Source organism: Pseudofrankia asymbiotica (genome assembly GCF_001983105.1).
GTDB classification, from domain to species: domain Bacteria; phylum Actinomycetota; class Actinomycetes; order Frankiales; family Frankiaceae; genus Pseudofrankia; species Pseudofrankia asymbiotica.
This window is the reverse complement of record NZ_MOMC01000019.1, coordinates 1-83,807: the sequence shown is the minus strand read 5'-3', so window position 1 is coordinate 83,807 and position 83,807 is coordinate 1. Positions and strand designations below refer to the sequence as shown.

Genomic DNA, 83,807 nt, shown 5'->3' with positions numbered 1-83,807 from the left:
CCGTGTGGATCTCGGCGTTCCGCGGAACCGTGTGGATCTCGGCGTTCCGCGGAACCGTGTGGATCTCGGCGTTCCGCGGAACCGTGTGCCAAGTCAGGCAGCAGATCGGGCGGCGCGGCGAGCCGGGGAAGATCGGTCTCCCACGCCTCCAGCAGCGGTGGCGACTCCCGGAACGACAGCAAGCGGGACGTGGGGAAAGCGGCCCGCCCAACTACCGTGGCCGACGAGACGGCCTCTCAGCCGGGCGCGGCGAGGACGACAACTGCGGTCGCGAGCAGATCCGTGTCGGTGTCGTAGGCGACGTCGAAGCCTGCCATCGTCGTCACCAGTTCGGGGCCGCGCGCGTCGGCCCGGACGAGCCGACGCAGCTCTGCCTGCAAAACCTCGGCATTCTCGATCTGTCCCACCAGAACCCCTCGTCCCGCTTACCGTGACCGAGCCGGGCGCGGGCCAGCTCGGCTCAAAGAGTCATTTCGCTGATCGCACCTACACGACCGTGACTTCGACCGTTCGATTGTCAGGATCACGTAGCAGATGCGTGCCCTTGGCGAGTCGGCGGTCTTTCGGCAGACCACGGGGAACGGTGATCCCGATTCGGAGCACGCTCGTTGGGCCMCTATTACCCGCGGGATAAAGTTCAAGACCCCCGCCGTCGCCGAACGCGGTGGCAAAGTGATACGGACCATTGTCATGCTGTTCGAAAATAAATCTCAGGCCAAGATTTTCATAGAATGTTCGACAAGCCTCGATGTCATCTGAGTAAAGGACGATCAGGTTGACTCGTGCGGTCTCGGGTATCACGACGCGTCTCCTAGTAGGAATCTGGCACGGTGCTCGACGGATTGCCAAGAAAACGGCGCACCGTGCCACCGCGTCGGTGCGCGATCCGTACACCTCGTCATGCCCGCCCTGTTAGGGCTCTGATGTAAAGCGACGAAAGTCACCCGAGACGTCCGTCGCTACACCGACGAACACGCCTCCACTGAGTGGAGACCGTCGAAGCCGGTGTGCGCACCAAATCCGCCGAATTTGCCGCCACCGGCTCCCAGTTGTACGTCCGGTCGCGTCGTCGCGGCCCGAAGGCTCATCGCCGCACCAGTACCAATGTGGCCTCCCGTGGCCCGGCTGCTCCCRCCGGGCGGCCGAGCGTCCGAAGCCTCGGCCTCGCATTGACCTCCGTCACACGCGATCGTCAGCGCGCCCGACGATGAAGGCCTGGTAGTTGTCGAGCACGCGCTCGAAGTCGTCGCCACTCAGAGTCACGTCGTCCCACTGCTCGTAAAGGGACTCCAGGATGACCCGATCGGCCGCGAGCGTCTGCGCCGTCCCGTTTCCGATGACCGTCGGCGAACCGTTGGACTGCGCTTCCGCTAGGGCGGACCGATATTCGGCGATGCCAGTCGGAGAACGGCCGACATCGGTGAAGAGCCAGTCCAGGATGGCGGTCCGGACCAGTGTCCGCGTGGCGGGGTCTATATGTGCGGGTGGATCCACGTCGATCGACCCGTCTGGTGTTTCGTAGAACCTCCAGTCAGTGTTCTCCATCCGATGTCCTTTCTAAGGCTGGTCTCTGGCCGGGAACGCGGTGCGCGGCGCCCCCGATGGATCGACATAGAACTGTACTAAAACGCCACGTGATTCTCCGGTCCACTGCTTTCCTGGGCCGGATAGGGGATCACCTCGCGCCAAGGCCGGTCCTATCTTATGATCATAGGCGTCCGTGTACGCCTGGTCGAYTACGTCCCGGACGTCGCTCGCCGACCAGCTGTCGGGGAACATGCTGTGCCGCGGTACGGRCTTACGAACCCAATCTCCCGTCGTCGGCTCCCTGAACGACACATCCGCCCGATATGTGCCGTTGTTGTTCTGGTGGACGACGGTGTCAACGCGGCGGTCGCTCGGCGGATTGCCGTCGGGCGCGCTGTGAAATCCGACTGGCTTCCCTTTCTTGTTCCATTCGCCGTGGAGAATGTGCTCGTAGACCTTCTCGTTGATCTCCGGGCGCGGGGGGATCTCCCGAGGCGGGCCGGCCTCGAGCCGACTGAACTTRTCCTGCGGCGCGRYGTCGACGGTTCGAGGCACTGTTCGCTCGGACTCAAGCGATGGACGTTGGTCCTGGGCCCGATATGTGTCGGTAGGACCGGTCCTTCGGTCGCCGGGAACGGCATCAAACCGTGCGGCCTTGTCCTCCACGGTGGGCGGTCGCTCCCGCGCTGTCGAGTCCGGGCCGCCATCTGGCCTGCCTGGCTCGTCGCGGTCGCCGTCACCGACTACTCCCGGGCCGGCCCGGTTTTGGCGTGGGGCATCGTCCGCGCGGGCTGAGCCCCGGGCGACGCGGCGATCGAGCGCCGCCGCACTGTGCTCGGTGGTCGACTCGGGCGGAGGCGGAGGCGGCGGCGGCGGAACATCCGTGGTCTTCGGCCGGTCGGCAGCCACCGCGTCAACTCCTCGCCAGGTCGGAACGTGCGTCGAGCAGGTCCGCGATCTGGAAGGCCAGCTCGTCGAGGACTGTGCCGGCGCACGACAGCCGGAGCCCCGCGCGAACATCGTTCGGTGTTATGCCGCCGCTGAGCGCGCGTACCGCGGTGACCAGCCCCGATATGACCGGATCTCCAACGCTGACGAGATCACTGTGCTCAGAGAAGAGCGCGCTGTCGCGTAGCTCGGCGTACTGGTCCAGGACCGTCTCACCCGCGAGTGACAGCCGTCGCCGGAGCCAATCCGGGGTCTCGGGGTGCGGACCGTCGCCGGCATCTGGATGTCTCGCGGCCCGTGCCAGGGCCTGGCGGACATCCATCCAGCGGTAGGCGCCGGCGGTCCAGCGGCGGGTGTCGGCGTTGTCCGGGGGAGCGTTGGCGAGGATGCGGCGCAGGGTGTGGGCGAGGCGGGCGGCGAAGTCGTCGGGGTCGACGTCGGGTCGTAGGAGGATGACGCGGGCGGCGACGGCGCGGTCGACGACGTGGGCGAGCAGGCAGTCCAGGGTGCGTGCCGGGAGTGCGGTGAGCTCGGCGCGCAGCGCCTCGACGGGCGCGGGCGGCGCCTGGCCGAGCAGATGCGCGAGTCCGGTGACCTGGTGGGCGGCGACGGCCTCGACCCAGACGACGAGACGTGGTTCGTCGGCCAGGTGGGCCGCGTCGTTGACCTGGTCGAGGGTGCAGGCGGCGCGGATGTGGCAGTCGGCGCCGCACAGCGGGCTGCGGCGGCCGGCGAGCGGGGCGGCGTCGTAGCGGGCGTGCTCGGTCGACTCCCGGTGCGTGCCCGGGGTCATCCTGGTCAGTACAGGGCGGTCCATCCCGTCGACCGCGACCGCCGCGACACCCGGCGGGAGGGACACGACCAGCTCGGACTGTTCCTCGCGCAGGTTCATCGTCGCGCCGACGGTCTGGCGGTCCTCGGCGGACGGCAGTCGGTGCATCACCTTCAGCGCCGTGTTCTTCAGGACGTCGGGCAGGATCTTCGAGGGGATCTGCTCGACGACGATCACACCCTCGCCGTAGGCGCGGATCTCGGCGAGCAGTGACGCGAAGAGTTCCACCGCGGCCGCCGCCGGGCCGTCCTCGACGTTCCTGAGCAGCCGGTGGGCCTCCTCGACGACGAGCACGTGGCGCAGCTCGTCCGTCCCGGAGGCGCCGTGCCTGACACGCAGGTGTTCGACGATCCGGATGAGCACGACGCCGAGCAGGAACGCCTTGTCCTGGTCATTGGTGATGTCCTCGAGCTCGAACACCACATTGCGGGTCAGCAGGGCGCCGACGTCGAGCGGGTGGCCGCCCTCGAAGAAACGTCCCGGCGTGCCCTCGCGCAGCGAGCCGATCCGCACGTCGACGAAGCCGCGCACATCCGCCGTCACCTCGGCGCCGTACCCGATGTTCTCGACCACCCTGGCGGCCGTGCGCCGCAGGTCGCCGAGCGTCGGGTACCGGGGCCGGACCGGCACCAGGGGCTCGTCGTCCCGGAACCGCGGCCGGTGCTCGGGGCGCATCCGGCCGGCCACCAGGTCCCAGCCGGCCTCCGCGTAGCAGACGGTGAGCGCTCGGGCGAGGACCTGCGGGAACGGCTCGTGTGCCTCGAACGCCGCCAGGAACAGCGCACGCACCAGGTCGATGTGGCTCTGCAGCGGAAACCCCGGCTCCGGCTCCAGCGGGTTGAGCCCGGCGGGCGGGGCGTCGAGGCGTCCTGGCCTGATCACCAGGACATCGCTGTGGCCGGCGAGCCGGCCCGCCATGCGGGCGTACTCGGCCTTCGCCGGCTCCAGCACTAGCCAGGGCACCGGCTCGGCGGAGCGGGCCAGCGACTCCAGCAGGGAACGGACCGTCTGCGACTTGCCCGAGCCCGTCGCCCCACAGACGAAGCCGTGCCTGTTGAGCGTGGCACGCGGCACCGGCAGCACACCGGCCGCGGACCACGAGGCGTCGAGCACCTGGCCGAGCACCAGCCCCTGCCCCTGGCCCAGCCCCCGCCCGGTCGGGCTTCCTTCGTGGACGGTGACGGTGGCCGGCGCCATCGGCTCGCTCGCCGGTATGGACCCCTCGGGGGTGACGTCGAACGTGTGCGGGGTGACCAGCGTGATCCCGGGCAGTTCCCGCCGCGGTGGGCGCGCGAGCGCGGCGACGAGCTCACCGCTCGCGCGGAACGGGAACGTCGCCTCGACGCCCGCGGCGGGCCGGCCACCCAGACCCGGCCCGTTCGCCATCCTGGGCTTCTCCGCGGTGCCGAGCGCCCCCGCGAACGAGGTCACCTCGGCCGTGCGTGGTGTGAGCAGGTATGGCAGGCCATCCAGGTCGCCGGCGCCGCACAGCAGGGTGGCGGTCGTCCTGGCCGCCGCCGGGTCGGGGCCGCCGACGAGCACCCGGACGTCCCACATGCCGGCCGCGCGCGACCGCGTGAGCTCGCGGTATCGGGCCTCGGCCCGGTTGACCTCCAGCCGGCTGTGCTCGTCACCGCGCTGCTCATGCTGGCGGAGGAACGGGATCATGCGCAGGATGCCCTCGCGCTCCTCGTCGACGGCGGCGGCCGGCACCGGCCGCGCGATCACCAGCCAGGCGTAGGCCCCCGGCAGGTGGGCCGCGTAGTCGTCGAACGAGCCGTGCCGCGCGGGGCCGTCCAGGCCGGCCGCCCGACCCGGGGGACCTGCTGAGCCGCTCGCGTCCGGGGCGGCCCACAGGGCATCGGCCGTTCCCTCGCAGCGCAGCCAGCAGGGCAGGCTGGCCAGGGTGGCGGCGACGTCCGTGCCGCGGACCGGGGCGCCCCTGCTGCCCGGCGGATAGAGCACGGGGGACGCCTCGCCGGGCGTGTCGCCCGCGCCAGCCCGCGCCGGTGGGAAGTACGGCCGGCCGCCGACGAGGACCCGGATATGCGGGTCTCCGGGTACGCGTACCCAACAGACCGCTATCGCTGGGTCATCGCCAGTCAGACCGATGCCATCAGTAGGACGACCAATACCGGCAGCCGGCCGGCCCGGACCAGCCGGACTGACAAAGCCAGCCGGACCGACAGCGCCAGCCGGCCGGCCTGGGCCAGCCGGACCGACAGCGCCAGCCGGACCGCCGGGGCCTCCGGCGGCGGTGGCACCGCCGGAGGCGTCGCTGGTCAGGTCCGCGTGCGCCGCGAGGAGCGCGGCGAACAACTGGGCCGGCGCGGGGTCGGGGCGGTCCGTCGAGTCGGGCGGGCGGGGCGCGGAGAGCAGCCGGTGGAACCGGAATCCGTCCAGCATCTCGCTCGTCCCGGCCTACCGCTGCTGGCCGGGCCAGCCGTACGGCGGCGGCTGCTGGTGGTGAGGGCCCGTCGGGTAGCCCTGCTGGGGGTAGCCGGGCTGGCCCGGATACGCCCGCTGCCCGTAGGGGTTCTGGTAGCCCTGCTGCGGCGCCGGGATCTGCTGCGCACCGGCGTTGACGTAGCTCGGTCCGGGAGCGGTCCGGCCGGCGGTGATCTCCCGGGCCTGCCCGGAGACCCGGGGGAGCAGCACCACACCGGGGTTGCAGTCGCCGGGGCGGACGCGGGCTTCGCCTTCGCCGGTGCCGACCAGGATGAACGCGGTCGGCGCGAGGCTCTGCAGCACGGTCGGCTCGACGGTGTAGTCCTTCTCGCGCTGCAGGGTCGAGCCGGCGGTGTGCGACATCCCGGCGCTGACGTTCACCGTGTTCGACCAGGTCGACGAGTGCGACGTGGTGGTCGACTCGTTCCAGCCGCTGTTCTCGCCCTTGCCGCCCCCGCCGAAGTGCCTTCCGCCGCTCTTGCCCTTGGTCTCGGCCGTGCCGTCCTGTTCGCCGTAGGTGTTGCTGAGGCCCTCGTTGAAGTTCCTGCCGATCTGTTCGGTCAGCTGGGAGAGCACGAACCGGTGGCCCTTGCCGATGTGGTCGGCCGCGAGCGCCGCCTCGCGGGAGTTGCCCAGGCGCATGAAGATCGTCGCGCTGCCGCCGGTGCCGATCAGTCTCTCCGCGTCGTCGCCGAGGTGCTCGAACAGCAGGACGAGGCGGATCCGGGCGAGCTCGGCCTGCTTGATCAGCGCCTGCAGGGACTGCCGGCCGACGTGGTCCGCGCCGGCGATGACCAGGGTGTCCCGGGCGCCGTCCCGGCCGCGGCCGCGCAGCCGGTGCAGCAGCACCTGGATGAGGACGCGGTCGGTGAGGTCCTTGCGCCGGGCGCCGCCGGGACCCTGGCTGCTCGTCGCGAGGACCCGTAGGCCGGGCGCTCCCCACCAGGGGGTCTGGGCGCTTTCCAGCTCGGCCGGGTCCGCCAGCTCCGCTGGCCGCGCCGCGTCCCGCCCGGCGAGCGTGTCCAGCTCGGTGCCGAGGAAGCTGGCCTGGTCGGCGATGCGGTCACGCTGGCCGAGGTCGAACATTCCCTGCTGCAGCGCCTGGACCTCGTAGGCGGTGAACACGCCCTCGTCGACGGCCGCGCTCTGGCTGTTGACGACGCGTAGCGCCGCGGCGAGCCGGGAGAAGGTCAGCGGCATGCTGATCGACCGGGTGACGGCCCGCAGGATGCTGAGGTCGATCGCGCGCAGCGTGGGGTCGCTACCACCGCGACGGTCCGCGTCGAAGGCGTCGGCGAGCAGCTCGGCGGCGTCGATCGGGTCCAGTCCGGCCAGCGGGTCGAGCCTCTCCAGCGAGCGGGGCAGCTCCCGGACCTCGGCGGGCACGCCGGCTCCGTTCGCGACCATCACGAGGCCGGCGCCCACAGCCAGCTCGCTGAGGTCGACCAGCAGGACGCCGGCCCCGGTGGCGAGCAGGGAGGCGCCGCCGGTGGCGAGCAGGCTCGTCCAGCCGGCGGCGGTGCCGCCGAACACGTCCACCCGCGGCGCCGTCGAGGCGTCGAGGGGGTAGAAGTCCAGTCCCGAGGCGAGCCGGTCCTGCTCGGCCTCGTCGTGGTGGGCGACCCGCCGCTGCCAGTCGCCGTACACGCGTCGGTAGTCGTCGCGGTGCTGGGCGACCTCCGCGGCGTAGGCGTCCATGATGTTCTTGAGCTTGGTGTCCGCCGACCGGTAGGGCAGGTACCACCAGGCGAAGAACGCGGCGCCGACGAGCAGGGTGAACAGCCCGAGGCCGACCGAGGCACCCAGGATGGCGAGCCCGCCGAGGACGAAGATGCCGCCGGTGATGGGCTTCCAGATCTTGCCGAGGGAGTCCGCTCTCAGGTGTTCCAGGCCGGCGACGTACGGCCCGGGTGGGTCCGCGTAGACCGGCGGCTGGCCGGCCTCCGGGGACGGGACGGCACCGTGCGGCGGGGCGAACTCCCAGCCCCAGCGCTCGGCCGGCTCGAAGAGCCTGGCGAGGAGATCCTCCCTGAGCGCGTCGGCCCGCGGAGTGGTCACCCGGTCACCTGCCTGTTCCCCGGTGGCAGTCGTTCATCTTCGCCCATGGCGCTCATTTTGCCCGCCCGTGGGGTCTTGTTGACCTTACCGGACTGTAGATCGGCCGATGTTGCGGGTGCACAGGGGATGCCGGCCGTCACCGCTCGCCCCGGGGGTGGCCGACGAGCTGAGCAAGGGATCGCGGTGACCTGGTGAAACGAGGGTTCCCGGGCCGTGCTGGCGCGATACCTGCGGCGGTCGCGGCCGTCGGTGCGCGTGTTCGCGGGCTGATCATTTTTCCGGTGCGTTTCGTCACGCGGAGCGCCATGGCCGCCGGTCCGTCCGCTGTGATCCTCATGTGTCATCTTCGGCGTGGCGACATAAAGCCAGGCGAGTCGGTGCTGTCACAGCGTGTCCGGTTGCGTATCGTCGGTGATGGATTTTCGGCGAGTTAACGTCGACCGTGTAGGTTTCCGCAAGTAGTGCCGCTGATGCCGTTCGTGTCGACAGGGCCGCTGATGCCRTGACACATGGCGCCCGACACAGGGCGAGCGGCGTGTCGGTCCCGTGCTGAAAGCCCCGCCTGGTTGACATCGGGCACCTCGGCGAGCGAATTGCCGAGGTGGGAGGCTGGCGGGAGGACGAGGCCCCGTCCGGGGCGGAAGGAACGCCGGAAGCGGGACCGGGTGGCACRCAGGCCGCCCGTGACTGACGTGAGGGAGTCGCAGGAATGGCCTCACACCGGAGTGACCGCCAGATCGGGCGGCGTTGGCCCCGTTCCCGCCGCGGAATGGTGGTMAGCGTGGCCGCCGTCGGTGCCACCCTCGTCGTGGGCACCGCGGGCGCGTTCCAACTTGTCGGGTCCGACCACGAGCCAGCCACCCAGCAGTCCACGGAGCAGCGTTCACCCGCCGCGGCCGGTTTCGCGCTCGCCGCCCCGGGCCCGGGCGCGGCCTTCGCCAGCGCGGCCTCGGGAACCGGAGCATCCGGGGGTCTCGACAACGGCGGCGTGGGCGGCACCATGGTGTCTGGTGGGTCGGACGGCTCCGGAGAGGGGGACGCGGCCACGAGCATGGTCAGCGCCACCCTCCCGGGTGTCGGCGAATGGGCCGCCTCGCGGCTGCCCGCCGAGACCAGGCAGGTCATCCTCGTCAGCGCCCCCGGCCGGGCGTCGACCACCAACACGGTGACGCTGTGGCAGCGTGCCGACGAGCCGTCGCCCTGGACGCGCCAGGGGCTCCCGCTCTCCGGCCGCAACGGCGCGAACGGCTGGACCACCAGCCACCACGAGGGCGACCGCCGCTCGCCGATCGGCGTGTTCAGCCTGACGGCGGCGGGCGGCAAACTGCCCGATCCGGGGACCGCGCTGCCCTACGAGTACCAGCCGAGCTTCTTCGCCGCTGGCAGCGGTGATCTCGACGACCCGATGACGGCGGCGTTCAACTATGTCGTCGCGATCGACTACAACCGGATCCCCGGCCGGCCTCCGTCGGACCCGGCCCGACCGCTCGGGGAGCGGGCGGGCGGCGACATCTGGCTGCACGTCGACCATGAGGCCCCCACCAAGGGCTGCGTCTCGCTTCCGCAGGAGGAAGTGGGGTCGATCCTTCGCTGGCTCAAACCCGCCAGCCATCCCATGATCGTCATGGGTGACGCCCCCTCCCTCGCCGCGCGGACTCTCACCTGAGATGACGCCGGGCCGGAAGGTCGCTCGCGCGACCCGGCCCATGTCACCAGTTGGCGGAGACCTTCACGCCGCAGGGCGGTTCGGACAGGTAGACCATGCCTGGCTGGCCGGGGTCGAGCTGGACCGGGCCCGCGCCCTCGTGCGCCGTGACGAAGTCCAGCGTCCGGCCGTCGACCGCGCGCAGCGTCAGCTCGCACTCCGCTCCCGCCTCCAGGTCGACGGGGTCGACCTGGATCGGTCCCTCGACCTGGAACGCGTCCGTGTCGCCGGAATAGCCCTGCTGGGCGAACGGCAGCGCGACGCTGCCGGAACCCGCGGTGGCGGTCACGACGCACGAGTCGTGGCTGACGCTCCAGTTGAACTCGCCGGTGGCGGGGACCTGCATGGTCTTGCGTCCGTAGATATCGGCGAACTGCCCCTTCTCGCCGCTGACGGTTTCGATCAGGTCGACGGTGCAGCCAGGGTCATCCCCCTCGATCTGGTCGTCGACGGTGAGCCGCCAGGGCGCGGTCGCGCTGAACTGGACGCCGTTGTCGGTGCCGCCGCTCCCGCCGCTGTCGTCGCCGTCCCCGCCGCCGCTGGTCAGCAGGAGGCCGATGACGGTGCCCGCCGCCGCGAGCAGGACCACGGCCGCGGTCCCGAGAACGAGGGGGAGCCGGCGGCGGCGCCGGGGCGCGGGCGCGGCGGCCGGCTGTCCGTCCGTTCCGCCGGCGACGGTCGCGGACCACGGCGGCGTGGGCGGGACCGCGCTCGGGACGGGCACGGGAGTCGACGGCGGGGTGTCGCCGGGACCGCCCGCGAGGATCCTCGTCGCCGGGACGCTGGCGTCCCCGGGTGCCGAGYCGACGAGGGCCGTGTACAGGTCCGCCGCCGTCGGCCGGTCCGACACCTCACGGGCCATCGCGTTCACCACGAGCCCCCGCAGCGCCGGCGCGATCAGCTCACGGTCGATGTTGGGCTCGCCCGACGAGACCCGGTGCAGGATCACCTCGACCGGGCCGGTGCCGAACGGTGCCCTACCGCTCGCGGCGTAGCAGATCAGCGAGCCCCAGGCGAAGATGTCCGCGGCGCCCGTCGCCTCCTGGCCGGACACCTGCTCCGGCGAGTGCCAGCCGGGAGTGCCTACGAAGTGCCCGTTCGTCGTCAGCGCGGCCGCGTCGGCCGCCGCCGCGATCCCGAAGTCGATGACCTTGGGCCCATGCGGGGTCCACAGCACGTTCGACGGCTTGAGGTCACGGTGGATCATGCCGGTGGAATGGATCGAGACCAGTGCCTCGGCCAGTCCGGACGCCAGCAGGAGCTGGTCATCGGTGGTGAGCCGCCCGTGCTCGCGTACCTGATCGGCCAGGCTCGGCGCGTCCACGAACTCCGTCGCGAGCCACGGGCGGGTGGCGGCGAGATCGAAGTCGACGAGACGCGCCGTGCGCGTGCCACCGACCCGGAAACAGGCCTGGACCTCCCGCTGGAACCGGCGGCGGAACTCCGGGTCGTCGGCGAGGTCCTCCCGGATCAGTTTGACGGCCACACGCCCGAAAGGGCCTTCGGCGAGAAAGACGACGCCCATGCCGCCGGCGCCGAGTCGACCCACCACGCGATGGCGGCCGAGTTCCTCCGGGTCGCCCGGCCGCCGTTCCTGAACTCGAACACCGGTTTCGCTCATCGTCGGCGGTGCCCCCCACCTGTCCGTTCCGCGAGGTAGCGCGGGGCAATGACGCCGCGCACGGCTGAATATGCCACTCGCCGGACAGAGCCGGACTTTCGGTCGGGCATTTGACGGAACCAGGGCGTCAACGACTCCTGAGCTCTGACGCGGACTGGCGAATCACCCTTCGGCGATCCGCCTGCGCGTCGCAACCAGATACCTGGCTGCGCCAATGACGTTGCCGCCGAAGACGCGGGCCGCCCAGGACGCGGCCGCCGACGGCGACGGCGCCCTAGGCGAGCGCGGAGTCGAAGAAGAGCGCGACGGTAAGGGCTCCGGGGTCGAGAACGCCGCGGGCGACGTCGCCGACATAGGCGGCCCGGCCACGGCGGGCGCGCATGGACTCGGTGGCGAGCGCGCCGGCGCGCGCGGCGTCGGCGGCCAGCGCGATGCCTCCCGCCACGTTCAGGCCATCGGCGACGGCCGCGGCGAGCGCGTCGGCCGCGGGGGCCATGGCGTCGACCATGGTCTTGTCACCGGGACGGGCCTTGCCGAGGCGCTGGACTGTCGCCGTGCCGACGTCGACGCCCTTCGCCAGCTCGGCCAGCGTCATCGCCGGCGCGTCGCTGGCCTGGCCGATGCCGCGGAACCAGAGGCCGAACAGCGGGCCGCTGGTGCCGCCGGTGTTCAGGAAGCCGTGCGCGACGCCGAGGAACAGCTCGCCGGGGGCCGACGGCGGCGCCTCGTCGAGGCGCCGCTCCACCCGGCGCAACGCCCGGCGGATGTTCGCGCCGAAGTCGCCGTCGCCGGCCCGGCGGTCCAGCTCGCCGAGCTCGGTGGCCTCCGCCTCGAACCGTCGCTGGAAGGACGCGATCCACGCGTATGCCCCATCGAGGTCGAGCCCCAGGCCTCCGAGGCCGGCTTCGGCGATTCCCCGGGGACCCTGGTCGGCCGGCCGGCCCAGCGCGCGCGCTGCCTCCTCCCGCCAGGCCTGGTCGGGCCCGGTGAGCCCGATGGGCGCGTCGGGTTCCGCGTGGACGCGTTCGGGCGCGTCGTCCACCGGGCGGGCACCGTCCTGGCCGGGAACCCACTCGCCCGCGCCCTCACCGATCGCCGTACCGGCCATGTCGACCTGCCTCACCTGAGTCGAGGACCCGCCGGCCCGGCGGGTCCAGTCGCGCCACGCGGGCTACCAGCTCAGCGCGATCGTGCGGACGGGAGCGTCCCAGAGGGCGAGCAGCTCGTCGTCGGCCCTGGTCAGGGTCACCGAGCAGCCGGCCATGTCCAGCGACGTCACATACGGGCCGACCAGCGCCCGCTCGACCGTGATGCCGGCGGCGTCGAGGATCCTCGCCACCCGGCGGTGGATGACGGCGAGCTCCAGCCCGGTCGTCGCGCCCAGGCCGTTGGTGATCGCGATGACCCGGTCACCGCGGCCGATCGCCAGGTCGGCGACGAGCGGGCGGACCAGCAGGTCGGCGAGGTCGTCGGCGGGCGCGAACGCGCGCCGGCCGACGCCGCGCTCACCATGGATGCCGACGCCGAACTCCACCTCGTCGGCGGGCAGGTCGAACGACGGCCGCGCGGCGCCGGGATGCGCGCCGGCGGCGAGCGCCACGGCCATGGACCGCGATGTCGCCGCGACCCGTCGGCCGATCGCGGTGACCCGCTCCAGGTCGGCGCCGGCCGACGCGGCGGCGCCGACGACCTTCTCGACCACGACGGTGGCGGCCGTGCCCCGCCGGCCGGGGCCGTCACCCGTCATCGACGTGGTCGCCAGGTCGTCGTCGACGAGGATCTGGCGGACGGTGATCCCGTCGTCGGTGGCGAACTCGGCCGCGATCTCGAAGTTCAGCACGTCGCCGGTGTAGTTCTTGACGACGTGCACCACCCCCGCGCCGCCGGACACGGACTGGGTGGCGGCCAGGATCTGGCCGGCGGTCGGGCTCGCGAACACCGCGCCGGGGACCGCGGCGTCGAGCATGCCCTCGCCGACCATGCCGACGTGCAACGGCTCGTGGCCGGAGCCGCCGCCGGAGATGACCGCGACCCGCCCGGGCGGCGCCGCCTGCGCGCGCGCGACGAAGCTGGGGTCCCGATTCCAGCGGATCAGTCGGGGGTACGCGCCCTCCAGCCCCTCCAGCGCCTCCTCGACGACGTCGTCGGGATGATTGACGAACTGGCGGCGCGGCGTGCTGACGAGGATCTGGTCCGGTATCGCGTCCTGAGCGGTCATCGCCGGCGACACTCCGTCTCACCCAACTCGGGATCTCACGCAACTCGGTCAACTCTGGCAACTCGGGGCACTGTCCTGGGTCGACGCCCGCGACGGACACCCGCCGCGACGTGCCCGCCGACCTGTCGGCCGGCCTCGGCGCCACGGGCCGGCCTCGGCGCAACGGGGCATCGAGGCCTGTCATCGACGGCGGGCAGGAGGGCTCTCCCGGGTGTACACCCGGGGCCGCCGCGGGATCAAGAACCGCCCCGGCCAGTCGCCGCCGCCGTTGCGGGGCGCCGTGTCCGGCCGGTCCTTCGAGCGCTTCCGGTCCTTCGGGCGGTGGTGAGTGGCGAACCGGTTACGTCGACGGGTCCACTGGCCCAGCCCCCGGATGGGACGGTGACGGACGGAGTATGAAGAACCCAGGCGATCACGGCTGGCCGGCCCGGTCTTCCCGCTGGGAAGAACCACGTCGCCCCACGCCCCGCGCGGATCGTGGCGGGCGGGCGCGGAGGGTACGCGGAGGGTATGAGGGTAGGGCCGGCCGGGCCGGTGGTAGGCCGGTAGGCGACAGGGCGGCGGACGCGGCGGGCGGCGACGCCCGTCATGGGGACGAGCGGAGACGCGACATGCAGCTGGGGATGATCGGCCTGGGCCGGATGGGCGCCAACCTGGTGCGCCGGCTCACGCGAGGCGGCCACGAGTGCGTCGTCTACGACGTCAACGCGGACGCCGTCGCCGCGCTGGCGGCCGAGGGGGCGACGGGGACGAACTCGCTGGAGGAGTTCGCCGCGGCGCTGACCACCCCGCGCGCGGCCTGGGTGATGGTTCCCGCCGGGCTGACCGGCGACACCGTCTTCAAGCTGGCCGACCTGTTCGAGCCGGGCGACACCATCATCGACGGCGGCAACTCGTACTACCGCGACGACATCGAGCGGGCCAAGGCGCTGGTACCGAAGGGCATCCACTACGTCGACGTCGGTACGTCGGGTGGCGTCTTCGGCCTGGAGCGCGGCTTCTGCCTGATGATCGGCGGCGAGCCGGACGTGGTGAAGCGGCTGGAGCCGCTGTTCGCCACCATCGCCCCGGGCGTCGACGCGGCGCCGCGCACCCCCGGCCGCTCGGGCGAACCCACCCAGGCCGAGCAGGGCTACCTGCACTGCGGCCCGGTCGGCGGCGGCCACTTCGTCAAGATGATCCACAACGGCATCGAGTACGGGATGATGGCCGCCTTCGCCGAGGGTCTCGGCGTGCTGCAGAAGGCGGGGATCGGCAGGACCTCGGCGGCCGACCACGACGCGGAGACCACCCCGCTCACGCATCCCGAGTACTACCAGTACGACTTCGACATCCCGGAGGTCGCCGAGGTGTGGCGGCGCGGCAGCGTCGTCGCCTCCTGGYTGCTCGACCTCACCGCCGTCGCCCTTGTCGAGGACCCGGAGCTGGCGACCTTCGGCGGCCGGGTGTCGGACTCCGGCGAGGGGCGCTGGACGGTGCTCGCCGCCGTCGAGGAGGGCGTCCCCGCGCACGTCCTCACCGCGTCCCTCTACGAGCGCTTCAGCTCCCGCGGCGAGGCCCTCTACAGCGACAAGATCCTCTCCGCCATGCGCAAGCAGTTCGGCGGCCACCACGAGAAGCCGTCCAGCTGACCCCGCTCCACCCATCCCGCCCAACCGGCGCCGCGCGCCCGCCGGCCGCGACCACCGGGGGCGCTCGCCGGTAGCCGTGGGACGCGGCGGCGAAGCAGCTGATATTGGGGCGAGAACCCCGAATCCGCCCCAATATCGACTGCCTGGCCGCCGCTCGTGCTCGCCGCCGCTTGCCCTGGTGGCCGCCCGTCCTCGCGGTTGGTTGTCGTCGGATCGACGTCAGGGCTGAGGGGCCACCTGGTCGAGGAGGCGGTCGAGGAAGGGGAGCAGGCCGCGGACGAGTCTGGCGCGGGCGGCTGGGAGGTCGCACCACGCGACCCGGTCCACCTCGGGGAAGGCCTGGACGCGGCCGGAGCCGCGTGGCCATTCCAGCTCGAAGGTGTTGCTCACCGCGGTGGCCGGGTCGAAGTCGCCGCGCAGCGCGTAGGCGGTGACGACCTTCCCGCCGGACTGGCGCACGTCACCGAGCTCGATCCATGGGCCGTCGGGCGGGGCTGATCCCAGCTCCTCCGCGAACTCGCGGGCCGCGGCGGCGCGTGGGTCCTCGTCCGGCTCGTACTCGCCCTTGGGGATCGACCAGGCGGCCTCGTCCTTGCGCGCCCAGAACGGCCCGCCCATATGGGCGATGAGCACCTCGAGCCCGCCCCCGACGTCTCGGTACAGCAGCAGGCCCGCGCTGCGCCGCCTCTGCTTCTGCGCAGGAATCGGACCCCGCTCCTCCCACTGGCGACCACCCGAACCGAACATACGACGCCCTGCCGCGTCACCCGCCCGTGGATGTGATCGCCTGTCGTGCCCCGCGGTGGTCGCGGAACCGCGGCAGTTACAACCGCCGGAGGACCGAAACCGCGATCATGCCGGCGACGGAACGGGGCGGCGGGCCTGTCAGAGGCGGAGTCAGAGGCCGTAGGCCTCCAGGAGGCGAAGCCAGACCTCGCTGACGGTGGGGAACGAGGGGACGGCGTGCCAGAGGGTCTCCAGAGGGACCTTCCCGATCAGGGCGATCGTGGCCGAGTGGAGCAGCTCCTGAACGTCCTGGCCGGTGAAGGTGGCGCCGACGATGACCCGGCGGTCCTCGTCGACGACGAACTGGGACGTGCCGACGAGGCCGACGCCGCGTACCGACGAGCCGGCGACGCCGCTGGTCGGGACCGATACCGCCCGGACCCGCAGGCCGGCGTCGCGCGCTCCCGCCTCGGTCAGGCCGACGGCCGCGACCTGCGGGTCGGTGAACGTCACCCGGGGGATGGCCTGGCTGCCGGCGACCTCGACCGACTCGGCCCCGGAGGCGTCGCGGCGGCCGGTGACGATGTCGGCGACGACGCGGGCCTGGTACTTGCCCATGTGGGTGAGCAGCGCCCGCCCGTTCACGTCGCCGATGGCGAACAGCCAGTCCTCCACGCCCGCTCCGTCGCCACCGCCGCCCGCCGCGTCGGCGTCCGCGCCGGATCCGGTCCCGGTCACGGTCTTCACGCCGACGGCGCGCAGGTGGCTGTCGACCTCGACCGGCCGGCCGGGCGTCAGGCCGACCGTCTCCAGGCCCAGGTCATCGGTGGCGGGATGCCGGCCGACGGCGACGAGGATCTCGTCGGCCTCCACCTCGTCGCCGTTGTCGAGCGTGACGACGACCGGGCCGCGATGCTCGTCGTGCGCCGCGTGCTGACGGCGCACGGCGGTGACCTTCTGGCTGGTCCGGACGACGATGCCCTCGGCCTCGAAAGCGTCGGCGACCTCCTTGCCGGCGAACGGCTCCTCGTGGGCGAGCAGCCGGGGCTGGCCCTCGACGATCGTCACCTCGACGACGCCGAGCCGGCGGAACCCCTGCGCGAGCTCGGTGCCGACGGCGCCGCCGCCCAGCACGACCATCCGGCGCGGAACGGTCGTGGCACCGGTCGCGGACCGGTTGTCCCACGGCTCGACCTCGGCCAGGCCCGGGATCGGCGGTCTGAACGCCGTCGTCCCGGTCGCGAGCACCACCGCCCGGCGTGCCGCCAGCCGGCGGGGTTTCCCGTCGGACTCCTCCGGGACCACGGTCTCGGTCGTGTCGACGTCGACGAGCCGCCGGCCGGCGAGCCGGCCCCGGCCCCGGACGATCGTCACCCCGCGGTCACGCAGCCAGGGGGTCTGGCCCCTGTCGGAGAAGCCGCTGACGATCTCGTCCCGGCGGGCGAACGCGGCGGCCGCGTCGATCTCTCCTGTCACCGCGCAGGCCGCGCCCGGAACGCGGCGCGCCGCGGCGAGCACGTCGCCGGGGCGCAGCAGCGTCTTGCTGGGCATGCAGCCCCAGAAGGAGCACTCGCCGCCCACCCGCTCGTGCTCGACGACCGCGACCGACAGCCCCGCCTCGGCGAGCCGGCCGGCGGCCACCTCCCCGGCGGGCCCAGCCCCGATGACGACGACGTCGAACGTCTCCACGCCACCCGCGTCCGCGCTGCTCATCCGGCGCCACCTCGTCTCCGGCCCGACCTGCCTGTGTCCGTACGCCTCGACCCACATCGACGTCTTCCCGCCGCAGGGGTGTCCAAGCGGCGGCCCGCGGCCCATGGCCGGCCTGGCTATCCTCCGCCGGTGTATGCCTGTTGTCGACGACGGCCACGTGGAGCGGCGGTGACAGCCTGCCCGGGCCTGCCTGCGATCTTGTGCCAGCAGTGACACGCCGCTGGYCGGAGAGCTCAAGCCGGCACCACGGCTATGGCCGATTCGGGCATCTGATGCCGGATCTCCAGGCTACTGGTCGGCGGTGCCTTTATGATCTTCTTCTATGGATACGATCAGCGGAAGAAGCTCATCACGTAGCGCGGCGACTCTTCTACTGATATCCAGATGGAGAAAAGATTCGCTGTCCAGCGCCCCCAGCAGGCGCCCAGCCGCATCCTGGACCGCGCTTGGGGGCACTTGGATCGGCATTTCTCCCAGGGTGGACGATGTGAGCGTAGGTATGGCCGATCCCCCCGAGTTCCTGCGGATCCATTCGCGCGTCACCGGATGCCCCAGGTAGTAAAGAAGATAACGTGCGTCAAGTGCCGGCGAGGGGCGAAGCCGTATACAGGAGGTGCCGAACAGCCATCCAGCCTGATCGTCGGCTACCATTGCCTGTCGACCGAGCCCACCAGTCCTGGCGCAAACGATGTCAGCCGGGCGCAGGCGATAGCGACTAAGTCGCTCGGCGCTTTCGACGTCTACGTGGTCGATCCCCTCCAGGGTCAGTCTGTTTTCGTCGAGGTTCTTCGGCTTGACCACTGGTACCCCCTCGCCAGGTCTGGCGGGTCGTAGCGCCGCGCTCGACGGTCCCGCGAGCAGATCGCACACGTCACTCAGTCGAACCCGGCGACCCGGCTCCGCGGGAGCACGTACCATATCTTCGATATCAGCGAGCAGGCTGTCCGTGCGCTCGTGGATTTTTCTTGACTCGGAGACCCGGCCCGAGATCTCCCGGTGGAGCCGTTCCGCCAGACCGAGCGACTGATCGACATCGATTGCGGGAAAGGCTGGTGTGATGTATCGGCCTGGATTGAGAGAATGGCCGTTCTCGCGAATTTCTTGTATCGGTACGACTCGTGCGCACGCCGTATCGGACCGGGCCGTCCTCCGTTCCTGAAAAAGTGTGCTAATAAGCTGAAGATCGTTCTCGCGGAGCTCTCGGTGCGTGCGGTTCACCATAGATCCAGCGCCATCGKCGTCAATAAAAAGAATATCTCTGCCGGTCCGCTCTCGCGGCGGCCTGATAATCCAGATCATGACTGGTACAGCGGAGGCTTGGAAAAGATCCCCTGGAAGCGATATGAGTGCGTCGACGGCGCCATCCTCGACCAGCGATGACCGTACATCCCGCTCGGCTGCGTGAGCTGAGGAGGCGGCGTTGTTGGYCATCACGACGGCGGCTCTCCCACCCATTCCGAGATGCTCCGCGGCGTACTGAATCCAGGCTAGGTTCGCATTGCTGACGGTACGATTAGGAAACGAGGCCGGCGTCCCAAGAAGCTCCTCGAAGCTAGATTTATCCATGTTGAAAGGAGGATTTGCGACGATGACATCGAAGGGGAATTCTTGGCTCCGTGGCGGAGTTCCGGCCAGGTAAATCTCTTCGCTAGGAATCCCATGTAGTCGCAGCCGGTTTCTGGAAAGCGCCAAGGTGTATGTGTTCGGAGTAAGGCCGTAGAACATCAGTTCCGGCAGCCAGTCGCCGGCGCCCGATGGTCCGATAAATGTAGCCGCTCCCGCGAGAAACTCGCCCGCACGACAGTAGGGGTCGTATATCCTCTCGTCGGGTTTGGGGCGGACCAGTCGCATAACGAGATCCACCAGGAATCCCGGAGTAGCAATGGCGCCTGCCCGGCCCTCGGCCGCGGCGAAGCGGGCGACAATATCCTCGGCGAGGAGGCGCGCGAATGCCGGCCCATCGCTCACGCCCGCCGAGTCGAGGCCGTCGACCTCCGCTATTATCTGCTGGAGCGCACGTGACTCTCCGGCGCCGGCCGCGGTGCCGTGGAGACGCGAGTTTTCCAGAAAGTCTCGGTCGTCGGGCGGAACACAGTGTTCGAGGGCACTGATCAGGTCGCCCTCGGCGAGAGCATACCGTCGGACGTCAGGCCAGGAGCTCGGCATGAAAAACCGTGCCCACAGGATGGTGAGGGTTAGGGGAAGAGCGTGCGGGATGCCTAGAATCCGCAGCCGGTTTACGTTTCTCCAGAGAGACTCGGATTGATCCTTGAGTGTCCTGGTGGCGGGCCGTGCTGGTGTCCTCTGCCGGAACCGGTCACCGTAGGTCGCGCCGGGCCTCTCGTTTGGCCGTAGGTCGTCCGCGGCAATCTTTCGTTGATCCAGCCATGCTGAGATCTCGCCATGGGCGAACATCTCACGGCCGTTCTCGATGACCGCTACGGGAAAGCTGCTGTGTCGTTTCCGCCAGTTACTGACGGTGGACGGTCTTATCTCGGCCAGCCGTGCGATATCGGCTGCTGAGACGCGTTTCTCTCCGCTCGGCATTCAGAGACCTGAATCTGGCAGGTCCGCCTTGGGCGGACGTCCGAAAACGACTGGGCTAGAAACTGGACCGATGGCTGTCGTCGAGGAGTGAGTGTTTCCGCGCCAAGACGTCGGGCACACGGTCGAGGGCCGCGACGAATTGCGCCGCGTCCCGTGATATATAGTCGATGAGACGGAAGATCTTCGCGTGGTCCGCGATAAGATCGCGATGGTGAATCGGTTCGTGGTGCATAATCCTGTTACGGAACAATCGCATCGCCATCAAATTATCGTGAAGATCGTGACGCCTGCCGGCGTAGCCAGGGAAAGCCTTGTGAGGGACCGGAACCCATAGGAGCCGGTCGTATCCTCTGCTCAGCAGGGACACCCAGAAACCGAAGGTGAGTGCAGCGACGACGTCGTCGGCGCTCGTGGTCCGGAGACGTCGCGTCCGGGCGTCGGATCGGGCTTCGCTCACCTTGCGCGTGCCGATTGGGTTGAGCGGCGCCACGGTCCACCATTCCGCGGTTCCGTAGTGAGAGCTCAGGCGTGCGTTCATGGAGTTGCGAAGCGCCAGTTCGAGGCAATGCAACGGGCCGTAGAAGGCCGCGGAAGCCTCCACGTTCCACCAGTACAGGCGCATCGCCTGGTCGGCGTCCCCATGGGCCGCCAGCACGTAGGGGGCGAAGCGCGGGACCGACAGCATGTCGTGGATCCAGAGGGGCGGCGCGGTGTCCATGGCGCTCTCCGAGGCGTGCGAGGTCGTGACGCGGCTCGTGCCGCATGGTATGGTTCTGCGGTACGCCCCGGGCACGCCTCTGCTTCGCATGCCGCCCGGGGCACGGCTATTTAGGGACGGCGGAGCAAGGCTCCTTGCCTCCGAGGCGGACGCCAGCCGTCGTCAGTTGAGATCACGCGCTACGGACAAAGGTAGCGCATGCTTCCCAGTGATGGCAAGCGCACTGCAATGCGCGGGAAGTGTGAACCTCGGTATACGGGCGTGGGTCGTCTGCCGACGCCGGGTGCACGGCGCCGGCAGGCCAGGTTCGCTGTGGGACCAGATCCGTCATCAAGCTGCGTCAGGCGGCGGTGCCGCCGGAATGGCCGGGGCCGGTGTCGCTGGTGTCGCCGGTGGCCGGGCCGGGCGGTTGGGCGCGGGAGCCGGCGATGCTGCCGACGACGACGCGGCGGGCCGCGCGCAGGCCGGCCGCGGCGCTGGCGGCGGCCGCGTTGATCGAGACCCCGGCGGCCGGGGTCGCCGGCTCGGTCTCAGGGTCCGCCGGCGCGAGGGTGGCGGCCGGCTCGGGGCGCGGGGTGGCACGGACGGAGGGGAGACGGCGGGCGTCCGGGGCGGCGAGGCGGGCGGCGTCCGCGGACGGGTCGTCGTCCGCCCGCTGGGACGCGCGCTCGGCGGCGACGCGGGCCTCGTACAGCCCGACCTCGGCGTGTGTCCGCGTCTCGTCCCAGCCGAGCACCGGGGCGATCAGCTCCGCCACCGGGCGGGCGGCCGCGAGGCCCCGGTCCGCCGCCTCGAAGGAGATCCGCGTCCGCCTGGTCAGCACGTCCTCCAGGCGCAGCGCGCCCTCGTGCGAGGCCGCGTACATCGCCTCGACCGCCAGGTAGGTCTCGGCGCCGGGCAGGGGCACGGCCAGCCGCCGATCGGCGATGATCATATCGGCGAGCTCCTCGGCGAGCGTCCCGTACCGGCGCAGCAGGTGCTCGATCCGGGCGACGGGCAGGCCGGCGCGCTCGGCCAGCCGCTCGCGCCCGTTCCACACCGCGTGGTAGCCGTCGGCCCCGAGCAGCGGGACCTTCTCCGTGCACGACGCCGGGACCGTCCTCGCGAGCCCGGCCACCGCCGCGTCGACCGCGTCGGCGGCCATCACCCGGTAGGTCGTGTACTTCCCGCCGGCGACGATCGTGAGCCCGGGCGCCGCGGCGACGACGGCGTGCTCGCGGGACAGCTGCGCCGTGTCGTCGGACTCGCCGGCGAGCAGCGGGCGCAGGCCGGCGTAGACGCCGACGATGTCGTCGTGGGTGAGCGGGGCGCGCAGCACCCGGTTGACCTGGTCGAGCAGGTAGTCGATGTCGGCGCGGGTCGCGGACGGGTGGGCGAGGTCCAGCTCCCAGTCGGTGTCGGTGGTGCCGATGATCCAGTAGTTGCCCCACGGGATGACGAACAGGACGCTGCGCTCGGTGCGCAGGATCAGCCCGGTGGCGCCCAGCAGGCGGTCACGCGGGACGACCAGGTGGACCCCCTTGGACGCGCGCACGGACACCGGCCCCGGCCGGCCCAGCAGCGCGTGCAGGTCGTCGGTCCACACGCCGGTGGCGCTGATCGTCTGCCGTGCCCTGACGCGGATCTCCTGGGTTCCGTGGGAGCCGGTGGCCTCGCCCGCCTCCAGGTCGCGCACGATCGCGCCGGTCACCCGCGGGTCTCCCGGGCCGCCCTCGCCGGTCGGGGACGAGTCCTGGTCCTCCCGCAGCAGGCCGACGACCTTCGCCGACGTCACGACCGCGGCACCGAACCGGGCGGCGGTGCGGGCGACGAACATCGTGTGCCGGGCGTCGTCGACCTGGCCGTCCCAGTACTGGATCGCGCCGACCAGCGCGTCCGGGCGCAGCGACGGGAACTCGCGCAGCGCGGCCTTGCGGGTCAGGTGCCGGTGCATCGGCAGGCCGCCGGCGCGGGGTCCCTCTCCGGTCGACAACGCCGACCGTGGGGCACGTGGAGCGCCGGCGCCGGGGCCGATCCGGGACAGGCCCTGCCCGAGGGTGTCGTACAGCAGCACCCCGCTGCCGATGTAGGCGCGCTCCCAGCCGTGGTGGGTCAGCGGCAGCAGGAACTGCACGGGGCGGACGAGGTGCGGGGCGAGCGTGTCGAGCAGCAGCGTCCGCTCCCGCAGCGCCTCGCGCACGAGCGCGCCGTTGAGCTGCTCGAGGTAGCGCAGGCCGCCGTGGATCAGCTTGCTGGAGCGGCTGGAGGTGCCCGCCGCCAGGTCGCGGGCCTCGACGAGGGCGACGGACAGGCCGCGCGACGCCGCGTCGAGCGCCGTGCCCGCGCCGGTGACGCCACCGCCGATGACGAGGACGTCGAACGTCTCCTCGGCGAGGCGGCGCAACGCCGCCGCCCGCCCGGCCGGGCCGAGCCGGCCGAGACCGCCGCCGACCTCGATGGTCGGGACGCTCGATGTGGGGGCGGGGCCGGCCGAACGGGCCGATCCGGTCATCGGGTCTACCTCCTGGCTCCTGCGACCGGGGAGCGGGCGGGCGGGCGCGCGGGTGGGCCGCCCGACACCATCGTGCCGGGCGGCGGCGACAGTCGCCGTCGGGGCTGTCCGCTTCGGCCCACTCCGGCCGGGATAGTGCGCCCGGTCGGGCCGCGACCCGGCAGACTGTCATACGGTTTCAGTTGCCTAACTCAACCAAATTTCTCCACGCGCGCATGTGGCCGCGGGCGAGGGCGTACTGACCTGCGGGTTGGCGCGGCCGCGCGTCCGCGGAGCCCGTCCCAGGCATTGTTCGGGGGGAAGGGGCGCCACGACGGCGCCTTTGGCGCGCTTGGAGCCCATCGCGGGCAGTAGGGGGCAAGGATGGCCGTACAAGGGGAGCAGGGATGACGGAACGGACCGCCGGGTCCGGGCGCGAGGATCTGGCCGCGGCCATCTACAGCGAGCTCGCGCAGCTGGTCCGGCGGGTCCGGGGGGAGGCGAGCGAGCTGCACCCGGGGCTGTCGCTGGCGGCGTACTCGCTGCTGCTGTACCTCTCCGAGGTGGGTGAGGCGCGGGCCGCCGACCTGGTCGCCTTCTTCCGGCTCAACAAGTCGACGGTGAGCCGGCAGCTGAGCGAGCTGGTCGCCGCGGGTCTGGTGGACCGCGAGCCCGACCGCGTCGACAGYCGCGTCCAGCTCGTCCGGGTCAGCGTCTTCGGCCAGTCGACGCTTGACGCCGTGGACAAGGTGCTGCGCGCCCGGATGCAGACCCGCCTGGACAGCTGGCCCGACGAGGACCTGGCCGTCTTCGGCCGCCTGCTCGCGCGCTACAACGAGCTGCCCGACCCGCAGGTGCCCCGTCCGGACACAGCGGCGGCTCGCAGGGCCGCGGCTCGATCGGCGACGGGGCCGTCAGCTGTCACCTGATCCGCCGTCATGTTACTAACGAGTCAACATTGCTAACGAGTCGACGTTACCGACGAGTCGCGGAGCGAGCACCATGGACCTGACGTTCACCCCGCAGGAGGAGAAGTTCCGCTCGGAGCTGCGCGGCTGGCTGGATGCCAACATTCCAGCCGCCTGGCGGGACCCTGGCTTCTGGCGGACCGTCCCCGACGACGAGGGCTTCGAGCTGCGCCGCGACTGGGAACGTCGCAAGTACGAGGCCGGCTACGGCGGCATCGCCTGGCCGACGGAGTACGGCGGCCTCGGCGGCACCCCAGGGATGAAAGCCATCTATGACGAGGAAATGGCGCTTGCCAGAGCACCGCTGTCGGCCAACGGGCTTGGTCTGACGTTCCTCGCGCCGACCGTGATGGCGATCGGCACCGACCAGCAGAAGCGCGACATCATCGGCCCGATGCTGCGCAACGAGGTGATCTGGTGCCAGGGCTTCTCCGAGCCGGGCGCCGGCTCCGACCTCGCGGCGCTGCGCACGTCCGGCGTGCTCGACGGCGATGAGTACGTCGTCAACGGCCAGAAGATCTGGACGACCAACGCCATGCACGGCGACAAGCTGTTCGCGCTTGTGCGTACCGAGCAGGGCAGCGAGGCCCATCGCGGCATCTCGATGCTGCTCATCGACATGCACCAGCCGGGCGTCGAGGCGCGCCCGCTGCGCCAGATCAGCGGCGCGAGTGAGTTCGCCGAGGTGTTCTTCACCGATGCCCGGGTCAAGGCCTCCGAATGCCTCGGCGGCGTCGGCAACGGCTGGAAGACGGCGATGATGCTGCTGTCGTTCGAGCGCGGCGCGTCCGGCATCTCCCAGTACGCCACGTTCCGGCGCGGCTACGACGAGATCGTCGCCGCCGCGCGCCGGCTCGGCCGCGACACCGACCCGACGCTGCGCCGCGAGCTCGCGAGCCGCCTGGTCGAGCTGGAGTGCCTGCGTTACCACGCGATGCACGTGCTCACCCAGGTCGAGCAGGGCCGCGACCTGGGCTCGGAGTCGTCGATCACCAAGCTGCAGTGGTCGGAGGCCTACCAGAAGCTCTTCGAGACCTTCGACCATCTGCTCGGCCTGGACGGGGTCGTCACCTCTCCCGTCGAGGACCTCGATCTCGCCTCGCTGCAGTACGAGGCGTTCTGGACCCGATCGGTGACGATCTGGGGCGGCTCGTCGCAGGTGCAGCGCAACATCGTCGCCGAGCGGGTGCTCGGCCTGCCACGGTAGGGGAATCGCCGTGTACTTCGCGTTGACCGACGAACAACGGGCGCTCGCCGAGACCGCCCGCGACTACCTTGCCGACCGGTTCGACCTGACGGCCGTGCGCGCCGTGTTCGAGGACACGGCGGGCGACGGCCACCCGGCCGAGCTGTGGAAGGCGTTCGCCGAGCAGGGCTGGCTCGCCGTGCTCGTGCCCGAGGAGAACGACGGGATCGGTCTCGGCCTGCTCGACGCGCAGGTGCTCGCCCGCGCGTTCGGCACCGGCGCCGTGCCCGGGCCGTGGCTGCCGACCGTGCTCGCGGGGGAGGCCGTCCGGCTCGCCGGGTCACCCGCCCAGCGGGCGGCCGTGCTCGGCCCGCTCGCCGCCGGCGAGCTGGTCGCCACCGTGGCGCTGCGCGCACCCGGCGGGTCGTTCGACCAGTCCGGGGTGGGCGTGACGGCCGACGCCGGCCCGGGAGGCGCGCGGCTGACCGGGACGGCGTCCCCGGTCGAGTACGCGGGGGTCGCCCGGACGGCGGTCGTCGCCGCGAAGGAACCGGATGGCGGGATCGGCCTCTACCTGGTCGACCCGGCGTCCCCGTCCGTCACCGTCACGGCGCTCGACACCTATGACGGCACCACCCGCCTCGGCGGGCTCGTCCTCGACGGCGCCACCGGCGAACGGCTGCCGGAGTCGAACGCGGCCGTGCTCGCGGAGCTGAACCGGCGCGGCGCCGTGCTCACCGCCGCCGACCTGGTCGGCATCGCCCGGGCGGCGCTGACCAGGACCATCGAGTACGACAAGACCCGGGTCCAGTTCGGCAGGCCGGTCGGCGGTTTCCAGGTCATCAAGCACACGCTCGCCGACCTGCACGTCGGCGTCCTCATGGCCGAGCACGCCGTGCTCTACGCCGCGCACGCCGTCGACGCCGAGCTGCCGGACGCCGAGCTCGCCGTCGCGGTCGCCAAGGCCAAGGCGGGCGACGCGGCCCAGCGGGCGACCGCGGCCATGATCCAGTATCACGGCGGGATCGGCTACACCTGGGAGCACGAGGCGCACTTCTTCTACAAGCGGGCCAAGCGCCTCGTCGCCACGTTCGGCGACGCGGGCGAGCACCTGGACCGGATCGCGGCGCTGAGCATCGACGCCTGACACCCGTCGCCTGACGCCCGTCGCCCGGTTCGTGCCCCGCCTAGTCGACCCGCGGGGAGGGCGCGACCGGGGGGGACGGTGCCGCCGGCCGGGGAGAACAGTGGATGAGGCGGTTCCAGACCAGGCGCGGCGGGGCGCTGGTGTCGCTGCCGCCGTAGGTGTGCAGCCAGGTGCCGAGAATGTTGGTGAAGGCGGGGCGCACGGCCAGCACCAGCGGCGTGCCGAGCGGGACGCTGATCTCTCCCTGCGCCGTCGGCATGCCGGCGACCCAGCGCAGGTAGAGCTCGGTCACGTCCGCCCTGACCTCTCGGGGCCCGGCGGGCGGCGCCTTTCTCGTGGCATCGCCGCCGGCGGGCTGGTCCGCCGCCGCCAGGCCGCCGACGGTGGGCTGGCCGGTCGTCGCCCCGTCGCTCGCGGGTTGGCCGGCCGCCGCCAGGTCGCCGCCGGCCTGGCCGGTCGCGGTCTGGTCGCCGGCCGGTTGTGTGTCGTCGTAGCGGGTCCAGTCGAGGCTGCCTCGGGGGCGGTTCGCGACCAGGTCGAGCGTGGGGACCGTGGCCGGCACCTTCCCGGCGGCGAGCCCGGTGAGCGCCGACGGGTAGGCGGCCAGCGGGTAGGGCCCCTCGTCCCGCGGCTCGCCCTCGGTCGCGAGCAGCGTGAGCCGCAGCTCCACTCGGCTCACGCAGGCCGCCGGCGCCGGCAACAGCGGGAAGACGACCTCCGCGACGGACATGTGGTCGTCACCGCGGCGGGGGAGGTGCTGGTAGCGCCGACCGACGGGTAGCTCGCGCGGCGAGGCCTCCACCCGGCTCGGGTGGCCACGGCCGGGTGCGTAGGAGGTCAGCAGGTAGGTCCGTGTGGCGGTGATCGGGGTGCCCGCCACCTCGTTCACCGGCTGGCGGGGCTCAGCCGTCGCCGCCGCCGGGGCGGTGGTGGTCACCGGCGTGAGCGGGCGCAGCGCCGCCGGCCCGCCGCCGATGCCGAGCACCACCGAGCCGAGGGCGATCAGGATGACCGCGCCGCCCGTCATGGTGAGGAAGATCCGGCCGCCTCGACCGGGCGCGCGAAGGGTCACCCCGAGCCGCTCGCGCAGCAGGCGCTCGACCCGGCCGCCCAGTGGGTCCGACGTCGCCCTGGCCGAGCCGGACGCCGCCGCCGCCGACGCCGCGTGCGGTGCCGCCGTGGCGCCGTCGCGCGCGCGGGGCCGCCGGCGCGGGTCCCACGCCCTGCCGGTGTCGGGGCCGTCGGCCGGGGCCGGCCGGCCCTTCATCCGCGAGGACCGCGGGGACTCGTCGCGTCGCGGCACGGGCAGGGCGATGGTGATGGTCGGCGCCTCGGCGTTGGCGTCGGCGTCGGACGTCGCGAGGGTCCGTTCGCGCGGTCGCGTCGGTACGGGCGCGTCGGTGCCGGCAGCCGCGTGGGCGCCGTCAGTCCTGGTGGTGCTGGTGGCGACGTCCCTGGTGGTGGTCCGGCGGTTCATCGTCACCGGTACCGTCGTCGAGCCGGGCGGCCTGGGCCGCTCGCCGCGCGCGCCTGCGATCACCGAGAGGTTGTCCATGCGTGAGCTCCGGCCACCGGCTGTCTGTCGGGTTGGCCGGGATGTCCGTTCGGCACCGGCCCCTCTTCGCGGTGACCTTGCCACTGTGAGCCACGGCGGGCCGGTGGGACGCGCCGCCGTCGGTGTGGGCCGGTAGTGCGCCCTCCGTACCGATAGCCGTTTGTTGGCCGTCCGTACGACTCGGTGTCGCGTCGCGGACCGCGCCTTCCCGCGTCCTGACCGTCGCTGGTACGGTTCCGCCCAGTCCGGGAACACTTGGAGCCCCTATGACGACCCCAGCGCCTGGCCAGATGCCGGACCCGTTCGCGAAGCCCGGACCCGATCAGCCGCCGCCTGGCGCGGGCTACCCGCAGCCCGGCCAGGGATACCCGCCCGCCCCCGGTTACGGGGATCCGAACGCGGCATACCCGCCCGCCCCGGGCTACGGGGATCCGAACGCGGCATACCCCCCCACCGGCGGATACCCGCCCGGCGTCGACCCCAACGCCGGGTATGGGCAGCCGGGCGGCTATCCGCCGGGTCCGGGCTATCCGCCAGCCCCGGGCTATCCGCCGGCACCCGGCTACCCCCCGTACGGCGCCGACCCGTCCGCGCCGTTCGGCCGGCACCAGATCACCGGTGAGCCGCTCTCGGACAAGGACAAGCTGACGGCGGGTCTGCTGCAGATCCTGCTCGGCGGGGTGGGTGCCGGCCGCTGGTACCTGGGCGACTACGGGATCGCGGTCGCGCAGCTGCTCACCTGTGGCGGCCTCGGCATCTGGTCGCTCATCGACGGCATCATGATGCTGACCGGCAACGTCCGCGACAAGTTCGGCCGCCCGCTGCGCGGCTAGTCCTTCCCCGGCGACGCCCGCCCGCCCGCGGCGAGGAAGATCGCCAGGACTGTAGCCGGATCCGAACCCGAGTTCTCGCCGGTTCGGATCCGGCTGCCGAACCACTGATCAAGCTCACGACCCGGCGATGCCACCGGCCAGCTCCTGGCCGAAGCGGCCGCATTGAGCCAAGGGCTCTGCCGGCTGAACCTCGCCCGGACGCATGCGCGCCTCGCGCTTCCGCGAGGCCATGCGGGTGTGGCGGATGGCCATGCACCCGTCGGATGGCCGATCGCCGGGCGGTCTCACACCTCATCGCTCCGGATCACTTGCGCCTGCCRCCATATGCGGTGATCCTTGTGACCCACGACACAGCTACTCGGGTGTCGTACCGGTCACCAGCGGTGCCGCGAACGCGTTCCGCGCTGACCTGGATCGGCTGCTCGCGCGCTGATCGGTCTCGCATGGGCGACCACGGCAACGCGGTGCCGGCTGCTCGGTCGCGACAGTCCTGGCGGTCTCGGCGCGTGGTCTCCATCAGCTTGCTGATCTTCGCTGGCGGAGTTCGCGACGGGTGTGACCACCCGTTTCGCGCCCGGCTCCGTTCGGTCGTCGGCGCGGGTCGGGTGAGCCGGGTCTTTGGCCTGCCCTGGCCCGGGTGGCGCGAGTCCGGCGGCCGACCGCCCGGCCTGGCCGGCGCTGTGCGTGTTTGCCCGAGTCTCTTGYGTCTCCGGCCTGATACCGCAATCCTAGTGACCTGAGACACGTTTCATTGTGCAACTATCTCTCGTTGATCTTGGGATCAGCGGGTCCTGGGTGCCGCGGAGGTCCTGCGTGGTTGCTGGAAGCCAGCCGGAGTTGCTGGCCGTCGATTCACTCGAGGTTGTCTATGCGGGCGTGGTCCGGGCCCTGCGCGGCGTGACGATGTCCGTCCGCGCCGGGCAGGTCGTCGCGGTGCTGGGAGGCAACGGCGCCGGCAAGTCGACGCTGCTGCGCGCCGTGTCCGGCACCCTGGGGATGCACGGCGCGAAGGTCACCGCCGGCGCGCTCCGGTTCGACGGCCAGGACCTCGCCGGCCGGGGCGCGGCGGACATCGTCCGGCTCGGCCTGGTGCACGTGCCCGAGGGCCGCCGGATCTTCGGCCGGCTGACCGTCGAGGAGAACCTGCGAGCGGGCGGGATGTCGGTGCGCGGCCGGGCGGCCCGCGCCCAGGCCCGTGATCAGGTCTACGAGCTCTTCCCACTGCTGGCCGAACGGCGACACTCCCGGGCCGTGCTGCTGTCCGGCGGCGAGCAGCAGATGCTCGCGATCGGCCGTGGCCTGATGTCGGCGCCCCGGATGCTGCTGCTCGACGAGCCGTCGCTGGGGCTCGCCCCGCAGATCATCGGCAAGATCGGCGCGGCGATCCGGGAGATCAACGCCCAGGGCGTCTCGGTCGTCCTCGTCGAGCAGAACGCCGCCATGGCGCTYGCTCTCTCCGAGGTGGCCTTCGTCCTGGAGCTCGGGCGCACGTCGCTGTCGGGGCCGTCCGCCGAGCTCGCCGCCTCCGACGAGGTCGCGAGGCGCTACCTGGCGGTCGCGGGTGAGCCCGCCCCAGGCACCGAGCCCCCCGCTCCAGGGGATTCCGCGAGCCCCGCGTCCCCGGGCGCGGAACCGCCGCGGCCGGCGAGCCCGGCGCGGACGCTGTCCCGGTGGCAGCCGCCGCCCACCCGCCGGGTCCTGTCCCGGCCGCGCGCGCGGGTCGGTGCCGCGGTTGACCAGGGCAACGCGCCCGCGGAGGAGTCGAGATGAGCGCGGTGGCGCCGGCCGGAGTAGCCGGCTCGCTGGCGGTGGCCGACCCGCTGGTGGTCGAGGGCGTGACAGTCCGCTTCGGGGCGCTCGCCGCGCTCGCCGACGTGTCACTGCGGGCCGAGCCAGGGACCGTCCACGCGGTGATCGGGCCGAACGGCGCCGGGAAGTCGACGCTGTTCAACGTGATCTCCGGGGTGTACCGGGCGACGTCCGGCCGGGTGCTGCTCGGGGGCACGGTGCTGACCGGACAGCGGCCGCACCGGGTCACCGCGCTCGGGGTCGGCCGCGCGTTCCAGAACCTGGCCGGCTCCCCGTACGAGTCGGTGCTCGACAACATCATGATCGGCCGGCATCACCTCATGCGCACGGGCTTTCTCAGCGCCGGCCTGCGGATCCCCTCGGCACGGCACGAGGAGCGGCTGCACCGGGCCAGAGCGCGCGAGATCGCCGAGTTCCTCGACCTCGGAGAGCGCCTGCACGTCCCGATCGGAATCCTTCCGTACGGCGACCGCAAGCGGGTCGAGGTGGCGCGGGCGCTGGCGACGGAGCCGCGGGTGCTGCTGCTGGACGAGCCGGTCGCCGGCATGAACGCCGTGGAGACCGCCCAGATGACGGCCACGATCCGGGCGATCCGGGCCTCCCTCGGGATCACGGTCCTGCTGGTGGAGCACGACATGACCATGGTCATGTCGCTGGCCGACCGGGTCACGGTGCTCGACTTCGGCCGGGTGGTCTCCGACGGCACCCCGGCCGAGGTGAGCCGCGACCCCGCCGTGATCCGCGCCTATCTCGGCACCGGCGACGAGGACACCCCAGCGGTCAGCACAGGGAAGGAGCAGCCGTGACGACGTTCGTCTCGCTGTTGGTCAACGGGATCTCGCAGGGCGCGGTGTACGCGCTCATCGCGCTCGGATTTGTGATCATCTTCAAGGCGAGCGAGGTGCTCAACTTCGCGCACGGCTCGATGCTCTTCGTGGGCGCCTACGTGACCGCCCGGCTCGCGGGGTCGATCGGGTTCGCCGCCGCGGTGACGATCGGCGTCGCCGGCACGGCGCTGCTGGCCGTCGCCCTCGAACGGCTGCTGTTCTCCCGGGTGGGCCGGGGCACGGGGCTGGCCAGCCAGGGACAGGTCGCCGCTCTGACGATCATGACGCTGGGCCTGGACATCGTGATCGCGACCGATTTGACCCGGCGGATCGGCTCCAGAGTGCTCTCGCTGGACCAGCCGTGGGGGACCGGCGCCTTCTCGGTCGGCGGCGTCGGCCTCTCCTACAACCGGCTGATCGCCATGGGGACGGCGGCCGTCCTGATCCTGGCGTTCTTCGCCGCGTTCCGGTTCACCGGCTGGGGAGTGGCGCTGCGCGCCAGCGCCGAGGACGCGGAGGCGGCCGCGCTGATGGGGATCCGGCACTGGCAGGTCAGTGCCCTGGCCTGGCTGGTCGCCGGCGGGCTCGCTGCCGTGGCCGCCGTCTTCCTGACCGGCAGCCCGACGCCCGGCCTGGATCCGTCGATCCGCACCGTCGCGTTCCTCGCCTTCCCGGCCGCCATCATCGGCGGCCTGGACTCGACCACCGGCGCGCTGGCGGGCGGGGTGCTTGTCGGCGTCGTCCAGTCACTGATCGCCGGCTATGCCGAACATCTGCGGTTCCTCGGCGGCGACTTCGGGGGGGCCGTGCCCTATGTCCTGATGCTGGCGGTCCTGCTGGCGCGTCCTACCGGCCTGTTCGGTACGAGGGAGCTGGCCCGTGTCTGACGTTCGTGTCTCCTCCGGGCCGCGCGCGGCGCTCGCCACCCGGCTTCCCCTGGTGTCGCTGCTGGTGGCCCTGCTGATCCTCGCGGCGCTGCCGTTGTACCTGGAGGAGTTCTGGCTGCGGGTCGGCTTCTCGATCTTCGCGGCGGTGATCGGCGCGATCGGTCTGACGATCCTCGTCGGCACCACGGGCCAGCTCTCGCTCGGGCACGCCTTCTTCCTCGCCGTCGGGGCGATCAGCTACTGCTGGCTGGCCAGCGAGCCGAGCACGCTGGGCAGCCGTCACCTGGGCGGGCTCGGCCTGTCGCCGCTTCTCGCGATGGTGCTCGCCGTCCTGATCTCCGGGCTGGCCGGCCTGCTGTTCAGCCCGGTCGCCGCGCGGCTGCGCGGGATCTACCTTGGCATCGCCTCGCTGGGGCTGGTGTTCGTCGGCCAGCATGTGCTCAACTCGGCGTCCACGGTTACCGGCGGCTACAACGGTCGGCGCACCCCGGACTTCTCGTTGTTCGGGTTCGTCTTCGACGATGACGACTCCGGCCTCGAGGTGCTGGGCGTGCCGTTCGGCCGCTCGGAGCGGCTCTGGTACCTGGGCCTCGTCCTCGTCGTGCTCGCGGCCTGGTTCGCCTACGGCCTGCTGCGGTCCCGGCCCGGGCGGGCGCTGCGGGCGGTCCGGGACGGCGAGATCGCGGCCGCGGTCACCGGCATCGACGTCACCGGCTATCGGGCCAGGGCGTTCCTCGTCTCCTCGATGTACGCGGGGCTGGCCGGGGTGCTGTACGCCCTGTCGATCGGCAGCGTCGCGCCCGAGTCGTTCACCGTCGAGGTCTCGATCCAGTACCTCGCGATCATCCTGCTCGGCGGTCTTGGCTCGGTCGGYGGCGCCATGGCCGGCGCGGTCTTCGTCATCGGGCTGCCCCTGCTGCTCGAGCAGTACAGCGAGAACCTGCCGTTCCTGGCGGAACCGGGCAGCGGTGGCGTCACCTCCGCGGAGGCGGCCAAGTACGCCTATGGCATCGCTGTGATCCTTTTCGTCCTCTTCCAGCCGCGCGGGCTCGCCGGCATCGCCTACTCCCTCGTGCGCCGGCGCCGCGCCGCGGCGCTGCGCCGAGCGGACGGCGGGCTACCACCCGACGGCGGTGGGACCGCTCCGCCGGGCGGCGAGCGCGCCTCGGCGGGTGGCATCGCCGATGCGGACGCGACCGGCGAGGTCGCGTCCGTCCCGGCGGGCGCGCCGGCCAACGCGAATTCCGGCGGCTGAAGAACCGCCGGGTCGAAACCTGCCAGACGACGTGTGTCGGACTCGCCATTCGGGCGAGCCGGGGGAAAGAAGGGAACCTCTATGTCTTCAGTCATGGCTGGGCGGGGCCACGGGCCGCGATGGCGGTCAGCAGGCCGCGTCTCGCTGGCCTTAGGCCTCTCGGTGGTCACCATGCTGGCCGCCGCCTGCAGTACCAAGGGCGACGACGACAAACCCGCGACGCCCGCGGCCAGCGGAAGCGCGAAGGTCGTCAAGACCGGCCAGGGGATCAGCGGAACCGAGCTCACTCTCGGCAACCTCAACGACGTGACCGGCTTCTTCGCCGCCAGCGGCAAGGACCTCGCGATCGCCTATGACAACTTCTGGAAGGACTACAACCAGAAGAACGGCGGCATCTGCGGGAAGTACACCGTCAAGCTGGAGAACGCCGACACCGGCTACAACGTCCAGAAGGCCACCACCGAGTACGCCGCCCTGCAGCCCAAGGTGGCGGCGATGCAGATGGTGCTCGGCTCGGCCATCGCCACCGCGCTGTCCGAGGACATCACCGCCGACGACATGGTCGCGATCCCGCTGGCCTGGTCGCAGTCCATCTCGGACAACCCGAACTACACGATCGTCGGCTCGACCTATGACGTCGAGTCCATCAACGGCCTGGACTACCTGCTCGAGAAGGGCCTCATCGCCAAGGGCGTCAAGGTCGGCCACATCTACCACGACAGCGAGTACGGCACCAACGCCGACGCCGGCGTGAAGTACTGGGCGCAGCAGAACGGCTCCCAGGTCTTCGAACAGAAGGTCAGCCCCCTGCAGAACGACCTGAGCTCGCAGGTGACTGCCCTCAAGGGCCAGGGCGTCGGGGTCATCGCGATCACCGGAACGCCGACGCAGACCGCCGCGCTCGCGGCGGCGACCAAGACCCAGGGCCTGAACGTCCCGCTTGTCGGTAACGGCCCGACCTACACGCCGGACCTGCTCACCGGCGACGCGAAGGACGTCATCCTGGACCGGTTCTACTTCGCCGGCGGGAACGGCACCCTACCGACGGCCGAGGCCGCCACCGTGCTGGCCGCCTACCGGCAGGCGGTGGGCAAGCCCGACGCGATCCCGACCCCCGCGCTCTCCACGGGCTACGCGACGGCGACCGTGATGGCCAAGATCCTGGAAGCGGCCTGCGCCGCCGGCGACCTGACCCCCGCCGGTATCGTCGCCGCGAAGAAGGGCCTGACGACGCTGGACACCGGTGGCCTGACCGGCAAGCTGGACTACTCGAAGCCGGGTATCTCCCCGACCAGGCAGTCCTTCATCGTCAAGCCGGACGCGACCGCCGACGTCCGTCTCAAGATCGTGGCTCCGCTCTACGAGGGCGCGGACGCGAAGACCTACGTCCGTGCCAAGTAATCACCCGACCGGCTGATCACCCTCACCGGCTGACCGGCTGACCGGGGTCGCCGCCCGCCCATGCGGGCGGCGACCCCGGGAGCGGGCAGTTCAGACGCCCACGGCCCGACGCACACGCGCCGGGCCGTGGGCTGTGGGCCAACGTCGGGAACAGAACTACAGCCCCTGCGCGCCCAGCCAGGTGAGGCAGGTCGTGGCGACCTCGCGCCACCCGCCGTCGATCGTGAGCGAGTGGCCCCGGTCGGCGAAGGTGGTGACGTCGGTGACGGCCGAGGAGTGCCGGTACTGCTTCGCCGTCGACTTCGTGATGACCTCGGGCACCGTGTGGTCCTTGCCGCCGGCGATGAGCAGCAACGGCCCTCGCGGCGCCAGGTCGGTGTCGACCTTGGCGGGGGAGTGCAGGGAGAAGTTCGCCGCGGCGGCCTGGAACAGCGGCTTTCCGGGCGACGGCACGGTCCAGCGCTCGTGCAGCTCGTCGGACTCCGGCTGCTCGATCGCGTTGCCGAAGCTGTAGCGGAACTGCTCGGCCGTCAGCGACACCGCCTTGTGCAGGTTCGCGGGGCTCTTGAAGACCGGCAAGGTCGAGTGGAGCGCGGAGAGCGGCAGCGGCAGGACGCCCTTGATCTGCGCGGCGTCGATGCCGATGGCCCCGGCGGCGAGGTCCTCGCCGAGCAGCTTCTGGGCGAACAGACCGCCAAACGAGTGCCCGATGACGATCGGCCTCACCCCGAGGCCGTCGATGACCTTCCGGAAATGGTCGGTCACCTCCTCGATGCCGAAGTCGGCGACCGCGTCCGGGTTCTCCCGGGTCTGGGCGACGGTGCTGGCCTCGCCAGGCCAGGTCGGTGCGGAGGCCTGGTAGCCGGCCTGCGCGAACAGCTCGATCCACGGTTCCCATGAGCTGGCGTGCAGCCACAGGCCGTGAATGAAGACCACCGGCGGCTTGGTGGGCTCGGTCACGATCGTCGTCCCCTCGATAGATCGGCGCGGGCGACTGCCGGGCACCGTTTGTCAGATGGTGGCCTACGGGCGCGTGCGCCGCTTCAGTCGAATGACTGGAAAGGTGATCTTTTGATCGACGGCCGGCCGGGCGTGAGTTCGTAGGCGGCGATTCGTTCCGGCTCGGACCCGATGTCGTCGGGCTCGGACCGATGCCGGGCCTCGTGGGCGCGAGATCCAGCCTCGGTATGGCCAGCAGGGAGAACACGACGACGGAAAGGCTCTAGCTGGCGCTGAGAAGGCCGGGGAGGAGGTCGACGAGCAGGGACCAGTCGGGCGAGGAGGGATCGGTCAGGGTGTAGTGGTCGCCCTGGGCTTCCAGCAGGCTCGCGGTGGCGCCGGCCGCGGTGGCGGCCTCGACGTAGCGGACGCTCTGGTCGAACGGGACCTCGTCGTCGGCGCGGGCGTGGACGCACAGGACAGGTAAGGGCAGCGGGATGGCCGCGGACGGGTCGGCCAGGCGGTACTGCTCGGGCAGGTCGTCCGGGCCGCCGCCCATGAGGTCGAGGGCGGCCGTGCCGCCGACGCCGCCACGCGCGCAGTCCGCGAGCCACAGCGCGCCCGCGAGGGACACCACCGCCGTCAGCTCCACCCGCGGCCCGGCGCCCGGCGCCGCGGCGGGCAGCTTCGCCCGGCCGGCCGCCCACGTCGCGAGGTGGCCACCCGCGCTGTGCCCGATAGCCACGACTCGTGACCTGTCGACAGGCAGGTCGGCGAGCAGGTCGATTCCGGCCGCGACATCCGCGAACGTCGCCGGCCAGCCGCCGCCCCGGCCGACCCGGCGATACTCCAGGTTCCACACCGTGTATCCGCGCCGAGCCAGGTCGGCCGCCGGCGGCCACCCCTCCGAGGCGCCATAGCGCGCCCGCCAGAACCCGCCGTGCAAGAAGATCACCGTGCCGGTGGTGGGGGCGCCGGTGGTGGGCGAGGCGCCGGCGTCATCCGCGGGCAGCCACAACTCACCGAACTGATCCGGATCAGGACCATACCTGTGGATCGCGGGCCTCATGCCGCCATCCTCCCCGCCGGATCCGCGATGGCCCGGAACAAGGCGCGAGCCGGCAGGCGCGAGGGCCGGACAAGTCGGGGACAGACGGGCTCACGGCGGACGTCATAGGCGGCTGGCGGTGCCAGGACGCCCGGCTCGACGTAGCCTGATCACGGGGTGGGCCCGCCCTTCGGAGGAGGCATGATCATGTTTCTCCCGCACGTGGCGGGCATCATGCCAACGGGGCGGTGCCCTCCGGGCACAATGCCAACAGGCCGTGCCCGGGYGCACGGGGAGGTGGCCGCCGATGAGCCGGTACGCGGTGGACGTCCACGACCGCACGCTGATGGTGTCGTGGGATACCGGGCTGGGTGACGTCGCGGAGAAGGTCGCCCGGTTCCCACGGGCCGTCGACGAGTCGGACGCGTTGCAACTGGCGCGCACGCTGACATTTCTCTCCGCCGCGGCCTGGCGTACCTACACGCACCCGGAGGAGTCGGCGCTGCAGGCGCTGCCGACGGGCGACGACAGCCTGACCGGCCGCGGCAGGGATGTCTTCGGCAAGGCGATAGCGGCGATCGAGCAGCCGCACCTGCCACACGAGGGGCTGATCCAGCAGGCCGTGGTCGTCGTCGAGGAGGCCGCGCACCGGGTCGGCCGAGCGCTGCACGCGATCTCCGACACCGAGCTGACCACCGAGGTCGCCGCGGAGGTGCGGGCTGAGCTCGGCGCCGTCGAGCGGGCCGAGCTGGGCGAGCTGTCCGGCCGCGCCCGCCAGGCGGTGACGCTCAGCCGCGCGGACGCGTCGCCGCTGCAGGTCGCCGCCGCCGACGCGCTGCTGCGCGGCGACCCGCTCGGCAACCGCGCGCTGTTCACCGACGTCGAGCCGACGGCGGCCGCGATCGCGGCGGCGCACTGGTTGCACGCGGCGGCGATCGTGGCCGCCCGGCACGCCGACCTCGACGTCACCCAGGTCGTCGCCGAGGCCGACAGCATCGAGCCGCTGCCGCACCGCACACCCACGCTGGTGCTTCACCAGGTCGACGGGGGCGACTCACCCCGCGAGGCGGTGCTCGACCTGATCGCGCACGCGCTGGTCGTCGCCGAGGGCCGCAACCCCGACCTGGACGACATCTTCGAATGGGTCGCGGAGATCGTCGAGGACGGTCCGCCGGCCCCGGACGACGAGGGCGAGGAGCGGCTGCCGCGCCGGCAGACGCGCACGCCGATCCTGCCGACCGAGGGCCTGGCCATCCAGATCCGCGGCGTGGGCGACCGTTCCGCCGACGACGACCTGGACGACGTCCACGCCCTCGATGACGACGACGATGACGAGGATGACGACGAGTTCGGCGAGACGCTGGTGCTGCCGGACCGGCTGACCCCGCTGGACCCGCGCCGGCCGGCGGTCGACCTGCTCGAGGACCTGCTCGCCGGGATCCACGGCTGCTGGCTGCTCTACCGCGAGTTCGCCGACCCGCCAAGCGTCTCCCGCCCACCGGCGCCCGCGCCGCCCGTGGCGGACGCCGAACCGGTCACCCCGGAGACGGTCTCCGCCGCCCGTCGCAAGCGTCGCGAGCACCTACGCCGCGCCTTCGACGACGAGGTCCGCGCCGCCGCCGCCACCCTCCGTGACCAACTGGTATAGGACACAGGTCGCAGTCGGACCGGATGGGGCGGGAAGGTTTGACATGGTTCGCTCCGTGCGGGCGCGGCGCTCCGGCCCCTTGCTCGCCTGGCGGCTCGCAAGGGACCTCCGCGCCGCGTCCTCCTCCGCGAACGCGCCCTCCGGCGACCTCGCTGCGGCCCGGCCATGGTCGCTTCGCTCCATGGCCGGGCCTCCGCGAGGTGCGCCTCCGGGCCAGCCCGGTGGCGTTGCGCGGGAACGTCACCAGTCGGGGTCCAGCCGGTGGCCGGACGTGAAACCCCCGCACGAGCGCAGCGAAGTGCCCCCTGCGCGGAGGGCGTTGGTTTGCTGCCGTTCAGCGGCGGGTGACCGTGCTGGGCGCGGAGGCGCGCCTCGCGGAGGCCCTGCCCACGAGCGCAGCGATGTGGGTGGGGCCGCAGCGAGGTCGCCGGAGCGCATGTGAGCGGAGGAGGACACGGCGCGGAGGTCCCTTGGGAGCGAAGCGAGTAAGGGGCCGGAGCGTCGTGCCCGGACGGAGCGAACCAGGAAGAAGGTGGCGGATGTCGCGGGCGCTGGTGCTCGGCGGTGGCGGGCTGGCCGGGATCGCGTGGGAGATCGGGCTGCTCGCGGAGCTCACCCACGGCGGGTCGGACCTCGCCGCGGCGGACACCGTGATCGGAACATCCGCCGGTTCGGTCGTCGGCGCCCTGCTGCGTACCGAGCAGAGCCTCGACGAGCAGCTCGCCGCCCACCTGGAGGGCGCCGGCGCCGGTGCCGAGCTCACCGTGAAGCTCGACATCGACCTGCTCGCGAACATGTTCGGCGAGGCGATCAGCGGTGCCCGCGACCTGCCCGGCGCGCTGTCCCGGATCGGCGCGATGGCGCTGGCCACCCCGACTGTCACGGAGGCCGAGCGGCGCCGCGTCATCGAGGCCCGGCTGCCCCGGCACGAGTGGCCGGCGCGCCGGCTCGTCGTCACCGCGATCGACGCCGAGCGCGGCACGCTGGTGACCTTCGACCAGGACTCGGGGGTGCCGCTGGTCGACGCGGTGGCGGCGAGCTGCGCCGTCCCCGGGATCTGGCCGCCTGTGAGCATCGACGGCCGCCGCTACATCGACGGCGGCTCCGGCTCGGCGACGAACGCCACCCTCGCCGCCGGCCACGACACGGTCCTCGTCATGGCCCCGGCGACCACCCTGGGCCGCGGCCCGTTCCTCGGGATCGAGGATGAGGTGCACGACCTGGAGAAGTCCGGCAGCCGCGTCCTGGTCGTCACCGCCGACGACGCCGCCCGCGCCGCCTTCGGCCTGAACTCGCTCGACCCCGCCGTCCGCCCCGCCTCCGCCCGAGCCGGCCGCCGCCAGGGCTGGTCCCTGTCGGACGCCGTCCGCGCGTTCTGGACCGCCGGAACGACCGGAACGACCGGTGTGGCTGGAACGTAGCCCGGCGGCTCCGTCCCGCCCCACACCCGACGACACCACGATCCTCACAACCCCCAGAAGCCTGAGTGTCGCGAGCACCGCTAGAAGACGCCCCGCCGTTTCATGACCACCAGAGAGCACAACCGGCGATCATGCCAATGGCTGGCTTCCGCTGGTGCGGGGTTGCTGGTGCGGGGTTAGGTGTGGCGGCCGGTGACGGCTACGTTGAGGCCCACGCCGATCATGGCGAGGCCGCCGGCGCCGCCGATGGCCGCCAGGCGCCGCGGGTTCCCGGTGAACCAGGACCGCACGGCACTCGCGACGACCGCCCACCCGCTGTCGGAGACCAGGCCGATGCCGATCGCCAGCAGCGACATCAGCAGCATCTGGGCGGGAATGTGCCCCGCCTCGCGGCTGACGAACTGGGGCAGCACCGCGCCGAACATGATCATTGCCTTGGGGTTGGTGACCCCGACGACGAAGCCCTGCCGGATCGTCCGCCACCTCGACAGCGCCTCGACGCGCTCGTCAGCCACCGACGCCAGTTCGCGGCGGTGGCGGATCGCCTGGATGCCCAGCCAGACGAGGTAGGCCCCACCGGCCAGCTTCACGGCCAGGAACGCGATCGCCGAGCGCTCCACCAGCGTGCCGAGGCCGAACGCGACCAGCACCGCCACGACGTAGTTGCCCAGCCCGCTGCCGACCGCGCTCACGATCGCGGGCCCTCGCCCCAGTGACAGCGCCCGCCCGACCACGAACAGCACGCTCGGGCCCGGAATCACGATCAGGACGAACGCGGCGACGGCGAACCCGGCCAACTGTCCACCAGAGATCATTTAGGGATCCTATCCGCGAACGCGGCGACGGTGGGCCTGCCTGAAGCCCGCGGTCGGCGCGCCCTCCCGGCCTGGAGCTGGGCGTCAGGGGCGGGAGCGGACCTGCCAGAGGTCGGGGAAGCTCGGGTGGAAGAGCGTGGAGCGCAGGTACTCGGCGCCGGGGGAGCCGCCGGTGCCGGTCCTGAATCCGATGATGCGTTCGACCATCTTGACGTGGCGGTATCGCCATTCCTGGATGCCCTCGTCGATGTCGACGAGGGCCTCGCACACTCCGGCGGGAATGCCACGTTCGTCGGCATAGGCCTCGGAGAGGGCCGCCTGGACGAGTTCGTCCCCACCAGGCCAGGGCAGGCGGGGGTCGCGGTCGATGATCTCGTCGGAGAGCTTCCAGCCGGCGGTGGCGAGGTAGCGCAGCAGGGAGTCGAAGATCGAGCGGCGGCGCACGATGGCGTCGAGGGTGGCGTCGTGCGGACTCCCGGAGTCGGCGAAGTCGCGGCGGCCGAGCGTGGCCTCGATCCAGCGGAACTGGAACGACTGGAAGCCRCTCGAGCTGCCGAGCTCCGGGCGGAAACGCGCGAACTGGCGCGGGGTCATCGTCTCCAGGATGTCCAGCTGGCCGACGATCGTCTTGAGGATCTTCGCGACGCGCCTGGCGGTCTGCAGCGCGCCGACGCCGTCGCCGGACTCCAGCCGGTGCCGCAGCAGGTCGAGCTCGCGCAGGATCTGCTTGAACCACAGCTCGTAGACCTGGTGAATGATCACGAACAGCAGCTCGTCGTGCTCGCCGGTGCGCGGATGCTGGCAGGACAGCAGCTCGTCGAGGTGGAGATAGYCGCCATAGGTCAGGTCGCCGTGGCCGTTCGCGGTGCCGGCCCGCGTCGGTCCCGTGCTTGTCGGTCCCGTGCTTGTCGGTTCTGGGCTTGTCGGCTCCATACTCATCGGCTCCGTCCACGGATGGCCGCCGCCACCAGGCCGGCGGCACCGGCCAGGCCGGCGGCGGCCACGGCCGTGAGCCGGTTCTGGCGGCGTATCCGGCTCGGGATCTCGGCGTACGGCCTGGTCGTGAAGCTCACCAGCTCGTAGCGGGAGACGTAGCGGCCCGGGAGGCGGCGCTCCAGCCAGTGCTCGGCGGCGACCTTGGCCTGGAATGCCCTGGAGTTCACGCGGTCGCGCATCTCGACGAAGTTGTCCAGGGCCATCTCGGCGATGGTGTCGCAGTTCGCCTTGCGGCGCCGCTCGTAGCTGGCCAGGGCGGCGGCCCAGTCGCCGCCGGTCTCGGCCAGGCACCGGTCGATCTCGACACAGTCCTCGAAGGCGCAGTTCGCCCCCTGGCCGAAGAACGGGACGATCGCGTGCGCCGCGTCTCCGACGAGCGCGAGCGTCGCGCCGGCGCCCCGGCCGCCCGTGCCGCCCGTGCCGCCCGTGCCGCCCGTGCCGCCCGTGCCGCCCGTGCCGCCCGTGCCGCCCGTGCCGCCCGTGCCGTGGTGTACCCATGGCCAGGCGCGGATCGTCGCCAGCGACCCGAGCGGGTTGCGCTGGTAGTCGTCGACCAGGTTCGGGGCAAGCGCGGCGACGTCGGGATAGTGCTCACGGAAGTGCCCGGCGATCTCGTCCGGCGTCGTCAGCGCCGCGAACTGTTCGGCCGTCCAGAACAGGGTGCAGGTGAAGGAGCGGTCCAGGTTCGGCAGGGCGATCATCATCGACTCGCCGCGCGGCCAGATGTGCAGCGCGTCCGGGTCCAGGGCGAAGTCGCCGCCGCGCGCCGGGATCGTCAGCTCCTTGTACCGATGGTCCAGGTAGTCCTGGCTGAAGGTGAAACCGGCGCGGAAGGTCACCGCGCGGCGGGCGGCGCTGAAGGCACCGTCGCAGGCCAGCGCGACGTCCGCCCGCTCCAGGCGCGGGCCGTCGACCGTCTCGAACCGCAGCTCGCCGGTGGCGAGATCCACATCGGTCAGCCGGCAGCCGAAGGACAGCCGGACGCCGGGGGTCTTCGCGGCGACGTCGAGCAGGGCGCGGGTGAGCTCCGTGCGGCTGATCGAGTTGATCGCGCGCGTCCCGTCGGCGCTGTACGGCCGGAAGCTCCGCGCGCCGGACCGGTCGTGCACCATCCGGCCGTGCATCGGCAGGGCCCGTGACAGCGCCTGCTCCTCCAGGCCGACCTGACCGAGCGCCGCGAGCCCGCGGGCCGAGATCGCGAGGTTGATCGAGCGGCCGCGCTCGGCCGCGCTCGCGCGCGGGTCGTCGCGCCGCTCGTAGACGGCGACCTCGATCCCGCGCAGGCCGAGCAGCGTCGCCAGCAGGCAGCCGGCCAGGCCGGCGCCCACGATCACCACCCGCTTGTCGTCCATGGTCACCTCCATCCGTCGTCGAGCACGGCGGCGAGGGCGGCGGCGGCACGCCAGCAGTCGTGGAAGGTGCTGTACAGGGGCGCCGGGGCCAGCCGTAGGACGTCCGGGCGGCGGGCGTCGACGAAGACGCCGTGCTCCCGGCGCAGCCGCTCGGTGAGCGGGCCGACGTCCCGGCCGTGGACGCGGACCGAGAGCTGGGCGCCGCGACGCCCCGGCTCGCGCGGCGTGACGATCCGCGCCGGCCGCCCGGCACACACCTCGTCGAGCAGCGCCTCCAGGTACGCCGTCAGGCGCAGACTCTTGGCCCGCAGCGCCGGCATGCCCGTCTGGTCGAACATCTCCAGCGAGAGCAGCACGGCCGCCATTGACAGGATCGGCGGGTTAGACAGCTGCCAGGCGTCGGCCGAGTCGACCGGGCTCACAGCCGGCGCCATCTGGAAGCGGGTCGCGGGGTCCGTCGACCACCAGCCCGCCAGCTTCGGCAGGCTCCGGTCGGCCAGGTGCCGCTCGTGGACGAAGGCGCCGGCGAGGGAGCCGGGACCGGCGTTGAGGTACTTGTACGAGCACCAGGCCGCCCAGTCGGCGCCCGCGTCGTGCAGCCGGAGCTCGACGTTGCCGGCCGCGTGTGCCAGGTCCCAGCCGACGGCCGCCCCCGCCGCGTGCCCGGCGGCGGTGATCGCGGCGACATCGAGCAGCTCGCCGCTGTAGTAGTTCACGGCGCCCAGCAGGACGAGCGCGACCTTGTGGCCGTGCTCGGCCAGGTAGGCGACGACGTCCTCGGAACGCAGCGCCGCCTCGCCCTCGCGCGGCATGAGCCGGATGACCGCCTCGTCGGGGTCATAGCCGTGAAAGGCGGCCTGGCTGCGTACCGCGTAGCTGTCGGACGGGAACGCGGCGTCCTCGATGAGGATCGTGTGCCGCTCGGGGGTCGGCCGGTAGAAGCTGACCATCAGCAGGTGCAGGTTGACCGTCAGCGAGTTCATGACGACGACCTCGCGGGGGAGGGCGCCCACCAGCCGGGCGGCCGGCCCGCGCAACAGCTCGTGGTAGGAGAACCAGGGCCGCCGGCCCTCCAGATGACCCTCGACCGCCAGGCCCGCCCAGTCGTCGAGCTCCTCGCCGAGGCGGGCACGCAGCGCCCTCGGCTGCAGGCCGAGCGAGTTGCCGGCGAAGTACGCCGCCTCGCCGCCGCCGTGCGGCGGGATGTGGAACTCGGCCCGCCGCGTCGGCAGCGGGTCGCCGGCGTCGAGCTCCAGCGCGTGGCGCTCGTGCCCAGGCTGACGGGCCAGGCTCATGACGGCGCCGCTCCACCCGCCGCGACCGCTCCACCCTCCGCGACCGCTCCACCCGCCGCGACCGGGCCGGCCACCTCGACCGGGGCGGGTGGTCCCGCGGCCGTGGCGTCAGCGAGGCCGAGAAACGCGGTCGCGTTGCCGGACAGGAGCCGGACGCGCGTCGCGTCGTCGAGGAACTCCGCCGTGCGGACGACGCCGCCGGCTGGGCGCTCGCCGAGCGGGTACGGGTAGTCGCTGCCGACGACGACCCGATCGGCGCCGACGGTGTCGACGAGCAGCCGCAGCGCGCTCTCGTTGAAGACCACCGAGTCGACGTAGAACCGGCCGAGATAGTGCTCCGGCGGGTGCTCCGACCTCCCGACCACGTCACCCCGCCGGTGCCAGGCGTTGCCGAACCGGCCGAGCCAGAACGTGAACGACCCGCCGCCGTGGGCGAAGCAGATCCGCAGCCGCTCGTCGACCCGGTCGAAGACGCCGCCGAGGATCATCGCGAGGATCGACAGGTGCGTCTCGGCCGGCATGCCGACCAGCCACTGGGCCATCCAGCGGTCCAGGCGGGGCGAGCTCGGCAGGTCCCACGGGTGCACGAAGACCGGGGCGCCGAGCGCCGCCGCGTGCTGCAGGAACGTCACGACGCCCTCGCTGTCCAGGTCGAGGTCGCCGACATGGTTGCCGATCTCGACGCCGACGTGCCCGGCGGCCAGGCAGCGCTCGAGCTCGGCGCAGGCGGCGTCGGGGTCCTGCAGCGGCACCTGGCACATCGGGAGCAGCCGGTCGGGCGCCGGCGCGCAGATCTTCAGCGCCAGGTCGTTGAGGATGCGCGCGATCTTCGACGCCTGGGTGACGTCGTGGGCGTACGAGAAGAAGACGGGCGTCGGCGAGACGACCTGCGTGCTCACGCCATCGGCGTCCATGTCGGCCAGCCGGACCTCGGCGCCCCAGCAGTCCGAGGCGACCCGGCGGAACTCCTGGCCGCGCATCATGATCATCAGTTCGGACTCGGTCTCGAACCGCGGCGTCGGCGTGCCCGGGCCGAGATCCGGCCAGCCCCTCGGGACGTAGTGGGTGTGGACGTCGATGATCTCGTCTGCCGGGCCCATCTCAGGGCCTGCCCGGACGCTCGGTCGTTCCCGGCCGCGTCCCTGTCTCGGGCGGCGCCGCCTTTCCGGGGTGCACGGTGCCGCACTTCGGACAGGTACGGGCCTGCTCGTCGGCGTAGAACGCGTTGAACACGGGCGGCAGGTCCCTCACGATGTCGCGGACCTGCAGTTCCGTCTCGTGCACCAGGGCCGCGCAGTTCGGGCAGTACCACTGGAACTTCTCCAGCAGCCCCTCCTCGCGGATCCGCTCGACGACCAGGCCGATCGAACCGGCCTCGGGCCGCTGTGGCGAGTGTGGGACGTCGCGGGGCAGCAGCCAGGTCTCGCCCGCGCGGATCTCGACGCGCCGAGGGGCGCCGTCGTCGTCGATGACGTTGACGTGCATGGTGCCTTCGAGCTGGTAGAACCACTCCTCGTACGGATCGACGTGATAGTCGGTTCGGGCGTTCGGGCCGCCGACGACCTGCACGATGTAGTCGTCGCCCACCACCAGGGTCTTGTTGCCCACCGGCGGCTTAAGCAGGTGCTGGTTCTCCTCGATCCACTTCGGGAAGTTGATCGGCTGAGGAAGCGTCATGAGCCGCCCTCTCTGCGTCTCGGAACGTATGCGATGGCCTGCATCTCGATCAGCAGCAATGGGTGTGGCAGCTGGTGGACGGCGACGGTGGTTCTGGTCGGTCCGGTCTCGTCGAAGAACTCGGCCCACACCTCGTTGTAGCCGCCGAAGTCGTTCATGCTGACGAGATAGGTGGTGACGCTGACCAGGTCGGACAGGCCCGCGCCGGCGGCGGCGAGCAGCGTGCCAAGGTTTTCGATCACGGCCCTGGTCTGCGCCCGGATGTCGAGCGACGTCGTCCCCAGCTCGTCGGCCTCGGCCCCGGCGAACGTGTTGTCCGGCCGCCGCGACGACGTCCCCGAGACGTGGACGAAGTCGCCGGCCCGCCGCACCTGCGGGAACCGCCCCCGCGGCCTGGCTGTCCCGGCGACGACCCGCGCGTCGCTCGGCCCGGCGACGGCCCGCGCGTCGCTCGGCCTGCCGCTCGCCCCGGCGGCCGCGGGACGTGGACCGGGATCCGCGTCCCGAGCGCCCCGCGGTCCGGACGCGGTCTCGGATCCGGCGGTCATGCGCGCTCCGCGACGGCGCTCGCGGTGCCGAGACGCGCGACCCGGGCCTCGACCCGGGCGGGACGCAGCGGCGCGGCCGCGGTCGCCGCGCCGGCCAGCAGTACCTGGCCGGCGGTCAGCGGGAAACCGCGCTCGCGCGCGAGCGGGACCAGCGCCCGCAGCGCGTCCAGCGGATGACCGAGGATCTCGCCGGTCGACCCCCGCTCGACGACCTCGCCGTCGATCACCAGCTCGACCACCAGGTCGCCGAGCGCCTCCCGCGCCGCCTCGTCCAGGGCACGCCATGGCCCGACGACGAAGAAGGCGGCCGAGGTGTTGTCCGCGACCACGTCCGGCAGGCTGAACCGGAAGTCGGCGTAGCGCGAGTCGATGATCTCCAGTCCCGGCGCGACGGCGTCGACGCAGGCGAGGATGTCGACCTCCGCGTCGGGACCGGTCAGGTCGACATCCCGGGCCAGCCGGAACGCGACCTCCGGCTCCACCCTGGGATGGATCAGCCTGGCGAGGTCCACCGTCCCCCCGTCGGGGACCATCATCGCGTCGGTGAGCTGGCCGCAGATGATCTCCGAGATCCCCATCTGCGCCATCTTGGCCCTGCTGGTCATCCCGAGTTTCGTGCCGGCCAGCCGCTCGCCGCGGGCCAGCCGCCGGCCGACGACGGCGTGYTGGATCCGGTACGCGTCCGCCAGCGGCAGCCCCGGTGGCAGCTGTGGCACCGCCTCGGCCCGCAGCCGCGCCCCCTCCAGATAGTCCGCCGTCTCCTCGAGGAAACCCGTCGAACGCGGTGCCTCTGGTCCGCTCCGCCCGTTCGTCGCCTCCACAGCCTCCACAGCCTCCACCACCCTCGCCGCCCCCGCCTCGCGATGCCCGGAGGACCCGCCCGCGCTCACAGGGCGACGCACACGTTGGTCAGCTCCGTGTAGAAGTCCAGCGAGTGCTCGCCGCCCTCCCGGCCGATGCCGGACAGGCCGATGCCCCCGAACGGGGAGCGCAGGTCGCGCAGGAACCAGGTGTTCACCCAGGACAGGCCGACCCGCATCCGCTGGGCGACCGTGTGGCCGCGGGAGAGGTTCGTCGTCCAGACCGCCGCGGCGAGGCCGTAGTCCGTGTCGTTGGCGAGGCGGACGGCCTCGTCCTCGGTGTCGAACGGGACGAGGGCGGCGCACGGGCCGAAGATCTCCTCGCGCATCGGCCGGTCGGCGTGGGTGAGCCCCGTCCACAGGGTGGGCTCGATCCACGACCCGCCGTCGAGCCCGCCGCCCAGCTCCGGCACGCCGCCGCCGACGAGGACCTGGGCGCCCCGCTCCCGCGCGAGCCGGTAGTAGCTCAGCACCTTCTCCCGGTGCTCGGCCGAGATCAGCGGGCCGGTGGTGGTCGCCGGGTCGTCCGGATGGCCCAGCTTCAGCGCCTTCGCCCGTTCGGCCAGGCCGCTGGCCACCTCGTCGAGGACGGGTCGCTCGACGTAGACCCGCTCCGTGCACAGGCAGACCTGGCCGGTGTTGGCGAAGACCGAGCGGGTCAGGCCCGCCAGCGTCGCCTCGAGATCCGCGTCCGCGAACACGACCGCGGCGTTCTTGCCGCCCAGCTCGAACGAGACCTGGCGGACCCGGGGCGCCACCGCGTGCATGATCGCGGTGCCGGTCGCCGACGAGCCGGTGAAGGTCACCCCGTCGACGCCGGGGTGCTCGGTGAGGAACTGGCCGGCGGAACCCTGGCCGAAGCCGTGCACCACGTTGTAGACGCCGTCCGGGACGCCGGCCTCGGCGAGCACCTCGGCGAGCATCGCCGCCGTCGCCGGGGTGTGCTCGCTGGGCTTGACGACGACGGCGTTGCCGCAGGCCAGCGCCGGCGCGACCTTCCAGGTCAGCAGYAGCAGCGGCAGGTTCCACGGCACGATCACGGCGACGACGCCGAGCGGCCTGCGCACCGCGTAGTTCAGCGCCTGCTTCCCGCCGGCGAGGTCCGTGAGGAAGGACGGCTGGCCGGCGGCGGCGACCGTGTCGGCGAACGCGCGGAAGTTGGCGGCGGCGCGGGCGACGTCCAGCTCCCGGGCCTGGGTCAGTGGCTTGCCGGTGTCGCCGCTCTCGGCGCGGGCGAACTGCTCGGACCGTTCCTCGATCCGGTCCGCGATTCGGCGCATCAGGACCGCCCGCTCGGCCACCGACGTGCGGCCCCAGGCGCCGTCGAGCGCGGCGCGGGCGGCGCGAACGGCCCGGTCCACGAGTGCGGCGTCGGCCTCCTGGACGCGGGACCGGACCGAGCCGTCGACCGGGTCGACGTTGTCCCAGGCCCCGCCCTCGGACTCCGCGTAGCCGCCGTCGACGAAGCCGCGGATCGTGGGCGGCGCGGGCCTCTCCTGCCCGGCGATCGTCGGGGTTCCCGGCCGGTCCGTCCRCCGGCTCGCGAGCGTGCCCGGCGGTTGGGACGGCGCCGGGCCGGGACTGGTCGATCGGCTGGGCGACTGCATGGGTTCAGTGTCTGGCCCCCAGATATGTTCCGCAAATACCGAGGGAGTGGGGAGCTATGCCTGGATGGGTATAGCTTCGCGGGATGGAACGGCCTCAGCTCCTGGACGGGCGGCTCAAGATCCGGCATCTCGTCCTGGTCGACGCGATCGCCTCGGCCGGCAGCGTCGTGCGGGCCGCCGAGCGGCTGCACGTGACGCAGCCGGTCGTCACCCGGGCGCTGCACGAGGTCGAGTCGATCCTGGGTGTGCGCCTCTACGACCGCGGCCCGCGCGGGCTCGCGCCCACCCCCTTCGGGGACGCGTTCGTCGACCACGCCAGGGCCGTGCTCGCCCAGCTGCGGTCGGCGTCGGACCACCTCGCGGAGCTGGCCGGGGCTGACACCGGCACGGTCGCCGTCGGCACCTACCTCGCCGGCTCGAACCTGCTGCTGCCACTCGCGATCGCGCGGCTCAAGAGCGGGCGGCCGAAGGTCACCGTGATCGTGCGGGAGGCCAACCCCGAGGCGCTCACCGCCGAGCTGCTCGCCGGCACGCTCGACCTCGTCGTCGGCCGGCTCACCGTGCTCGACGACGCGGAGCGGCTGCGCCAGGAGACGCTCTACCGCGAGCCGATCCGCCTGGTCACCCGCGCGGGGCACCCGGCGGCCGTCGCGGGAGCCGCCCGGCTCGCGGAGGTGATCCACTACCCGTGGGTGGTGCCCGTGGCCGAGACGGCGCTGCGCCGCGAGCTGGAGGCGGCGTTCCTGCGTGAGGCCCTGCCGCTGCCGGCCGACCGGGTCGAGTGCATGTCGATCCTGACCACCCGCCACCTGCTGCTGCACACCGACTCGGTCGCGGCCCTGCCCGAGCTCGTCATCCGCGACGAACCGGGGCTGTGTCACCTGCCCGTGGCGCTGCCCTCGCTCGGCTCGTCGGTCGGCGTGACCGAGCCCGCCGGCCGCCAGCCCACGCCGGCCGCCCGCGCGCTGGCCGACTGCCTGCGCGCCGCCGCCACCGACCTGCGCGCTCCGGCCGCGGCGTAGCCACGAATCGCTGGTCTCCCGAGCAAGCGCTTGGTAGCGTCTGTGGCCGTGGCGGAGGCATACATCGTCGAAGCGGTCCGGACCCCGGTAGGACGACGCGGGGGCGCGCTGTCGGGCATACACCCAGCCGACCTGGGCGCCGCCGCGATCAACGCGCTGATGGGGCGGTCCGGGGTCGACCCGGGCGCGGTCGATGATGTGATCTTCGGATGCGTCGACACCGTCGGCCCGCAGGCGGGCGACATCGCGCGTACCTGTTGGCTTGTCGCCGGGCTGCCGGAGCACGTGCCGGGGACGACCGTGGACCGTCAGTGCGGCTCCTCCCAGCAGGCCGTGCACTTCGCCGCCCAGGCGGTCATGTCCGGCACCGCCGACCTGGTGGTCGCGGGTGGCGTGCAGAACATGAGCGCCATCCCGATCTCCGCCGCGATGACCGCGGGACAGGCGCTGGGATTCCCCGATCCGTTCAGCGGCTCGGAAGGCTGGCGTGCCCGGTACGGAGACCAGGAGGTCTCCCAGTTCCGCTCGGCGGAGATGATCGCCGAGAAGTGGTCGCTGACCAGGGAGGTGATGGAGGAGTTCGCGGTCCGCTCGCACGAGCGGGCGATCGCGGCCCGCGCCGAGGGGCGCTTTGACCGGGAGATCGTGCCCGCCTTCGGCCTCGCCGCCGACGAGGGGCCGCGCGAGCCGAACTGGCCGAAGATCCGTTCCCTGCCGACGCTGACGCCGGGCGGGCGGGTGACCGCGGCGACGTCGAGCCAGCTCTCGGACGCCTCCGCCGCGCTCCTGATCGCCAGCGAGGCGGCGCTGCGCACGCACGGGCTGACCCCACGCGCCCGCATCGACCATCTGTCGGTGCGCGGCGCCGATCCGGTCTGGATGCTCACCGCGCCGATCCCCGCGACCGCGCATGCCCTGGCGAGGGCCGGCCGCACGCTCGACGACATCGACCTGGTCGAGATCAACGAGGCGTTCGCGTCCGTCGTGCTCGCCTGGGCGGTCGAGTCCGGCGCCAACCTGGACAAGGTCAACGTCAACGGCGGCGCGATCGCGCTCGGCCACCCGCTCGGCGCGACCGGCGCCCGACTGATGACCACCCTGCTGCACGAGCTGGAGCGCACCGATGGCCGCTTCGGCCTCCAGACCATGTGCGAGGGCGGCGGTCAGTCCAACGTCACCATCATCGAACGCCTCTGACGGGCGAACTGTGGTGGCTCACCCCCTCTATAGACACGCCCATCCGACACACTTACGCGACCCGGTTTGGATCTGTGTCATTTGAGCGTGCCGATCGGCACGCTCAAATGACACAGATTGGTGATCGCTGAGGGCTGTCGTGGGAGAGGCGCCGTGCGGGCGGGCTTGGGGGCGGGGCAGCTATTCCGGTGGCCTGCGTTCGTTCGTCTATGGGCCGCTCAGCCGCTTACGAATGGTCACGCATCGTGAGGATCTTGAGGGGCGAGGTGGTCGGGATGGTGGGAGTCGAGAATGACGTCGCGGCGGCGGTAGCCGTGGCCGCGCATGGGCCGAGTTTCGAGGGCAGGACAGTGGTCGTCACCGGGGGGACCCGGGGGATCGGCCGGTCCATCGCGCTCGCGTTTCTCGCGGCCGGATCCGAGGTCGTCGTGTGCGGGCGCCAGGAACCGCGGGCGCTACCGGCGGTCGAGGGGCGCGTGGCCAGCTTCGTCGCCGCCGACGTGCGCGACGCCGCGCAGGCCAGGGCCGTGGTCGACGCCGCCGTCGAGCGGCACGGACGGCTCGACGTCCTGGTCAACAACGCCGGGGGTGCGCCGGCCGCCGAGGCGGCCACCGTGTCGCCGCGGTTCTTCGAGCGGGTCGTCGCCCTCAACCTGCACGCCGCCTTCTACGTCAGCCAGCCCGCGAACGCCGTCATGCAGGCCCAGGACGGTGGCGGGGCGATCGTCAACATCGGCAGCGTGTCCGGGCGCCGCCCGGCGCCCGGCTCGTCCGCCTACGCGGCGGCCAAGGCCGGCCTGGTCGCGCTGTCCGCGTCGCTCGCGCTGGAGTGGGCGCCCAAGGTGCGGGTCAACCACGTCACGGTCGGGCTCGCGAACACCGCCGTCGACGCCGGCGGCTTCTACGGCGAGGCGACCGCCGCGATCGACGCGGTCGTGCCCATGGGCCGCGCCGCCGCGCCCGCGGACGTCGCCGCGGCCTGCCTCTACCTGGCCTCCCCACTCGCCGGGTATGTCACCGGCGCCGACCTCGAGGTCCACGGCGGCGGCGAGCTGCCCGGCTTCCACGTCGCCGCGCGCAAGAACGGCTGACGCCGCCCGCCCGCGACACCGCCGATCCGCTGGCTGACCAGCCGACCAGCCGACCAGCCGATCGGTGGGCCGGTCCACCGGTGGGCCAGCCGGTCAGTCAACTCCTGGAATGGCGGGACGCGCCCCTCCGCCAGCGCGGCGGCTGTCCCGCTGGGGCGGGGCCGCCGAGAGCGCCTGGAGGACCTCGCGGGCGACGACGGCGGCGTGCAGGCGCCACATCCTGGCCGGCTCGTCCTCCTGGAGGCCGAGCAGGTCGCGGACCCGGTTCATCCGGTAGCCGACGGAGTTGCGGTGGACGTGGATGCGCTCGGCGACGGCGGCCCGGCTGCCGTTCGTATCGAGCCAGGCGGCCAGGGTCTCCAGCAGGTCGGGGCGTTCCAGCAGCGGGCCGAGCTCGGCGCGGGCGAACGCCTCCAGCCGGCCGCGGGGCACGGCGAGCAGCAGCCCGACCAGGCCGAGCTGCGAGTGCACCAGGGTGGTCGCGTCGCCGCGGTGGCGCAGCAGGGCGAGCACCGCCTCCGCCTCGGCGAACGAGGCCGCGGTCTCGGCGAGGTCGTGACCATTGTCGGTGACGACCGGGCCCGCGGCGGCGAGCACCGGGCGGTCCGGCCCGACCATGCCCTGCAGCCGGTCGCGGATCCGGGCCAGCTCGCGTTCGACGTCGCCCGTGAGGACCGTCCAGCCCAGCTCGCCGTCCTGCGCGGCCCCGTTCTCGATCCAGGTCAGGCCGGTGGTCCACGTCCGGCCGTGGCGGCCGTCGTAGTAGAACAGCGCGGCGGCGTGCGGCACGGTCAGGTCCAGGCCGAACCGGGCCGCGGAGCGCAACAGTTCGTCGTGGCCGCGCGGCGAGCCGAAGCGCAGCTCGCTCATCAGCCGGCTCGCGCTCTCGGCGCGGGCCGCCGCCTCGGCGTCCTGGCGGACCGCGACGATCGCGAGCGCGGTGAGCGCGGCGCTCACCCGCGCGTCCAGCCAGCCCAGGTCGGTCTCGCCGGGGTCGATGGCGACCAGCGCCAGGCCGACGTAGCGGGAACCGGCGCGCACCGTCGCTCCCCGGCCGCGCCAGCCGTCCTCGCAGGTCACCTCGGTGAACCCGGGGCGGGCCAGCAGCGCCGGGACGCCGCCGACGACACCGCTGACCGCGGGTGTCTCGTCGGGGGCGAGGCCGGCGGCCTCGGCGCCGGCCGGTCCGCTGGCGGCGAGCACGCCGCCGTGCACGTCGAGCAGGCGAACCGACCGGCCGGTGGCGGACGCGATCGTGCGGATCATCGGACGCCAGCCGTTGCCGGACAGGGCGAGCTCGGTCAGTTCCCTGGCGAGTTCCGCCGGGTCGCGCCGCGGCGCGGGTGGTCGCGGCGGCGGCGTGTCCCGGCCCGGGCCGGGCGACTGAGGAGGCACAGAGATCACGTTAGGTGGGCTGGCGATCACCTGCCGCCCGGGCCGAGGAAGGGCGAGGAGCTCGAGGTTCGCCACGACGTCAGATCCTCTCGAGGGCAGCATGGCGGAAGATCGATGCCGACCTCGATGTCGACGGCCGGCGACCTCGATGTCGCCCTTGCCACCTCGGCGCCCCGGCGTCCTTGCGCGGCCGGATATCCCGGTTCGGGCACCTCTGTGAGAATCGCACGCGAACTCAGGTGCCGACGCCATCCCGCCGTCGGGACGGCATTCTCACATCGGCCGCCTGACCAGGTGCGTCACCCAGCGTCCTGCTCCCGCGGCGCGCGTCTCACCGCTCGTGTGCCCACTACTGGGGGACGGCCCCGCTGTCCCAGTAGTCGAGCCGGGCCGCCACCCGCCCGTCCCGCAGCGTCAGCAGCCACAGGCCGCGCAGCCGGAGCGGGCCGGCCGGCAGCGCCGCCGTCATCAGGTAGGGCATGGCCACCCGGCCGCCGGCGGCGACCGGCGCCTGGTCCGGGTCAGGGGAGTAGCGCAGGCCGGGAAAGGCGGCCAGGAAGCCCGGCAGCCGTTCCCGGTAGGCCGCCCTTCCCACGCAGCCGCCGCCATGCGCCGAGGCGTGCTCGTTGCGGAAGTCGGCGGTCACGCAGGCGGCGATCGCGTCCGGGTCGCCGGCGTTCATCGCGGCGACGTAGGCGGCTGCCGGCGCCGGCAGCCCACTCCAGCCGCCTCCCGATGCCGCGCCGTCCGCCGTGTCACCCGCGCCGTCTGTCCTATCGGTGCCGGTGCCGGTGCCAACACCAGGGTCAGCGCTCGCCGGATCGGCCGGGCCGGGTCGGGGAGCCTGGGTCGTCACGAAGGCTCCGGGCCCCACAACTTGCGGACGGTCGAGAAGACGCGCTGGTTGTGGCTGAACTCGATGACGTTGCCGTCCGGGTCATGGACCGCGCAGATGTAGCCGATCGGGTCGGGCATTTCCCTCGGCTCCCACCACAGGCTGCCGTTGGCGCGGGCCCTCTCGGCGATCGCGTCGATGTCCTCCCGGTTGGGGACCTCGATGCCGATGTGCGCGAAGGGCTTCATGATGCCCTGCTGGGTGCCGGCGGCCGAGTTGAACGCGGAGAGCACCAGGACGAACGGTGTCTCCCACTGGCCCGGGTTGGACAGCCAGGCGTTGCGGCCGTCGGCGTCCTCGCGGGTGGCGACGACGACGAGCGGGGTCATGGTCGTGTAGAACTCGATCGACTTGTCGAGGTCGCCGCTCGGCAGCGCTATGTGCGTCCAGCGAGGCTGGCTGATCCCGGAGCCGCCGGTCTCCCCCGGGGATGCCGCGGTGTGCGTCGTGTCGGTGGTCACCGGCGTCACTCCTCTGAAGCTGCCGGTGCTCGTCGTCACCGGTCGGTCGGCTCTGTCGGGCCGCGCCCTGGCGGGCGGGCCCGCGTGGTTCGGCGGTGCCGAGGTCGAGAACCCGCGTGCGGACCTGGTCAGTGCTGCTGTACCTGCCCTACCCCGCGTGTGACGGGGCACGGCCGCCGGCCGCGGGTCCGTGCCGCGGCGGCTGGCCCGACGCCACTGGCGGGCCGCCTCTCTGGCCGGAATGCTAGGAACGACGGCTTCGTGTGACCGATGTGCTGTCGGCACAAATCCCCCTGCCGCCACGCCTCCCGCCCGCTCGACGGAGGCGGCTCGCGGTGGCYGTCTCGCCCGTCTCCTTTCCCGTTACTGTCGCCGGCCCGTGGCGCCGGGCCTTGCGTCGGGGTGGCGGCCGACCCGCTTGGCCCGCCTCGGGATGACCATTGTCGTCGCTAAACGTGTTTGGATGATTACCAGACGACGCGGCGCGGAGGAGTCGCGGGCCACGAGGGAGGCGGGCATGAGGTCCAGGCTGGGGCTCGCGGTGGCGGCGTTGTCCATGGCCGCGGGCGTGCTGGTGGCGCTCATCCTGGTGATCGGCCGCGCCGACCAGCCTCGAGGGCTGCTGGACGGCGCGCCGGGCGCCACCCCGCGGCCGGGCGCCACCGACGGGGTCACGGTTCCGCCCGACGTCACGGTGATCGCCCAGCTGTCCCACGACGTGCCGCGGTTCACCGCGCCCGACGAGGATGCCCGCGACGGCGTGGTGCCGGGGGCGTGGCGCGGCGCGCCGTCGGCACTGCCGGTGATCGACAGCCGGCCCGGCTGGCTGCGGGTCCGCCTCGCGCAGCGGCCGAATTTCTCGACCGCGTGGATCCGCGCCACCGACGCGCGGCTGGTCAGCAGCGCCTACCGGATCGCGATCGACGTCCAGGCGAAGCGACTGCGCCTCTTCGAGCACGGGAAGGTGACGCTCGACGCCCCGGCCGGCGTCGGGACACCGGACGACCCGACGCCGACGGGCGAGTTCTTCCTGGCCCTGTTCGCCCCGCCGCCGGGGCCCGGCTACGGCGACTTCATCCTGGTGACCTCGGCGCACTCGACGTCGATCACGGACTGGGACTCCTCCGGAGACGCGATCGTCGGCATCCACGGCCCGCTGGGCGCCGACGCCGAGATCGGCGACAACGGTGCCCAGGTCTCCCACGGCTGCGTCCGCCTGCACCTACCCGACCTGGCACCCCTACGCGCCGTCCCCGCCGGCTCCCCCATCACCATCTCCGGCAGCCCCGTCCTCTGACGGCCCGCCCTTTCGCCGCTCTCGCCCGTCGGTTGACGCCCCGCCGCTGCTGGTGACAGCGCAAGCGCGCACTACCGACGCGACCCATCTCCGAACCCCGCCCCGCACCGGCCCCGGCCGTACACCTCAGCCCCGAAACCGGCCGGGAGGGCGCCCTGGGCGCCCGACACGGCGCCCGGCGACGGTCGCGCCAGCGACCTTCCGCCCTGGGCGCCGACACGCCGATCGACGTTATGTAGCTAACTGATTACGTTGTGTAACTCTTGGGTGCGGAGAGTATTGCCGACTGCGTCCCGCCGTACGCCCCGACGAGACATCTCGCCGGTGCGCCGGGCTTGGAGTTCGAGGAGCTGTAGTGCGTATTGCCGGCAGGTCCGGGCCGCGGGCCCGGTTGTCCTTTCTGTCCACGAGGCTGGCGGCGCCGGCCGCGTTCGCGTTCGCGGGTTTCGTCGCCACGACCGGGGTGGTCATCATCCTCGGCCCGGACGCCGCGAGCGCCGACGCGGCGTCATACCCACTTGCCCTGGACACGTCGTCCCAGCCCGCGTCCTTCACCGGTCCCGGCCAGACGCTGACTCTGTCCTACCTGATCACGAACAATGGAGACAAGACGCTGTATGGCGTGGCCGTGCAGGATTCGCACGCGGGGCTGTCGCCCATCACCTGCCCCGACGGGCCGCTCATCAAGGGCGCGTCGAAGACCTGCACCGCCACCTACGTGACGACTCAGGGTGACTACGACCAGTCATTCATCACCGACGTCGCGACCGCCACCGGAATCGTCGAGTCGGAGGGCACGACGGTCACCTCACCGCCGGCGAACCTCACCATCCCCGACGACAAGTTCAACACCCCGCTGGCCGCCACCGAGCCCGGCACGGCCGCGAGCGACTCCACCCTGACGGGCCCCGAGCAGTCGCTCCCCGTCGACTCGGCGGCCGAGGCCCAGGCGGCGGAGTCCGGGCCCGTCGCGGCGGGGCCCGACCCCGCTCCCGCCGCCGCACCCGCGGCCGCGGCCGCTCCTGTTGGGGGTGGCGCTCCTGTCGGGGGTGGCGCTCCGGCGGGCGGTGTCGCCCCGGTTGGGGGTGCTGGTCCCGAGGGCGGGCCCGGCGGTGCCGGCGTCCCGGTCGGTGCCGGCGCGGCGCCCGCCGGCGTGAGCCCGGTCGGTGCCGCCCCCGTGCAGGTCACCGGCTGAGCCCCGGCTCGACCAGCCGAGCCGCCATCGCCGCGTCCCGCGGACCGCGGTCCCGCGGACCGCGGTCCCGCGATCCGGCCCAGCGCGGCCGGCGGAGGCCGGCTCGGCAAGCACCCCCCGAGATATGAGGCCCGGCGCGTCCCCGTGACGCGCCGGGCCTTGTCGTTGCCGGGGCTCCCGGTGGGCGAGCTCCGGCCGGCGCGTTTCGGGCGTGCTACGCGACCTCGCCGTCGGCGGCGGCCAGCGCCCATCTGGCTCAGCGGACGCCGGGCGCGTTTGTGCGCCGGGCACATCGGCCGGGCGGCGCCGGCGGCCTACGTTCTCAGCTGTCGCCAACGCCTGGCGTCCCCGGGCCCGAGACGTTCCCCGCCGAGCCCGCGGGCGCCGCTCGGGAGCGCTGGCGGTGGCTGTCTCACCAGGCCGCGGCGAGGCGTGACCAGGGGCGCCATAGGCCGCGTCGCCGCGTGCCCGCGGCCCGATCTGGCCTGGCTCGGTGTGGCTTGGCCCGGTGCATCACTCGACGGCGGGAGGCTGGCGTGCGAGCGGTCGTACAGAACGGGTTCGGCGGCGTCGAGGTGCTCGCCGTCGAGTCGCTTCCCGACCCGGCGCCCGGCCCCGGCGAGGTCGTCGTCCAGGTCGCCGCGTGCGGCCTGAACCACCTCGACGTCATGCGGCGCCGCGGCCCGGCCAAGATTCCCGGATTCACCCTGCCCCATGTCGCCGGCATGGATGTCGCCGGCACCGTCGCCGCTGTCGGCAGGGACGTCGTGACCGTCGCCGTCGGCGACCGGGTCGTCGTCAACCCGGCGGTGCCGTGCTGGGAGTGCCCGGCCTGCCTCGCCGGCGACGACGGCTACTGTCCCGCGACCACGATCGTCGGCGCGACCGCTCCCGGTGGCTACGCCGAGTACGTCAAGGTCCCGGCCCGCGGCACCTACCCCGTTCCCGGCCATGTGCCGCTGGAGGAGGCGGCGCTGGTCCCGACGATCTGGGCCACCGCCTGGCACGCCGTCAGCGCCACCGGCGGGCTCATCGCGGGCGAGTGCGTGCTCATCCACGCCGCCGCCAGCGGCGTGAGCCTCGCGGCGATCCAGCTCGCCAAGCAGCTCGGCGCCACCGTCATCGCCACCGCGTCCAGCGAGGACAAGCTCGCGTTCGCGGGTTCCATCGGTGCCGACCACCTGGTGCTCGCCGGCGCGGGCACGCCGACCGAGAAGGTCGCCTGCGCTGTGAGGGAGGTGACCGGCGGGCGTGGCGTCGAGATGGTGCTCGACCACGTCGGCCCCGCGACCTGGCCGGCGTCGATCCTCAGCCTCGCACCGCGCGGCCGGCTTGTGTTCGTCGGCGACACCACGGGACCCGAGGTGACGATCCCGCTGGAATACGCCTTCCATTTCGGCCTGCGCTTCCTCGGCTCCGACCCGTACTCGGCGCGCGAGTTCGCCGAGGTGCTGGAGCGCTACTGGCGCGGCGGCCTCGTCACGCCGGTCGACGCGGAGTTCCCACTCACCGAGGCGGCCGCCGCGCAGACCCGACTGGAGGAACGTCGGGCGATCGGCAAGGTACTCCTAAGGCCGTGACGAATCCTTCCTCCACTCCCGTGCCCACCCCCCAGAACGCGGGCTCGGCCGCCCCCAACCCCCCGTCAGGGCGGTGGCCGAGCCCGCTCCCTCAGGCGGCACAGCCTCCGGCGACGCAGCCTCCGGCGATGCTCCCTCCCGGGATGCCGCCGACCCCGGCGCCCGTCTGGGAGATCATCCATGGCTTCCGGCGGTACTGGGCGCTCGTCGCCGCGCTGGACCTGGGCCTGTTCGAGGCGCTGGCGTCCGGGCCGCTCGACGCGGCGGCGCTGGCCGAGGCGGTCGGCGTCGACATCCACCGTGCCGGGCTGCTCGCCGACGCCCTGGTCGTGATGGGACTGCTCACCGCGGCCCCCGAGGTCCCGGGAGTGACGATCGGATCCCAGCCGCCGCCCAGCCCACCCGGGCCGCCCAGCCAGGCCGGGCCTCCCGAGCCGGCCGGCCGCGCCGCCGGCTCGGGCCGGCTCGTGTACAACCTGGGCCTCGTCGCCGCGAACTACCTGCTCCGGGACGGCCAGCGCTCGATGGCGAGGCTGGTCCGGGAGGCGCCCGGCCCGCACGAGCGGTGGCCGGAGCTCGCCGAGACGCTGCGCCGCGGCGCCCCGAGCGCCCGGGTGGAGGACGACCCCGGCGCCTTCTACCCGAACCTCGCGCGCGCCACGGCGCCGCTCCAGCGGGGTGTGGCCGCCGCCGTCGCGCGCGAGCTCGCGGCCCCGAGCGGTCATCAGGCGCTGGTCGTCGACCTGGGCGCCGGCGCGGCCCCATGGGCGCTGGCGTTCCTGGGGGCCTGGCCGGACGCCCGCGGGCTCGCCGTCGAGCTGCCCGAGGTCGTCCACGTCACGCGTGAGGCGGCGGCCGCGGACCCCGCCGGCGACCGGCTGGACGTCGTCGCGGGCAGCTTCCACCGGGTGGAGCTACCGGCGGGGGGCGCGGACGTCGTCATCCTCGGCCACGTGCTGCGGACCGAGCCGCGCACCGCCGCCCGCCGCCTCGTCGCCCGCGCCGCCGCCGCGCTGCGGCCCGGTGGGACCCTCGTCGTCGCCGACTATCCGCGCCCCGACGTGCCGTCGCCCGCGGCCACCACCGAGACGCTCATGGCGCTGACGATCCTGGCGACCACCGGCGGCCAGGGCGCGTTCCGGGCCGCGGACCTGTACGGCTGGGCGCGCGGCGCCGGGCTGACACCCGGGCCGACCTACACGCCGCTGGCCGGCCAGACCGTGCTCACCGCGACCCGCCCCGGCGGCCCCAGCCCCGCCGCCCGGCCTGCCCCGCGGCCCGGGCTGCGGCCCCTCGGGTCGGTCTATCCGCCGTCCGAGAGCCGGGAGTAACGCATGCCGCCCGAAGAGACCGTGCCCGCCGTGTCCGCCGCGTCGGCCGCGTCGGCCGCGTCGGCCGCGTCGGCCGTGTCCGCCGCGTCGGCCGTGTCCGCCGCGTCGGCCGTGTCCGCCGGAGCCGTTCCCCGCCAGGTCGACACGATCATCTCCGGAGCCCTCGTCGTCACGATGGACGCGGAGCGCCGGGTGATCAGGGACGGCGCGGTGGCGATCGACGGGGACACGATCGCCGCCGTCGGGCGCACCGCCGACGTGCTGGCCGCGTTCGGCGCCCGCGAGCTGGTCGACGGGCGGCGCTTCGTGCTCACCCCCGGCCTGGTCAACACCCACATCCACATCACCGGCGAGCCGCTGACCCGCGGCTATGTCCCGGACGACACGCCGTTCTTCGAGAACGTCTTCGTCTGGCTCACCCCGCTGTACTCCCACTACACCGAGCGGGAGGAGCGGATCTCCGGCCAGCTCGCGGCGCTGGAGATGCTGCGCACCGGCACCACGACGTTCCTCGAGGCCGGCACGATCCGTTTCCTCGACGCCGTGGTCGACGGGCTGGTCGAGACCGGTATCCGCGGCCGGGTCGGCCGCTGGACGTGGGACCTCCCGCCGGAGCCCGAGGTCTACCGGCAGACGACGGACGAGGCGATCAAGGGCCTGGTCGACGAGCTGGACCGGTTCGCGAGCGTCGCGGACGGGCGGCTGTCGGTCTGGCCGATCCTCGTCGGCCACACCACCTGTACCGACGACCTGTGGAAGGCCGCGGCGGAGCTCGCCCGCGAGCGAGGTACCGGCCTGTCGTTCCACATGTCCCCGGCTCATCTGGATCCGGAGTACTTCCTCGCGACCTACGGCCGCCGCCCGATGGAGCACCTGGCCGACCTCGGCGTCCTGGGCGACAACGTGATCCTGACGCACGCCGTCCACGTCGACGACAACGAGATCGACCTGATGGCGCGGGCCGGCACGTCCGTCGCCCACTGCCCGACGACGGCGCTGAAGGTGTCCTACGGCGTCACCCAGATCGGGAAGTTCCCGGAGATGGTCGCCAGGGGCGTCAACGTCGCCGTCGGCACCGACGGCAACAACGCGTCGAACTACTCCGACCTGATGCGGGCGACCTACCTGGTCGCCGGCCTGTTCAAGGACGCCCGCCGCGACGCGACCATGTTCCCCGCCGAGCAGGCCTTCGAGATGGCGACGCTCGCGGGCGCGCGCGGCCTGAACCTCGAGGACCAGATCGGCGTGCTGGAGCCCGGCCGCAAGGCCKACCTGGTCGCGCACGACACGGACCGGCCCGAGTGGCGCCCGCTGCTGAACGTCGCCAACCAGCTGGTCTGGTCCGCCGACGGCCGGGGCGTCCACAGCGTCTGGGTCGACGGCCACCGGGTCGTCGAGAACTACCACCACACGGCGATCGACGAGGAGCGCCTCTACGCCGAGGCACAGGCGGCCGGCGAGGCCATCACCGTCCGCTCGGGCCTGCCGAACAAGGCCCGCTGGCCCCTGGTCTAACCGTCCCGACACCGAGCCCGTACGGAACCCGTAGACGATTTCACGACGCGCGTGCGCGAGACACGCGGAGACGAAACGCGAGTAGATGCCATGACGGTGCTCAGCCCGCAGCTGCTGGAGTCCTTCGCCGCCTCCGTCCTGCCCACCGCCCAGGCCTGCACCCTGCCGGCCACCTGTTACACGGACGAGGAGTTCTTCGCCTTCGAGAAGGAGGCCGTCTTCGGTCAGGAGTGRCTCTGCCTGGGCCGCGAGTCCGATGTCCCGAACCCCGGCGACTTCGTCAACGTCGAGATCATCGGCGAGCGGCTCACCCTGGTCCGCGGCCAGGACGGCGCGGTCCGGGTGCTCTCACCGGTCTGCCAGCACCGCGGCATGCTCGTCTCCGAGGGCCGAGGCAACTGCCGGGCGTTCAAGTGCGCGTACCACCACTGGACCTACGGCCTGGACGGTGGCCTCGTCGGCGCCCGGGAGATGGACCGCACCGAGGGCTTCGACCGGTCCCGGTGGGGACTGCCGTCGCTCCCGGTCGAGATCTGGCAGGGATTCGTCTTCACCAGTCTCCGGACGGACCCGGAGCCGCTCGCGCCGCGGCTGGCCAAGCTCGACGAGCTGTTCGCCCACTACGAGCTCGGCGCGTGCGTGTCCCGCAAGTCGTTCGAGAGCCCTTCCATGCCGTGGAACTGGAAGGTGATGTTCGAGAACTTCAACGACGGCTACCACGCCAGCCGGCTGCACGCGGGCGTGCACGACTTCTGCCCGTCCAACCGCTCGTCGTTCCTCCCTTACGAGCCGGACGACGCCGCGATCGCCCGGACCAACGGGTTCCTTTTCCCCGACGGCGGTTTCAACGCGCTGCAGAAGGCGTTGCTGCCGATCTTCCCGGGGCTGACGGAGGAGGAGCGGTCACGGGCGGCGTTCGCGCTGGTGCCGCCGACGCTGTGCCTCGGCGTCACGCCCGACCAGGCGTTCTACTTCCTGATCAGGCCGAAGGACGCCGGCCACATCGAGGTCGAGGTGCATTACCTCTTCCACCCCGAGGCGCTGCGCGACCGGCTTTTCGAGGAGAGGTTCCAGCTCTCCGAGGMCGGCGTGAACAGCATCGTCGCCCAGGACGTCATGGCGACCACCGGCGTCCAGCGGGGCCTCACCAGCCGGTTCGCCCCACGCGGCCGGTACTCCTACCTGGAGGAGGCACAGCAGCAGTTCAACCAGTGGCTGGTGCGCCGCTACACCGAGAACTGGCCAGGCGGCGGCCGAGGCGTCTCGTCCAGCGGCATGGGGGCCGACTCCAACGCCAACGTCAACGCAGGCACCAGCACCAGCACCAGCACCGGCACCCCGGCCCTCGCGCCGATTCCCGACCCGACCGACCGTGAGGTTGCCGCATGACCACCACCGTCAGCAGCAGTACCAACAGCAGTACCAACAGCAGTACCAACAGCAGTACCAACAGCAGTACCGGCGGCAGCGCCGGCGGCCCGGCCACGGGCGCCGCCTTCCTCGCCTCCACGCCCGAGACCGTCCGCTGGGGCTTCCTGCCGAACGCGGCGGCCGAGCCCGTCCTGCGGGTCGCCGCCGGCACCGCGGTCACCGTCGACACGGTCAGCCACGAGGGGGCCCTGGAGGACCAGGGCCGCGACCCGGTCGCCTACTTCGGCTCCCACGGAGTGCGGCCCGAGGAGATCCCGGCCGACCAGGTCGCGATCGCCGCGTCCGGCCTCGAGCACCGCTTCGACGCCGGCCCACACATCGTCACCGGCCCGATCCAGGTCGACGGCGCCGTGGCCGGCGACGTGCTGCGCGTGCGCGTCGCCGACCTCGAGCTGCGGGCCGCGTTCGGCGTCATCAGCAACCGCCACGGCCTCGGCTGCCTGGCCGGCGAGTTCCCCGAGGGCACCGTCCGCCAGCCCGACGCCGACAAGGACCACCCCGAGCGCTACGGCTCGGTGCTCACCTTCACCCGCACCCGGACCGTCGGCGGCGTCGACTACGGCGTCCTGCCGTTCGGCAACCCCGGCCTACCGAACGCGGAGGCCGTCTTCCCGCTCGCCCCGTTCCTCGGGATCATGGGCGTCGCGCCGGACACGACCGCCCCGGTGGGCTCCGTCCCGCCGGGCGCGCACGGCGGCAACCACGACGTCGCGATGCTCGGCGCCGGCAGCACCTTCTACCTGCCCGTGCAGGTCGACGGCGGCCTGTTCTACGTCGGCGACCCGCACTACGCCCAGGGCGACGGCGAGGTCGCGCTCACCGCGCTGGAGGCTCCGCTGCGGGCGACCGTCGTCCTCGACGTGCTCAAGGGCCACGATGCCGACCGGGTCATCGGCGCGCTGCGGGAGCCGTTCGGCGAGACCGACCGGTACTGGCTGCCCATCGGCATGGACCGCGACCTCGACGAGGCGATGCGCAAGGCCACCCGCGCGGCCATCGGCTTCCTGTCCACCAGGGTCGGGATGAGCCGCGCCACCGCGATGGCCTACCTGTCCGCCGCCGCCGACTTCGCCGTGAGCCAGGTCGTCGACGACGTCAAGGGCGTCCACTGCAAGATCCGCAAAAGCGACTTCCCGGCGCTCTAGCGACGGCGGCCGGGGCCGCGCGGATCGGCGGGGCGGGTACATACGATGCGCGGACGGGAGGTGGGGATGACCGCGGAGGGGACGGCGCAGCCGGGTGGGCTGGCGTTTCCGGCCGGGCCGCCGACACCCGTCTGGGAGGTCATCACCGGCTACACCCGGTACTGGCTGGTGGTCGCGGCGCTCGACCTCGGCGTGTTCGAGGAGCTGGCCGGCGGGCCGCGTCGCCTCGGCGAGCTGGCCGACGCCACCGGGGTCGCCGCCGGCCGGCTCGCCGTCGTGCTCGACTACCTCGTCAGCGTCGGGCTGCTGACGACCACCGGTGACCGGTGCTTCGCGCTGACCCCGGCGGCGCGCGGCTACCTGCTGCGCGACGCGCCGCTGTCGATGGTCGAGATGGTCCGGCACTCGCCGGGCCCGCGCACAGCCTGGCCGGAGCTGTCGGCGACGCTGCGGCGCGGCCGGCCGACCCGCTCCGTCGAGGACGACGCCGGCCTGTTCTACGGCCGGCTCGCCGCCGCGAGCGCGCCCACCCAGCAGGCCGTCGCCCGGGCCACCGCCGCGCTGCTGCCCGACCCGGGCCCTGGCGCGCTGGTCCTCGACCTCGGCGCGGGCGCGGCGCCGTGGGCGATCGGCATGCTGCTCGCCTGGCCGCGTGCCCGCGCCCTCGCGGTCGACCTGCCGACGATCATTCCGTTCGCCGAGGCGGCCGCCGCCGAGCACGGCGTCGCCGACCGCCTCGACGTGCTCCCCGGCAGCTACCTGGACGCGGTGCTCCCCATCGGCGAGGCGGCGGTCGTGACGATCGGCCACGTGATCGGCCTGCAGTCGGCCGACCTCGCCAAGGCGCTGCTGCTGCGCGCCCGCGGTGCCCTGCGCCCCGGCGGGTTCGTCGTCATCTCCGACTACTTCCGCCCCGCCGAGCCACCCACCGCGCGTGACCTGGAGGGCAGCCTGCCGCAGTCGATGGCGCTCACGATCCTCGCCAACACCAACGAGGCCGAGGTCATCGAGCTGCCCACGCTGCTGTCCTGGCTCGCCGAGGTCGGCCTGGTCCCGTGGACGACCCGCCAGCTGCTGCCCGGCCAGCTCGTCGTCGTCGCCACCGAGCCCGGCCAGGCGCCACCGCCGTGACTCGCCCCGACCCGGCCCGGCTGGAGGCGGATCTCGTCGCCGCCGCCCTTGACGGGGCCGAATGGCCGGAACTGCTGGCCCAGCTCGCCGGTGCCGTGGGCCGCTCGGTCCGCCTCCTCGACATGACGGGCAACCTCCTCGCGGCCTCCGAACCGACCGACGCCGACCCCGCCGGCCAGGCAGCCCGCGGCAGCACCGCGGTCGCCATGGCCGCGCTCCTGGTCGGCCCGGCTCTCGGGCCTCCTCTCAGCGACGCGCTGGGGAGAGCGGACGCCCCGGTCGTGTGCCGCGACGGCTGGCGCGGTCATGGCGACCCGGTCCGGATGGGTAACCGCTACCTCGGCGCCCTGCTTGTGGAGGCGGCCGCGGGGGAGGGGACGGACGCGTGCGCCTGGCGACTGGCCGCGGTCGCCGGAACGGCGCTGGCGATCGTCGCGGTCCGGCGGGAGGCGCACGCGGCGGCGCTCGCCCGGCGGGTGGACGTCGTCATCGACGACATCCGGCACGGCGCGATCCGGCCGGCGGCCGAGTTCGTCCGGGTCGCGGAGAGCTTCGGCCTGGACGTCTGCATCCCGCACGCCGGCGTCGCCCTGCGGTACATGGGGACGGATCCCGACGCCTGGGTGGCGGCCTGGGGATCGATCGGCTTCCCGGTGCTGCGCGAGGGCGAGCGGGCCTGGACGCTGCTGTCCGGTGACGTGCCCGCCGAGCTGGCCCGCCTGTGCGGCCACCTCGCCTACCAGCTCGGCTCGTCGCCCGCGGTGCTGGCCGCCGCCGGGCCCGCGGTCCCCGGGGACCCGGCCGACCCGGCGGAGACGGCGGCCTCGTTCCGCTCGGCGGACGCCGTCCTCGCCCTGCTGCGCACCAGCCACGAGCGCGCCCCGGACCAGGAGCGGACCACGCTGCTGTTCGACGAGCTGGGCCTGGAACGCCTCCTGCTGGGCGTCCCGGCCGCCAGGCTGCGGGCGTTCGCCGAACGGGTGCTCGCCGGCCTCGACCCGGGCGGCGTCGACCTCCTGTCGGCCTACCTGGAGACCGACGGCACCCTCGACGCGGTGGCCGACCGCCTGGACACCCAGCCGGCGAAGCTGCGCCGCCGCCTGCCCACCCTCGTCGACGGGCTCACCAACGCCGACCCGACGACGGCCCGCCTCACCACCCTGCACGCCGCCGCCCTCGCCCACCACCTGACCACAGCGGCAACGCCCGACCCCTAGGCCGGCACCCGGCGGCGCGGCGGTCGCGGCGCCGTTACGTCCGTCGCCACACCACTGTCGGGTTGGACGGTGTCTGTCAGGCTGGTTGTGAGCATCGCCACCCGATGTCCCGGCTGGTGGTGAGCACGCCGGCACGGCCTTGTGGCGCGAGCACATAGGGGCTCGCCGGAGTGGTTCCTAGCATCCGGCCTATGACAGCCGAGCCGACCAGCCCGAGCCCGCGGGCGCCGGGCGCTGACCTGCTCGTCATCGGCGGGGACGTCGTGACGATGGACGCGGGGCGGCGGGTCGTCGCCGGCGGGGCGGTCGCGGTGCGCGGGACGACGATCGCGATGGTGGGGTCCACCGCCGCGGTCCGGACGATGTTCCCGGGGACGCCGGAGCTGGACGCCACGGGATGCGTCGTCACCCCGGGAATGGTGGACGCGCACCAGCACACGACCGGGGACCCGCTGGCGCGCAGCGCGATTCCCGACGACATCGACGCGCGTGCGTCGATCTTCGAGTGGGCGGTGCCGCTGCACGCGGCGCACGAGGCCGAGGACGACGAGGTCTCGGCGCTGCTGACCGCGGTCGAGGCGCTGCGGGCCGGGGTGACGACGATCGTCGAGCCGGGCACCGTCGCGCACCCGATGACGGTCGGCGCCGCGCTGCGCCGGGCCGGGATCCGGGCGACGCTCGGCACCTGGGGCTGGGACACCCCGGACGTGCCGTTCTCGCTGCCGGCCGGCGAGACGCTCGCCCGCCAGTCCGAGGTGATCCGCGCGTTCCCACCGGCGGCCGCGGGCGGAGACGGGCTGGTCACCGGCTGGGTCACGCTCGTCGGGCACTATCTGGCCAGCGACGAGCTGCTCGTCGGGGCCGCCCAGCTCGCCGAGGAGCTGGACACTGGCTTCACCATGCACCTGGCCCCCAGCGTCGACGACCGGCACGCCTACGCCGAGCGCAGCGGGCGTGGGCCGGCCGAGCACCTGGCCGAGCTCGGCGTCCTTTCGCCGCGGCTGCTGCTCGGCCACGCCGTCTGGATGTCCGAACGCGAGATCGCGACGCTCGCCGAGACGGGCACGGCCGTCGCGTGCTGCCCGTGGGCCTACCTGCGCCTGGGCCAGGGTCTGACCAGGGCCGGGCGGCACGTGCCGTTCCTGCGGTCCGGCGGGCGGCTCGCGCTCGGCTGCGACGCGCACAACGCCGGCGACCGGGTCGACGTGCTGGGCGCCGCCCGGCTGCTCGCGGGCCTGTCCCAGGACGCGCCGGTCGAGGGCGTGCCGCCGCTGCGCGCGCACGAGGCGTTCGAGGTCGCCACCGTCGGCGGCGCGGAGGCGATCGGGCTCGGCGAGGTGACCGGTGCCCTCGTCGAGGGCAGGCAGGCCGACCTCGTGGTCTTCCGTACCGACGACCCGGCCTGGGTGCCGCTGGGAGAGCATGCCCGCCAGCTCGTCTGGAACGCGCCGACCCACACCGTCCGCGACGTGCTCGTCGCCGGCCGCCCGGTCGTCCGCGACGGCCACGTGACGACCCTCGACGAGAGTGAGCTGTGGGCGTGGGCGCGGGAGCGCTCCGCGGCCCTGCTCTCCCGCGCCGGCATCGAGGTTCCCCGTTCCTGGCCCGTCGTCAGCGAGGACTAGCGGCCGGACGCCCCGGCCGGGCTCACCCGTTGCGAAGGGAATGACACACCGATGACGACGACCACGACGCTGGAACCGGTCCGCGGGCCGTTCGTCTGGCGCGGCGACCAGCTGTCCGGGACCGACGAGTGGATCTTCCGGCTGAGTGGCGACCAGATCGCCGAGCTGGAGGATGCCGGCCGCCGGTTCGTCGCCGACGACCCGGACCTGCGGTTCGTCACCGCCGCCGAGTACCCGTTGCCGGTCTGCGCCGACGCGGTCCGGGTCTTCGGCGCCGACCTGGACTCCGGCCGCGGCTTCGTGCTGATCCGCGGCCTGCGGATGGACGGCTACGACGACACGCTGGCCGCCGCGATCTTCTACCTCCTCGCGCTGCACCTCGGCGAGCCGATGCGGCAGAACCTGCTCGGCGACGTCCTCGACCACATCGTCGGGGTCTCGGACAAGAAGTACCTGGAGGGCGGCCTGCCGTCGCGGACCCGCGACAAGCTGCCGTTCCACTCCGACAGCTCCGACGCCGTCGCGCTGATGTGCCTGCGCCCGCCGGCCTCCGGCGGCCTGTCCAGCCTGGTCAGCGGCGCGACCGTCTACAACGAGGTGCTGGCCCGCCGCCCCGACCTCGCGCCGCTGCTCCTCGAGCCGTGGCACTACGACTGGCGCCGCCAGGACCCGAACGCCCCGGCCGACACCTACACCTCACCGATCGTCAGCTGGACCCAGGGCACGTTCAGCATGTACGCCGGCGGCGACATGATCGAGTCCGCGCACCGCTACCCGGGCGTGCCGCCCCTCACCGCGGCGCGCAAGGAGCTGCTGGCGCTCGTCGAGGAGATCACCTACGAGCCCGGCGTCGCCCTGGACATGGACTTCCAGCCCGGCGACATCCAGTGGCTGCTGAACTACGCCGCGCTGCACTCGCGGACCGCGTTCGTCAACGGCCCCGACCGGGCCCACCAGCGCCACCTCCTGCGGGTCTGGCTGCGCCGCGACGTCGACCGGCCGCTGGTGCCCAGGTTCGGCAAGCACGTCGTCGTCGCCGCGCCGGACGCCCGCCAGGTCGGCCCCGGCGACGACACCGGCCGCTTCCGCATCGCCGACGCGGCCACCATTCGCGAGCGCTGGGGCGACTGAGACCGCGGGCCGACCGACTTTCGGGGCTGCCAGCTTCGAGCCCATGATCGAGTTTGGGTGGATCCCCTACGACCCGTCCGAGGAGATCCCGCCCGCGGCGCGGATGCCGGCGGCGCGCGCGGAGATTGCCGGCATGTAGCGGTCGGGACAGGTCCGTGTAACGAACCGAGGGGCGGCAAGGGCCGACCGGAACGCTTGGTGTCCAAGGCACATGGGAGCGAGACGTCCGCTCGTCTAGCCTTCAGGGCAGTAAGGGACCCTGCCTCGGACCCTCAGGGCGGGCGCGCCCGCTGGCCGGTTTGTCCACTGGCCGGCGGAGGCGGCCCTACAACGTCGTAGGCCGCGACATCACGATCTTTCACCAGCTCATTCGCGGAAGGTACGACTACGACGTGACTGTTAGGTCTCTGCGCMCACGCACGGCCGCCCTCGCCGCCGGGGCCGCGGCCCTGTCGATGCTCCTGGTCTCCGCCTGCGGCGACAACTCGGCGGACACCACCACGGACACCGCCACGGACACGGGCAGCGGCGCCCCGGCCGCGGCGAAACAGCCCGACGTGAACGGCGACGGCAAGGTCGTCATCGGCATCCTCAGCCCCGGCGACACCAACGACAACGGCTACTACGAGAGCTTCGTCGCCTCCGCCAAGACCTTCGCGGACGAGAAGGGCTGGAAGGTCATCACCCAGGACAAGCTCAACCCGGCCGACGCGGTGAGCGCCGCCCGCAACATGTGCCGGCAGAACGTCGACCTGGTCGCCGTCGGCGCGAGCGAGCTCAAGGACGCGATCCCGGTCGCCGCCGAGCCGGCCTGTGCCAAGGCCAACTGGTATGTCGCCGCGGGGCAGGGCGTCGAGCAGACCAAGTACATCGCGACCTCGACGGATGACGCCAACGAGAGCCTGCTCGCCGCCGGGTACGCCGCGGGCCTGCTGATGAAGGACAAGGGCGCGACCAAGGCCGGCTACGTCACCGGCCCCGAGCTGGACTTCTCCGTCGTCGCCTACAAGGCGTTCAAGGCCGGCGTCCGGATGGTCATCCCGAGCGCGGACGTCGTCGCCACCTACACCGGCGACTTCGACGACTCCGCCAAGGGCCAGGAGGCCGCGCTCGCCCAGATCAACCAGGGCGTGCAGATGCTCTACCCGTATCTCGGCGGTGCGACCGACGCCGCGGCCAAGGTCGCGACCGAGCACGGGGTGCCCTCGCTCACCCCGGGCACCGACCGGTGCGGCGACACCTCGGCCGACTTCGCCGTGTCGGTCATCTTCAGCCCGGGTGACTACTTCACCGCCGCGCTGAAGGCCTTCGCCGCGGGCGACCTGAAGATGGGCGAGACCCGCAAGTGGCGGATGGGCAAGGACGCCGTGCCGACCGTGAAGCTCTGCAAGGGCACGGACGARCAGAACAAGGCCGTCGCCGACTTCATCACCAGGGTCGGCTCGGGTGAGATCGTCCCGGCCGACGAGGTCGCCAAGCTCGGCGGCTGACGAGCTCGCCAGCGCAGGACCGCCGAGCAGCGCTCGCTGGGAACGGAGCGGAACCGACGATGACACAGCCCCCGCGGCCCCCGCGGTCCGCTGCCCCGGCCATCGAGCTGCGGGGTATCACGAAGCGGTACGGCCGGGTGGTCGCCTGCGACGGCGTCGACCTGGCCGTCCGGCGCGGTGAGATCCACGGGCTGCTCGGCGAGAACGGCGCCGGCAAGTCCACCCTGATGAAGGTGCTGTCCGGGCTGGTCCGCCCGGACAGCGGCGTGATCCTGCGCGACGGCGTCCCGGTCGACGTGGCCGACCCACACGTCGCCGCCGGGATCGGCGTCGCCATGGTCCACCAGCACTTCAGCCTGGTCGGCGCGCTCACCGTCTGGGAGAACGTCGTCCTCGGCGAGGGCCGCGAGGGCCGCGACCGCTGCGACGGCGGCCTGGCTCCCGCTGGAGGGCAGGGGGCACACAAAGGCTGGCTGGCCGGCGCGCGTGGGCGCCACGGCCAGGGGCGGGGCCGCCTGCGCCGCGACGAGGCCTGCGCGGACGTCGTCCGTGTCGGCGAGCGCTACGGCATCACCGTGGACCCGCTCGCCCGGGTCGACTCGCTGTCCGCCGGCCAGCGCCAGCGGGTCGAGATCATCAAGTGCCTGCGCCGGGATCCCGACGTGATCGTGCTCGACGAGCCGACGTCGGTGCTCTCGCTGGCCGAGTCCCGGGACCTGTTCGCCGTCCTGCGCCGCGCCGTCACCGGCGACGGCGCGGCGCGGGACGGTGCCGTCACCGGCGACGGCGACCTCCCGGCGAAGGCCGTCGTGCTGATCAGCCACAAGCTGGCCGAGATCCTCGGCGCCACCGATCGCGTCACCGTGCTGCGGCGCGGCAGGGTCGTCACCCGCCGGGCGACCGCCGACACGGACGCCGCCACCCTGGCCCGCGAGATGGTCGGCCGGGAGGTCTCGCTCGGCGAGGAGGCCGCCGCGCTCGGCCTGACCCCGCCCATCCTGAGCACGGGCGCGGCTCGGGACGGTGCGGCGGTGCTTGAGGTGGCCGGCGTCACGGTCGGCGCACCCAGCGGGGTGCCACTGCTGGAGAGCTTCACTCTTGGCCTGCGGGCCGGGGAGATCGTCGGGCTGTACGGCGTCGAGGGCAACGGGCAGTCCGCGCTCGGCGACGTGCTCGCGGGCCTGGTCGTGCCGGACCGCGGCGAGGTGCGCGTCGCCGGCGAGGCCGTCGACCTGCGCAGGCCCGGCGCGCTGCACGCCGCCGGTGTCGGCGTGATCCCCGAGGACCGGCACCGCTCCGGCGTCGTGCTGGACATGAGCGTCGCCGACAACCTGGTGATGACGGACCTGGGGCCCGTCAGCGGCAGGCTGCTGGTCAGCCGGCGCCGACAGCTGCGGCACGCCGCCGAGCTCGCGGAACGGTTCGCGATCTCCTGCCCGTCGCTCGACGCGCCGCTGCGCACCCTGTCAGGAGGCAACCAGCAGCGGGTGGTACTCGCCCGCGAGCTCGCGGGCAGTCCGGCGGTCCTGGTCGCCGCCCAGCCGACCCGCGGCCTGGACGTCGGCGCGATCGAGGGCATGTACGGCGAGCTGCGGGCCGCCGCCGCCCGCGGGGTCGCGGTCCTGCTCGTGTCGACCGAACTCGAGGAGGTCATGGCCTTGTCGCACCGGATCGCGGTGATCTCGGCCGGCCGGGTGGTCGGCGAGCTCGACCCCGCCGAGGCCGACGCCGAACGGCTCGGCCTGCTTGTGGGCGGCGCCGTCGGCGACCACGCGGCGACCGCTTCGGCCCTGGTCAGCGGGCGGGCATCCACCGTCCAGGCCGGCGCGACGGGGGATGGACGATGAGCGTCCAGATCCCGTTTCGCCCCAAGGACCCGGCCGCCGGCGCCGCGCGCTCCGGCGGTCCGCTCGGATCTGTCGACCGCGCCGCCAGGGCGCTGCTCGCGCCGACCCGCTCCGGCAGCTCACCGCTCGCCGTCGCGGTCGTCACCGTCCTCACCGTCGCCGCCGCGCTCGGCATCACCGCCGGCCTGGTCGCGATCGTCGGCGGGGCTCCCGGCGAGGTCTTCTCCTCGATGCTCGACGGCAGCGTCGGCACGCCGGGGGCGTTCAGTCAGACCCTGCTCGAGGCCACGCCGCTGCTGCTCGTCGCCGTCGGTTCCTGCGTCAGCAGCCGGGCCGGCGTGTTCAACATCGGCCAGGAAGGGCAGATGCTGATCGGTGCCTCGGTCGGCGCGTACGTCGGCCTGCGCACCCAGGGGCCGCCGGCGGTGGTGCTGACTCTGACGCTCGTCTGTTCCGCGCTGGGCGGCGCGCTGTGGGCGGCGATTCCGGCGGTGATGCGCTACCGGCGCGGTGTGGACGTCGTCGTCAGTACCCTGCTCATGATTTTCATCGCGGAGCAGCTGGTCAGCTTCGTCGTCAGCAAGCCCTGGCTGCTGCAGGAGACCCGTGTCTCCGGGCAGATCGTCGCGCCGCAGTCCAACGCGCTCGCCCCGTCGTTCCGGCTGCCCACCCTCGGGGACTACCCGGGCCTGACCATCAGTCTCGGCGCCTTCCTCGCGGTCGGCCTGGCGATCGTCGTGGCGGTGCTGCTCGCCCGCAGCCGCTGGGGCTTCAGACTGCGGATGCTCGGCCACAACCCGCTCGCCGCCCGGCACGCTGGCGTACGTGAGGCCACCTTCGGTGGGCTGGCGCTCGCGCTGTCCGGCGCGTTCTCCGGCCTGGCCGGCGGCGTGGTGCTGACGGGCGAGGTCTACCGGCTGCAGCCGGGCATGTCGGACAACTACGGCTGGGACGGCCTGCTGGTCGCGCTGGTCGCCAGGGACAACCCGATCGCCGCGGTCCCGACCGCGCTGGTGTTCGGGGCGCTGCGCTCGGGCGGCGGCGTGCTCGCCTCCACCGGCGTGCCGGCCTACCTGATCGACATCACCCAGGCGCTGCTCGTGTTCGCCTTCGTGCTGCCGCCGGCGCTGCTGGCCCTGTGGCGGTCGACCGCCGACCGCCGACCGCCGCCGCCAGGCCGCCACCTCCACCTCCGCCCAGGCCGCCGCGTCCGGGGCCGCCGCGTGACCGGCGGGCATGGCGGGCGCGGAACCCACGGCGCGAACGGCGCGTACCGCGCGTACGGCGAATGCGGCGCGCGCGGAGCGGGTCGCGGCGAGCGGGGAGACAGGAGAGAGGGGCAGCGGCGATGATTCTGGACGACGGCGCGACGATCCTGTCGAGCGCTATCCGGCTGGCCGCGCCGCTGGGGTTCGCGGCCTGCGGCGAGTACCTGGCCGAGCGGGCCGGGACGATGAACATCTCCATCGAAGGAATGATGATCACCGGCGCGTTCACCGCGGTGGCGGCCGCGTCGGCGACCGGGTCGGCGACCCTCGGGCTGCTGGCCGGCGCGATCGCCGGCCTCGTCATCGGCGCGGTCCACGGCAACGCGTCCCACCGGCTCGCGGTGAACACCTTCGTCGTCGGGCTCACCCTCAACGTGCTGGCGCTCGGAGCGACCAGCTTCTTCAACGAGAGCATGGACCTCACCGGCCACCAGGTCGCCCAGGTCAGCATCCCGGTCCTGCGGGACATCCCGCTCGTCGGCGAGCCGCTGTTCGTCCAGCGCTGGCCGGTCTACCTGCTGCTCGGCCTCATCCCGCTGACCTGGTACCTCGTCGAGCGGACCAGATGGGGCCTGGAACTGCGCGCCGTCGGCGAGAACCCGCAGGGTGCCGACGTCACCGGTATCCGGGTCAACATCCGGCGCCGGCAGGCACTGCTGTGGTGCGGCCTGTTCTCCGGGCTCGGCGGGGCGCACCTGGCCGTCGGCGCCGTCGGCTCGTTCAACGACAACATGACGGCGGGCCGCGGCTACCTGGTGATCGCCGCGGTCATCTTCGGCGCCTGGCGGCTGCGCGGCACGATCCTCGGCGTCGCCCTGTTCGGCCTCGCCGACGCGATGCGCCTCGCCCTGCCGGCCGTCGGCGTGAAACTGAACAGCCAGCTGCTGATCGCCGCGCCCTACCTGCTGGCGCTGGCCGCGATGGTCCTCGTCGTCCGCCGCACCCGCCAGCCCGCCGCCCTCGGCAAACCCTTCACCCGCGGCATCGTGTAGACCAGCCCGATTTCTCGGTAGGTCGGCGGCCGCGCAGCGGAAGTCGACCATGGGCGACCGGCCGATCGCACTCGGACGTGTGAGTGAGGCAATTACGACCCGACAGCCAGGACTGTCGACCTGGACGCCAAGAACGTTGACGAGATGTTCCCCGCCATGCTGGCGGCGCTCGCCGAGCTGGACCCTGCCAAGTGGCTTTTCTACGATGATCAGATCAAGGGTCGCCTCTCTGAGGCTGCCCAGAAGCGATGGGAGACCTTCCTCATGAGCACCGCCGGTCGGAGGTACCGGACCCGGGTCTACAACGAGATCGACGCAACGGCCGAGGCCCGAGGCCGGGTCGAGGGCCGGGTCGAGGGCCGGGCCGAGGGTGTGGCGCGGGCGACGCTGGCGCTGCTTGAGAAGCGCGGCCTGACGGTGCCCGCGAAGATCCACGATCGGATCCTGGCCTGCACGGACACCGAGCAGGCTGATCTGTGGTTCGACCGGGCGTTCACCGCGATGACCGCCGAGGACGTCGTCCGGGTCGACTGATCCGGCGCATCCCGGACGAGCCGGACGGTCAGGGGGTGGATTCGCTGGCGCGGCGGGCGTCGCGCATGGAGCGGGCGTCCTGGCCGGCGAGGGAGTCGGCGCCGACCTCGGCGTTGTGGGCGTGGGCCAGGTGGTGCAGGCCGAAGACGGAGTCCATGCCGGTCTGCAGGCCCATCAGGTCCTCCGACTGGTTCACCGCCTTCTTGGTGAGGGCGAGGCCGAGGCGCGGCATGGTGGCGATCCGCTCGGCGATCGACGTCACCTCGGCGGCCAGCTCGGCGCGCGGTACCACCCGGTTGACCATGCCCAGCGCGAGGGCCCGCTGGGCGTCGACCCGCTCGCCGAGGAACAGGAACTCCTTGGCGGCCCGCGGCCCCATCACCCACGGGTGGGCGAAGTACTCGACGCCGGGAATGCCCATCCGCACCACCGGGTCCGCGAAGAACGCGTCGTCCGAGGCGACGATCAGGTCGCAGACCCAGGCGAGCATCAGCCCGCCGGCGATGCAGGCGCCGTGGACCTGGGCGATCGTCGGCTTCGGCAGCTCCCGCCACCGCCGGCACATCCCCAGGTAGACCTCCTGCTCCCGGGCGAACCGGTTCTCGGCGCCGCTCTCCCCGACGTGGTCCCACCACAGGCCCGCGCGCCGGTCGAACGACCGGTCGACGTCGCGCCCCGGCGTCCCGATGTCGTGACCGGCGCTGAAATGCCTGCCCGCGCCCGCCAGGATGATCACCTTGACGGCCGGGTCGCTCGCCGCCCGGTAGAAGGCGTCGTCCAGCGCGTAGGTCATCTTCGAGTTCTGCGCGTTGCGGAACTCCGGCCGGTTCATCGTGACCCGCGCGATCGCCCCGTCCACCTCATAGAGCACCACTGACTCCTCGGCGACCGTGACGCCAGCTGGCTCCGGCACCGGCACCGGCTCTGGCTCCGGCACCGGCTCTGGTCCCGGCACTGGCTTTGGTCCCGGCTCGCTGCCCGCCGTGTCATCGGGCCCGCGCCCGGGCACGGCGGGATCAGAGCCGGGTGCTGGAGCCGGGACCGTGGCCCGTTCGGCGCGGGCCGGTCGGGACTGTGGGCCGATGCCCGCGACCCGGGTCGCGTCGGCGGCCTGCGCCAACGCGGTCGTGTCGGCGACCGTGGTTATGGGGGGGAGATCCGGCGCCGCCGGCCGGAAGGTCCGCTCGGTCATCGCGATCTCCTTCGCTCGCGCGGCTCGCCCTGCTCGGGACCGCGCCATCTAGGTGACGAGTGTGGTTCACCGCGTCGCCCGTCATCGGGGAAATGGGACAGGTTCTACGTCTCCGTGGTCTCTACGACGCCGCGGCTGCCGCGGCGCCCGCCCCCACGCCCCCGCCCGCGGCCGCACCGGCACCGGCGCCCGCGGCCTTGTCCCGCAGGCCGAGGCCGCGGGCCAGGTGGGCGCGGTGCCAGGCTGGGTCGCCATAGGCGGGGATGAGCGCCCAGGCGCGCTTGGCGAACAGGTGCAGGTCGTATTCGGTGGTGTACGCGATCGCGCCGTGGCACTGGATCGACGCGCGGGCGGCCAGCCGGGCGGCGTCCGCCGCCAGCACCTTCGCGACGCTGGTCGCGTCCCGAGCGTCCCGAGCGTCCCGAGCGTCCCGGGCGTCCCGGGCGTCCCGGGCGTCCCGGGCGTCCCGGGCGTCCCGCGCCGCCCGGTCATCCCGGTCATCCCGGGGATCCCGGTCGTCCCCTGGGTCCGTTGCCGCCTGGGCGTCCCGCGCCGCCCGCGGCGGCCCGGCGGCGAGACCCGCGGCGGGGGAGTCGGGGTGGGCCTGCTCCCAGCCGGCGGCGAGCACCGCCGGGCGGGCGAACTCGACCGCGATGTGCGCCGACGCGAGCGCGTGCTTGATCGCCTGGAAGCTGCCGACCGGGACGCCGAACTGCTGGCGCTGCTTCACGTACGCGATCGTGATCGACAGCATCCGGGCCGCCAGCCCCACCAGTACCGCCGACGTTCCGAGGGACGCCCGCCACCATGCCGCGTCGGCCGCGGCCCGGGCGGCTTCGGGGTCACGTACGAGTACGGCGCCGGCGTCGTCGGCCGGCGCGGCCGTGAGCCGGGCCAGCGCCCGGGCGCCGTCGACCGTCGCCACCGGTTCCCATGCCAGCTCGCCGGCGGCGAACACCCGTAAGGCGCCCCCGGGCGGGCCTGTGTGGTCCTCGGGAAGGATGACCAGGTCGGCCTGCTGGCCGTGCGGAACCAGCGTCTCGCCGGCCGCCGTGACGGTGCCGACCGCGACGAGCGCCCGACCGGCGAGCACATCGGGCAAGGCGGGATGGCCGGCGGCGGCCAGCAGCGGCGCGGCGTGGACGATCGTCTCGACGGCGGGCACCGGCAGGCCGACGTAGCCGAGGCGCTCCAGCAGCGGGACGGCGTGGCCGAGGTCCAGGCCCAGCCCACCGTCGTCCTCGCCGACCAGCGCGCCGACCACACCCTGGTCGGCGAGCGTCGCCCACACCTTGCGAATCTGCTCCAGCCCGGCCGGGCGGAGGCTCTGGCCACCGTCGGGCCAGGCGGCGCGGATCAGGCCGGGCGTCGCCTCGGCGTCGAGGACCGCGCCCGCCGCCGCGAGCAGCGCGGCCGCCTCCTGGTCGAGCTCGAAGTCCATCCCGCCCCCTTTCTCCGCCTGTCTGTACTTCTTTCCTCGATCTGGCGGTGCTTCCTCGATCCGGCCGTGCCTCTTCGATCTGGTCGCGCCTTCCTCGGCCTGGTCGCGCCTTCTTCGGTCTGGTCGCGCCTTCCTTGGTCTGGTCGTGTCAGGCGCGGGGCAGGCCGAGGAGGCGTTCCGCTACGACGTTGCGCTGGATCTCGTTCGTCCCGGCGTAGATCGGACCGGACAGGGAGAACAGGAAGCCCCTGCTCCACGGACCGTCCACCTCGCCKCCCTCGCCGAGCAGATCCAGGGCGGTCTCATGGATGCGGACGTCCATCTCCGACCAGAAGAGCTTGTTCATGCTGGACGCGGGCCCCGGTTGGCGACCGCGCAGCATGCCGCTCACCTGGTGGAGCGTGAAGAGCTGGTATGCCCGCGCGTCGATGTGGGCCTGCACGACCCGGTCGCGCAGAGCGGGGGAGGCGCCGCCGGGGACGGAGCGGGCCAGCTCTACGAGCCGGTTCGCCGTGGCCAGGAATCGCCCGGGTGGGCGCAGGGTCAGGCCGCGCTCGGAGCCGGTGGTCGCCATCGCGATCCGCCAGCCCTTGCCGACGCCGCCGAGCACGTTCTCGTCGGGGACGAACACGTCGTCGAGGAACACCTCGGCGAAGCCCTCGTCGCCGTCCAGCCGGTCGAAGCCGCGGACTGTCACTCCCGGCGCGTCGAGTGGCACCAGGAAATAGGTGAGCCCGCGGTGCCGGCCCGCCGCCGGGTCCGCGCCCGGTCCGGATGTCGCGGTGGTGCGGAACAGGCCGAACAGGTGGGTGCAGAACGCGCCGCGGGTCGTCCACGTCTTCTGGCCGGACAGCCGCCAGCCGCCGCGCTCGTCGTCGCGGACTCCCGCGGAGCGCAGCCCGGCGAGGTCGCTGCCCGCGCCCGGCTCCGACCAGCCCTGCGCCCAGGTGTCCAGCCCCGCCGCCATCCGGGGCAGGACGCGGTCCTGCTGCTCGGGAGTGCCGAACTCGAAGACGGTCGGAGCGAGCAGGAAGATCCCGTTCTGGGTGACCCGCTGCGGCGCGCCCGCGCGGGCGTACTCCTCCTCGAAGACCAGCCATTGCCAGAGGCTCGCCTCGCGGCCGCCGTAGCGCTCCGGCCAGGAGACGACCGCCCAGCGGGCCTCGAAGAGCTTCGCCTCCCACTCCAGATGGGCGGCGAAGCCCTCGCGGGTGTCACCGGACGGCAGCGGGGCCGCCGGCACGTTCGCGCTCAGCCAGGCTCGCGCCTCCGCCCGGAATGCCTCGTCCTCCTCCGACCAGGTCAGGTCCATCGGGCGTCACCTCCGCGGATCCGGGCGGCCCGGCTCGGATCCGCTCCGCCGCGAGTGGCCCCCGGCCATGATCTGGTGGGATCGTCGGACCTCTGGCTCCGAGAACTCCACCAGATCATGAGACTCTGGCCGGGCCAGGTCGGGAGCATCAGGCCCCGCCACTCGAGGACGTGCCCGTCGAGGACGTGCCACTCGAGGACGTACCCGTCGAGGATGTGCCGTTCGCCGGGCTGGGGGAGGAGCCGAAGTCGGCGCGGACCTCGTCGGCGATGCCGGCGAGGTTGAGCTCGAAGGTGAAGCCCTGCTCGTAGCGGTAGCTGCGCTTGACGTCCCAGGGGTCGATGCCGTTGAACGCCTCCTTCGCCATCCGGATCACTCGCGGGTCCTTCGCGGCGATCTCGGCGGCGACCGCGTGCGCGGCCTCGCGTAGCCGCGCGCGGGGGACGACGGTGTGGACGGAGCCGAAGGCGTGCAGCTCGGCGGCCGTCGCGGTGGCGGAGGTGTACATCATCGCCCGCGCCTTGAGCTGCGGGACGAGCCGGGAAAGGTGGGTCGCGGCCCCTAGCGCGCCCCGGTCGACCTCGGGCAGGCCGAAGGTCGCGTCCTCGCTCGCGACGATGATGTCCGCGTTGCCCACCAGCCCGATCCCGCCGCCGAGGCAGAAGCCGTGCACGGCGGCGACCACCGGCACCGCGCATTCGTAGACCGCGGCGAACGCGGCGAAGCAGCCGCGGTTCGCGCCTATGAGCGCCCCGTGGCCCGGGTCGCGCTGGATCTCCTTGATGTCGACGCCCGCGTTGAACCCACGGCCCTCGGCCCGCAGCACCACCACCCGCACCGCCGGGTTGGCGCCGGCGGTGCGCAGGGCCTCCGCGAGCGCGTACCAGCCGGCCACCGGCAGCGCGTTCACCGGCGGGTAGTCGACGACGATCTCGGCGATCCCCGCGCCGTCCACCACCGTCGTGATCATTTCACCTCCAGGACCCCGATTGCCGTGCCCGTCGATCATCGGTTCGCCCGGGTCACCGCCGTCCACGACGCGCCCCGGAACCCCGGGCCTCCGCGTCGCCAGGACTCTAACAAGCGCTTGGTTGGCAAACCACCGGCCGCGCCCCCTGGGTCGCGAGCGGATCCGGGATTGTAGGTTCCCGCGTCGCGTGTCATTTTCCCAAGCCGGATGTCATGTCCGTGGCGGAAATGACAAGATCCAGATAGGGCGATCTTCTTCGCGCTTCGGCTCGTGGCCGCAAGTGGGGGCGAAGCGCGGTCGTTGACGCCTGCCCGGGCCGACATCGGGATCACGTGGGCGCCCTAGATCGTCGCCCTCCGCCTTCTTACCGTCGAGGTGAGGAGTCCTGGGGGTGTTACCGGCTATGACGCGTCCGCTCGCTGTCGAGGCCGCGGTTACGACTTCGGCGCGCGGGCGGCGTGCACGAGGTTGAGCTCTACGTGCGGGTTCCCGTGGACTTTGACGGCGTGCTGCCTTGGATGACGTTCCGGTGGCGACGTGGACAGCCCCACTATTCGGGCTGGTACTGGTCGGCCGTGATGGGTGGCCACGTCGGCTATGAGTCGCGGTTGGAGCTTGCCTGGCTGCTGCTGGCGGATCGGGATCGCCGGCTGCGTCGGATCGTGGAGCAACCGTTTCGGCTCGTGGCGCGGGTCGACGGCGCGGAGCGCCGTCATGTGCCGGACGTCGTCGCGGTCCGCGAGGACGGCCTGGTCATGGTGGTGGACGTCAAACCTCGCCGGCGTCGACCCGTCCGTCGGCAGCATCGGCGACGCCTACGACAATGCGCTCGCCGAGACCACGGCGGAGGCCGGGACCTGACAGGCCAACGTCAGTGGCCGAGTTCTGAGAGGCCGACGAACGACCGAGCAGGATGAGCCGGCCACGCCCGAGTGAAGATCAGGTAGAGCAGGTGTACGGACATAGTTGACCATCATGCCGGCGGCTGGCCGCCACATCGGCCCAGCTCACAGGCCCCGGCCGACTTTTCGCACCCGGCAGGATCGACAGCGCCCGAGACCTCGCGCGCAGCGGCCCGCGACGGCCTGGACGTGCTGCTACCGGTCGTCAAGGGGCGCCAGCAGACTGCCCGCCAACCGCTATCTCCACGCCGACGACCCTACGCACCGCATGAGGCCCCGTCAGTCAGACGCGCAGCCTTCCAGCGGCGCCGTTCGCCAGTCCGTCGGCGACGTCGATGACGTCGTAGCCGCTGCGTTCTGCTGAATTACTCATTCTAAGATCAAGGCAATGACTGGCAGCCGCGCCACGCGTCGGCTGAGCGCGGCCCTGGCGGGCCATGCTCGCCGCGCGCGTCGCAGCCTGCCAGTGCCTCACAGATGGCCGGCGGTTGCGTCTCGTCTCGGCCCGTTCAGCTGAGAGCGGCTATGGGCGGTGTCCGCTGCACGCCCCGGTCCAGTTCAGAGCGGATCGGCAGGACGGTTGTCGCTATAAGGACGGTTGGCGCTATGTCGAACGCCGCTAGTATCACGCGCATCGCGTGACGGCCTGTTTGGGGGGATTCGGGATGGCGAATACTGGCTGTCGTCGTCGACGTGGGGCCCTGRCCGTCTCATGATCGAGGAAAGGGAGCGGATCGCGGCGGCGCTGCCGGGCTACGAGCTTGGTGCCCGGTTGGGGCGGGGGGCGTTCGGGCTGGTGCTGGCCGCTCGGCACCGCGGGCTGGGCCGCRACGTCGCCATCAAGATCATTCCTGTCGATCAGGACGAGGCCACCGAGCGCAGCTGGAACGAAGYCCGCCTGCTGGCCTCGTTGGATCATCCACACATCGTCAGGGTCTATGACGCCCTCGCCGCCGATGACCTTCACTTGATCGTGATGGAGCTGCTGGCCGGAGGCCCGCTGAAGCTCCGTCGTCAGGGCCTGGCAGGCGAGACGACCTGCGCGGTGGGGCTGGCGGTGGCCGCCGCGTTGTCCTACGCCCACGGGCGGGGAGTGCTGCACCGCGACGTCAAGCCCGCCAACATCCTGTTCGACGCCGCCGGCCTGCCCAAGGTCGCCGACTTCGGCATCGCGAAAATCGCGGAGGGGTCGGCGACCACCGCCAGCGCGGTGATCGGCACCCCGGTCTACATGGCTCCCGAGCAGATCCTCGGTGGCCGGCTCAGCGCGGCCACCGACCTCTACGCCCTCGGCATCATGCTCTACGAACTGCTGACCGGCGCCCCGCCGTTCGACCCAACCCTGCCCACGCCGGCGCTCATCCACCACCACCTCAATGTCCCGCCGCCGCCGCTCGCGGGAACGCCCGCGCCGCTCGCCGCGGTGGTGATGCGCACCCTGGCCAAGGACCCCACCGACCGCCACCCATCAGCCCACGTCTTCGCCTTGGACCTGGCCCGCGCGGCCACCGACGCCTACGGCCCGGGCTGGACCAGCCGCGCCGGCATCGGACTTCGCCTCGACGACGACATCCGCGCCGCCGCCGACCAGCCCACCACGCCCACACCAGCCTCGACGATTCCCGCCACGCTGAGGGCACCCACGGATCTCCGTGAACTGCTCGCCCCTACCCCGCCAGCACCTGACGCTGGCCCACCCGTACCACCGGCGACGTCGAACTTCACCAAGCTGCCCACACAGCGAGCCGACCCCCTGTCACCAGACCCGACACCGGCGATCCCGTCGACCGGCCGCGAGAAACCTGGCAATCCGCGAACCCGCCTGAAGCGCCGCCTGGCCCTCGTCTCCGCCGCGGTGCTGCTCGCCATCACCGGGACTGTTCTGGCCTTCACCCTCATCCCCGGAGATAGCCCTCCGCCCACCCTCACCGGCCACACCGACTCGGTGGAGTCGGTGGCGTTTG

General features: G+C 72.6%; 67 protein-coding genes. 34 read left to right on the top strand and 33 right to left on the bottom strand.

Annotated elements, in window-relative coordinates; genetic code table 11:
* Nucleotides 1-236 precede the first annotated feature (236 nt).
* The 6 genes from BL253_RS43655 to BL253_RS11285 form a co-directional block, all read right to left on the bottom strand.
* Nucleotides 237-407, bottom strand: coding sequence for an endonuclease V (locus tag BL253_RS43655; protein WP_241834710.1), 171 nt, complete (start codon nt 405-407; stop codon nt 237-239).
* Between the two features lie 79 nt (nt 408-486).
* Entirely contained in the window at nt 487-801 is a 315-nt protein-coding gene (locus tag BL253_RS11305) for a VOC family protein (RefSeq protein ID WP_076816169.1), read from the bottom strand.
* A gap of 378 nt (nt 802-1,179) precedes the next feature.
* Nucleotides 1,180-1,545 carry a YacL family protein gene (locus BL253_RS11300; RefSeq protein WP_076816168.1) on the bottom strand — a complete coding sequence of 122 codons (366 nt, stop codon included), beginning with the start codon at nt 1,543-1,545 and terminating at the stop codon, nt 1,180-1,182.
* A gap of 12 nt (nt 1,546-1,557) precedes the next feature.
* Nucleotides 1,558-2,547: an EndoU domain-containing protein gene (locus BL253_RS45340; protein ID WP_081438225.1), complete on the bottom strand. Its 990-nt coding sequence runs from the start codon at nt 2,545-2,547 to the stop codon at nt 1,558-1,560.
* Nucleotides 2,441-5,713 carry an ATP-binding protein gene (locus BL253_RS11290; protein ID WP_076816165.1) on the bottom strand — a complete coding sequence of 1,091 codons (3,273 nt, stop codon included), beginning with the start codon at nt 5,711-5,713 and terminating at the stop codon, nt 2,441-2,443. The genes BL253_RS45340 and BL253_RS11290 overlap by 107 nt, the downstream gene beginning before the upstream one ends.
* A gap of 15 nt (nt 5,714-5,728) precedes the next feature.
* Nucleotides 5,729-7,813: a proline-rich domain-containing protein gene (locus BL253_RS11285; RefSeq protein WP_076816163.1), complete on the bottom strand. Its 2,085-nt coding sequence runs from the start codon at nt 7,811-7,813 to the stop codon at nt 5,729-5,731.
* Between the two features lie 781 nt (nt 7,814-8,594).
* On the opposite strand from BL253_RS11285, the gene BL253_RS11280 reads away from it, so the two are divergent.
* On the top strand, nt 8,595-9,479 hold the full coding sequence (locus BL253_RS11280) for a hypothetical protein (protein ID WP_338013705.1): 885 nt from the start codon (nt 8,595-8,597) through the stop codon (nt 9,477-9,479).
* 43 nt (nt 9,480-9,522) lie between these two features.
* On the opposite strand, the gene BL253_RS11275 is transcribed toward BL253_RS11280, so the two are convergent.
* The 3 genes from BL253_RS11275 to BL253_RS11265 form a co-directional block, all read right to left on the bottom strand.
* Complete coding sequence (locus BL253_RS11275) at nt 9,523-11,139, bottom strand: serine/threonine-protein kinase (RefSeq protein ID WP_076816160.1); 1,617 nt, start codon at nt 11,137-11,139, stop codon at nt 9,523-9,525.
* A 274-nt stretch (nt 11,140-11,413) separates the two neighbouring features.
* A complete protein-coding gene (gene dhaL / locus BL253_RS11270) occupies nt 11,414-12,247 on the bottom strand; it encodes a dihydroxyacetone kinase subunit DhaL (RefSeq protein WP_081438229.1) in 834 nt (277 codons plus the stop codon).
* A gap of 63 nt (nt 12,248-12,310) precedes the next feature.
* Entirely contained in the window at nt 12,311-13,357 is a 1,047-nt protein-coding gene (locus tag BL253_RS11265) for a dihydroxyacetone kinase subunit DhaK (RefSeq protein WP_076816193.1), read from the bottom strand.
* Between the two features lie 611 nt (nt 13,358-13,968).
* On the opposite strand from BL253_RS11265, the gene gnd reads away from it, so the two are divergent.
* Nucleotides 13,969-14,988: a phosphogluconate dehydrogenase (NAD(+)-dependent, decarboxylating) gene (gene gnd, locus BL253_RS11260; RefSeq protein WP_076816158.1), complete on the top strand. Its 1,020-nt coding sequence runs from the start codon at nt 13,969-13,971 to the stop codon at nt 14,986-14,988.
* A gap of 219 nt (nt 14,989-15,207) precedes the next feature.
* On the opposite strand, the gene BL253_RS11255 is transcribed toward gnd, so the two are convergent.
* The 5 genes from BL253_RS11255 to BL253_RS11235 form a co-directional block, all read right to left on the bottom strand.
* Entirely contained in the window at nt 15,208-15,735 is a 528-nt protein-coding gene (locus BL253_RS11255; protein ID WP_198946237.1) for an NUDIX hydrolase, read from the bottom strand.
* Nucleotides 15,736-15,885: 150 nt separating this feature from the next.
* Nucleotides 15,886-17,427, bottom strand: a complete 1,542-nt coding sequence (locus tag BL253_RS11250; RefSeq protein ID WP_076816189.1) for a dihydrolipoyl dehydrogenase family protein — start codon at nt 17,425-17,427, stop codon at nt 15,886-15,888.
* 288 nt (nt 17,428-17,715) lie between these two features.
* On the bottom strand, nt 17,716-19,974 hold the full coding sequence (locus BL253_RS11245) for a type I restriction-modification system subunit M/S (protein ID WP_081438224.1): 2,259 nt from the start codon (nt 19,972-19,974) through the stop codon (nt 17,716-17,718).
* Between the two features lie 55 nt (nt 19,975-20,029).
* Nucleotides 20,030-20,692: a hypothetical protein gene (locus tag BL253_RS11240; RefSeq protein ID WP_076816154.1), complete on the bottom strand. Its 663-nt coding sequence runs from the start codon at nt 20,690-20,692 to the stop codon at nt 20,030-20,032.
* A gap of 340 nt (nt 20,693-21,032) precedes the next feature.
* Complete coding sequence (locus tag BL253_RS11235; RefSeq protein ID WP_076816152.1) at nt 21,033-23,183, bottom strand: glycerol-3-phosphate dehydrogenase/oxidase; 2,151 nt, start codon at nt 23,181-23,183, stop codon at nt 21,033-21,035.
* Nucleotides 23,184-23,569: 386 nt separating this feature from the next.
* Between BL253_RS11235 and BL253_RS11230 the strand changes: the two genes are divergently transcribed.
* The 3 genes from BL253_RS11230 to BL253_RS11220 all read left to right on the top strand — a co-directional run bounded on the left by BL253_RS11230 (nt 23,570) and on the right by BL253_RS11220 (nt 26,463).
* On the top strand, nt 23,570-24,091 hold the full coding sequence (locus tag BL253_RS11230; RefSeq protein WP_076816151.1) for a MarR family winged helix-turn-helix transcriptional regulator: 522 nt from the start codon (nt 23,570-23,572) through the stop codon (nt 24,089-24,091).
* 73 nt (nt 24,092-24,164) lie between these two features.
* The gene (locus BL253_RS11225) at nt 24,165-25,337 is read left to right on the top strand and encodes an acyl-CoA dehydrogenase family protein (protein ID WP_076816149.1); all 1,173 of its coding nucleotides are present in this window, start codon (nt 24,165-24,167) and stop codon (nt 25,335-25,337) included.
* A gap of 10 nt (nt 25,338-25,347) precedes the next feature.
* Nucleotides 25,348-26,463: an acyl-CoA dehydrogenase family protein gene (locus tag BL253_RS11220; RefSeq protein WP_076816147.1), complete on the top strand. Its 1,116-nt coding sequence runs from the start codon at nt 25,348-25,350 to the stop codon at nt 26,461-26,463.
* A gap of 40 nt (nt 26,464-26,503) precedes the next feature.
* On the opposite strand, the gene BL253_RS11215 is transcribed toward BL253_RS11220, so the two are convergent.
* Complete coding sequence (locus tag BL253_RS11215) at nt 26,504-28,018, bottom strand: hypothetical protein (RefSeq protein ID WP_076816145.1); 1,515 nt, start codon at nt 28,016-28,018, stop codon at nt 26,504-26,506.
* A gap of 266 nt (nt 28,019-28,284) precedes the next feature.
* Between BL253_RS11215 and BL253_RS11210 the strand changes: the two genes are divergently transcribed.
* The 6 genes from BL253_RS11210 (at nt 28,285) to BL253_RS11185 (ending at nt 35,030) form a co-directional block, all read left to right on the top strand.
* Nucleotides 28,285-28,851 carry a TM2 domain-containing protein gene (locus BL253_RS11210; RefSeq protein ID WP_076816143.1) on the top strand — a complete coding sequence of 189 codons (567 nt, stop codon included), beginning with the start codon at nt 28,285-28,287 and terminating at the stop codon, nt 28,849-28,851.
* 813 nt (nt 28,852-29,664) lie between these two features.
* Nucleotides 29,665-30,621, top strand: coding sequence for an ATP-binding cassette domain-containing protein (locus tag BL253_RS11205; RefSeq protein ID WP_076816142.1), 957 nt, complete (start codon nt 29,665-29,667; stop codon nt 30,619-30,621).
* Nucleotides 30,618-31,466, top strand: a complete 849-nt coding sequence (locus BL253_RS11200) for an ABC transporter ATP-binding protein (RefSeq protein WP_076816140.1) — start codon at nt 30,618-30,620, stop codon at nt 31,464-31,466. The genes BL253_RS11205 and BL253_RS11200 overlap by 4 nt, the downstream gene beginning before the upstream one ends.
* The gene (locus tag BL253_RS11195) at nt 31,463-32,374 is read left to right on the top strand and encodes a branched-chain amino acid ABC transporter permease (RefSeq protein WP_076816138.1); all 912 of its coding nucleotides are present in this window, start codon (nt 31,463-31,465) and stop codon (nt 32,372-32,374) included. Before BL253_RS11200 ends, BL253_RS11195 begins: the two co-directional genes overlap by 4 nt.
* Entirely contained in the window at nt 32,367-33,629 is a 1,263-nt protein-coding gene (locus BL253_RS11190) for a branched-chain amino acid ABC transporter permease (RefSeq protein ID WP_076816137.1), read from the top strand. The genes BL253_RS11195 and BL253_RS11190 overlap by 8 nt, the downstream gene beginning before the upstream one ends.
* Before the next feature lie 171 nt (nt 33,630-33,800).
* On the top strand, nt 33,801-35,030 hold the full coding sequence (locus BL253_RS11185; protein WP_241834711.1) for an ABC transporter substrate-binding protein: 1,230 nt from the start codon (nt 33,801-33,803) through the stop codon (nt 35,028-35,030).
* Nucleotides 35,031-35,186: 156 nt separating this feature from the next.
* Here BL253_RS11185 and BL253_RS11180 read toward each other — a convergent pair whose 3' ends face one another.
* Nucleotides 35,187-35,990, bottom strand: coding sequence for an alpha/beta hydrolase (locus BL253_RS11180; protein ID WP_076816133.1), 804 nt, complete (start codon nt 35,988-35,990; stop codon nt 35,187-35,189).
* Between the two features lie 262 nt (nt 35,991-36,252).
* Nucleotides 36,253-37,038 carry an alpha/beta hydrolase family protein gene (locus tag BL253_RS11175; RefSeq protein WP_076816131.1) on the bottom strand — a complete coding sequence of 262 codons (786 nt, stop codon included), beginning with the start codon at nt 37,036-37,038 and terminating at the stop codon, nt 36,253-36,255.
* 286 nt (nt 37,039-37,324) lie between these two features.
* On the opposite strand from BL253_RS11175, the gene BL253_RS11170 reads away from it, so the two are divergent.
* Together BL253_RS11170 and BL253_RS11165 are read left to right on the top strand one after the other, a co-directional pair.
* Nucleotides 37,325-38,665 carry a hypothetical protein gene (locus BL253_RS11170; protein WP_076816130.1) on the top strand — a complete coding sequence of 447 codons (1,341 nt, stop codon included), beginning with the start codon at nt 37,325-37,327 and terminating at the stop codon, nt 38,663-38,665.
* Between the two features lie 539 nt (nt 38,666-39,204).
* Entirely contained in the window at nt 39,205-40,086 is an 882-nt protein-coding gene (locus BL253_RS11165; protein WP_076816128.1) for a patatin-like phospholipase family protein, read from the top strand.
* 176 nt (nt 40,087-40,262) lie between these two features.
* On the opposite strand, the gene BL253_RS11160 is transcribed toward BL253_RS11165, so the two are convergent.
* The 9 genes from BL253_RS11160 to BL253_RS11120 all read right to left on the bottom strand — a co-directional run bounded on the left by BL253_RS11160 (nt 40,263) and on the right by BL253_RS11120 (nt 49,236).
* Entirely contained in the window at nt 40,263-40,901 is a 639-nt protein-coding gene (locus BL253_RS11160) for a LysE family translocator (RefSeq protein WP_076816127.1), read from the bottom strand.
* 84 nt (nt 40,902-40,985) lie between these two features.
* A complete protein-coding gene (locus BL253_RS11155; RefSeq protein WP_241834707.1) occupies nt 40,986-41,840 on the bottom strand; it encodes a tryptophan 2,3-dioxygenase in 855 nt (284 codons plus the stop codon).
* The gene (locus BL253_RS11150; protein WP_096335973.1) at nt 41,837-43,249 is read right to left on the bottom strand and encodes an FAD-dependent oxidoreductase; all 1,413 of its coding nucleotides are present in this window, start codon (nt 43,247-43,249) and stop codon (nt 41,837-41,839) included. The genes BL253_RS11155 and BL253_RS11150 overlap by 4 nt, the downstream gene beginning before the upstream one ends.
* Before the next feature lie 2 nt (nt 43,250-43,251).
* Nucleotides 43,252-44,544 carry a kynureninase gene (gene kynU / locus BL253_RS11145; RefSeq protein WP_076816123.1) on the bottom strand — a complete coding sequence of 431 codons (1,293 nt, stop codon included), beginning with the start codon at nt 44,542-44,544 and terminating at the stop codon, nt 43,252-43,254.
* Nucleotides 44,541-45,644, bottom strand: coding sequence for an amidohydrolase family protein (locus BL253_RS11140; protein WP_076816121.1), 1,104 nt, complete (start codon nt 45,642-45,644; stop codon nt 44,541-44,543). Before BL253_RS11140 ends, kynU begins: the two co-directional genes overlap by 4 nt.
* Before the next feature lies 1 nt (nt 45,645).
* Complete coding sequence (locus BL253_RS11135) at nt 45,646-46,221, bottom strand: 3-hydroxyanthranilate 3,4-dioxygenase (RefSeq protein WP_076816119.1); 576 nt, start codon at nt 46,219-46,221, stop codon at nt 45,646-45,648.
* Entirely contained in the window at nt 46,218-46,769 is a 552-nt protein-coding gene (locus BL253_RS11130; RefSeq protein WP_081438221.1) for a RidA family protein, read from the bottom strand. The genes BL253_RS11135 and BL253_RS11130 overlap by 4 nt, the downstream gene beginning before the upstream one ends.
* Nucleotides 46,766-47,599, bottom strand: a complete 834-nt coding sequence (locus tag BL253_RS11125; RefSeq protein ID WP_241834706.1) for a 2-keto-4-pentenoate hydratase — start codon at nt 47,597-47,599, stop codon at nt 46,766-46,768. The genes BL253_RS11130 and BL253_RS11125 overlap by 4 nt, the downstream gene beginning before the upstream one ends.
* A gap of 56 nt (nt 47,600-47,655) precedes the next feature.
* A complete protein-coding gene (locus BL253_RS11120; protein WP_241834705.1) occupies nt 47,656-49,236 on the bottom strand; it encodes a 2-hydroxymuconic semialdehyde dehydrogenase in 1,581 nt (526 codons plus the stop codon).
* An 83-nt stretch (nt 49,237-49,319) separates the two neighbouring features.
* On the opposite strand from BL253_RS11120, the gene BL253_RS11115 reads away from it, so the two are divergent.
* The 3 genes from BL253_RS11115 (at nt 49,320) to BL253_RS11105 (ending at nt 52,546) form a co-directional block, all read left to right on the top strand.
* Complete coding sequence (locus BL253_RS11115; protein WP_076816117.1) at nt 49,320-50,258, top strand: LysR substrate-binding domain-containing protein; 939 nt, start codon at nt 49,320-49,322, stop codon at nt 50,256-50,258.
* Nucleotides 50,259-50,306: 48 nt separating this feature from the next.
* Complete coding sequence (locus BL253_RS11110) at nt 50,307-51,455, top strand: acetyl-CoA C-acetyltransferase (protein ID WP_076816180.1); 1,149 nt, start codon at nt 50,307-50,309, stop codon at nt 51,453-51,455.
* A 275-nt stretch (nt 51,456-51,730) separates the two neighbouring features.
* Entirely contained in the window at nt 51,731-52,546 is an 816-nt protein-coding gene (locus tag BL253_RS11105) for an SDR family oxidoreductase (protein ID WP_076816178.1), read from the top strand.
* Between the two features lie 93 nt (nt 52,547-52,639).
* On the opposite strand, the gene BL253_RS11100 is transcribed toward BL253_RS11105, so the two are convergent.
* The 3 genes from BL253_RS11100 to BL253_RS11090 form a co-directional block, all read right to left on the bottom strand.
* Nucleotides 52,640-53,941, bottom strand: a complete 1,302-nt coding sequence (locus BL253_RS11100; RefSeq protein WP_241834704.1) for a PucR family transcriptional regulator — start codon at nt 53,939-53,941, stop codon at nt 52,640-52,642.
* 349 nt (nt 53,942-54,290) lie between these two features.
* Entirely contained in the window at nt 54,291-54,797 is a 507-nt protein-coding gene (locus BL253_RS41810) for a nuclear transport factor 2 family protein (RefSeq protein WP_274535202.1), read from the bottom strand.
* Nucleotides 54,794-55,297 (bottom strand): VOC family protein, encoded by a 504-nt coding sequence (locus BL253_RS11090; RefSeq protein WP_076816174.1) that lies wholly within the window; start codon nt 55,295-55,297, stop codon nt 54,794-54,796. The genes BL253_RS41810 and BL253_RS11090 overlap by 4 nt, the downstream gene beginning before the upstream one ends.
* Nucleotides 55,298-55,814: 517 nt before the next feature.
* Here BL253_RS11090 and BL253_RS11085 point away from each other — a divergent pair.
* The 16 genes from BL253_RS11085 to BL253_RS11010 all read left to right on the top strand — a co-directional run bounded on the left by BL253_RS11085 (nt 55,815) and on the right by BL253_RS11010 (nt 76,026).
* The gene (locus tag BL253_RS11085) at nt 55,815-56,594 is read left to right on the top strand and encodes a L,D-transpeptidase (RefSeq protein WP_076816112.1); all 780 of its coding nucleotides are present in this window, start codon (nt 55,815-55,817) and stop codon (nt 56,592-56,594) included.
* A gap of 355 nt (nt 56,595-56,949) precedes the next feature.
* Nucleotides 56,950-57,789: a DUF7507 domain-containing protein gene (locus BL253_RS11080; protein ID WP_131831482.1), complete on the top strand. Its 840-nt coding sequence runs from the start codon at nt 56,950-56,952 to the stop codon at nt 57,787-57,789.
* Nucleotides 57,790-58,325: 536 nt separating this feature from the next.
* Complete coding sequence (locus tag BL253_RS11075; RefSeq protein ID WP_076816109.1) at nt 58,326-59,369, top strand: alcohol dehydrogenase catalytic domain-containing protein; 1,044 nt, start codon at nt 58,326-58,328, stop codon at nt 59,367-59,369.
* 128 nt (nt 59,370-59,497) lie between these two features.
* On the top strand, nt 59,498-60,700 hold the full coding sequence (locus BL253_RS11070) for a methyltransferase (RefSeq protein ID WP_076816107.1): 1,203 nt from the start codon (nt 59,498-59,500) through the stop codon (nt 60,698-60,700).
* A 3-nt stretch (nt 60,701-60,703) separates the two neighbouring features.
* A complete protein-coding gene (locus BL253_RS11065) occupies nt 60,704-62,215 on the top strand; it encodes an amidohydrolase family protein (protein ID WP_241834703.1) in 1,512 nt (503 codons plus the stop codon).
* Between the two features lie 90 nt (nt 62,216-62,305).
* Complete coding sequence (locus BL253_RS11060) at nt 62,306-63,604, top strand: aromatic ring-hydroxylating oxygenase subunit alpha (RefSeq protein WP_076816105.1); 1,299 nt, start codon at nt 62,306-62,308, stop codon at nt 63,602-63,604.
* Entirely contained in the window at nt 63,601-64,791 is a 1,191-nt protein-coding gene (locus tag BL253_RS11055; RefSeq protein WP_076816104.1) for an acetamidase/formamidase family protein, read from the top strand. The genes BL253_RS11060 and BL253_RS11055 overlap by 4 nt, the downstream gene beginning before the upstream one ends.
* A gap of 66 nt (nt 64,792-64,857) precedes the next feature.
* On the top strand, nt 64,858-65,922 hold the full coding sequence (locus tag BL253_RS11050; RefSeq protein ID WP_076816102.1) for a class I SAM-dependent methyltransferase: 1,065 nt from the start codon (nt 64,858-64,860) through the stop codon (nt 65,920-65,922).
* Nucleotides 65,919-67,139 (top strand): hypothetical protein, encoded by a 1,221-nt coding sequence (locus BL253_RS11045; protein WP_076816100.1) that lies wholly within the window; start codon nt 65,919-65,921, stop codon nt 67,137-67,139. Before BL253_RS11050 ends, BL253_RS11045 begins: the two co-directional genes overlap by 4 nt.
* Nucleotides 67,140-67,330: 191 nt before the next feature.
* Nucleotides 67,331-68,764: an amidohydrolase family protein gene (locus BL253_RS11040; protein ID WP_076816099.1), complete on the top strand. Its 1,434-nt coding sequence runs from the start codon at nt 67,331-67,333 to the stop codon at nt 68,762-68,764.
* 51 nt (nt 68,765-68,815) lie between these two features.
* Nucleotides 68,816-69,895 (top strand): TauD/TfdA family dioxygenase, encoded by a 1,080-nt coding sequence (locus BL253_RS11035; protein ID WP_076816097.1) that lies wholly within the window; start codon nt 68,816-68,818, stop codon nt 69,893-69,895.
* 392 nt (nt 69,896-70,287) lie between these two features.
* Nucleotides 70,288-71,385, top strand: coding sequence for a BMP family ABC transporter substrate-binding protein (locus tag BL253_RS11030; RefSeq protein ID WP_076816095.1), 1,098 nt, complete (start codon nt 70,288-70,290; stop codon nt 71,383-71,385).
* Between the two features lie 59 nt (nt 71,386-71,444).
* Nucleotides 71,445-73,232, top strand: a complete 1,788-nt coding sequence (locus BL253_RS11025; protein ID WP_241834702.1) for an ABC transporter ATP-binding protein — start codon at nt 71,445-71,447, stop codon at nt 73,230-73,232.
* Entirely contained in the window at nt 73,229-74,584 is a 1,356-nt protein-coding gene (locus BL253_RS11020) for an ABC transporter permease (RefSeq protein WP_081438218.1), read from the top strand. Before BL253_RS11025 ends, BL253_RS11020 begins: the two co-directional genes overlap by 4 nt.
* Entirely contained in the window at nt 74,581-75,492 is a 912-nt protein-coding gene (locus BL253_RS11015) for an ABC transporter permease (protein WP_076816092.1), read from the top strand. Before BL253_RS11020 ends, BL253_RS11015 begins: the two co-directional genes overlap by 4 nt.
* A 144-nt stretch (nt 75,493-75,636) precedes the next feature.
* On the top strand, nt 75,637-76,026 hold the full coding sequence (locus BL253_RS11010; RefSeq protein WP_116438846.1) for a hypothetical protein: 390 nt from the start codon (nt 75,637-75,639) through the stop codon (nt 76,024-76,026).
* A gap of 28 nt (nt 76,027-76,054) precedes the next feature.
* Here BL253_RS11010 and BL253_RS11005 read toward each other — a convergent pair whose 3' ends face one another.
* The 4 genes from BL253_RS11005 to BL253_RS10980 all read right to left on the bottom strand — a co-directional run bounded on the left by BL253_RS11005 (nt 76,055) and on the right by BL253_RS10980 (nt 80,941).
* The gene (locus tag BL253_RS11005) at nt 76,055-77,218 is read right to left on the bottom strand and encodes an enoyl-CoA hydratase (RefSeq protein WP_241834701.1); all 1,164 of its coding nucleotides are present in this window, start codon (nt 77,216-77,218) and stop codon (nt 76,055-76,057) included.
* A 121-nt stretch (nt 77,219-77,339) separates the two neighbouring features.
* Nucleotides 77,340-78,659, bottom strand: a complete 1,320-nt coding sequence (locus BL253_RS44725; RefSeq protein WP_274535201.1) for an acyl-CoA dehydrogenase family protein — start codon at nt 78,657-78,659, stop codon at nt 77,340-77,342.
* A gap of 148 nt (nt 78,660-78,807) precedes the next feature.
* Nucleotides 78,808-79,971 carry an acyl-CoA dehydrogenase family protein gene (locus tag BL253_RS10985; protein ID WP_076816090.1) on the bottom strand — a complete coding sequence of 388 codons (1,164 nt, stop codon included), beginning with the start codon at nt 79,969-79,971 and terminating at the stop codon, nt 78,808-78,810.
* A gap of 148 nt (nt 79,972-80,119) precedes the next feature.
* Nucleotides 80,120-80,941 (bottom strand): enoyl-CoA hydratase family protein, encoded by an 822-nt coding sequence (locus tag BL253_RS10980; protein ID WP_076816088.1) that lies wholly within the window; start codon nt 80,939-80,941, stop codon nt 80,120-80,122.
* Between the two features lie 518 nt (nt 80,942-81,459).
* Between BL253_RS10980 and BL253_RS45335 the strand changes: the two genes are divergently transcribed.
* The gene (locus BL253_RS45335; protein ID WP_420801643.1) at nt 81,460-81,858 is read left to right on the top strand and encodes a TnsA-like heteromeric transposase endonuclease subunit; all 399 of its coding nucleotides are present in this window, start codon (nt 81,460-81,462) and stop codon (nt 81,856-81,858) included.
* A gap of 697 nt (nt 81,859-82,555) precedes the next feature.
* A partial coding sequence (locus BL253_RS10970; RefSeq protein WP_131831480.1) for a serine/threonine-protein kinase occupies nt 82,556-83,807 on the top strand: 1,252 nt, incomplete at its 3' end.

Coding starts and splice junctions, on each gene's coding strand:
- BL253_RS11300 (WP_076816168.1), bottom strand. CDS start 1,545: ATGGAGAACACTGACTGGAGGTTCTACGAAACACCAGACGGGTCGATC.
- BL253_RS11290 (WP_076816165.1), bottom strand. CDS start 5,713: ATGCTGGACGGATTCCGGTTCCACCGGCTGCTCTCCGCGCCCCGCCCG.
- dhaL (WP_081438229.1), bottom strand. CDS start 12,247: ATGGCCGGTACGGCGATCGGTGAGGGCGCGGGCGAGTGGGTTCCCGGC.
- BL253_RS11265 (WP_076816193.1), bottom strand. CDS start 13,357: ATGACCGCTCAGGACGCGATACCGGACCAGATCCTCGTCAGCACGCCG.
- BL253_RS11255 (WP_198946237.1), bottom strand. CDS start 15,735: ATGTTCGGTTCGGGTGGTCGCCAGTGGGAGGAGCGGGGTCCGATTCCT.
- BL253_RS11250 (WP_076816189.1), bottom strand. CDS start 17,427: ATGAGCAGCGCGGACGCGGGTGGCGTGGAGACGTTCGACGTCGTCGTC.
- BL253_RS11240 (WP_076816154.1), bottom strand. CDS start 20,692: ATGGACACCGCGCCGCCCCTCTGGATCCACGACATGCTGTCGGTCCCG.
- BL253_RS11235 (WP_076816152.1), bottom strand. CDS start 23,183: ATGACCGGATCGGCCCGTTCGGCCGGCCCCGCCCCCACATCGAGCGTC.
- BL253_RS11225 (WP_076816149.1), top strand. CDS start 24,165: ATGGACCTGACGTTCACCCCGCAGGAGGAGAAGTTCCGCTCGGAGCTG.
- BL253_RS11215 (WP_076816145.1), bottom strand. CDS start 28,018: ATGGACAACCTCTCGGTGATCGCAGGCGCGCGCGGCGAGCGGCCCAGG.
- BL253_RS11210 (WP_076816143.1), top strand. CDS start 28,285: ATGACGACCCCAGCGCCTGGCCAGATGCCGGACCCGTTCGCGAAGCCC.
- BL253_RS11200 (WP_076816140.1), top strand. CDS start 30,618: ATGAGCGCGGTGGCGCCGGCCGGAGTAGCCGGCTCGCTGGCGGTGGCC.
- BL253_RS11185 (WP_241834711.1), top strand. CDS start 33,801: ATGCTGGCCGCCGCCTGCAGTACCAAGGGCGACGACGACAAACCCGCG.
- BL253_RS11175 (WP_076816131.1), bottom strand. CDS start 37,038: ATGAGGCCCGCGATCCACAGGTATGGTCCTGATCCGGATCAGTTCGGT.
- BL253_RS11170 (WP_076816130.1), top strand. CDS start 37,325: ATGAGCCGGTACGCGGTGGACGTCCACGACCGCACGCTGATGGTGTCG.
- BL253_RS11165 (WP_076816128.1), top strand. CDS start 39,205: ATGTCGCGGGCGCTGGTGCTCGGCGGTGGCGGGCTGGCCGGGATCGCG.
- BL253_RS11160 (WP_076816127.1), bottom strand. CDS start 40,901: ATGATCTCTGGTGGACAGTTGGCCGGGTTCGCCGTCGCCGCGTTCGTC.
- BL253_RS11150 (WP_096335973.1), bottom strand. CDS start 43,249: ATGGACGACAAGCGGGTGGTGATCGTGGGCGCCGGCCTGGCCGGCTGC.
- kynU (WP_076816123.1), bottom strand. CDS start 44,544: ATGAGCCTGGCCCGTCAGCCTGGGCACGAGCGCCACGCGCTGGAGCTC.
- BL253_RS11140 (WP_076816121.1), bottom strand. CDS start 45,644: ATGGGCCCGGCAGACGAGATCATCGACGTCCACACCCACTACGTCCCG.
- BL253_RS11135 (WP_076816119.1), bottom strand. CDS start 46,221: ATGACGCTTCCTCAGCCGATCAACTTCCCGAAGTGGATCGAGGAGAAC.
- BL253_RS11130 (WP_081438221.1), bottom strand. CDS start 46,769: ATGACCGCCGGATCCGAGACCGCGTCCGGACCGCGGGGCGCTCGGGAC.
- BL253_RS11115 (WP_076816117.1), top strand. CDS start 49,320: ATGGAACGGCCTCAGCTCCTGGACGGGCGGCTCAAGATCCGGCATCTC.
- BL253_RS11105 (WP_076816178.1), top strand. CDS start 51,731: ATGGTGGGAGTCGAGAATGACGTCGCGGCGGCGGTAGCCGTGGCCGCG.
- BL253_RS11085 (WP_076816112.1), top strand. CDS start 55,815: ATGAGGTCCAGGCTGGGGCTCGCGGTGGCGGCGTTGTCCATGGCCGCG.
- BL253_RS11070 (WP_076816107.1), top strand. CDS start 59,498: ATGCTCCCTCCCGGGATGCCGCCGACCCCGGCGCCCGTCTGGGAGATC.
- BL253_RS11055 (WP_076816104.1), top strand. CDS start 63,601: ATGACCACCACCGTCAGCAGCAGTACCAACAGCAGTACCAACAGCAGT.
- BL253_RS11050 (WP_076816102.1), top strand. CDS start 64,858: ATGACCGCGGAGGGGACGGCGCAGCCGGGTGGGCTGGCGTTTCCGGCC.
- BL253_RS11040 (WP_076816099.1), top strand. CDS start 67,331: ATGACAGCCGAGCCGACCAGCCCGAGCCCGCGGGCGCCGGGCGCTGAC.
- BL253_RS11035 (WP_076816097.1), top strand. CDS start 68,816: ATGACGACGACCACGACGCTGGAACCGGTCCGCGGGCCGTTCGTCTGG.
- BL253_RS11025 (WP_241834702.1), top strand. CDS start 71,445: ATGACACAGCCCCCGCGGCCCCCGCGGTCCGCTGCCCCGGCCATCGAG.
- BL253_RS11020 (WP_081438218.1), top strand. CDS start 73,229: ATGAGCGTCCAGATCCCGTTTCGCCCCAAGGACCCGGCCGCCGGCGCC.
- BL253_RS11015 (WP_076816092.1), top strand. CDS start 74,581: ATGATTCTGGACGACGGCGCGACGATCCTGTCGAGCGCTATCCGGCTG.
- BL253_RS11010 (WP_116438846.1), top strand. CDS start 75,637: ATGTTCCCCGCCATGCTGGCGGCGCTCGCCGAGCTGGACCCTGCCAAG.
- BL253_RS11005 (WP_241834701.1), bottom strand. CDS start 77,218: ATGACCGAGCGGACCTTCCGGCCGGCGGCGCCGGATCTCCCCCCCATA.
- BL253_RS44725 (WP_274535201.1), bottom strand. CDS start 78,659: ATGGACTTCGAGCTCGACCAGGAGGCGGCCGCGCTGCTCGCGGCGGCG.
- BL253_RS10980 (WP_076816088.1), bottom strand. CDS start 80,941: ATGATCACGACGGTGGTGGACGGCGCGGGGATCGCCGAGATCGTCGTC.
- BL253_RS45335 (WP_420801643.1), top strand. CDS start 81,460: ATGACGTTCCGGTGGCGACGTGGACAGCCCCACTATTCGGGCTGGTAC.